General features: G+C 62.6%; 53 protein-coding genes (2 of these 53 cut by a window edge). 28 read left to right on the top strand and 25 right to left on the bottom strand.

Annotation, left to right across the window (positions count from 1 at the left end; genetic code table 11):
- Nucleotides 1-1,894 carry the 5' portion of a cation:proton antiporter gene (locus tag J3U87_RS08690; RefSeq protein ID WP_237382648.1) on the bottom strand. The gene continues 8 nt to the left of window position 1, outside the view, so only the first 1,894 of its 1,902 coding nucleotides appear in the window; its start codon is at nucleotides 1,892-1,894; its stop codon lies off the left edge, out of view.
- A gap of 219 nt (nucleotides 1,895-2,113) precedes the next feature.
- Nucleotides 2,114-3,559 (bottom strand): hypothetical protein, encoded by a 1,446-nt coding sequence (locus J3U87_RS08695; protein WP_237382649.1) that lies wholly within the window; start codon nucleotides 3,557-3,559, stop codon nucleotides 2,114-2,116.
- Between the two features lie 576 nt (nucleotides 3,560-4,135).
- Here J3U87_RS08695 and J3U87_RS08700 point away from each other — a divergent pair.
- A complete protein-coding gene (locus J3U87_RS08700; protein WP_237382650.1) occupies nucleotides 4,136-5,626 on the top strand; it encodes a right-handed parallel beta-helix repeat-containing protein in 1,491 nt (496 codons plus the stop codon).
- Between the two features lie 1,269 nt (nucleotides 5,627-6,895).
- Here the strand turns inward: J3U87_RS08700 and J3U87_RS08705 are convergent.
- The 4 genes from J3U87_RS08705 to J3U87_RS08720 form a co-directional block, all read right to left on the bottom strand.
- Nucleotides 6,896-11,137 carry a beta-ketoacyl synthase N-terminal-like domain-containing protein gene (locus J3U87_RS08705; protein ID WP_237382651.1) on the bottom strand — a complete coding sequence of 1,414 codons (4,242 nt, stop codon included), beginning with the start codon at nucleotides 11,135-11,137 and terminating at the stop codon, nucleotides 6,896-6,898.
- A gap of 89 nt (nucleotides 11,138-11,226) precedes the next feature.
- Nucleotides 11,227-28,380: a type I polyketide synthase gene (locus J3U87_RS08710; RefSeq protein ID WP_237382652.1), complete on the bottom strand. Its 17,154-nt coding sequence runs from the start codon at nucleotides 28,378-28,380 to the stop codon at nucleotides 11,227-11,229.
- Nucleotide 28,381: 1 nt separating this feature from the next.
- Nucleotides 28,382-34,597 (bottom strand): type I polyketide synthase, encoded by a 6,216-nt coding sequence (locus tag J3U87_RS08715; RefSeq protein ID WP_237382653.1) that lies wholly within the window; start codon nucleotides 34,595-34,597, stop codon nucleotides 28,382-28,384.
- Nucleotides 34,598-34,723: 126 nt separating this feature from the next.
- Entirely contained in the window at nucleotides 34,724-40,015 is a 5,292-nt protein-coding gene (locus J3U87_RS08720) for an SDR family NAD(P)-dependent oxidoreductase (RefSeq protein WP_237382654.1), read from the bottom strand.
- Nucleotides 40,016-41,312: 1,297 nt separating this feature from the next.
- Between J3U87_RS08720 and rfbA the strand changes: the two genes are divergently transcribed.
- Nucleotides 41,313-42,188, top strand: coding sequence for a glucose-1-phosphate thymidylyltransferase RfbA (gene rfbA, locus J3U87_RS08725; protein WP_237382655.1), 876 nt, complete (start codon nucleotides 41,313-41,315; stop codon nucleotides 42,186-42,188).
- 140 nt (nucleotides 42,189-42,328) lie between these two features.
- On the opposite strand, the gene rpmG is transcribed toward rfbA, so the two are convergent.
- Complete coding sequence (gene rpmG / locus J3U87_RS08730) at nucleotides 42,329-42,514, bottom strand: 50S ribosomal protein L33 (protein ID WP_237382656.1); 186 nt, start codon at nucleotides 42,512-42,514, stop codon at nucleotides 42,329-42,331.
- Nucleotides 42,515-42,941: 427 nt separating this feature from the next.
- Here rpmG and J3U87_RS08735 point away from each other — a divergent pair, with 427 nt between their 5' ends.
- From J3U87_RS08735 to J3U87_RS08750, 4 genes are all read left to right on the top strand, one after another.
- The gene (locus J3U87_RS08735) at nucleotides 42,942-44,372 is read left to right on the top strand and encodes an ATP-binding protein (protein ID WP_237382657.1); all 1,431 of its coding nucleotides are present in this window, start codon (nucleotides 42,942-42,944) and stop codon (nucleotides 44,370-44,372) included.
- Nucleotides 44,359-45,936: a DUF3369 domain-containing protein gene (locus J3U87_RS08740; protein ID WP_237382658.1), complete on the top strand. Its 1,578-nt coding sequence runs from the start codon at nucleotides 44,359-44,361 to the stop codon at nucleotides 45,934-45,936. Before J3U87_RS08735 ends, J3U87_RS08740 begins: the two co-directional genes overlap by 14 nt.
- Nucleotides 45,937-46,141: 205 nt before the next feature.
- Nucleotides 46,142-48,262: a hypothetical protein gene (locus J3U87_RS08745; protein ID WP_237382659.1), complete on the top strand. Its 2,121-nt coding sequence runs from the start codon at nucleotides 46,142-46,144 to the stop codon at nucleotides 48,260-48,262.
- 215 nt (nucleotides 48,263-48,477) lie between these two features.
- Nucleotides 48,478-54,009: an alpha-2-macroglobulin family protein gene (locus tag J3U87_RS08750; RefSeq protein ID WP_237382660.1), complete on the top strand. Its 5,532-nt coding sequence runs from the start codon at nucleotides 48,478-48,480 to the stop codon at nucleotides 54,007-54,009.
- Nucleotides 54,010-54,236: 227 nt separating this feature from the next.
- Here J3U87_RS08750 and J3U87_RS08755 read toward each other — a convergent pair whose 3' ends face one another.
- The 3 genes from J3U87_RS08755 to J3U87_RS08765 form a co-directional block, all read right to left on the bottom strand.
- Nucleotides 54,237-54,536: a hypothetical protein gene (locus J3U87_RS08755; protein ID WP_237382661.1), complete on the bottom strand. Its 300-nt coding sequence runs from the start codon at nucleotides 54,534-54,536 to the stop codon at nucleotides 54,237-54,239.
- An 18-nt stretch (nucleotides 54,537-54,554) separates the two neighbouring features.
- Nucleotides 54,555-54,800, bottom strand: coding sequence for a hypothetical protein (locus tag J3U87_RS08760; protein ID WP_237382662.1), 246 nt, complete (start codon nucleotides 54,798-54,800; stop codon nucleotides 54,555-54,557).
- Between the two features lie 133 nt (nucleotides 54,801-54,933).
- Entirely contained in the window at nucleotides 54,934-55,596 is a 663-nt protein-coding gene (locus J3U87_RS08765; protein ID WP_237382663.1) for a PspA/IM30 family protein, read from the bottom strand.
- A gap of 791 nt (nucleotides 55,597-56,387) precedes the next feature.
- Between J3U87_RS08765 and J3U87_RS08770 the strand changes: the two genes are divergently transcribed.
- The 6 genes from J3U87_RS08770 to J3U87_RS08795 all read left to right on the top strand — a co-directional run bounded on the left by J3U87_RS08770 (nucleotide 56,388) and on the right by J3U87_RS08795 (nucleotide 66,909).
- The gene (locus J3U87_RS08770; protein ID WP_237382664.1) at nucleotides 56,388-58,355 is read left to right on the top strand and encodes a putative sodium/potassium/calcium exchanger; all 1,968 of its coding nucleotides are present in this window, start codon (nucleotides 56,388-56,390) and stop codon (nucleotides 58,353-58,355) included.
- Nucleotides 58,356-58,458: 103 nt separating this feature from the next.
- On the top strand, nucleotides 58,459-59,541 hold the full coding sequence (locus J3U87_RS08775; RefSeq protein ID WP_420038293.1) for an AAA family ATPase: 1,083 nt from the start codon (nucleotides 58,459-58,461) through the stop codon (nucleotides 59,539-59,541).
- Nucleotides 59,542-59,643: 102 nt separating this feature from the next.
- Entirely contained in the window at nucleotides 59,644-60,624 is a 981-nt protein-coding gene (locus J3U87_RS08780) for a DUF58 domain-containing protein (RefSeq protein ID WP_237382666.1), read from the top strand.
- Nucleotides 60,621-62,291: a BatA domain-containing protein gene (locus J3U87_RS08785; RefSeq protein ID WP_237382667.1), complete on the top strand. Its 1,671-nt coding sequence runs from the start codon at nucleotides 60,621-60,623 to the stop codon at nucleotides 62,289-62,291. The genes J3U87_RS08780 and J3U87_RS08785 overlap by 4 nt, the downstream gene beginning before the upstream one ends.
- Nucleotides 62,282-64,924 carry a vWA domain-containing protein gene (locus tag J3U87_RS08790; protein ID WP_237382668.1) on the top strand — a complete coding sequence of 881 codons (2,643 nt, stop codon included), beginning with the start codon at nucleotides 62,282-62,284 and terminating at the stop codon, nucleotides 64,922-64,924. Before J3U87_RS08785 ends, J3U87_RS08790 begins: the two co-directional genes overlap by 10 nt.
- A 239-nt stretch (nucleotides 64,925-65,163) precedes the next feature.
- On the top strand, nucleotides 65,164-66,909 hold the full coding sequence (locus tag J3U87_RS08795) for a rhodanese-like domain-containing protein (protein ID WP_237382669.1): 1,746 nt from the start codon (nucleotides 65,164-65,166) through the stop codon (nucleotides 66,907-66,909).
- A 40-nt stretch (nucleotides 66,910-66,949) separates the two neighbouring features.
- On the opposite strand, the gene J3U87_RS08800 is transcribed toward J3U87_RS08795, so the two are convergent.
- The 7 genes from J3U87_RS08800 to J3U87_RS08830 form a co-directional block, all read right to left on the bottom strand.
- Complete coding sequence (locus J3U87_RS08800) at nucleotides 66,950-67,405, bottom strand: acyl-CoA thioesterase (RefSeq protein WP_237382670.1); 456 nt, start codon at nucleotides 67,403-67,405, stop codon at nucleotides 66,950-66,952.
- A gap of 206 nt (nucleotides 67,406-67,611) precedes the next feature.
- The gene (locus J3U87_RS08805; protein ID WP_237382671.1) at nucleotides 67,612-68,496 is read right to left on the bottom strand and encodes a 6-bladed beta-propeller; all 885 of its coding nucleotides are present in this window, start codon (nucleotides 68,494-68,496) and stop codon (nucleotides 67,612-67,614) included.
- Between the two features lie 161 nt (nucleotides 68,497-68,657).
- Complete coding sequence (locus J3U87_RS08810; RefSeq protein ID WP_237382672.1) at nucleotides 68,658-69,107, bottom strand: NAD(P)H-dependent oxidoreductase subunit E; 450 nt, start codon at nucleotides 69,105-69,107, stop codon at nucleotides 68,658-68,660.
- Between the two features lie 23 nt (nucleotides 69,108-69,130).
- Nucleotides 69,131-70,612, bottom strand: coding sequence for an NADH-ubiquinone oxidoreductase-F iron-sulfur binding region domain-containing protein (locus J3U87_RS08815; RefSeq protein ID WP_237382673.1), 1,482 nt, complete (start codon nucleotides 70,610-70,612; stop codon nucleotides 69,131-69,133).
- A gap of 464 nt (nucleotides 70,613-71,076) precedes the next feature.
- Entirely contained in the window at nucleotides 71,077-71,214 is a 138-nt protein-coding gene (locus J3U87_RS08820; protein ID WP_237382674.1) for a hypothetical protein, read from the bottom strand.
- Between the two features lie 134 nt (nucleotides 71,215-71,348).
- The gene (locus J3U87_RS08825; protein WP_237382675.1) at nucleotides 71,349-72,770 is read right to left on the bottom strand and encodes a radical SAM protein; all 1,422 of its coding nucleotides are present in this window, start codon (nucleotides 72,768-72,770) and stop codon (nucleotides 71,349-71,351) included.
- Between the two features lie 32 nt (nucleotides 72,771-72,802).
- Entirely contained in the window at nucleotides 72,803-74,515 is a 1,713-nt protein-coding gene (locus J3U87_RS08830; RefSeq protein WP_237382676.1) for an ABC transporter ATP-binding protein, read from the bottom strand.
- Nucleotides 74,516-75,111: 596 nt separating this feature from the next.
- Between J3U87_RS08830 and J3U87_RS08835 the strand changes: the two genes are divergently transcribed.
- The 3 genes from J3U87_RS08835 (at nucleotide 75,112) to pbpC (ending at nucleotide 79,206) form a co-directional block, all read left to right on the top strand.
- Nucleotides 75,112-76,227 (top strand): potassium channel family protein, encoded by a 1,116-nt coding sequence (locus J3U87_RS08835; RefSeq protein ID WP_237382677.1) that lies wholly within the window; start codon nucleotides 75,112-75,114, stop codon nucleotides 76,225-76,227.
- Between the two features lie 39 nt (nucleotides 76,228-76,266).
- A complete protein-coding gene (locus J3U87_RS08840; protein ID WP_237382678.1) occupies nucleotides 76,267-76,656 on the top strand; it encodes an MmcQ/YjbR family DNA-binding protein in 390 nt (129 codons plus the stop codon).
- A 114-nt stretch (nucleotides 76,657-76,770) separates the two neighbouring features.
- On the top strand, nucleotides 76,771-79,206 hold the full coding sequence (gene pbpC, locus J3U87_RS08845; protein WP_237382679.1) for a penicillin-binding protein 1C: 2,436 nt from the start codon (nucleotides 76,771-76,773) through the stop codon (nucleotides 79,204-79,206).
- A gap of 1,080 nt (nucleotides 79,207-80,286) precedes the next feature.
- Here the strand turns inward: pbpC and J3U87_RS08850 are convergent.
- The 4 genes from J3U87_RS08850 to tsaD all read right to left on the bottom strand — a co-directional run bounded on the left by J3U87_RS08850 (nucleotide 80,287) and on the right by tsaD (nucleotide 83,743).
- The gene (locus J3U87_RS08850) at nucleotides 80,287-80,664 is read right to left on the bottom strand and encodes a YccF domain-containing protein (RefSeq protein ID WP_237382680.1); all 378 of its coding nucleotides are present in this window, start codon (nucleotides 80,662-80,664) and stop codon (nucleotides 80,287-80,289) included.
- A 272-nt stretch (nucleotides 80,665-80,936) separates the two neighbouring features.
- The gene (locus J3U87_RS08855) at nucleotides 80,937-81,737 is read right to left on the bottom strand and encodes an MOSC domain-containing protein (protein ID WP_237382681.1); all 801 of its coding nucleotides are present in this window, start codon (nucleotides 81,735-81,737) and stop codon (nucleotides 80,937-80,939) included.
- A gap of 75 nt (nucleotides 81,738-81,812) precedes the next feature.
- Nucleotides 81,813-82,688, bottom strand: a complete 876-nt coding sequence (locus J3U87_RS08860) for a DUF72 domain-containing protein (RefSeq protein WP_237382682.1) — start codon at nucleotides 82,686-82,688, stop codon at nucleotides 81,813-81,815.
- 11 nt (nucleotides 82,689-82,699) lie between these two features.
- Nucleotides 82,700-83,743, bottom strand: a complete 1,044-nt coding sequence (tsaD, locus tag J3U87_RS08865; RefSeq protein WP_237382683.1) for a tRNA (adenosine(37)-N6)-threonylcarbamoyltransferase complex transferase subunit TsaD — start codon at nucleotides 83,741-83,743, stop codon at nucleotides 82,700-82,702.
- Between the two features lie 574 nt (nucleotides 83,744-84,317).
- On the opposite strand from tsaD, the gene J3U87_RS08870 reads away from it, so the two are divergent.
- The 13 genes from J3U87_RS08870 (at nucleotide 84,318) to J3U87_RS08930 (ending at nucleotide 94,448) form a co-directional block, all read left to right on the top strand.
- Nucleotides 84,318-85,259, top strand: a complete 942-nt coding sequence (locus tag J3U87_RS08870) for a rhomboid family intramembrane serine protease (RefSeq protein ID WP_237382684.1) — start codon at nucleotides 84,318-84,320, stop codon at nucleotides 85,257-85,259.
- Between the two features lie 189 nt (nucleotides 85,260-85,448).
- Nucleotides 85,449-86,243: a hypothetical protein gene (locus J3U87_RS08875; protein ID WP_237382685.1), complete on the top strand. Its 795-nt coding sequence runs from the start codon at nucleotides 85,449-85,451 to the stop codon at nucleotides 86,241-86,243.
- A 289-nt stretch (nucleotides 86,244-86,532) separates the two neighbouring features.
- Nucleotides 86,533-88,107 (top strand): signal recognition particle protein, encoded by a 1,575-nt coding sequence (gene ffh / locus J3U87_RS08880; protein WP_237382686.1) that lies wholly within the window; start codon nucleotides 86,533-86,535, stop codon nucleotides 88,105-88,107.
- Between the two features lie 148 nt (nucleotides 88,108-88,255).
- Complete coding sequence (gene rpsP, locus J3U87_RS08885) at nucleotides 88,256-88,498, top strand: 30S ribosomal protein S16 (RefSeq protein ID WP_237382687.1); 243 nt, start codon at nucleotides 88,256-88,258, stop codon at nucleotides 88,496-88,498.
- A 60-nt stretch (nucleotides 88,499-88,558) separates the two neighbouring features.
- Complete coding sequence (locus J3U87_RS08890; RefSeq protein WP_237382688.1) at nucleotides 88,559-88,789, top strand: KH domain-containing protein; 231 nt, start codon at nucleotides 88,559-88,561, stop codon at nucleotides 88,787-88,789.
- A 174-nt stretch (nucleotides 88,790-88,963) separates the two neighbouring features.
- Nucleotides 88,964-89,518 (top strand): ribosome maturation factor RimM, encoded by a 555-nt coding sequence (gene rimM / locus J3U87_RS08895; protein WP_237384490.1) that lies wholly within the window; start codon nucleotides 88,964-88,966, stop codon nucleotides 89,516-89,518.
- A gap of 38 nt (nucleotides 89,519-89,556) precedes the next feature.
- Entirely contained in the window at nucleotides 89,557-90,294 is a 738-nt protein-coding gene (gene trmD / locus J3U87_RS08900; RefSeq protein WP_420038294.1) for a tRNA (guanosine(37)-N1)-methyltransferase TrmD, read from the top strand.
- Nucleotides 90,295-90,372: 78 nt separating this feature from the next.
- Nucleotides 90,373-90,960 (top strand): RNA methyltransferase, encoded by a 588-nt coding sequence (locus tag J3U87_RS08905; protein ID WP_237382690.1) that lies wholly within the window; start codon nucleotides 90,373-90,375, stop codon nucleotides 90,958-90,960.
- A gap of 29 nt (nucleotides 90,961-90,989) precedes the next feature.
- Complete coding sequence (rplS, locus tag J3U87_RS08910; protein WP_237382691.1) at nucleotides 90,990-91,349, top strand: 50S ribosomal protein L19; 360 nt, start codon at nucleotides 90,990-90,992, stop codon at nucleotides 91,347-91,349.
- Nucleotides 91,350-91,431: 82 nt separating this feature from the next.
- The gene (locus J3U87_RS08915) at nucleotides 91,432-92,421 is read left to right on the top strand and encodes a vWA domain-containing protein (RefSeq protein ID WP_237382692.1); all 990 of its coding nucleotides are present in this window, start codon (nucleotides 91,432-91,434) and stop codon (nucleotides 92,419-92,421) included.
- 111 nt (nucleotides 92,422-92,532) lie between these two features.
- The gene (locus tag J3U87_RS08920) at nucleotides 92,533-93,450 is read left to right on the top strand and encodes a bifunctional 5,10-methylenetetrahydrofolate dehydrogenase/5,10-methenyltetrahydrofolate cyclohydrolase (protein ID WP_237382693.1); all 918 of its coding nucleotides are present in this window, start codon (nucleotides 92,533-92,535) and stop codon (nucleotides 93,448-93,450) included.
- Nucleotides 93,451-93,475: 25 nt separating this feature from the next.
- Nucleotides 93,476-93,889: a methylmalonyl-CoA epimerase gene (mce, locus tag J3U87_RS08925; protein WP_420038295.1), complete on the top strand. Its 414-nt coding sequence runs from the start codon at nucleotides 93,476-93,478 to the stop codon at nucleotides 93,887-93,889.
- Between the two features lie 61 nt (nucleotides 93,890-93,950).
- Entirely contained in the window at nucleotides 93,951-94,448 is a 498-nt protein-coding gene (locus J3U87_RS08930; RefSeq protein ID WP_237382695.1) for a hypothetical protein, read from the top strand.
- A 1,215-nt stretch (nucleotides 94,449-95,663) separates the two neighbouring features.
- Here the strand turns inward: J3U87_RS08930 and J3U87_RS08935 are convergent.
- From J3U87_RS08935 to J3U87_RS08950, 4 genes are all read right to left on the bottom strand, one after another.
- Nucleotides 95,664-106,967 carry a pre-peptidase C-terminal domain-containing protein gene (locus J3U87_RS08935; RefSeq protein ID WP_237382696.1) on the bottom strand — a complete coding sequence of 3,768 codons (11,304 nt, stop codon included), beginning with the start codon at nucleotides 106,965-106,967 and terminating at the stop codon, nucleotides 95,664-95,666.
- A 1,100-nt stretch (nucleotides 106,968-108,067) separates the two neighbouring features.
- The gene (locus tag J3U87_RS08940; protein WP_237382697.1) at nucleotides 108,068-111,157 is read right to left on the bottom strand and encodes an efflux RND transporter permease subunit; all 3,090 of its coding nucleotides are present in this window, start codon (nucleotides 111,155-111,157) and stop codon (nucleotides 108,068-108,070) included.
- Complete coding sequence (locus J3U87_RS08945) at nucleotides 111,154-114,336, bottom strand: efflux RND transporter permease subunit (protein ID WP_237382698.1); 3,183 nt, start codon at nucleotides 114,334-114,336, stop codon at nucleotides 111,154-111,156. The genes J3U87_RS08940 and J3U87_RS08945 overlap by 4 nt, the downstream gene beginning before the upstream one ends.
- Nucleotides 114,333-115,343: the 3' portion of an efflux RND transporter periplasmic adaptor subunit gene (locus J3U87_RS08950; protein ID WP_237384491.1), read on the bottom strand. The gene runs 78 nt beyond the window's last position; only the last 1,011 of its 1,089 coding nucleotides appear in the window; its start codon lies off the right edge, out of view; the stop codon is at nucleotides 114,333-114,335. The genes J3U87_RS08945 and J3U87_RS08950 overlap by 4 nt, the downstream gene beginning before the upstream one ends.

Genomic DNA, 115,343 nt, shown 5'->3' on the forward strand with positions numbered 1-115,343 from the left:
CGGGGCGCACTTCGTCCAAATCCACTTCCACGACCCGCAGGCGGCTGATGCGGTGTTGGGCGTCGACATGGGCGGTTTCGACCATGGCCTTGACCAGTTCGTGGCAGGCGGCGTCGGTCTTGAACTCCAACCGAGTCTTGGTGTCGCGCATGGCCACGACGACCCGTTCCCCCTCGTAACTCCCCGACATCTGGTAGATCCCGGCCTCCTTGCGCACCGTCCTGAAGAAAAAGCCCTTGTCCTCGAAAGCCTGACGCAGGCTCTGGATCAGCAAATCGTGGTTGGCCCAGGTCAATCCGTCGATGTAGATCAGCTTCTCGCGTTTTCCCTTCGGCGCCTCCTCGACGCGCAGGTCCTTGGGTTGCGCCAGGCCCTCGCCCTCGTGGGCGAACAGAGCCACCAGGCCGGGCGGTGCCATGAGGGTGGTGATCAACGTCATCATGATGACCACGCCGAACATGTCGTCGCCGATGTAACCCGCGCTGAGGCCCACGCCGGCCACGATCAGGGCCACCTCGCCCCGCGGCAGCATGCCCAAACCGATCCGGCTCGCGCCGAGCGCGTTGAACCCCACCAAAAAGCAGGGTATGCCGGAACCCAGGACCTTGGAGAAGACGGCCACCACGGAATAGACGATGCCGAACAGGAGCGCGCCACCCATGGCCTCGAAATTGACGAGCATGCCCATCACCGCGAAAAAAACGGGCACCAAACAGGCCGAGACCGGTGTCAGGCTGCGCTCGAGATAGTGGGAAATCGGTTCCTTGGAGAGCGAGAGACCCATGATGTAGGCGCCGATGATCATGGCCAGCCCGAAGGTTTCGGCGATGCCGGCCAGCAGGAGCGCCAGCCCGAAACTGAGCGTGGTCGCGGCCTGGGGAGCCTTGAACCAGGTGATCGAGGCCACCACCCGTTTGGACAGGGCGATGCCGATCGCGGTCGCCACGATCCAGAAGCCGAAGGCCTTGACGGCGATCCAGGAGATGTGGGTCCAGTCCACTTCGCCTTGGGCAGCGCCGTGGGCCTCGGCGATGCCGCCCACGACGGCCAGGATCAGGATCCCCAGCACGTCGTCGATCACGGCTCCCGCCAAAATGGTGGTGCCCTCCGGTGCGTCCAGCTTCTTTTTCTCGGAAAGTACCCGCGCCGTGATGCCCACCGAGGTCGCGGTCGAAACCGCCCCCATGAACAAGGCGGCCGGGTCCATGAAGCTCACGCCGGCGTAGAGCACGTAACACAGATCGCCCGTGATGAAGGAGCCCAACACCCCGCCGATGCCCACCGCGGCCCCGGGCCCGGCATACCGCACGAATTGCGGAAAATCGGTTTCCAAACCCACCAGGAACAGCAGGACGATGGAGGCGATGGTGGCCACCCCGTAGAGGGCGGCACTCACCGGCAAGCTCTGGCCGACCAGTAGCGGAAACAGGGGATCGCCGCCGATCACCGTCAGGTAGGGACCCAGGGCATAGGGTCCGATCACCATGCCCGCGCACAATTCGCCCAACACGGCCGGCTGCTTCAGGTAGCGTTCGAACAGTTCGCCACCGATCCGGGCGGCGATCACGATGAAGGCCAGTTGCAGCACCAGCACCATCATCTGGTGGGTGATGCCGTGATCGCCCTGATGGGGCTCCTGGCCCGTCTCCAGGGGTTCGTCCGCGGCCGCGGCCCGCTCGTGCGGCACGGATTCCGACTCGATGTTCGCGCGATCGGAAAACAGCGTCGCCGCGCCATAGGGTGCCGAAACGGATGACGTGGCCGCCGGCGTCTCGATCTCGGCAAGCGGGAAACAGGCCGTGCCGATCGAGGCGACCAAGGCGAGAATCCAAAACCCGACGGAAGGCCGCAACCGTTCCGCGCCGAAACGAGTCGTCGACCGCGGAATCAACATGCAACCTCCTCGTTCACGTGGGTATCCGAGGAAAAAACGAGGTAGAACGCGCCCGTGCGGGATGCGGCGGAACTCGCCGGGCCAGGGCCGAAGGCGACCACGCCGTGCGCATTCATACAGGGGATCGGCCCCTATCTTAGCAACAACGGTTGGGGTCCGCATGGGAAACCGTCCGCACGGAATGGTGCGGACAGTGTCGCGGATGTGCCCGCGGAACGATCAGTTGTTTTCCAAGCGCGAGGGAACCAGCGGTGCCGAGAGCAGTTCCTTGAAGATCTGCCAACGTCGCTCGGGATTGTCGGCCGTGCCGCCCTTGGCTTCGACGTAGGCGGCCACCAGATCCTCACCGTAGTTGTAGTTGATGACATAGGCGCGGTAATCGTCGAAGAACGAGATGCGCTGTTTGGCGCGCCCGGGGCTCTTCAACTCGTAGCGCACCAGCCAGTCGGCCGCTTTGTCGGCGTCCATCGAGCCTTCCAGATAGGCCCGGGCGGCTTCGTTGCCGGCGTACTTGAGTTGCGAGAGCACGTCTTGAATGGCGTAGTAGCGTTCGGCTTCCTTGGGATCCAGGCCGGCCAGGGGGAACAGCACCTCGCGCTCGTAGGCGACCCGTTCCGCACCGGGGAAGGCCACCTGAATGCCGTAGTTGGCACTGCCCTCGGCAATCAGCGATTGGGGGCTGAACAGCGGATAGACGGTGAATTCCTTCCATCCCTTGTCGTCGACCATGTGTTTTTCCAGCAGGACGTTGAACACGTGGTGGCCGGGATAGCCCTCGTGACAGGCCAGGTCGACCGCGCGATCGATGGTGATCGGGAAGTCGGTGTTGACCTGGATCAGGCTGTGGTATTTGCCTTTGTACCAGTTGTACCCGCTCCAGGACTTGTCGTTGACGTATTCGACCACGAAACTCTCGCTCTCGGGCAGGTCGATGTACTTCCTGGTGCGCTCGCGGGCGTCGCGAATGGCGGCCTGAAACACCTCGTCCAGCTTGTCGGCGGGGATTTCGAACTGTTTGCGATAGGCCTCCATGCGCTCGGGCAGATCGCCTTCACCGGGAATCAGGTCTTCCAACTGTGCGACCAGCGCCTTGAAGTGGGCTTCATCGTGGCGCGGCGGATGGGCGTCGTAGAGCAGCTCGGCTTCCTTGTCGAAGGTGAAGGTCAGGCCGGCGAGCAGATCGACACGCGCAATCATGGCGGTAATTTGTTTTTCCAGAGACAGGTAGCGCGATTGCAGGATCGCATCGGTTTCCTTGCCGCTGAGTTCGCGGACCTCGCCGCGCAGCGTCTCGGCTTCGGCGCGAATCTGGGCGGGCGAGAGATTCAGGGACAGGGCCTGCTCGCGCCAGGCCTCGGGACCGTAATAGGCGTCCACGAAATTCTTGTCGTGGGGCCCCATCGCGAGTACCAATTTCACGTAGCGGTGGGAGATGTCGTCCTCACCGGATTCCGCTCCCTGTTGTTGGGTCATGGTGCCATCTCCTTTGGAGGGTGTCGCCCCGGCGACATCCCCTTCGGACTTGGTGCCACTTCCCTGACCGCAGGCCAGGAAGGTGAGGGTGAGTGTAATCAGCAGCGCTCGGGAAGCCAAACCTCGTATCGAGAGGCGTTTGGCGGCAGGGAGAGCGGGATGCCGCCCGTGTGTCGAACCAAATTCAATCATGCTTGAAACTCCTCCGTGTAACCCAGGACAAATCCCTCTCGGCGACCGTGAATCAGTGAAACGGGACCCTTCACGGTTCGCGGCGCCCTGTCGAAAAGGCCATTCGCACGCGATAGGTTCATCGCAGCCCATTGGTGGAATCATTCGGCGTTGGGTGACGCGTAAAGGGTTTCCGGAAGATTCCCATTGCCGGGGCGCGCGAGGGTGATTCGGACGACTTTACCCCGGAAGCGCCGCATTCGCAATAACGGCCGCCGCAATCCCGTCGTTCGAGCACGGATTAATCGGCATGGCGGTCGACATCGGAGGGATGCAGACCATCGAGAGCCGCCGCTCGGGTCTCTGATTTTCAGACAAAAACAAAATTCCGGGTTTTCTGATATTCCAACACACCTCTTCTTTCCAATTGTATGTATTCGGAAAAAATCATTTTTTTGGCGGTTTTTCCTTCTCGAGGGGTATTTCAGGTTTCGAGGGGACGGAATCCCAAATAGGCGCCTCCGCGATTTACGCTGCAGGCCCGGCCAGACGACGGTATCCGGACATCTCCTCGTCAACCCATAACCGGAGTTTCACATGCTGCATAAAATTACATCGACGATGCTGTTTCTATTTGCGCTGGCAGGGGTTAACGCTAGCGCCCAAATAAATCTGACCGACTATTCTCATCTCGTTTCCAACGGCGACTGGAGCCTCGCCCTGAGGCAAGCGCTCGTGGAAGCGCTCGACGGCGGCGACCGGGTCCACATCCCCGCCGGAACCTACGTCATGGAGGATTTCCAACCCATCCGCGACGGCTTCAACTTCTCCGTCGTCGACATTCAGGGTGCGGGCAGAAACGTCACCACCATCCGCACCAACCGTTTCTGGATCGACGCGATCAGCATCCTCAAGGTGAAAGGTCTCGCCTTCCAGGGCATGAATGCCAGCGGGAGCGGTCCCCAGGACACCTCGCTCTTGCTCTTGAAAGGCGCCAGTACCGTCGAATTCAGGGACAACAGCGTCAACAACGGTGCCGAAGGGCTGGTTACCGTTTACGATGCCGGCAGCTACGACGTCAGCAACAACCTGTTCTCCAATTCCGGAGTGGGCAACCGTACTCCCGGCGGCAAGCAAAGCGGCACGGCCCTGGGAATCAATGAAGCCACCAGCGGCGTGGTCGCCTACAACACCTTCACCGGCGTCAAGGGGATCGGCATCTTTGTGGGCAATGCCTACACACAGTCGCTGACCATCAACGGCAACGACGTCACCAACAGCGGTTACGGCACCGGTGTGTACGTAGCGGGAGACGATGGTTCGGTACTGTCGAACACCCAAAACGTGTCCATTCAAAACTGCACCTTCCACGGTTTCACCGTGAACGGCATCCGCATCAACGGCACCAATCAGACCGTATCCAACAACCACTTCTACTCCGGTGGCACCTCCGCCATCAAGGCCCACTTCCTCCGCAATTCCACCATCAGCGGCAACTACATCAACAAATACGGCAGCGGCACCGGCATCGAACTGGTGGCCCTTAACGAAGCGCTCGCCGTTCGCGACGTGGATGTCACCCACAACACCGTCCTGAACGCCGGCACCGGCATCGCCGTCACCTACTCCGGCAACGCCACCTACTCCGACGTGGCCCTGGAATACAACACCATCAACGAATCCAGCTACTGGGGGATCGCCATGTGGCACCGCATCGGTGGCTTCGGAACCCGTATCGTCGGCAACACCCTCACCAACTCCGGCAGCCCCTTCGCCTACAGCGCCATGAACCTCAATACCCAGAACAGTCCTTTCGTGGCCTCCAATACCGTCAACGGCCAGGCCGGCTCCGCCAACTACGGTCACATCTACCTCAACAACGTGCACGATGCGACCTTCTCCGACAACGTCATCACTTCGCCCAACTGTGTCGACCGCAGCTACGGCGGATTCATGCTCAACCACTGTGAAGATATCACGGTCACCAACACCCGGTTCACCAACATCGATGATCCCGGTTATCGCCTGAATCCCGGTGTGCTCAACATCTTCTTCAGCGGCTCCACCTTCCAGTTCACCTGTAACTAAAAACCAATATTAAAGAAGGATTCCCCCCATCCGCGCGATATCGCCGGATGGGGCGCGGACCCCCGAGTCGCCGCGCAGGAGTTCCCGAATTCGAAGAGGCGCGTTGTCGCAGTATGTGCCGGGCCCGCCCAGGGCGCTGGGTCGATCTTTTTCGTCGCACTCCCCGCACATCCGAATGCTTAGGTTTTCATCTTTACCTTTGGATCTTACAAAGCTTGTCATATAAGAGCCCCGGACCAACGGGCATACCCAGCTCGATTTCGAGAAAGAAACGACGCGAAGCGAATCAGCATGGTGGTCCCGGATGCCTGAGAGGGTCGTCGTGCAGGGCCGGTAAGGCACGGCCGGTATGGCACGGCCGGTATGGCCAGGTAGGTGCGACCGCTGGTCGCACATTCCGAACCTCCTGCTTCTATTGATGCTTCGCTCTTTGGCGTTTCGTATTTACGTAGGTTTGATCGCTTCGAAAAGTCGGCCGAGCCGGCCAACCTACGACGACGACGTCTCTCTCGGCATGCGGGAACTCTGATCGTGAATCGCTTCGAACAGTTCATCCGGCGGATGAACCTACCTGGCACGACGAATCTCTCAGCATTTGGGCACTCCGGGCAGGTTTGTTACATAAGAGCCACGCACCAGCGGGCATACCCAGCTCGATTTCGAATAAGAAACGACGCGAAGGGAATCAGCATGGTGGTCCCGGATGCCTGAGAGGGTCGTCGTGCAGGGCCGGTAAGGCACGGCCGGTATGGCCAGGTAGGTGCGACCGCTGGTCGCACATTCCGAACCTCCTGCTTTTATTGATGCTTCGCTCTTTGGCGTTTCGTATTTACGTAGGTTTGATCGCTTCGAAAAGTCGGCCGAGCCGGCCAACCTACGACGACGACGTCTCTCTCGGCATGCGGGAACTCTGGAGGTAACGTACTTCGACATGGACGTGATACGGAGCGAGTGGCTTCGCTCATTGGTATTTCGATCGCCCGTTGCCTGGATCGCTTCGAAATGTCGGCCGGGCCGGCTTACCGTCCCTGCCATACCGGCCCTGCCCAATCTACTGCAATGGCAATCCTCAACGCATGCGGGAACTCTGGGCATGAATCGCTTCGAACAGTTCATCCGGCGGATGAACCTACCTGGCACGACGAATCTCTCGGCATTCGGGAACCCCGGGCGGATTCGTTTCAAGAGAGCCGCCCCCCAGGCCGGGGACCGCCGTTCCGGACCGTCATTGATCCGGTTTCGAGACATGACGCGACAGCGTGTTTCCACTCAGCGTGGTGGTATCTGCTCGAGGATGACGTGCACATTGGTGCCCGCCATGCCGAAGGCGCTGACGCCCGCCATCCCGTGGCGGTTGCCGCGCACCGGCCACGCGCGTGCCTCATCGGCCACGCGCAACGGCAGCTCGTTCCACGGCACCATCGGGTTGGGTTGCCGGAAGTGCAGGTTGGCCGGAATCACCGACTTGGAGAGGGCCAAGGCGGTTTTGATGAAACCCGCCGCACCCGCGCAGGCCTCGGTATGACCGATATTGCTCTTGACCGAACCCAGAATCAACGGATGCTCGGCCGAGCGACCTTCGCGGTAGACGTCGGCCAAGGCGGCGATCTCGATCGGGTCGCCCAGGCGCGTGCCGGTGCCGTGAGCCTCCACGTAGTCAATGTGCTCGGGGCGAACGCCCGCGTGATGCAGGGCGTGCCGGATGACCATCTTCTGGGCCTTGCCGCTGGGTGCGGTCAGGCCGTTACTGCGCCCGTCGTGGTTGCAGGCCGAACCGCGAATGGAGGCGTAGATGCGGTCGCCGTCGCGCATGGCGGCATTCAACGGTTTCAAAACCAGCATGGCGCCTGCCTCCGAACGGACGATCCCGTCAGCGGCGGCATCGAAGACTTTGCAGCGGCTGTCGGCAGCCAAGGCTTCCATGCTGCTCATGGCCAGGGTCGGGTTGGGCGCCAACATCAGGTTGACGCCACCCACCAGCGCCAGGTCGCATTCATCGGCGTGCAGACCGATGCAGGCGTGGTGCAGGGCGCTCAACGCGGAAGAACAGGCCGTGTCCAGGGTCAGGCTGGGGCCGTGCAACCCCAGGTGATAGGAAATCCGGCCAGCCGCCATGCTGAAGAGATTGCCGATGGATGAATACAGTGCAAGCTGGTCGGGATGTGATCCATACAGCGCGCGCTGCCCGTAATCGGCGAACGACATGCCCAGATAAACGCCGGTCTGACCCGTACGCAGGCTGTCGGGCGCAATCGCGGCATCTTCCAGGGCTTCCCAGCTCAGTTCCAGCAACAGGCGCTGCTGGGGATCCATCATCAGCGCTTCACTCTCGCCAATCCCGAAAAAACCGGCATCGAAGTCGGCAACCCCTTCCAGGAAACCACCCTGGATCGGCCTACCGTCGCGGGTCTTCCAGGCTTCGGGACCGCGCTCGGCGGGCACGGGGCCGATGGGATCGCGGCCGGAAAGCAGCAGGTCCCAGAAGGATTCCGGTGAGTCCACGCCGCCGGGAAGGCGACAACCGATGCCCACGACGGCAATCGGCTCGGCGTACAGGCTGAACCCGGAAACCTGGCTCTTGGCGCGTCGATCCCGTTTGCTGCGTCGCGGTCCGCGCCGGCGATCCATCCGCTTTTGCGGTACGGCCGCATCATCAAAATCCAGTCGTGCCAGGACCGCGGCGGACAATTGATCGATGGTGGGGTGTTCCCAGATGAACACCACCGAAAGATTGAGATCGCACAACTCCGAAAGCCGGTTTTGCAGCACGATCGTGCTCAGTGAATCCAGGCCCATCGCGCGGAAGCTCTCGTCCAGCGGCAGCTCCTCCGTGGTGCGGCGCAGGATGCGGCCGATCTCGCCGCGAATCGTCCCGCGCAAGGCTTCCAGGCGCCTGTCCGGATGGTAAAAGCCGAGTCGGGTCACCAGCGGGGTAACCTGCTTGGCGGGCTCGGCGTGTTCCGGTGCGAGCTGAAGGTCGCGGTCGCGCAAATCGACGACGACATTGCCGATTTGAGTCCCGGTGAGCAGATGGTTGAAGGCGGTGCGAATTTCGGAGGCGGGCACGTCCCAGTCGATGCGGGGCCGGTAGACGCCCGCATCGGCCAGAGCCGTCACCTCGCGCAGCAGGGCACCGACCTGTTCGGGCGCGTAAGCCACCATGCCCGGCAGGTCCACCAGCGAGAAGGAGAGCCCGCGCAGGAACGGTTTCAAGCCCAATTGATTGTCGGCACGATAGTCGGCCTGACCCAGTTCGACGAAGCGTCCGCCGTTGCGAAGCAGGTTGAGACCCTTGGCGATGTAGGCACCCGACAGGGAATTCAGCACCACATCGAGACCCTGGCGTCCCCATTCGGTGGCCAGTTCCCCCTTGAAATCGGGGTTGCTGGAATCCACCACCTCCACGCCCTGCAGGCCGTCGAGGTGGTCGCGGGTTTCCTGCTTGTCGGCGGAAGCAAAGACCGTGGCGCCCAGGTGATGGCCCACCTGGACGGCGGCCAGCCCCAAACCGCCGGGTGCCGCATAGATCAACAGACGCTCTTCCGGCTTGAGCTGAGCTACTCGGGTCAGCGCATGGTGGGCGGTCATATAGGGAAACGGCAGGGCCGCGGCCTGTTCCACGCTGAGACAGCTTGGTTTGGGGGCCACCAGCGCGGCGGGCACACACAGTTGGCCCGCCAGGCAACCCGGGTGCAGCATCACCACCTCGTCGCCCACGGCCAGATCGCCAGCGACCCTGTCGCCCACATCCGGCCCCAGTGCCAGAATGCGGCCGCAGCAGCCGCTGCCTGGCCCGTCGTGGGTGCGCCCGTTCTTTTCGGCGCTTTCCGGTACCGACAGCTTTTGGGCGTCCAGGAAACTCAGACCCACGGCCAAAACCTGCACCAATACCTCGCCCTTGCCGGGTTCCCGGCCCTGGCTGATGCGCCAGACCATCTGGTCCGGGCTGCCGCGGCGTCCCGGGTCCAGCACAAAGTTGCTCGCGGCTGTTTCGCGTTCGGAGGTCCCTCCCACCAGGGCTTCCTTGACGATCTTGCCCAGGGCGTCGCGCGGCAGTTTATCGCGGATATCCACGAAACGGGGACATTCGTAACTGGCCAGGTGCTCGCTGCAATAAGCCAGGACTTCGGCTTGAGACAACTCCGCCGGACCTTCCACCACGGCTTTGACCACCTGGCCCAGGTGGCGGGCGTTCAAGCCAAAAACAACCGCTCGTTTGATATCGGGATGGCGCGCCAGCACGTCCTCCACTTTTTTCGGATCCACCTTGTAACCGCCGGTCTCGATAAACGTCTGCTTGCGACCCATGATGCGCAGGTTACCCTGCTTGTCCAGCAGGCCCATATCGCCGGTGCGGTAGACGCCATCGTGGAAGGCGGCGGCGGTGGCCTCGGGCATGGCGTCGTAGCCGCCCTGAGGCAGGACGGGACTGGCAATGTAGACCATGCCCACCTTGCCGGCGGGAAGATCGCGGCCGGCCTCGTCGCGAATCAGGATTTCGACGCGGTCCAGACCCGGTCCTACCAGTTCGGGTCGGAACTCGGATCCCACGGTCAGGTTCATGGAAACCGAGCCGGTTTCGGTAGAGCCGTAAAGCTGGCGCACGGGTACGGCAAAACGCTCCAAAAAGGCCTCGAAAACCGCCAGCGGCAGGCGCCCGCCGGAGCTGACGGCCCAGCGGATCTTGTCCAAACGACGCGGCGAATGGCCATCGTCGGGTACCTGGGCCAGCGCATCGTATTGATAGGCTACCGCGACCAAAAGGCGCACCTGTTCCCGTTCCAGCAGTTCCAAAACGTCGCGGCACCGAGCGACGAAGGGTACCTCCACGACACGGGCCTGTTCGTACACGGGAGCGAGAAGCACCAGCGTGGCACCGCTGCCGATGGCCGCCAGCAACCCGTTGCCCAACCCGTAGGAGTGGTACAGCGGAACCAGGCAAGCCACCGTGTCGGCGCTGGTCAGTCGGGCGGAAGTGACGAAGTTCATCGACTCGTAGTAGAGGTTTTCGCGGGTGCGACAGACGCGTTTGCGATAGCCCTCGGAACCGGAGGTGTAGAGGTAGAGCGCGCGGCCCTCGTCGGGTGGCAGGTCAACCTCCGTCTCGCCCTGGAACAGGGTGTTGTCGGGTACGGCACAAAGATCGGCCTCGGGGCAGTTGTCGACAATCAGGCGGCGGACCCGCGTTTCGTCTTCCTGACCACAGATGACCTGTAGGGGTTGCGCATCGGTCAGGTAGACCGCCAGGGCCTCGTCTTTCAGCGCCCGGTTGAGCGGAAGTAGGGTTGCACCGCGAGCCAACCCGGCGAACATGGCCACCACGAAGGAGGGGCAGTTGGGCAACATCAGAACCACGCAATCTTCCGGGTTGACGCGGGAGGAAATCAGGTTGGCGGCGAAGCAGCGCACCTGTTGAAGCAGGCTTTCGTAGGAGATCCGCGTGGCGCCGTAAACCAAGGCCGTCTTTTGGGCGTGGTCGCGGGCAGTCTTTTCAAAGAGCCGGTAGAGCATGGTTTTTTCCTTGATGAGGTTGATGTGGCAGTTGATGGCAGGGGAGCGGGTTGTCGCGCGGGCACGGCGAGGCCGCGCCGGATCGGCACTTAGAGGCGTGAGCGCCATTCGAGGATGTGGGCGCTCAGCTCGGCGGCGTACTGGGTCAGCATGGTGAAATGATCGCCCGGAGAAGTGACCTCGGTCAGGTTTGGACAATGCTCCTTCCAGTAGTCGGAAGGCCGCGAGAGCATGTCGGGACAAGTCTGGCTTTGCTGAACGGCCATCAGCTCGGCGGCACTCACGAAGAGCGTCGGCGTGTTTGGCTTGTGGCCTGGTTCGAACGTGAAGGGCGTGTACCAGCCGAAGGCGGTCAGCTCGGCTTCACTGAGGTGCTGCAACGCGGCGGTCAAAGGCTGGGATTCGCGAACGGGCACGGCACGGGCCAGGACATCACGCACCATCAGGGCGGGATGCAACGCGGTGCTCCAGGTTGAGGCGGGTGGCAGACTGTCCACCAGAACCAAGCCGGCGGGCGGTGTGCCGCGCCGTTCCAAAATCCGAGTGACTTCGATGGCCGCGGGACCACCGGCCGAATGGGCCAATAGGGTATTCGGCCGTTCGGACAGGAAGGTGCCGATATGATCGGCATAGGCCGTGGCCATGGAGGAGAGGCTCGCGAACAGCGGTTCCTGGGCTTGGTAGCCCGGATGGGTGATGCAGTATACCGGCAGGCGTCCCACCAGCGTCTCGGCCAACGGGCGATACTGTAGCGATTGGGCCGGGATCATCGAGGGAATGCAGACGAGGGCGCCTTGCCCGGGTCCGTCGGCCAGTAGGCGCATTGCCACGGGCGCATTGCCCGCATCGGCCCCCTGTCGATTCATGCGCATACGGCCCGCCAGCAACAGCAGATCGACGGTGGCCGTTTCGTCGGCTTCGAAAAGGGCGCGGTGCAGCCAAGACGATGGGTTGGCGTGGGCGCTTTCGGAACGCGTGCCCGACTTGATTTCGTCCGTGCGATGTTTTTCCCGTCCTGGTAACTCGACCGGTCCGGTCGTGCCAGCGGAGGTTTGAACGGCGGCGGTATCCAGGAAACGGTCGACCAGCCAAGCGATCAGGTCCGCCACATGCTCGTGATCGAAGAGCAAGGTGGCGGGTAGATCCACTGCCAATGCCTGAGCCAGACGGTTGCGAATCTCCACTGCCATCAGCGAGTCCAGGCCCAGGTCACGCAGCGGCTTTTCAGCAGTCACGGCAGCGGCCCCCGGTAGGGCCAGCACGGCGGCGATCTCGCCGCGCACCATGCGTGCCATGCTCTCGGCATCGACAACGGGTTCGACGGCGGCCGGTGCGGCATGGCGGGGCCGAGCGGCAGGAACCAGTTCGCGCAGCAGCGCGGGAAGTCGATCGCGACGCTCGCCGAGCTCCAACATCACCGGCACCAACAGGCTCTCTGGTCGCCCGATTGCCGCCGCCAACTGTGCCAGACCCGCTTCGGGGGAGAAGGCGCGCAGGCCCGCGCGCTTCATCCGCGCCATATCGGCTTGCCCCAAGGCGGCGGTCATGCCGAAACCCTGGCGCTCCCAAAGGCCCCAGGCCAGGCTGAGCGCGGGCAGGCCTTGGCCACGCCGCCACGATGCCAGCCCATCCAGGTAGGTATTGGCGGCGGCGTAGTTGCTCTGGCCCGGCCCGCCCAGGACGCCCGCTGCGGACGAGAACAGGATGAAGAAATCCAACGGCCGGTCGCGCGTCAATCGGTGCAGGTTCCAGGCGCCCGCGGCCTTCGATTGCCACACCCGCGTCAGTTGATCCGGCTTCAGTTCGGTCAGCAACCCATCGGCCAGCACACCGGCACAATGCACAATGCCGCGAATGTCGGCAACGTCCATGGCGGCTTGCAAAGAAGCAGGATCCGCCACATCGCAGGCGACGATGTCCACCACGGCCCCCTGGCCGTTCAACCGTGTCGCCAATTCTGTCGCGCCCGGCGCTGACGATCCCCGTCGCGATGTAAGCACCAGGCGGGTCACACCCATCTCGCGGACCATCCATTCGGCCGTCAGGCGCCCCAACTCACCCGTCCCGCCCGTAATCAGCACCGCGCCTTCCGGCGCGGCGAGCGGTTGCGGTGCCGTCTCCGACGTTTGCTCCGCTCGGGAAACCGGGCGGTCGGCGGGCAGCAGACGCGGCGCCAGCGCGTCGGAACCGCGCAGCGCCAGCTCCGGCTCTTCGCGTACGGCAAGGGCTGCCTGGATCAATGCTTCCGGGGTGGTCTCATCGCAATCGATCAGGCGCAGGTCGCGGCCGGGGTGTTCTGCGCGCGCACTGCGCAACATGCCCCAAATGGGAGCTTGCTGCGGCCGCACCACCGGATCGTCGGGCCCCACCGAGACCGCTCGCCGCGTCAGCCACACCAGCGGCCGATGCTTCAGCGATTCATCCAACAGGGCGCTGCGTAATTGATCCATCACACTTCGGCTTTGGGTCAGGCCGGCGGCCGCGTTCTCTCCGACGGCATCGGAACAGGTGAACACCAGCGCACCCTGATCCGCCGACTCGGCGCCCTGGGCCTGATCAAGGGAAATGGCGCGCCACGTCGGCGCGTACAGATGGCGGGCCTCCCGTTGCAGCGCGGCGCGGATTTGCTGGGCCGTGGCCGGGCGCGTGATCATTTGATCGATACGGCCCAGGGCATTGCCGCCGCCATCGAATAGACTGATGCGGACCCCCTCCGAAGCGGGCTCCAGGCGGGCGTAGAGGTGCTCGGCTCCGTGAGCCCACAGCACTGCACCGCGCCAGGAGAAGGGCAGCCGCACCTCGCGCTGTGCGTCCCCGCGGCAGAAGAGGGCGTGCAGTGCCGCATCCAACAGGGCGGGAAACAGGCCGTACGCCTCGGCTTCACTTTCCCGCTGATCGTCGACAACCACTTTTGCATAAAGGGTTTGGCCGTTGCGCCACACCTCGCTCAGTGCCTGAAACGCGGGCCCATACTCAAAGCCCAGCTCCGCCAGATCCGTGTAAAGATCGTTTAGGGTTACCGCTTCGGCATCGGTCGGTGGCCAAACCAGCGTTTCGGTACTTGGTGACACGCCTGTTTGGCTCAGACGGCCCATGGCGTGCAACATCCAAGCTGTCTCGGTTTCTCGCTCCGGTCGCCCGTGAATCGTGAAGCTGCCCGCGTCGTCCAGGCGCAACTGCAGTTGAACCGCCTGGTTGCCGTCCAGCACCAGCGGTTGGGCCAAGGTCAGCTCCTCAATCCCCGGCTTGTTTTGCCGATGAGCGGCCGCCCAAACCAGCTCGAGGAAGGCCACACCGGGAAACAGGACCGTATTGAAAACGGCGTGATCGCGCAACCAGGGATGGGTCTCGGCCGAAAGGCGTGCGCTGAACAGAATGTCGCCGTCTTCGGCCAACGCCGTGACCGCGCCCAGCAAGGGGTGCTCGCTGCCACCCAAACCCGCCGCGCGCACATCGGTCGTACCGGCGGGTTTCAAGGGCAGGCGGAACTGTTCGTGTTGGAAGGGGTAGGTGGGGACCTGCGTCGGCCGGCCCGTCATGAGCCGGGAAAAGGGGACCGCGACGCCCCGGCACCAGGCCTGCCCCAGACCGTGCAGCAGCATCAATTGTTCGGGCTGGTCGCGGCGCAGTGATGAGACCATGCCGCCGCTGCCGCCGACCTCGCCGCGTACCGCTTCCGTCGCCACCGTCAGCAGAGGATGGGGACTCATTTCGATAAAGACGTGCGGGCCGTCCTGCCAGAGTTGGCGGACCACTTCGCCGTATTGCACCGGTTCGCGCATGTTGGCGAACCAGTAGTCGGCCGTCAGTTGTTCGCCCGCAATCGGTTCGGCGCTGACCGTCGACCACATGGGGATGTTGCCGGCGCGTGGCCTCAAGCCGTCCAATTCACGGAGCAGATCGTCGCGCAAGGCGTCAACGGCGGGCGAGTGAGAGGCAAAGTCCGTCTGGACCTTGCGGCAGAAAACGGAGCGTTGCTGGAGTTCGGCGACAAGTGCATCGACGGCAACGGCTTCGCCCGAGACAACGATGTTCTTTGGACTGTTGACCACCGCAATGGACAGGCGATTCGCGTACTCGTCGCGGTCGAGTATTTGGGCCACTTCGTGCTGATCCATTTCGACCAGGGCCATGGCGCCTTGGCCTGAAATGCGCTCCATCAGGAGGCTGCGAAGGTAGATGACCGACACGGCGTCTTCGAGGGAAAGCATCCCGGCGGCATAGGCGGCGGCCACTTCACCCTGGCTGTGACCCACCACCGCATCGGCCTCGATCCCACGCGCTCGCCAGACGGCGGTGAGGCCCACGTACATGGCGAAAAGCAACGGTTGTATCACATGGGTCTCGGCAAAACGCGAGTGTTCGGCGGTTGCATGCAAGGCCTCGATGACGGAAAACCCGGCCTGCTCGCGGATAAGTTCGTCGCATTCCCGCAGGGCCGCCGCAAAGGGTTCGGATTGCGCCATCAGTTGACGACCCATGCCCAACCATTGCGCGCCCTGACCGGGGTAGACAAAAACGATGCGGGGTTGGGCAATCGCCTGGATATGGCCGACCCGTTGCAGATCGGCGAGCAGTTGTTCGCGGGTTGAGAAGGCCAGGGCCCAGCGATGCTCGAAGTGTTGCCGGGCCTGGGCCGCGGTGAAACAAATATCGGCCAGGTTCGCCGTGGGATGGTCTTCCAGCCATGAACGGTAGCGGGCGGCCTGATCGCGCAAAGCGGCCGCGCTCTTGGCCGAAAGCAACAACAGGTTGTCGCTCGGCTCCGATTCGGCCGTTGGCGCCATTGCGGCCGCCGCGGCGGGCGGGGATGCGGGCGCCTCTTCCAAAATGACGTGGGCATTGGTGCCCGAAATGCCAAATGCGCTGATACCGACCAGGCGGGGACGTGCCGGATCGCGTTTCCATTCCCGTCCCTCGGTCAACAGGGCCAGACCGCCGGCGGACCAATTCACATCGGGATTGGGTTGCGCGGTATGCAGCGTGCGCGGGAGCTTTTCGTGCTGCAGGGCCTCGATCATCTTGATCAGACCGGCGGCGCCGGCGGCTGCCTGGGTGTGGCCGATGTTCGACTTGGCGGAACCCAGGTAGAGCGGGCGGTTCGCGGGTCGGCCCGGCCCGAAGACGGCACTCAGCGCGCCGGCCTCCAACGGGTCACCCAAACGGGTCCCGGTGCCGTGGGCCTCTACGGCGTCCACATCGTCGGGGGTCACTGACGCGGCGTTCAAAGCCTCGCGAATCACGCGTTGCTGGCTGGGTCCGTTGGGCGCGGTCAGGCCCTGGCTGCGCCCGTCCTGGTTGACGGCCGTGCCGCGTACCAGGGCCAGAATGGGATCGCCGTCCCGATGCGCATCGGATAGGCGTTTGAGGACCAGAATACCGCAGCCCTCGGCCCAGCCGGCACCGTCGGCCCAAGCGGAAAAACTCTTGCAGCGACCATCGGGGGCCATGCCCTTCAAGCGGCTGAACTCCACGAAGATCGAGGGCGAATTCATGACGGTCACCCCGCCCGCGAGGGCTGCGTCGCATTCACCCAGGCGCAGACTGGTCACGGCCAAATGCAGCGCGGCCAGCGAGGAGGAACAGGCGGTGTCCACCGTCATGGCCGGTCCCTGCAGACCCAGCGTGTAGGAAAGGCGTCCGGCGATGACGGCACTGGAGGTGCCGGTACCGGCGTAGCCGTCGAGGCCGTCCAGACCCACGTCCATCACGCGATAGTCGGAGTTCATCGCGCCGATGAAGACGCCGGTTCGGTTGCCGCTCTTGTCCTGTGGTTTGATGAAGGCGCGTTCGAGGGCTTCCCAGGCCACTTCCAGGAGCAGGCGCTGCTGGGGATCCATGCCCTGAGCCTCGCGCGGCGAGATGCCGAAGAAGGCGGCATCGAAGCCATTGATGTCGTGGAGGAAGCCGCCCTCCTTGGCGTAGGTTTTGCCGACCGCCTCGGGATCGGCGTCATAGAGGGCGCGGATGTCCCAGCGGTCATGGGGGAAGGGTTCGATGGCGTCGCGGCCATTGTCCAAAAGGGACCAGAAGGCTTCGGGTGTGGTGATGCCGCCGGGCAGGCGACAGGCGGTGGAAATGACGGCAATCGGCTCGTCCAGGGCTTGGATTCTCGGGCGGGTTGTCACCCTGGCATCGGATGCGGAGGCCGGTTGTCGTTGGGAAAGTAGGTATTCGGCGAGGGTGCCCGCATTGGCGTAATCGAAGAGCAGCGTCGTGGGCAGGTCCATGTCCACGGCCTGACTCAGGCGGTTGCGGATCTCCACGGCCATCAGCGAATCCAGACCCAGCTCGTGCAGGGGTTTATCGGCGGGGATGGCGCCCGCCCCTGGCAGTGCCAGAACGGAGGCAATCTCGCCGCGCACCATGTGCAACATGCCGTCGGCGTCCATGACCTGTCCGGCGGTTGCCGCGGCGGCTCGGCGTCGGGGTGCCGGGCGGGCCATGTCTCGGAGTAAAGCGGGGACTTGATCGCGGCTCTTGCGACCCAGGTGCAGCACCATGGGGATCAGCAGGCTTTCCGGCCGCTTCAAGGCCGCATCTAGCTGTTCCAGACCCCGCTCGACGGAAAAGGCTCCGATGCCTTGTCGCGCGAGGCGGGCCAGATCGGCCGTGCCCAAATGGGCCGTCATGCCGACACCCTGCTGTTCCCACAGGCCCCAGGCCAAGCTGAGGGCGGGAAGGCCGTGGGCGCGTCGAAAGCCCGCCAGGGCATCCAGGTAGCTGTTGGCGGCGGCGTAGTTGCCCTGTCCCGGGCCGCCCAGTACGCCCGCGGCGGAGGAGAACAGAATAAAGAAATCCAACTGATGATCGGCGGTCAGACAGTGGAGGTTCCAGGCCCCGGCGGCCTTGGGTTGCCAGACGCGCTGCAGCGATTCCGGTGTCATCTGGGCCAAAAGGCCGTCGTCCAACACGCCCGCGCAGTGGACAATGCCGCGAATGGCGGAGAAATCGATGGCTGCCGCCAACGCGTCCCGATCGGCCGCATCGCACGCCACGAAGTGGACTCGAGCACCCAGCGCTTCCAGCGCCGTCCGTAGCGAAGCCGCGCCGGGCGCATCCGAACCACGTCGCGAGGTAAGAATCAAATGGGTTATGGCGTGATCGCGTACCAGGCGCTCCGCGACCAGACGGCCCAACTCGCCGGTTCCCCCGGTAATCAGCACGGCGGCATCCGGCCTGGAGCGCAAAGCCGGGGTTTGCGGTTCGGCGGTCGCGTTCTCTTCCAGATTGGAAACCGGTGAGAGGCGCGGCACAAACAGCCGCTGCCCGCGCAAGGCCATCTCGGGTTCGCCTTGAACGGCGAGGGCGGCCCGAAGCGCCGCTTCGGGAGTGTCCGCGTCGCAATCGATCAGGCGCAGATCGCGGTCCGGGTATTCCCCGCGCGCGCTGCGCAACAGGCCCCAAATAGATGCCTGTTGCGGCCGCGTCAGCGTCTCGTCGGGTTCGACGGCAACCGCGTTGCGGGTCAGCCAAACCAGGGGCCGATCTCGCGAGGTTTCGTCCGCCGTGGTTTCGCTCAATTGTGCGGCGGCCGTTTGAGCTGCGATGAGGGCCGTGGCCGCACCTTCACCTTCGGCTTGCGCACACTTGAAGATCAGAGCGCGTTGGGTGTTGTCGTCGGGCGTTTGCGACAGCGCTATCTCGCGCCAGTTCAGGCGGTACAGGTGGCGGGCTTCGCGGCGCAGGGCGGCGCGCACCTGTTCGGCCGTGGCCGGACGCGTGATCAGCTGTCGGATGGTACCCAGCGGATTGCCGCCGCCGTCGTATAGGGCGATACGCGCGCCGGCGGTATCGGGCTCCAGCCGCGCGAGCAGCTCGCGCGCTCCACCGGCCCACAGCGAGGCACCTTGCCAGTGAAAGGGCAAGCGCACTTGGGGTGGCCCTTCGTCATTGACGTGTGCGACATAGTAGAGCGCGTGCAGGGCCGCATCCAGCAGGGCCGGAAACATGCCGTAGGCCTCGGCCTCGCCGGCATGCCGCTCGGGCAGCACGACTTTAGCGTAAAGCGCGCGCTCGTCGCGCCATACCTCGCGCAGATTGCGGAAGGCCGGTCCATAGGCAAAACCCAGTTCGGAGAGTTCGTCGTACAGGGTGTCGACGGCAACCGCTTCGCGGCCGGCAGGTGGCCAGGACAGGCGTTCCGGTTCAGGTTGCGGAGCCGCCGCACTCAGGCGACCCAGCGCATGTGGCACCCAGGGCGCCTGGTCATCGTCTTCGGGTCGGCCGTGAATGGCGAAACCGCCCGTCGCATCCACGCGCAACTGGAGTTGGACGCCGCGTTCGGCGTGCAGCACCAGCGGTTGGGCCAAGGTCAATTCCTCCACGGCGGCCTTTTCCAGGCGGCGTGCCGCCGCCCAGGCCAACTCCAGGAAGCCGGTGCCGGGAAACAGCACCGTTCCGTGCACGGCGTGGTCGCGCAGCCAGGGCAGCCGGCGCGGCGAGATTCGTGCGGTGAACAGAAAATCGCCGTCCTCGGCCAAGGGCGTTTCAGCGCCCAAGAGTGGGTGCTCGGCGGCGCTCAAGCCGGCGGCGCGCACATCGGCCGTTTGTTTCGCGGCCGATTCGCGACGGTACGGCTTGTGTTGGAAGGGGTAAGTGGGCAGGTCGATCAACCGGCCCGGCAAGATCTCCGGCCAGGCAACGGAAACGCCGCGACACCAAGCCTGTCCCAGGCCGTGCAGCAGCGTTTTCACTTCGGGTTGGTCGCGCCGCAGGGATGAGACGGTGCCGCCGCTGCCGCCCACGGCAGCGCGTACTTCTTCGGTGGCCACGGTCAGCAAGGGGTGCGGGCTGATTTCCACGAAGACATGTGGACCCGATTGCCAGAGTTGGTCAACCACCTTGCCGTACAGCACGGGTTGGCGCAGGTTGTCGTACCAGTAGGCGGCGTTCAAGTCGGTACCCGCGATGGGTTCGGCTTTCACGGTGGACCACATGGGAATGTTGCCCGCGCGCGGCGAAAGTTGGTCGAGTTCGCCGATGAGATCGTCGCGCAAGGCGTCCACGGCAGGACTATGGGAGGCGACATCCACCTGAATCTTGCGGCAGAACAGCGATTGCCGCTGCATCTCGGCCACCAGTTCATCGATGGCGGCGGTTTCACCCGAAACCACGCAACCCTTGTCACTGTTGACCACGGCCACGGAGAGACGGTCGCCGTAACGGCGTTGTTGCAACATCCGTTCGGTGTCTTCACGGCTCATTTCAAGCAGGGCCATCGCCCCCTGGCCGGCAATGCGCTCCAACAGTCGGCTGCGACGGCAGATGACCGCGACGGCGTCCTCGAGGGAGAGGTGACCGGCGGCGTAGGCCGCGGCAACCTCCCCTTGACTGTGACCCACCACGGCATCGGCTTCCACGCCGTGGGCACGCCAGACAGCGGTGAGACCGGCGGCAACGGAAAAGAGCAACGGTTGCACGACCTGGATTTCGCGCATGCGGGAGCGTTCCGGTGCGGCCCGCAACTCGTCGATGACCGAGAACCCGGCTTCGGCTCGGATCAAGGTATCGCAGGCTTCCAGGGCCGTGCGGAACGGTTCGGATCGTTCCAACAATTGGCGACCCATGCCCAACCATTGGGCACCTTGTCCGGGGTAGACGAACACCACGCGCGGATCGGTGACGGCGTCGTGTCCGTCGACCTGATGCAGGCCCTCGAGCAGTTGTTCGCGATCCGAGAAGGCCAGGGCGCTGCGGTGGGAAAAGGCGGTGCGCGATACGGCCGCGCTGAAGCAGAGGTCGGCCGGATCGATGGCGGGTTCGGCGCTGGCCAGGAGGCGGTAGCGGGCGGCCTGTTCGCGCAGTGCGGCGGGCGTCATGGCCGATAGCAACAGCAGGTGGTCGGCGGGCTTGCTTTGAGACTCGGGTTCGGGTGCGGGTGCGGTATCAGCGGGAGCCTCTTCCAGAACGATGTGGGCATTGGTGCCGGAAACCCCGAAGGAACTGACACCCGCTCGGCGTGGGCGGGCCTCGTCGCGCGGCCAGGGCTGTTGTTCCTTCAACAGGGTCAGCCCACTGCCTTGCCAGTCGATGTGGGGGCTGGGTTCCTCGACGTACAGGGTCTTGGGAAGCTGTTCATGTTGCAGGGCCAAGACCATTTTGATGATACCCGCCACACCGGCGGCTGCCTGGGCATGACCGATATTGGACTTGGAGGAACCCAGCCACAGGGGACGGGCCTCGTCGCGATTCGATCCGAAGACGGCAGTTAGGGCACCGGCCTCGAGGGGATCGCCAAGGCGGGTACCGGTGCCGTGGGCTTCGATGGCGTCCAGGTCGTTAGGAGCCAGGCCGGCGGTGTGCAAGGCTTGGCGAATGACGCGCTGCTGGCTGGGCCCGTTGGGGGCCGTCAAGCCCTGACTGCGGCCGTCCTGGTTGACGGCCGTGCCGCGCACCAGGGCCAACACGCGGTCACCGTCCCGTTGCGCATCGGACAGGCGTTTGAGGACCAGCATGCCGCAGCCCTCGGCCCACCCGGCACCGTCGGCCCGCGCGGAGAAACTCTTACAGCGGCCATCGGCGGCCATGCCCTTGAGGCGGCTGAACTCCACGAAGATCGAGGGGGTGTTCATCACCGTCACGCCTCCCGCCAGGGCCGCGTCACATTCGCCCAGGCGCAGGCCCTGAACGGCCAGGTGCAGCGCCACCAACGAGGAGGAGCAGGCCGTGTCCACCGTCATCGCGGGCCCTTGCAGGCCCAGGAAATAGGACAGTCGGCCGGCAACCACGGCGCTCGAGGTCCCGGTTCCCGCGTAACCGTCCAAATCCTCCCTGCCGGCATCGGGCTCCATGTAATCCGAGTTCATGGCCCCGATGTACACGCCGGTTCGGCTCTCGACGAGGGTGGCGGGCATCAGCCGCGCCCGTTCCAGCGCTTCCCAAGTCACTTCCAGGAGTATGCGTTGCTGGGGGTCCATGCCACGGGCCTCGCGGGGGGAAATGCCGAAAAAGGCGGCATCGAAACCCTCGACATCGCGGAGGAACCCGCCCTCCTTGGCATAGCTCTTACCGGCCGCATCGGGATCGGGATCGTAGAGCGCTTCGGTGTCCCAGCGCTCGGGAAAGGGACCAACGGCGTCGCTGCCCCGTTCCAGCAGGGACCAGTAGGCCTCGGGTGAAGTCACATCGCCGGGCAAGCGACAGGCGACGGCGACGACGGCAATGGGTTCGTCGAGACGGGATTCGGGATCGATGGGGGCGGCCTCGGAAGGAACGACCTCCGCCTGGTTTCCGGTGTTGGCGGGCGTCTGGGTCTCCTGGATGAAGGTAGCCAAGGCGCGTGCGTTGGGATAATCGAAGAGCAGCGTTGTGGGCAGGGGGCTGTCCACGAGACGGTTGAGGCGATTGCGTATTTCCACCGCCATCAGGGAATCCAAACCCATTTCGGACAGCGGTTGATCGGAAGGAACGGACTCGGGTCCCGGCAAGGCAAGGGCGGAGGCGATCTCGGCCCGGGTGGCCTGCAACATACCTTCGGCATCGCGGGGACGTGGAGCAGCGGCACTGGCGGCGGCAGCGGCGCGGGGGGGATCGTTGGCGCGTGCCAGCTCACGCAGAATGGGCGCTACTTCCTCGCGACGCTTACGGGCCAGATCGGCGGCCATGGGTACCAGCAGGGTGTCGGGTCGGGTCAGGGCCAGATCCAGCAGGTGCAGGCCTCGCTCGATGGAAAGGGCGCCGAAGCCGGAACGGCGCATGCGGTTCAGGTCAGCCGCGCCCAAGTGGGCCGTCATGCCGAAACCCCGCTGTTCCCACAAGCCCCAGGCCAGGCTGAGGGCGGGCAGGCCCAGCTTGCGGCGATGGGCGGCCAAAGCGTCGAGAAAGCTGTTGGCGGCGGCGTAATTGGACTGGCCCGGTCCGCCTAGGACCCCCGCGACTGAGGAGAACATCACAAAGCAATCCAAATCGTGCCGGCAGGTCTGTTCGTGCAGATGCCAGGCGGCGGCTGCCTTGGGTTGCCAGGTTCGTTGCAGGGACTCGGGGGTCATTTGAGTCAACAGACCATCGTCCAGCACGCCCGCGCAATGGAAGACGGCGCGCACGCGCTCGAAATCAACCGCTGCCCGCAGCGAGGCGGCGTCGCTCACATCACAGGCAACCAGCCGTACGCGGGCGCCCAACGCTTCCAGCTCGGCCGTCAGTTCTGCGGCACCGGGCGCGGCGGCACCGCGACGAGAGGTGAGCAGCAGATCGGTGACGCCGTACTCGCGCACCAGATGAACCGCCAGACGACTGCCCAGTTCGCCGGTACCGCCGGTGATCAGGACCTCGCGGTCGCTCTTCGTTTCAAGCGAGGGCGGCAGCGTCATCACCAATTTACCCCGATGGCGGGCCTGGGCCATGAACCGGAAGGCGGCGGGCGCCTCGCGCAGATCGTAGGCGGTGTGATGCAGGGGCGCCAAGCTGCCCGTCTCGAAGAGCGGGCAGAGCTCGCGCAGGATCTCGCCCAGCCGTCGATTGCCCGCATCCATTAAGAGGAAAGGTAGGTAGCGTACCCCGGGAAAAGCGGTTTCGATTTCGGCGGGCGAGCGGGTATCGGTAACGCCCAGCTCCAGGAAACGACCGCCCTTGGCCAACAGGCGCAGGGAGGCATCGATCTTTTCATCGGTGAGGCTGTTGAGCACCAAGTCTACGCCGCGGCCGGAGGTAACCTCGCGGAAGGCGGTCTCAAATTTCGTATCGCGAGAAGAAGCGAGGTGGTCGGCGGTCAAACCCTGTTTCAGCAGCATCGGCCATTTGGCGGGTCCGGCGGTGGCGAAAACCTCTGCACCCAGGTGGCGTGCCAGAGCGACAGCGGCCTGACCCGTACCACCCGCGGCGGCGTGAATCAGGACGCGCTCGCCGGCGCGCAGACGACCCAGGTCAACCAACGCGTACCAGGCGGTGACGAAGGTGGTGGGAATGGTGGCGGCTTCCACAAAGGAGAGGCCGGCGGGAATCTTCGCCAACACCGCCTGATCGGCCACGACGTGGGTGGCGGCGCTGCTTTCCAGCAGGCCGAATACGCGGTCGCCGGGTTGGAAACGGCTCACGTCGGCTCCCACCTCGAGCACGATGCCGGCACCTTCGAGGCCCGGCTCGCTGGGATTGGGCAGCATGTCGAGCGCACCCAGTACATCGCGGAAGTTGAGACCTACGGCACGAATGGCGATGCGAACTTCACCGTCCTGAAGCGGACGCGAATCGGCCTCGTGGGCTACCAGTTGCAGGCTGTCCAACGAACCCCGTTCGCGTACCCGCAAGCGCACAAGGGGCGTGTCGGCGGGTGCTTCCAGGTTGGTGCGGGCGCGGCTGGCGGACAAGACCCTCGGTGCCAGCGCCTTACCGAAGCGCAGAGCCAGTTCGGGTTCGTCCACGATGCTCAGGGCGGCCTCGAGCGAGGCCTTGTCGCTTTGATCGTCCAGATCGATCAGGCGCAGATCGCGCTCGGGGTGCTCCTGGCGCGCGGCACGCAGCAAGCCCCAGACGGGGGCCTGATCCAGGCGACTGACGGGATCGTCGGGTCCGGCACACACGGCGTTGCGGGTCAGCCAGACCAGGCTTCGGCCCTGCAGCGCCTCATCGGCCAGTGCCCGTTGAAGCTGGGCCAAGACCTGGTTGACGATGACCATGTCCGCACCCGTGCCGCTGCCCTCGCACGGACATTCGAAAATCACCGGTTCCCGCGCGGATGTGCTGTCCGCGGGCAGCGGGATCGCGCGCCAATTCACGCGATACAGATCGCGGGGTTCGCGACGCACGGCCTGGCGGATCTGATCCGGCCGGGCGACGCGCGTCGCCAGCAGGCCGATGCGGCCCAGGGGGTTGCCGGACACGTCGAAAAGTTTGATTTCGGTCCCGTCCGCGCGCGGCACGAGCCGAGCCACCATTTCCCGTGCACCGTGGGCCCATAGGCAGGCGTCCCGCCAGGCGAAGGGCAGTTGCACCTCATCGCGGGTTTCTTCGCCGCAAAGCAGCGAGTGCAGCACGGCATCCAGCAGCGGGGGGAACAGGCCGTGGCCTTCGGCAAGCTCGACCTCCTGTTCGGCGACGGCCACCCGGGCGAACAGCATGTTCTCGCGGCGCCACACTTCGCGCAGGCCCCGAAAGGCGGGTCCGTAATCGAAACCCATGGCTTGCAGCGAATCGTACAGGCCGTCGGTTTGCAGCCGTTCGGCGTTGGACGGCGGCCAAGACCAGGTCTCGGTCTCCTGCGGCGGTTGCTTGTCGTGGAGACGGCCCACGGCGTGCAGCACCCAGTCGGTCCGATCCTCGGCTTCCGGCCTGGCATGGATTGAGAAACCGCCATCGTCGTCCACGCGCAATTGCAGTTGCACCGCTCCGCTGTCAACCAACACCAGCGGTGCGGCTAGATTGAGCTCTTCCACCCCGCCTTTCTCCAAGCGGCGCGCGGCGGCCCAGGCCAGCTCCAGGAAGCCGGTTCCGGGAAAGAGTGGCGTTTCGTAAATGCGATGGTCACTCAGCCAAGGCGTTCGCCTGGGGCTCAGGCGCGCCGTGAACAGGGTGGCGCTGCCGTCGGCCTGCTCCAGCACGGCGCCCAGCAGCGGATGATGTGGCGCTTCCTGACCGGCGGCGGTCACATCGGTCGCGGTTTCAGCGCCCCTGAGGCGGTAGGACTGGCGGTCGAAGGCGTAGGTGGGGATTTCGGTGGCATGGCCTGGAACCACACGCTTCCAATCCAGGGTCACGCCGCGCAGAAACAGGCCGCCCGCCGCTTCCAGCATGGTTTGGGTGTGAGGTTCGTTTTTCTTGGCGGAGGCCAGCCAGGAACAGTCGACCTCGGTGCAGGCAGCGCCGAGACCGCACAGGATCGGTTGGGGTCCCAGTTCCAGAAAGGTGTTGCAGCCATGTTGGATCAAGGTACGCACGCCGTCGATGAAGCGCACCGGTTCGCGAATCTGGCGCGCCCAATAAGCGGGCGCACACATCTCGTCCGAGACCAGGCCGCCACTGAGGTTGGAGGCAATCATCAGTTGCGGTGCTTTGGGTCTGGTTTCCGCGACGAGCTGTTCGAAGGGGTCCAGCGCGCTATCCATTTGGGCCGAGTGAAAGGCGTGGGAGGTCTCGAGGCGCTTGGCGCGAATATCCAATCCGGCTAGGAACTCATCGATGGCGGCGGTTTCGCCGGAGATGAGCGTTTGGCTTGGGGAATTCAGGCCCGCTATGGCGAGACGCTCGCCGAAAGGGGCGATCAGTCGGCGCGCGGTGGTCTCGTCGGCTTCAAGTGAGGCCATGCTGCCGTCGCCGGTGGCGGCGCCCATGAGGCGACCGCGCGCGACGGCCAGACACAGGCCTTCTTCCAGTGTGAAGACACCGGCAACGGTGGCGGCCACCAGCTCGCCGATGCTGTGACCCAACACGGCAACAGGTTTCAGTCCCCAACTGCTCCAGAGCCGGTAGAGCGCGTATTCGAAAACGAACAGGCACGGCTGCGTCTTTTCGGTCAGGTGAACGGAGGCATCGTCAGTCAGCAGCGGCAGGGGGCCGGTCAGGGCGAGGCAGCGGTCGACCGTTTCTCGGAATACGGGTTCGCGTTGGTAGAGCGGCGCGGCCATGGCGGGGAGCTGCGATCCCTGGCCGGTGAAGAGCAAGGCCACCCGCGGCGTTCCGCCTACGGAACCGGAACGCTGGGCGCGGAGGTTGCCGTCGCGCCAGGCGCTCCAGCAGCGATATGGAAAATGGGTGCGGTGGTTGGCGGCGGTGTGGCAGATATCGGCCCGTTCGGCGGCGGATTTGCCGTCCATGAAAGTGTGAAAGCGTTGGACTTGGCCGGAGAGGGCGGCCTCGGTGCGACTGGAAAGCAGCAGCAGTGTGTCGGGAGCGGGGGTGTGCGCCGGCTCTTGATTCGGAGTTGTCGTTTGGGAAGGCACGGGCGCCTCTTCCAGAATCACGTGGGCATTGGTACCGGAGATGCCGAAGGAACTGATGCCGGCCCGCCGTAGTCGGGTGTCACGGCGCGGCCAGGGGATTTGCTGCTGCAGCAGTGAGAGGCCGCTTTCCCGCCAGCGGATATCGGGACTGGGTTGGTCGGCGTGCAGGTTGGCGGGCAGCAGGTCGTGCTGAAGTGCCAGCACCATCTTAATGATGCCCGCCACCCCGGCGGCAGCCTGAGCATGGCCGATATGGGACTTGGCCGAGCCTAGATAAAGGGGCTGTTGGGGAGCACGGCTGGCGCCGAACACGGCCGCAAGGGCCTCGGCTTCCAGGGGATCGCCCAAACGAGTCCCGGTGCCGTGAGCTTCGACGACATCCAATTCGGCCGGGGTGATGCCCGCCGACCGCAACGCCTGACGAAGGACGCGCTGCTGACTGGGGCCGTTGGGTGCGGTCAAACCCTGACTGCGACCGTCCTGATTGACGGCGCTGCCGCGCACCAGGGCAAGGATGCGGTCACCGTCGCGACGGGCATCCGCAAGGCGCTTTAGGACCAGGACACCGCAGCCCTCGGCCCAACCGGTGCCGTCGGCGTTCGCCGAAAAGCTCTTGCAGCGCCCATCGCCGGCCATGGCGCGCAAGCGGCTGAAACTGATAAAGATGGCGGGTGAATTCATCACGGTCACACCGCCCGCCAAGGCCATGTCGCACTCACCGTCGCGCAGCGCGGCGGCTGCCAGGTGAACCGCCACCAATGAGGAGGAACAGGCCGTATCTACCGTCAGCGCGGGCCCCTGCAAACCCAGGAAGTAGGAGAGCCGGCCCGCGACCACCGCGCCGGAAGTCCCGGTGCCGGTATAACCGTCCACACTCTCCAGGCCGGAACCCGCCCCCATCATGTAATCGGAACTCATGGCGCCGACGAACACGCCGGTCTTGCTGCCCGACAGCTCGGCGGGCACCATATTGGCTCGTTCCAGCGCCTCCCAGGTCACTTCCAGCAACAGGCGTTGTTGCGGGTCCATCGCCTGAGCCTCGCGGGGTGCGATGCCGAAAAAGGCGGCGTCGAAGCGATCCGCTTCGTCGATGAAACCGCCCTCCTTCGCGAAGATCTTGCCCGCTGCATCGGGATCCGGATCGTAGAGCGATTCGGCGTCCCAGCGATCGGCGGGCAGGGGGCCGATCGCATCGCGGCCTTCCACCAGCAGCGACCAAAAATCCTCGGGAGCGGCGATTCCGCCCGGCAGGCGGCAGGCCATGGAAACGATGGCAATCGGTTCGGGACGGCTGTTTTCCAGCTCGTCGATGCGGCCGCGCAGTTTCTTGATGGCGGCCATTGCTTTTTGGAGGCGGGTTGGTTCCGTCACATCAATCTCCCAAAATCATGTCAAGTTCGTCGTCGATATCGGCATCGGATAGCTGCGCCGCCTCGGCGAGATAATCGGTGATCTCGCCGGCTTCGGCGGGCACATCCGCGGGTTCGCCCTTGTCAAGCGCCACTTGAAGCACGGCCGAGAAGAGGCCGGCGCGCTCCAGATCCTCGACGGTGATTGCGGCGAGCAGTTTGTCCATGGCGGGGCGATCCAATTCGGCACGAGCCGGAGCGGATGCGGCGGGTGTCACATGGGTCATCATGTAGTCGCCGAGGGCGCTGAGGGTGGGGTAATCGAAAAGCAGGGTGGTGGGCAGACCGGAGGGTGCCAACTTGCTCAAACGATTGCGGATCTCCACCGCCATCAGCGAATCCAGGCCCAATTCGCTGAGGGGGGCGTCCTCAGCGACGGAATCGGCATCGGGTAAGGCCAGTACGGCGGCAACCTCGGCCCGCAGGAAACGCAACATGTCGGCGGCGTCGTCGATGACGGCGGCCGGTTCGGCGATGGTGCGCTGGGGCACGGCGGCTCGCGCACACTCGCGAAGCATGGGGGCGACCTCGTCGCGACGTTTGCGCGAGAGATCCAGGGCCATAGGCACCAGCAGGCTGTCCGGACGCTTCAGGGCCGCATCCAACAGCTTCATCCCCTCGGTGACGGCCAGTGCACCGAAACCCTCGCGACTCATGCGGTTCAGCTCGGCGGCGCCGAGGTGGGCCGTCATGCCCACGCCGCTCTGTTCCCAGAGGCCCCAGGCCAGGCTTTGCGCGGGCAGGCCGCGCTTGCGACGATGGGCCGCCAAGGCATCCAGAAAGGTATTGGCGGCGCCGTAATTGCTTTGACCCGGACTGCCCAGCACGCCCGCGATGGAAGAGAAGAGCACAAAGAAATCGAGGTCCCGGTCGTGGGTCAGTTGGTGCAGATTCCAGGCACCGGTGGCCTTGGAAGCCCACACCCGCTCGATGGAGACGGGTGTCATGCGGGTCAGCACACCGTCGTCCAACACGCCCGCGCAGTGAACCACTCCGCGCACGCGGTGGAAGTCGACGGCGGCGCTCAGAGCCTCGGCATCGGCCACATCGCAGGTCGCAAATTGAACCCGGGCGCCCAAACCTTTCAGTTCTTCAGCCAGTTCGACGGCGCCGGGCGCCTCGGCACCACGGCGGGAAGTGAGCACCAACTCGCGGATCCCGTGGTTGCGCACCAAGTGGGCGGCAACCTGAGCGCCCAACTCGCCGGTACCGCCGGTGATCAACACGGCATCATCTGCGCACGCCGTCTCGATGGCGGGCAGTGTCAGCACCAGTTTGCCGGTATGGCGGGCTTGGGCCATGAAGCGGAAGGCGGCGGGTGCCTCGCGCAGGTCGTAGGCGGCATGGGGCAAGGGTTGCAGTGCGCCGCTCTCGAACAGCGGGCACAGTTCGCGCAGAATGTCGCCCAGGCGTTGGTTACCGGCTTCCATCAGCAGGAAGGGCAGGTAGGAGATGCCGGGATACATGTGTTTCAGTTCGGATGCCGAACGGGTGTCGGTCACGCCCAATTCCAGGAAGCGGCCGTCCCGCGCCAGCAGTCGCAGTGAGGCATCGATTTTTTCATCGGTTAGGCTGTTGAGCACCACATCAACACCCGCCCCGTGGGTTGCCGTTCTGAAAGAGGCCTCGAAGTTCGTATCGCGAGAAGAGGCGATGTGGTCCGCGCTGAGACCCAGGCGGCGCAAGACAGGCCACTTGGCGGGGCCGGCTGTGGCGAACACCTCGGCACCCAAATGCCTGGCCAGTTGCATGGCGGCCTGGCCGGTACCGCCGGCGGCCGCGTGGACCAGCAGGCGCTCGCCCGACTGCAACCGGGCCAGATCCACCAACGCGTACCAAGCGGTGACAAAGGTTGTGGGAATGGTCGCCGCAGCGGCGAAGGAAAGACCGGCGGGAATGGGGGCCAACACGGCTTGGTCGGCAATCGCATGGGTGGCGGCGCCACTCTCCAACAAGCCGAACACGCGGTCGCCAGGTTGCAGGGCGGTTACGCCGGCGCCCACCTCGACCACGATGCCGGCACCTTCCAGGCCGGGCTCGCTGGGGTTGGGCAGCATGTCGAGCACACCCAGCACATCGCGGAAATTCAGGCCGACGGCGCGGATTCTCAGTCGGACCTGATGATCCTGCAGGGGTCCTGTGTCGGCGTCGTGGGGCTCCAGGCTCAGATTGTCCAGCGAACCCCGCGTCTGCACGGCCAGGCGCCAACAGGGGTTGGAACCGGGAACCTCGAGGTCCGAGCGGGTATCGTTGGCCGGCAGCAGGCGCGGCGCGTGGGCCTTGCCGAAGCGCAGCGCCAATTCGGGTTCGCCTACCACGGATAGAGCGGCCCGCAATAAAGCCTCGTCGCCGTGGTCGTCCAAATCGATCAGGCGCAAGTCGCGGTCGGGATGCTCCTGACGTGCACAGCGCAACAGACCCCATACGGCGGAAACGTCCAGGCCGCGGAGTTCATCGTCGGGCCCGGCGGCAACTGCATTGCGGGTAACCCAGACCAGTGGGCGCCCATCGTTTTGGGGGTCCGCCAGTGCCTGCTTCACCTGTTCCAGTACTTGGCATAACTCGAAAGTGGTGGCGGTAACCGCGTTGTCCTCGGCCTCCGGGCAGATGAAGACGCGCGGCTCCGGGTCGGCGACATCTGCCGTTTGGGGCAATTCCACCGGGCGCCATTGTACGCGGTACAGGTGGCGCGTCTGTCCTTGCAGTGCGTTGCGGATCTGATCGGCCTCGGCCGCGCGCAGCACCATTTGTCTGATGTGGCCGACCGGTTCCCCGCTGGTCGAGAAAAGTCGAATTTCCACACCCTCGGCGGCGGGCAGGAAGTGGACGTAGAGTTCCCGTGCCCCGGAAGCCCAAAGGCTTGCGCCCTGCCAGGCGAACGGCAGCCGCAATGCTTCCTCCGCTCGTTCGCCGCAAAGCAGGGCGTGCAGAGCGGCATCCAACAGAGCCGGGAACATGCCGTAACGAGGTGCGGATTTGGCCTGAGCCTCCGGCAGAACTACCTTGGCAAAAACGGAATCACCGTGTCGCCAAGCCTGTTGCAGGCCCTGGAAGGCGGGCCCATAGCCGAATCCCATCTCATCCAGCATGTCGTAGAAGCCCTGCAACGATACGGACTCAGCGGCGGGAGGCGGTCCGTTCCAGCTCTCGGGAGCTCTGTTGGCCGGCTCGGCAGACAGTTTGCCCAGGGCGTGAAGCGTCCAGGTGGCGCCGCTTTGATTTTCGGGCTTGGCGTGGATGGAAAAGCGGTTGTCGCTTTCAAAGCGCAATTGCAGCCGTACCGCTTCTTCGGTCAGTACCAGCGGTGCGGCCAGATTCAGCTCTTCGACGCCGGCGAGGCCCAGGCGGGCGGCGGCGGCCCAGGCCAGCTCGAGGAAGCATGTACCGGGGAACAACACCATGTCGTAAACGCGGTGATCGCGCAGCCAGGGGAATTCCTGCAGCGACAAGCGCGCGGTGAACAGCGTGGCGCTGCCGTCGGCCTGTGTCAACACCGCCCCCAACAGCGGATGGCCGGGCGAATCCAAGCCGGCCGAGACCACATCTCCCACGCCGGCGGCATCCAGGCGGTAAGGCTGTCGCTGGAAGGGATAGGTGGGCGCGACGATCTTCCGGCCCGGTATGACACGTGCCCAATCCAGTTCCACGCCGCGCACGAAAAGATCGCCGGCCGCCTCCAACAGGCTTTGGTCATGGGGCTCGCGCTTCTTGATGGAGGGCAGCCACAGGTTGGTCTGATCGGTGAAAGAGGCACCCAGACCGCACAGAATCGGACGCGGCCCCACCTCGACGAAGGTGTTGCAGCCCTCGCGGATCAGCGCCTCTACGCCAGCCATGAAGCGCACCGGTTCGCGGATCTGACGGGCCCAGTAGGCGGGTTCGCACAATGCCTCGGAGATCGGAGCGCCGGTCAGGTTGGAAGCGAACAGCAGTTGCGGGGGTTTGGGGGCGGCTTCGGCGACGGCGCGTTCGAACGGCGCCAGGGCCGGGTCCATCTGGGCCGAGTGAAAGGCGTGCGAGGTCTCGATGCGTTTGTGACGTAGGTCGATGTCGCTCAGCAGTTGCTCGATGGCGTCCTGCTCGCCCGAAATCATCGTTTGGTCGGGTGCGTTGAGAGCGGCGATGGAAATGCGATGGCCGAATGGGGCAATCAGGTCGCGGGCGCCGGCCTCGTCGGTGGCCAGGGAGACCATGGTGCCTTGCCCCGGCACGCCGCTCATCAGGCGACCGCGCTCGCGAGCCAGATGTAACCCCTGCTCGAGCGTGAACACACCGGCAACGGTGGCCGCCACCAGTTCGCCGATGCTGTGGCCCAGCACCGCGACGGGTTTCAGGCCCCAATCCTGCCACAGGGTGAAGAGCGCGTATTCAAACACGAAGAGCGCCGGCTGAGTTATGTCGGTGCGGTGGATGGAGGCGTCTTCTTCCAGTAGCGGCAGCGGGCCGGTGATCGCCAGGCAGCGGTCGACGGTCTCGCGGAACACCGAGTGTCGCTCGTACAGTTGGGATGCCATGGCGGGCCATTGCGCCCCTTGGCCGGTGAACAGCAGTGCCACGCGCGCTGTGCCCTCGGCGCGACCGGATCGCTGGCCGAGAACGGTGCCGTCGCGGTAGATCAGACGGGCGCGGTGGGGAAAGCGGGTACGCGCGCACGCGGCGGTGTGGCAGAGATCGGCCGTTTCGGCGGCGTCGCCGTTCTCCAGCGCCGCACCGAATTGGTGGATCTGCGCCTCCAGCGCCGACGGGTCGCGGGCCGAGAGCAGCAACAGCGCGCTCGGGTCGGCCATCGGCTCACGCGGTGGCGTGGGCGACGCTGGAGGCTCTTCGAACACGATATGGGCATTGGTACCCGAGATACCGAAGGAGCTGATACCCGCGCGGCGCACGCGCTCGCTCGTGCGCGGCCAGGGCCTTGGCTCCGTCAACAGACTCAGCCCACTGCCCTGCCAATCGATGTCTTTGCTGGGTTGGTCGGTATACAGGCTCTTGGGCAGTTTCTCGTGTTGCATGGCGAGAATCAGCTTGATGATGCCCGTTACGCCGGCGGCTGCCTGGGCATGGCCGATATTGGATTTGGAAGAGCCCAGGTAGAGCGGGCGTTCCGGCGATCGTCCGGGTCCGAATACCTCGGCCAGCGCGCCCGCTTCAATGGGATCACCCAGGCGGGTGCCGGTGCCGTGGGCCTCTACGATGTCCAGGTCGTCCGGTTCCAGGCCGCTGTTCTGCAGGGCTTGGCGAATCACGCGTTGCTGGCTGGGCCCGTTGGGTGCGGTCAGGCCCTGGCTGCGACCGTCCTGGTTGACGGCGCTGCCGCGCATGACGGCCAGAATGGGGTTGCCGTCACGGATGGCATCGTCGAGGCGCTTCAATACGAGAATGCCGCAGCCCTCGGCCCAACCGGTGCCGTCGGCGTTGGCGGAAAAGCTCTTGCAACGGCCGTTTCGAGCCATGCCGCCCATACGGCAGAATTCGATGAAGATGTCGGGTTGGTTCATGATGGTCACCCCGCCCGCCAGAGCCGCCGAGCACTCGCCCGAACGTAGCGCGGTGGCCGCCAGGTGCAGGGCGACCAGGGATGAAGAACAGGCCGTGTCCACTGTCAGCGCCGGGCCCTGCAGGCCCAGAAAGTAAGACAGGCGTCCTGCGGTCACCGCCAGCGACGTGCCGGTTCCCGTATAGCTGTCCACCGCCTCCAGGTCGGCACCTGGTGCGCGGTAATCGGAACTCATGGCGCCGATGTAGACGCCGGTTGCGGTATGGGTCAGGGATTCGGGCAGGATCTGTGCCCGTTCCAGGGCTTCCCAGGCGACCTCCATCAACAGGCGCTGCTGTGGGTCCATGGCCTGGGCCTCGCGCGGCGTGATGCCGAAAAAACTCGCGTCGAAACCGTCGATGTCTTGAATGAAACCGCCCTCGCGGGCGTAGGTCTTCCCCGCGGCTTCCGGGTCGGGATCATAGAGGCGTCCCTCGTCCCAACGCTGCTCGGGGAAGGGCGTCACCGCGTCGCCACCCGCGTCCAGCAACTGCCAGTAGGCTTCGGGTGTGGTCATCCCGGCAGGCAGGCGACAGGCCATCGAGACCACGGCAATCGGCTCGCGGTCCCTGCCTTCCAACTGTTTCACGCGCGTCTTCAGTTTGAGAATGGCATCTTTGGCCTTGTGATAGAAATCATTGGTCATCAAGCATCTCCTGAGCGGGTTGGGTGGTTGCAACCCTCCCGACCCGTTTTGTTTTTCGAGCGAGGGTGGCGCTCAGGCCGCGACAGCGATTCAGCCCGAGCGCAATGGGTTCATTGCCGTTGCCGGTTATTCGTCGTCGGACAACAGGTCCAGCAGTTCCTGTTGTCGGCTTTCGTCCAGGGACTGCATGCCGGCCAGCAGTTCGGCGGCTTCAGCCTCGTCAGCGGGACCATCCGACGTCGGCGGTTCCGCCGGTGTCGAGGATGCCGCCGAGCTGTGAGCAGGCGCCGCGGTCGGCGCTGACTCGGGTTCGACAGGCGCGAATCTTTGGCGGAAATAGGCCGTCAAGGCGGTAATGGTGGGATAGTCGAACAACAGCGTCGAGGGCAGGTTGGTTGCCAACAACGTGCCCAGCCGATTGCGCAATTCGATGGCCATCAGAGAGTCCAAGCCCAACGAGTGCAGTGGTTTGTCCATCTCCAACGGCTGGTGTTCGTCCAACTCCAATACGCGACGGGCCTCGGCGACGACCGCCTTTTCCAGGTCTTCTCCTTCAAGGGAGGACGTGGGTACGGCGATCGTTCCCGCGGCGGCCGACGTTTCCTGCGGGCTCAGCAGCCGTTCGAACAGCGGGTCTTTGGGGGCGCGGGCCAGGTAGCGGTCCCAGTCGACCGGCATGACGCCCACGCGCACGGCGCGCCGCGCCAGCAGGGTTTCCAAAACCTCGATGCCCGCATCCGGGTCGATGGCGTCCACGCCGCGAGCGCGCAGGGGTTTGAGCACGCGCTCGGCGTCATCCGCCGCCATACCGACTTGGCTCCAGATACCCCAATTGACGGACAGGGCCGGCAGGCCGCGACCATGGCGGTACCAGGCCAATTGGTCCAGGAAGGCGTTGGCGCCCGCGTAATTGGCTTGGCCCGGATTGCCGATCAGCGCACTCATGGACGAGAACATCACAAAGAAATCCAGCGCCATGGGCAAGGTTGCCCGGTGTAGATTCCAAGCGCCGCGTATCTTGGGCGCGTAGACGCGCTGCAAACTTTCGATGTCCAGGCGAGCGAGAACGCGGTCGTCAAGCAGTCCCGCAGCGTGCACCACGCCGCGCCATCGAAAGTCGTCCTTCGGCAGATCGGCCAGCACACGGGCCACGTCATTGGCGTCGGCCACATCGCCGCGCGCGGTGATCAGAGCTTTGGGATCGGCACCGGCCATGCGGGCCAGTTCGGCCAACTGAATTTCGATTTCCGGTGTGGCGGTTCGGCGGCTCATCAGCACGACCCGTCCGGCCCCGGACTCGAGCAGCATCCGGGCTACGCGCTGTCCCAGGCCGCCCAGGCCACCCGTGATCAGGTAGGCGCCCGTCGCCGAGACAAGCGCGCGGTTTGCCTTGTCGACGCGGTCGAACTGCAGTACCAACTTACCCACGTGTTTGCCCTGTGCCATGTAGCGCATGGCATCGGGTCCCTCTTCTACGGCAAACAGCGTTCGCGGCAAGGGGCGCAAACTGCCTTTGGCGATGTCGTTGATCACTTGCTCGAAAAGGTCACGCCACAGGCCCGGCTGCCGATGACATTCCTCGCCCAGGTCGAAGTGGTGATACCTGATGTGAGCTGGAACTTGATCCGGCTCGAGCAGCATCCGCTTGCCCAGCTCGATGAAGCGGCCGCCTGGCTCGAGCAGTTCCATGCTCTTGAAAATGAAATCGTCGACCAGTGAATTGAGCACCACATCCAAGCCCTCGGCCCCCAGGTGCTCGCGCATGGCAGCGGCGAAATCCAGGTTGCGCGAGTGGTACACGTGATTCACGCCCAGCGCGCGCAGGTAGCGGCGCTTGCGGGCACTGCCGGCTGTGGCGTAAACCTCGGCACCGATCTGTTGGGCCAGTTGGATGGCGGCCAGGCCCACTCCGCCGGAACCGGCGTGGATCAAGACCTTTTCGCCGGGCGCCAGCCGCGCCAGATGACACAGTCCGTATGCGGCGGTCAGGAACGTGATCGGTAGCGTGACGGCGTCCCAATGGCTCAGCCACACGGGCAAGGGCGCCACGAACTCTTGGTCTTCGAGTACGAATTTGCGGAAGGCGCCGCGCGTGAGACCCACCACCACCGGGTCGCCGACGGCGAAGCGGGTCACGCCCTCGCCCACTGCGGTGACAACGCCGCTGCATTCGCCACCCATGGGTTCAGGCCCGCCGGGGTAGGCGCCCATGGCGTTGAGGACATCGCGGAAGTTCACGCCCGCGGCAACCACCGCCACTTCCACCTGATCGGGGCCCGGTTGCGGTCTAGGCGCCGGTACCAATGCCAATTCGTCGAGGATGCCGGCCTGGCGGGTTTCCAAGGCGAAGTTTTCGGCTTGCGGTCTTTGTAGGCGTTTGCCGGTATCGCGGCCAAGCCCGCCAGGCTTCGCCAACCGCGCGCGATACATCTCGTCGGCGCGCACGGCCAGTCGCGGTTCGTCCTGCGTCAAAAGTGCGCGCTGCAACATGGCGCTCTCGCGTTCCCGGCTGTCGGCGAGCAGCGCGGCGGCCACGCCGCTCACGTCTTCGCCTTCCACGCCGTCGCCCAAATCGATCAGTCGGCCGTCGAGTTCGGGATGTTCCAGCCGCAGCACCTGGAGCAATCCCCAGAACGGGGCACCCATGAGATTGATGCCGTCGCCGTCCAACACGCGGTAGGCGCCTCGGGAGACCAAGGTTACCGAGGGCGCCCCGGTGACGTCGATCAGGCTTCGAATCAGTTGCAACAACGATTCACCGATGACCTGTTGGGCGTGCTCCAGGTCCTCGACCGAGGTGGTTTCCTCCATGCTGCCGTCCAGCGCCCAGAGATGTACCAGACCGCGCGGTGATGTTTCCCCGGCGTATTGTTGAATCAGAGAATCCCAGTCGGCGGATCGCCTCGGGTCAAGCAATTGGTCGAAGGCGGCGGGATCGGCGTTCTCCGTGTCCATCCCGACCAAGCGGACGGAATGGCCGGTTTGCCGCAGCCGCTCCGCCAAACGCGTGCCCACGCCGCTTCGGTCGGCCAGGAGCAGCCAGTGTCCGGCGGACACTCCTCGCTCGGATGTCTCGGGCAGTTTTTCCCAAACCGCTTCGTGGAACACATCGGACTGATCCGGAGTGAGCAGTCGGCGCAGGACACCCGGCTGGGCTCGCTGCAGGCGTAGGCCGCGCAGCCAGGCCACTGGCTCGCCGTCCGGATCGTGAAGGTGCAGATCGGCCGCGATCAGGCCGTCGCCGCCCGTGCGTGTCAGGGCGACATGGCAGAAGACCCGAGTGGCAGAGCCGTAATAGAAGAGGTCGTCGATGCCCACCGGCAGATAGGTGGCGTCGGTGTCGACGGCGTTGGACGCGCCCGCGAACAGCCGGGCGAGACCGACCACTTGCAGGCAGGCGTCCAGCACGGCGGGATGCAGTGCGAACGGGGTGGCGTCGGAACTTGCGTCGAGCGGCAGGCGGATTTCGGCCAGCGCTTCGCCCGCGAGCGAGGGGCTGGTCCAGGCCCGGCCGATGCCGCGGAAAGCGGGTCCATAGTGCAGGCCTTCGCGGTGAAAGTTGTCATAAACGGCGCCAATGTCGTGGCTTTCAGTGAAGCGCTCGCGCCAGGTTTGCGAGGCTGTCCGCCAAGTGACGGTGTGTGTGTCCGGCAGGTTGGCGAAACTGCCGCGGGCATGTCGTTGCCAGGTGTCGGGCTTGCCAGTGTCTGAAGCGTGAATCTCGAATGGGATGCGGCCCTGGTCAGCCGACAATGCCGTGAGCTGAACTTGAGCGGCGGTATTTTCCGGGGGTAGAAACGGCCGCTCGAAGGAGAGATCGTGCAAGGCGCGCGGTCCCGCGCCGACCAAGTCGGCGCAGGCGGCGAGCGCCTGTTCCACATAACCGGTGGCGGGAAAAACGGGGATCTGGTTGACGCGGTGATCGCTCAGCCAAGTGGGTTGTTGGGCGCCGATCTCGGCGAGGAACACCGCGCGGTCACGGGCAATCGGCAGGCGCCGGCCCAGCAGCGCATGCGAGGCGGGACCCAGGGCGTTCCCTCTGTTTTCACGCAACCAGAAACGTTTGCGGTCGAAGGGATAGGTGGGAAGCCGCACCTTGCGGCCGCCGCGATGGTCGTGGAATGCGCGCCAATCGATGCCCGCCCCGCGCGTGTAGAGTGTGCCCAGGCAGCGGTAGAGTTGCACCGGGGTGGGATTGCGGCGCGACTGCGAGGACAGCCAGAGCCGGTTGTCCTCGGCGGCTTCCGTATGGCCGAGCGCCAAGGTGGTCAGCGTGGCATGAGGGCCGATTTCGATGACCACGTCCACATCGGAGGCCAGCAATTGCGACAGGGCCGATTCAAAAAGTACGGCCTCCCTGGCATGGCGACGCCAGTAACCGGAATCCGGCGCATGGCCCTCGGTGAAGACCGTACCGGTCAGGTTGGAGTAGTACATGCAGCGGTGATCGCGTCCGGGGCGCACGGCGTACTCACCGGCGGCCGCTTCAAATTCGTCCAGCATCGGCTCCATCAGGGACGAATGGAAGGCGTGGGAGACCTTGAGAGCACGTGCTTCCACGCCCTTTGCCCGAAACACTTCGGCCACGCGCGCCACGCTGTCCCTCGGCCCCGAAATCACGATGCGGCGCGGGCCGTTGACGGCAGCCACGGCCACCTCCGGATAGGCGCCCAGTTCGCGGCGCACCTGGTCCAGCTCGGCACCGATGGAACACATGCTGCCGTTTTGGGGAAGTTCCTGCATCAAGCGGCCGCGCACGGCAATCAGGTTCAAGGCATCCATGGGTTGCATGGCGCCGGCCGCCACCGCCGCCGCGAACTCGCCCACACTGTGACCCAAAACGGCCTTGGGGCGAATGCCCCAGCTCTCCCAGAGACGTGTCAGCGCATACTCAAACGCGAACAATGCCGGTTGCGCATAACGCGTCTGGTGGATCAATGGGGCAGGCTGGTTGATCGCATCATCCTCCTCGGAAAACATGACGCGGGTCAAGGAGTGGGGCAACGCATCGCCCAGCGCGGCCTCGCAGGCGTCCACCGCTTGCCGAAAGCAGGGTTCCGCCTCGTAAAGCTGTTTGCCCATGCCCGGGTATTGAGAACCCTGGCCGGGATAGAGGAACGCAATGCGGGGTCCGTCACCCTCTCCGGGCGTGCCGCACGACAAGGAGTCGTGGGTGCCGCCCGCCGCCAGAATCTCCAGGGTGGCGCACATCTGCTCGTGGTCGAAGCAGGCCGAGGCGGCACGATGCTCAAAATGCGTTCGGCCGACCGCGGCGGTAAAACAGATATCGTTCAAGCTGACGGAGGGGTTTTGACGCAAGTGGTGGAGAAAACGGGTTGCGGTCTGGGCGAGAGCATGTTGGCTTCTCGCGGAAAGGCACAAGATGCCGGCATCGTGAGTCGACGGATCTTCGAACACAAATTCCTCCAGTCAGGGGGGGGGCGAATGAGCCGATTAGTGTAGCACCATAGCGAGAGGAAAATCGTCGATTTATATAACATTGAAACGAGAGAAAAATGAGAGCCAGTCGATGTTCGAAACAAGCGGCGATTCACGTATTTCCGAATCCTTCATCAGCGCCGGAAAATGCACCAAAAGGCTCGAACCGTGATGCTCGCCTACCGCCGAGGCCCCCGTGCAATCCCGGGAGATCTCCAGGCTCCCCGACGGCCAGAACGGGTTTTTCATATTTTCCCGGCGGTCGTTGCGTCCTCTCTTCAGAAGCAAAATTGCTCGGAGTCCCCGAATGCCGAGAGATTTGCCATGCCCGGTAGGTTGGCCGGCCCGGCCGACACTTCGAAGCGACTCAGGCTTCGCAAGCTCAAGTGGTAAAAGAGCGAAGCGGATAAGTCGGTCTTCGAGATCTCTCGATTTTCGATTTCGATCTTTGCCAAGTCTCTTCGATTGGTTGAGCAGGGCCGGTAAGGCAAGCTGCTCAACCTACAGGCGTTACGTCTCTTACCCGCATACGGGCTCTCCTATTTGGCTCGCCTTGTGTTGTTTCTTTCTCAAAATCGAGCGGGTTTGCCCGCTGGTGCGCGGCTCTCTTGAAACGAAACCGTTCGGAGCGCCCGAATGCCGAGAGATTCGTCGTGCCAGGTAGGTTGGCCGGCCCGGCCGACACTTCGAAGCGACTCAGGCTTCGCAAGCTCAAGTGGTAAAAGAGCGAAGCGGATAAGTCGGTCCTCGAGATCTCTCGATGTTCGATTTCGATCTTTGCCAAGTCTCTTCGATTGGTGGAGCAGGGCCGGTAAGGCAAGCCTCTCAACCTACAGGCGTTACGTCTCTTACCCGCATACGGGCTCTCCGATTTGGCTCGCTTTGTGTTGTTTCTTTCTCGAAATCGAGCGGGTTTGCCCGCTGGTCCGCGGCTCTCTTGAAACGAATCCGTTCGAAGCGCCCGAATGCCGAGAGATTTGCCATGCCCGGTAGGGCATCAGGGGCGGAAAGCCCGCCGGCTGAAATTGTCGAAGTAACCCATGCGAGGAGTTACAACCTATATTAATGTGCGGCGGGCACGGCCGGCGTCCTGGGTGCGAAAAAGAACATCGCCGCCAAAACCGGGCCGGGCCCACCCAGTTTGGCCTTGGCGCCTCGGAAGTCGAACGCTAAGATACCCTCATTTCCACCTGCCCGATCCCCACTCGGATCCGCCAAAGCCGACCCGTCACCGAAACGCGGCGGCCAATCAAACAAAGGCGCTAGGAGCACATACATGAAAGGCATCGTTCTGGCCGGCGGTTCGGGAACGCGCTTGTTCCCGATCACCATGGGCATCAGTAAGCAACTCATGCCCATCTACAACAAGCCCATGATCTATTACCCGATTTCCGTGTTGATGTTGGCCAACATCCGCGAGATTTTGATCATCACCACTCCCGAGGACAGCGCCAGTTTTCGCCGCCTGCTCGGAGACGGCAGCCAATTCGGCGTCCGCTTCGAGTTCGCCGTGCAACCGGAGCCCAAGGGCCTGGCCCAGGCCTTCACCATCGGCCGCGATTTCATCGGCGACGATTCGGTCTGCCTGATCCTGGGGGACAACATCTTCTACGGGCAGAACCTGCGAGCCGATTTGACCGAGGCCGGGGAACGGCAAGAGGGCGCCACCATCTTCGCCTATTGGGTCAAGGACCCCGAACGCTACGGCGTCGTGTCCTTCGACGACGCGGGCCGCGCCACCAAGATCGTGGAAAAACCCCAGGAGCCCGAATCACCCTACGCGGTGCCGGGCCTGTACTTCTACGACAACTCGGTTTGCGAGATCGCCGCCAACCTCGAACCCTCGGCTCGCGGCGAGCTGGAGATCACGGACGTCAACCAGACCTACCTGAATCGCGGCCAACTGCACGTGCAAAAGCTGGGTCGCGGCCTGGCCTGGCTGGACACGGGCACCTTCGAGTCCCTGTCCCAGGCCAGCAACTACATTCAGGCCATCGAAGAACGCCAAGGCCTGAAGGTCGCCTGTCTGGAGGAAATCGCCTATTTCCGCGGCTGGATCAGTCGCGACGAGCTGTCCCAACGCGCGCAATTGATGGCCAAGAACAGCTACGGCCAATACCTGGAGTCACTGCTCCACATGAAACTCGATTGAGGGAAACACCCACAAAAAAAGGATGCCTCGGGCATCCTTTTTTTGTGAATTCGTTGTCGATCCCACGGGGTGAACGTCCCGTGGACCTGTCGCATTCAAATCGGTCGATTTCGTCGCTGGCGAAACCCCGGCGCTAAAAGTCAGCGCACTTCTTTGTGGACGGTGTGACGTCTCAGAAAGGGGTTGTACTTCTTGATTTCAAGACGAGAAGGGGTGTTGCGACGGCTTTTGCTGGTGGAATAGCGAGAAGGGGTCAAACCCTGTTTGCGTGCTTCGGTGCATTCCACGATGATATTGATGCGATTACCTTTTTTTGCTTTTGCCACGACTCGGTTCCTTCTGATCGCTCCGGGGAGCGATGCTCGGTAATAATCGTTGATCCCAAAATGGGCACACGTCGGCACGTAGCCGCGAAACGCCATCTTACATGGTAGCCGGAGCCCATTGCAAGCCGAAAAAAACGCGCGGCCGCGATTCGCCACTTCCGGCCAAAGCCAAGCGGTGGCTCAAGCCGATTCCACGCGCACCGATACCAAATAACAGTGGCACCCTCTTCATGTGGACCCGATCTTTACGGGATCTCGTCCCAGGCAGCGCTCGCGCTGAACGTACATTCGGTTTACACTAGAGTGAACCAAGACTCACCAAAATCCAGATCCTAGGTAGCGTCAAATCCCCTCTTCCGGTTCCGGGCTCGCCGGGTTCTTTGTGTTCCTGACGGCGTCTTCGGTGATCCGCAAGGAGCGAAGGACCATGAAACGCATTTTGATCGTGGATGATAACGAAAGCATTCACAAGGACTTCAAGAAAGTCCTACAGGGAAATCCCGCCGACAAATTGCGCGACGTGGAGTTGGCGCTGTTCGGAGACGAGGAACAGGCGACCTCGCCTTTCGACGAGGCCCAATACGACATTGGGGACGCCTACCAGGGTGAGGAAGCGATCGACATGGTGGACCGAGCCGCCGCCGAGGGAAGACCCTACGCGCTGGTCTTCATGGATGTGCGCATGCCGCCCGGGATCGACGGCATCGTCGCGGTCGCGGAAATCTGGAAACGCCACCCCGAAACGGAAATGGTCATCTGTACCGCCCATTCCGATTATTCCTGGGGGGAAATGCTCAGCGAGATCGGCATCACGGACAAACTGCAGTTCATCCGCAAGCCGTTCGACATGGTCAGCATCCAGCAACTGGCGCTTTCTCTGACGAAAAAATGGGAACTGACGCAACAGACCAAGGCAACCATCAAGGAGTTGGAACACGAAATCGGCCAGCGGCAAAATGCGGAACACGAGTTGCGTAAGCTCAACGACGAGTTGGAATCGCGCATCGAGGCCCGCACCGCCGAATTGAGCCAAACCAACGCGGAACTGAAAAACGCGCTGAACAGTTTGCGCGAGGCCCAAGCCCATTTGGTCGCCTCCGAAAAGATGGCGGCGCTGGGCGGGCTGGTGGCCGGCATCGCCCACGAGATCAACACGCCGGTGGGCATCGGCGTCACCGCGGCCTCGCACCTGGTCCAGAAGACGCGGCACCTGCAACAGCTCTACCGCGACCACGCCATGAAGAAATCGGACCTGGACAACTACCTCAGTACCTCGTCCGAGGCGACCCAGATGATTCTCTCCAACCTGGACCGCGCCAGCGAGTTGATCCACAGTTTCAAACAGGTCGCCGTGGATCAATCCAGCGAAGAGCGCCGTCGCTTCCGGGTCTGCTCCTACATCCACGAAGTGCTGTTGAGCCTGCGCCCCAAACTCAAGAAAACAAAACACAAGATTAGGGTCACCTGTCCCGAGGATTGCGAGTTGGACAGCTTTCCCGGTGCCTTCGGTCAGATCGTCAGCAACCTGGTCATGAATTCGCTGATCCACGCATTCGAAGACGACAGCTCGGGTGAGATCGAGATCGAGGTCAGGGAGGAACCGGATCACCTGCTGTTGGTGTATCGCGACAACGGCAAAGGTATCTCGGCGGACCATCGCAAGAAGATTTTCGATCCCTTTTTCACGACCCGACGCGGCGACGGCGGCTCCGGCCTGGGACTGCACATCGTCTACAACATCGCCACCCAAACCCTGGGCGGCAATATCGGTTGTGAAAGTGTTCTGGGCGACCATACGTTATTTAAGTTGAACATTCCCAAGAAGCCCCGAAACGGAGGTTCTCATGACCAGTCCTGAATCCAGGGAACAGGATGACGAGCTCTTCTTCGCCGAAGAAGAGAAAGCATCCGACAAGCCATCCGATATCAAGGAGCCGTGGAAGGTCCTGATCGTCGACGACGAGGAAGAGGTCCACCGCGTCACCCGGATGGTTTTGCAGGGGTTCAGATTCGACGGCCGCGGCCTGGAGTTCCACGACGCCTACAGCGCCGGCGAGGCCCGAAACTACCTGGAGAACGAAGAGGACCTGGCCCTCGTCCTGCTCGACGTGGTCATGGAGAGCGACGATGCGGGCCTGCAACTGGTCCGGTACATTCGGGACACGCTCAACAACAACTTTCTGCGAATCGTGCTGCGCACCGGCCAACCGGGCCAGGCGCCCGAGGATCGCGTCATCGTGGAATACGATATCAACGACTACAAGGCGAAAACCGAGCTGACCGCCACCAAGCTGATGACGACCGTCATTTCGGCGCTGCGCTCCTACCGCGACATCATGATCATCGAGCACAACAAGCGCGGGCTGCGCAAGGTGATCGACGCCTCGCCCACCATCTTTCGCATCCAGTCGCTCCACAATTTCACCAGCGGTGTGCTGGAACAACTGTCTAGCCTGTTGAGCCTGGGCCGGAACACGATGTTCTGCGAGGGCTTCACCGCCGCGCATCGCAAGGGCGACCTGCGCATCACCGCGGCCACGGGCGACTACGAGGTGTTGATCGACAAACGGGTTTCCGAGGTGGCGCCGCGCGATGTACGCAACCTGCTCCTGGAAGCCCTGGCAAAGAAGGCGAACATCATTCGAGACAGCCACTACGTGGGCTATCTGCCCGGCCGCTCGGGCCAGGATTACGTGATCTACGTTCACGGATGGCAAGACCTCAAATCCTGGGACCGCGACCTGGTCAACCTCTTTTTCACCAATGTCTCGGTCGCCCACGACAACATCATGCTCAACATTGAGATCGAGGAGACCCAGAGCGAGGTGATCTACACGCTGGGCGAGATCGCCGAGGCCCGCTCCCAGGAAACCGGCAATCACGTGCGTCGTGTGGCCAAGTACTCGGAGTTGACCGCCAAGCTCTTCGGACTGTCGCCTTTCGAGTCGAAAATCCTGCGTCTGGCCTCGCCGATGCACGACGTGGGCAAGCTCGCGATTCCCGATCGCATCCTCAACAAGCCGGGACGCCTGACCCCGGAAGAGTGGGAAATCATGAAGACCCACGCCGGTTTGGGTCAGGAGATGTTGCAGCATTCCACCCGTCCCCTGATGCGGGCGGCGGCGATCGTGGCCGGCCAACATCACGAAAAGTGGGACGGGAGCGGCTACCCGCTCGGCCTCAAGGGCGAGCAGATCCACATCTACGGCCGAATCACGGCCTGCGCGGACGTCTTCGACGCCCTGAGCGTGCGCCGCGTGTATAAGGAAGCCTGGCCCATCAAACGCGTCATGACCTACTTCAAGGAACAAAGTGGAAGTCATTTCGATCCCCGCCTGGTGACGCTCATGGAGGACAACCTCAGCCAGTTCATGGAGATTCGGAAGCAGTACACCGAACCCTGGGAACGCGGCGAATTGTGAGTCGGCTTACATTTCGAGGATCCCGATTCTCCATCGAGAACAGGGACATTTTTGCGTCAGATCCGCTGGCTACCAACCGTCTATGAACCACCCGCGACAGGTCGTCCCCAGGAAGCGACGCGGCGAACGCCGCGGCCTGGTACAGCACTTGCTTCAGTCGACGCCCGCCACTCATTTTTTACAGTTGCGAGGTAGGAACATGGTTGTGTTTACACCACTTACGAAGCGCCCCCGTTGGCTTGCCATCTTCGTGACCGCCCTGGTAGCGGCCTTCATTCCCACGACCGCAGAAGAGAACCAAAAGCAGCAACCCCTCACCCTCACCTACCCCCGAGCCCAGCATTCGCCCACGCGCAGCGCCAAACCTCCCGAGCCGGATCCCGCACCAGGCTCCCTTCTGATCGAACAAAAAAAAGTGCCGCCCCCTTCGCGCGTCGTCCGTCATGTGGACCGCGTCGTCCGCCAACATCTTCCGCGACGGATTCCCCGTGGCTGGGCCCAGCAGGCCGAAGAGGCCGCGGCCTGGACCGCCGACAGATTGGCAGCCACCTGGGGATTCCGGGGCGCCTATCAGTGGGGCTTTCACGAGGCGATTCACGCCATCCGCCAACAGGGCGGCCACGAATTTAGAGCCGAGTTCAACGCCGGTCGCCGCGAAGGCCGACGCAATCGGCAAATCCAGCAGCAAGGCCGCCGCGTGGGCCGCGAAGACGCGACCGCCCTCGCACGAGACATGGCGAACCAGGCCATTCTCGAGGAATTCACGGACCTCGAACGCCGCCCGTTGCGTTCCCCGATCGTGCCGCACCCCACGACCCCGGATTACCGCGGTTCGGCCCATTTCGCCGCACCGCCCCAGCTCGAAACGATCGCAGCCGAGTTGGGTCCCTCCGATTTTGGGTTGCCCGTGGACGAGACCCGTTGGCCCGACGGGCAGGCCGACCCCTTGCCGCTGTTTCAATCCACGCCGGGGCACGGACCCCGCGATCGCAACACCATCAAGCCCGCCAAGGCCTTCGATTACTGGTGCCGTCTGCCCCAAGGCCGCAAGACCTGGCGCGACCTTCCCAAGCAGGCACGACGCGAATTTCGTTCGATTTTCGAAGCCCACTTCCCCACCGAGCTGGAAAAGAAATGGAATCCCGCGCGTCGCAACGGGTACCGCTCCGGCTGGCACGAAGGCTGGGTCTACGCGGACCGCATCTACAGCGAACTCCACTTCCGCGAGGGATTCCATGCGGGTAGCCAGGAAGCGTGGAGCCAAAGCGCCGGGCGCGCCTTCAACCGTTCGTTCCCGCGGGCCTATCTGGGCCAGTACGATGCCCTGTTCGACGAGTGGTACTTCAATCCCAAACCCCAGATTCAGGAAGTTCACCTGAGCGACAAGAACGGCGACGGGGTTTTCGAACCCGGCGAAGCCTTCAAGATCACGGCAAAGATCGCCAATTTCGGCGGGCGCGAGGGCCGCTTCGGATTGGATTTCCAGAGTGAAGCCATGGAACGCATGCTGCGCCGTCCGTTGGTATTGCCGAACCGCGAGGTGTCCCTCGTGGAAGTGGGCAGAGGCCGCATCCGACCTTCGTTCCCCGCCAAGACCACCGCGGTGTTCAATCTCGATCTGGGCAGCACCTCGTTTCATGTACAGCAACTGATCGCCTACCCCTTGCAGTGGGGCAACACCGTGGAAATCCTCGACCGCGACAATATCGACGGCCGCATTTCCCTGGCCATGACGCTGACCAACATCAGCGATCGCAGGGTCGGCAAGATCAACGTCCGCTTCGGTGACGATCAACGCCAGGTTCGGCGCATGAACCCGGGTGAGCAGCGCCGCCTGCACTTCGAGACCCGGAATCTGGATCCCCTCGCCTTGATGGCCGGAGAGGTGCGCCTGGATTATGCCGCCTACGTCGGCAACGAACGCCATGACAGCGGCATCTACACGCCGGTTTCCATCGCCGCGGACCTGTCCAGTCGGGACCTGTTGATCTACATGCTGGACCTGGCCCGCGATCCCGCCGCCTTTCCCCACGCCAACCGCCAGATCCGCCAAGTCCAGCAATTGATGCTGACGCGGTTACGGGCGGACTGGAAAGCGGCGATCCGCCAACGCGGCAACCCCTACAAACACGACCGTCGCAACGGTGATCGCACGACGGCCCTCGGCGACTTGGTGGCCACCTACAAGGCCCATCGCCACGAGATGCGCCGCCCGCACGTGTTCACCGAATTGACGCCTTCCCTGGAACGCCTCGCCCGGGAATTGCCCGGCACCCACCCCTTCCTGCGCAAGCAGTTCCGCGGACTGGTTCGCGAACTCGGTTGATCCCGAGGGGCAGACGCGCGGCGCGGAAGCGTCGGCTTGACGGATTTCACGGGTTTGTCAAAGGTTCTCGAACTCGTTTCGGGATGGGCTCTTTTCCATAAATGATTCATAATGTAGGTGAAGCGACCAGACAACCCGTACCCGTCAAAGCGCGTAGAATTGCACGCCTAAGTGCCGCGCGTCTAACGATTTGCATCGCCCCACAGGAGAACACCATGACCGGCTCGCCTCGCGCGCTTCAGTTCGCGCGCTTTTTGGCTCTCGCCCTTTTGCTCGTCGCCCTCGGCTGCGACAAACCCCGCTCGTCGGCTTCGGCGGACGACCACTCCTTGGATGTCGATTCCCTGCTGGAGAATTACCCCCAGGGAACCCTTTCCCGTACCGGGCCCATCACCTTCGTTTTCAAGAACCCGCCCGTCGGGAGCCACATGGTCGGCAAGACCCTGGATCAAAACCCCGTCAGTCTGGTCCCCGAAGTTCGCGGCACCGCGCAGTGGCGCGACACCAAAACGCTCGTCTTTCAACCGGATGGCCTGCTGGCGCCGGGCCAGAGTTACACCGCCGTCCTTCATCTGGGCCAGATTCTCGGCGACGTTTCCGCCGACAGCAAAGCGAATCTCACCTTCCAGACCCCGCGCCGAGCCTTCGATCTGCAGCTCGGCGAGCCCCGCGCCCAAACCGAAAGCGACATGAAATGGCAAACCGTGGAAGGGGTGCTGACCACGGCCGATCACGAGGACGGCAAGGCGATCGAGCCTCTCGTTCGCGCGGAGCACGACGGCATTCGCCTCGAACTGAGCTGGTCCCACTCCCCCGACGGCCGCCTTCATCGCTTCCGGGTGGACAACATCGAGCGCAAGGCCCGACCAGGCACATTGCGCGTTTTCTGGGACACGACCCGCATCGGCGGCAGCCTGAAGGGCTCCCAGGACATCGCCATCTCCCCCATCAACCAATTCCAGTTTCTCACCGCCGTGGCCAAGGACGAGGGGGAACAACACCTGTTGCTCACCTTCTCCGACCCGCTCCGTGCCGATCAGGATCTGACCGGCTTGATCCACGCTCGCGGCCACGAATGGCGCCTGGTTGTCGAGAGCAACCAGATTCGCGCCTATCCCAATCGCCGCTTGACCGGGGAAGTCACCGTCATCATCGAGCCCGGCATCCGCAATATCGTCGGTGGTGCCTTGACGCGACGTCACGAGCGCAAAATCGTCTTCGAGGAAGTCAAGCCCCAACTGCGCCTGGACTCCAGCGGCGTGGTGGTTCCCAGCGACTCGAAAGTGCCCTTCCCCTTCGAAGCCGTCAACGTGAAAGCCGTCGACGTCTGGGTGGTGAAGGTCCCCGAAAACAACATTTCTCAGTTTCTTCAGGTCAACGATCTCACCCAGTGGCGCGAGTTGCACCGCGTCGGAATCGAAGTCCTGCGCCAAAAGGTCAGCTTGGAAGGGGATCCGAATCTGGACCTGAAACGCTGGAACCACCACGTGCTCGACCTGACCGACCTGGTCAAGGTCGAGCCGGGGGCCCTCTACCGGGTGACGCTTGGATTCCGCAAATCCTATTCGCTCTACGGCTGCGGCCAGACGGACGAGCAGGAAGACGCACCGGAGACCCTGGGAAGCCTCACGCCCGAGGCGGAGGCCTCCTACTGGAATTACTACAACGACTATTCGGAATACAACTACCGGTTCCGCAACGACGCTTGCCACCGTTCCTACTACAACGCGGGCCGCAACGTGGCGCGCAACCTGTTGGCGTCCAACCTCGGCCTGATCGCCAAGCGCGACGCCTCTTCGGGTTTGCTGGTCGTGGCGACGGATCTCAACAGCGCCGCCCCCGTGGGCAACGTATCGATCGAGGTCCTCGACTACCAGCAACAGCCGATCGCCTCGGCCCAAACCGGTAAGGACGGGTTCGTCCGTTTCGAGAGTGCCGAAAAAGCGTTTCTTGTGTTGGCCAAGCGCGGTACCGAACGCGGCTACCTGACCCTGCAGGACGGCTACGCCCTTTCCACCAGCCGTTTCGACGTAGGCGGCACATACCTCCAAAAGGGACTGCAGGGATTCATGTATGGCGAACGCGGCGTCTGGCGTCCGGGAGATCCCATCCATCTGACGCTGGTGCTCAAGGACAGCGAGGGCAGCTTGCCGGCAGATCACCCGGTGACCCTGGAGCTGACCGACCCCAGCGACCAGGTCGTGCAACGCATCGTGCGGCGTCAAGGGCTGAACGGCTTCTACAGTTTCACCCTGCAGTTGGACGAGAAGGCGCCCACCGGTCCCTATCGCGCCACCGCCATGGTGGGCGGGGCCCGCTTCAGCAAACCGCTGCGCGTAGAGACCGTGCTGCCAAACCGGCTGAAAATCAACCTGGACCTGAACAAGGAGTACCTCGCCGCCGAAGACAGGGACACCAAGGCCAACCTGGAGGTCACCTGGTTGCACGGCGCGGTGGCCGGCAACTTGAAAACCGAGGCCACGGTCACCCTGACCCCCGTCACCACCAAATTCACCGGTTACCAGGGATTCAGCTTCGACGATCCCAGCCGGTTCTACAGCTCCGAAGCCAAACCGCTGTTCGAAGGCAAGCTGGACGCAAAAGGCAAGGCCGAACTGCCGGTTCAACTCGAAGTCAACGGCCAGGCACCGGGCAACATGCGTGCATCGATCACCTGCCGGGTGTTCGAGCCCAGCGGCGCCTTCTCGATCGACAATTTCTCGATGCCCTTCCATCCCTATAAAACCTATGTAGGCCTCAAACCACCCAAGGGCGACAAGGATCGCGGCATGTTGCTGACCGACAAGGACCACCCGATCCAGATCGTCACGGTCGACCGCGAAGGGAAACCGGTTTCGCGCAAGGGCGTGAAGGTGTCGCTCTACAAGATCTCCTGGCAGTGGTGGTGGGCTCAGGACGCCAACCGCATCGACCGCTACAACGCCAGCCAGCTCACCAATCCGATTGCATCCGGGTTCGTGGATACGGTGAACGGTGAAGGGACCTGGCAACTGCGGGTCGACTACCCCGAATGGGGCCGCTACCTGATTCGCGTCGAGGAACCCGGTGGCCACGCCGCCGGCCGCATCGTCTACATCGACTGGCCCGGTTGGGCCGGACGACCCCAGGGCGAAGGCGCCTCTTCAGCGGCGATGCTGACCTTCAGCGCCGACAAGTCCGCCTACAAGGTGGGCGATACGGTGCGCCTCTCGATTCCCACCGCCCACGCCGGCCGCATGCTCATCAGTCTGGAGAGTGGCACGCGGGTCCTGCAGAGTCACTGGGTCGTCGGCCAGGCCGGCATGACCCAATTCGAGTTCGAGGCGACCGCCGCCATGGCACCCAACATCTACGCCCATGTCAGCCTGCTCCAGCCTCACGGCCAAACGGCCAACGATCTACCGATTCGCATGTACGGCGTGATCCCCATCCCGGTCGAAGATCCCGAGACCCGTTTGGCGCCGCGCCTCGAGATGGCCGACGTACTGGAGCCCGAAAGCGAGGTGGTGGTGCGCGTCGCCGAGGAACGGGGTCGCCCCATGACCTACACGCTGGCCATGGTCGACGAGGGCTTGCTCGACCTGACCCGTTTCAAGACGCCGGATCCCTGGAAGGCCTTTTTCGCACGCCAGGCACTCAACGTGTTGACGTTTGACATGTTCCGCAGCGTGCTGGGCGCCCAGACCGCACCGTTCGGTCGGTTGCTCGCGGTCGGCGGCGACGGAACGGGCAGTTCTCGCGACGACGCCAAACTCAATCGCTTCCGGCCCGTGGTTCACTTCCTCGGCCCGTTCCAACTGAAGGCCGGCGCCAGCCAAGAGCACCGTCTGGAGATGCCCAACTACGTGGGCTCGGTGCGTACCATGGTGGTGGCGGGCGATGGCAAAGCCTACGGAAGCACCGAAAAAACGACGCCAGTTCGCAAACCGCTGATGCTGCTGGGCACGGCGCCGCGCGTGCTGGGACCCGAGGAGTCGATGTCGTTCCCGGTTTCGGTCTTCGCCATGGAGCCGGAAGTCAAAGAGGTGACCGTCACCCTGGAAACCAACGGCCTGTTGGAAGCCACCGAGGCCCGGAGCCAGACCGTGCATTTCGACGAGCCGGGCGAGAAAACGATTCGCTTCCCGGTGAGGGTCCAGGCCGCGGTGGGTGAGGCCGGCCTTCGGGCCACGGCAGTGAGCGGCAGCCACCGCGCCGAATACGCGGTAGACCTCCCGGTTCGCAACGCCAACCCGGAACTCGTCAATGTCACCGAGGAAATGCTGGAAGCCGGTCAGAGCTTCAGTTTCCAGTACGAGCCCGTGGGTATGAAGGGCACCAACAGCGGCGCGCTGGAGGTTTCCTCGAGCCTGCCGCTGAACTTGGCTTCGCGCCTGAATTACCTGATCCGATACCCACACGGCTGTGTGGAGCAGACCACCTCCGCCGCCTTCCCCCAACTCTACCTCTCGAGCCTGATGGAATTGGAGAAGTCGGAAAAGGAGCAGATCGAACACCACATTCGCGCTGCCATCGTGCGGCTCGGCTCCTTCCAACGGGCCGACGGCGGCCTGCTCTACTGGCCCGGCAATTCGGATGCGGATACCTGGGGTACCAGTTACGCGGGTCACTTCATGTTGGAGGCCCGCCGTCTGGGATTTCAGTTACCCACGAATTTCGTCGCCAAATGGACGAGCTTCCAGAGTAACCGCGCTCAAATCTGGAACGGCGACAATCAGGCGGAGGAGCTGACCCAGGCCTACCGGCTCTACACCCTTGCCCTGGCCGGTCAACCGGAATTGGGCCCGATGAACCGCCTGCGCGAATCGAAGATCGACAACCACACGGCCCGATGGCTGCTGGCCGGCGCCTATCACCTGGCAGGACGACCGGAAGCCGCCCAACGGCTCGGCGTCGCCCGGCCGCGGCTGACCAGCAACCCCTCCGTGGAGGAACGAACCTACGGCTCCGCCACCCGCGACCGGGCCATGATTCTCGAGGCCCGAATCGCCATGGGCCAGCGTGCCGAAGTGGTCGAGGACGCGCGCACCCTGTCGGACACCCTCAATTCCGATGACTGGCTGGGCACCCACAGTTGTGCCTACGCCCTGCTGGCGCTGGCCAAGTTCGCCGACAACAGCGAAGGCCTGAATTACGCCGTGACCCTGGGCCAGGATGCCCGTCACAAGGTGAGCAGCGCCAAGTCCATCGATCAAATCCCTCTGGCTCCCGACGATCAGCGCCAAAAGAGCCTGGAACTGGTCAACGAGGGATCCGGTCCCCTGTTCGTCAAGACAGTGCTGCGCGGTGTGCCCGCCGCGGGCGAGGACTACGACGCTTCCTCCAACCTGAAACTGCAGGTACGCTACCTGGGCTTGGACGGTAAGGAGCTGAATCCAGAGAGGATTCGCCAGGGCGAAACCTTCTACGCCGAAGCGACTGTCATCCATCCCGGCAATCGCCGGCGCGCATACAAAAACCTGGTACTGTCCCAGGTGTTTCCCTCCGGTTGGGAAATCCACAACGAGCGACTGGCGGCACCCGACGGCGAGAAAAACAAAGCCGCGGTGCCCACCTATCGCGACATTCGCGACGATCGGGTGTACAGCTACTTCGATCTCAAAATCGGCGAACGCAAGACGTTTCGCGTGATGGTGAACGCGGCCTACGAAGGACGGTTCTACCTACCCGCGGTCTCTGCCGAAGCCATGTACGACGACACCATCAACGCACGCCGCCGCGGCACCTGGGTCACCATCGAGCGTTGACCACTGCGCCTGGGCGGCTCCGACCACCAAAAAGAAAAGGCCTGGAACCAGCCGGTTCCAGGCCCTTCTCTATGGTCGGGTGGAGTTGTGAAAAGACCATAATCGTGACGCGATGCGGGCATGAAGACAGGGATCCCCCCCGGGCTCACCTCGTCGTCCCGTCTCTCGTGTGATTTCGTTCGCGGCGACCGGGGCAACGCCCTCTCAGTCGGTCCCTTGCGACCACTTCACTTCGTCGTCGTATGCTCCGCGCGCAGAATTTCTTCCAAATTCGCCAGGCGTCTGTTCAACTCGGCCGATCGCTGTTGAAGCGCCTCGTACCCATCCTGATCCAGGGGAGGCCCCTGTGGACGGGGTTTTTTTTCCCGCTTTTTGCGAGAGTGATCCAGTGGGCCGTAGCGGGCCTCCAGATAAAGCTTGGCAAGCTTGTACACAAAGACCGTGGCAATGACCGCTAAAACAATAATAAAAGGAAAAATCTCTCCCGGATGCATACGAGCTACCTCTCCAATAAAATGCCACCACACGCCGAATCCGCGTGTTGGTTATTGACGTTCCGCCGAAGGGCCGGCCCCTTCGGGCCCACTTCGCCACTTAATGGTTTGGGTCGATTCGGATGCGCGGTCCGACATGGCGACTTCATCCGAATGCGGCTGGTTTGGATTGGTTTCCCCGGAAAGCACCACCGACTCCAAGGAATGCCCGATACCGGGGCCCCAAAGCGAAAACAGGATCGCGAAGGGCACCATCAGCACGGCCAGCAATGTCAGTGTCAACACGAAGAGCCACATGTGGATGCTCCATACATTATACAAGGGAAGGTTGCGGTTAGGCATCCGATACCCCTTCGGATGCACGAGATTCTCGAGAAGGGTGGGGACTCGCGATCCGGCCGGAACGGCCGAACCGGATCGCCAACAACACTCAGGCTTTCTCTATCGGCTTACGTTTCTTCAACTTGGCGAGCTCTTCCTCGACCTCGCCCGACTGTTCCAGCTCGGCGAATTTTTGTTCCAGGCTGCTGTTGTTCTGCGCGAATCCCTGGACCTCGTTTTCGGCTTCCAGGCGATCCATCTGGCGATTGAAGGCCTCGAAGCGGGCGTAGGCGTCGCGGGTGTTGAAATAGGAATCGGCGCGTTGGCGATGATGCAGCCGCTTGCGCTTGGCTTCCAGTTCGCGTTGGCGGGCAAAGGCACTTTGGAGCTGGGATTCCAGTCGTTCGATATCCGACTGGTATTGGCGCACCATTTCTTCCAAGCCACTCAATCGCTGGGCGACTTCCTTGGCTTGGCGGCGGTACATCAACTTTTGCTCCAAAGCGTCGCGGGCCAGATCGTCGCGGCCCTTGGAAACGGCCAATTCGGCCTTGGCCTCCCAATTGGCCTCTTTCTCTCGGAGCGAATCCAAACCGCGAACCACGCGAATTCGCTCGGCAATCACTTCCGCCGCGGAAGACTTGATCTCGGTCAAGGTGTCTTCCATTTCGTTGATCATGAGCTTGACCATTTTGTTGGGATCTTCGGCTTTGTCCAACATCGCGTTGATGTTGGCATTGATGATTTCGCCCAAGCGCGAAAAGATTCCCATAAAAGGCCTCCTGTCGAAGCGGGATGTGGGACCACCGAGCAAGTAGCTCGCCAGCCCGAACTTTCTTTATAACACTAACAAATCAAACACTTTAAACGAGAACGCAGATTTCGAGGGCTTTTTGTGTGCCATGGCGGATACGCCCAAAACATGCAGTTCAGCCCAAGTCATGGCGAATCTCGCCAAACCGAACTTTGACAATCGGGACATCCATCCCGATCATCCAAGAACGTATCCAGGAGGATCCCGCATACAAAGAGAGGCGTCGTCGCTGTAGGATGGCCGGCCCGGCCGACAAATCGGAGCGATTCGGGCTAAGGATTCTCGATCAATCTAAGAGCGAAGCGCTCCATATCGGCAGTATCGCGTACATCGAAGTACGCAGGACGGCAGTATCCGAAATTCGCGCAAGTGGATTCAGACCTGTTGGTGGTTCTCTGTTGAGCCGATTTTGATGCTCCGGCAAACGCAAGCCGCCGACATGGTAGCTGCGCGCTTGCGTCGGTTGAGAACGCGCGACTCTGATCGCTTCGATGTGTCGGTCCAGCGGGCTTACCGCCCCTGCCTTACCGCCCCTGCCTTACCGCCCCTGCCCAACCAACTGCCCAGACGCCTCTCTTGTGCATGAGGGAATTTCCCGATAACACACTTCGGATAAAACGGTCGCGCCGTGGCTGAACGAGGCCGTCGAAGCCCGAGCCGCGCCATCGCGACGCTCGTATGGTAAGGTGAGATCGGCTCATCGCCCCCTTCGCAATCGAACATCGAATTCCGCAGACGGTAGAAACGGCATGCCCTCGATCCTCGATCGCCTTCAACTTCAGGACGCACACCGTAGTTTGCAACACGTGGCGGGACGCTGCCACGCCGTAGGCCGCGATCTGTGGGATCTGCGTCATATGGTGCCGGCGTGGCGACAAACGATCAAAGCCTCGAGCACCGGACAATGGTTCGGCGCCATCGCGACCGCGCCGCCGACTGCGATCTGCGTGGCGCTCTTTCCGCTGTACCTCGCGCGACTGTTGCCGCTGCTCGGTGCCACCGTGCTGCTGATCGCCTTGATGGCCCGCCTTCGCGTTGGCGACAAAGGCGGAGCCGGGCAGGAAAACCCCGCGGCGTCGGTTCGCAAGCACGCCAATCGGTTCTACTACTGGTTCCTCTGTTTTCAACTGGGCGGGCCCGGCGCGATGCTGGTGGCGGCATCCGTCCTGATCTGGTGGCGCGGCACCCAAGCCTGGGTCTGCGCTTTTGGCGGTGCGGCCATGGGTTTCCTGGTCTTTGCCTTGGCGGGCCTCGGACGTCCCGGCTCACCACTTTCCCTGGCACTGTGCTGGCAGAAACCCGATGCGTCGGCGCGAACCAAATCGGCCTGGTGGAACCTTTGCATTCGGGCGGCGAACGAGGTCGAGCGCGACATGCGTAAACCCGATCCCCTGATCGCGCGGCTGAGCCGCATCCTGGACCGCTCGGCGCAAACGGCGGAACGCATTCCCGACCTCGTCCAGGAAGCGCGCCGGTTCGCGATGGTGGAACTGCGCGGCCGCTTCTCGCACGCCCTGCGGCTGATCGCCATCCTTTTCGGGATCTCCCTGTTTTTCTTGTGGTTGCCCCTGCCGATCGGCGACCGGGCAGGCCCCTGGTTCCAACCCGGTCGCCCCCTCTTGGGCGGCACTCCGAACTCCCCTGATAATTCACTCGGCGAAGAAGAACGCAACGCACCAAACGCGCCTGCCGCCAAACGCGGCGACTCGACGGAATCCGAACAGGCGCAAACATCCTCCGAACCAAACTCTTCCCAAGCGCCATCCGAATCGTCGGGCATGGATCCCAAGTCCTCGGGTGACCGATCAAGTGCGAAAAGTGGGCAGGACGGATCGAAGGATGACGACGCGGTCCCTAAATCCAAGTCGAGCGACGGCACACAAACATCGGGGAATCAGGGCGATCCCCAGCGAGAAGCCCAGAGCGGTAGCCAAGTCACGCCGGATGCCAATCGTTCTCGAGCCAAACAGACACCCAGGGACGCCGGCTCAAATGCCGCTTCACCAGACAACGCCCAATCGAACCAGGAGGGTGCAACCCAAGGGGACCAGCCCGATGAGGAAGATACGGAAGAAGCCGGCGACCAACAATCCGGCGCATCCGAAGAGACGGGGCAGGACTCGGACCCATCGGCGGCCGATGGTGCACAAGGTACGGTGGGCGAGGGCGATCCGTCCCAAGCCGAGAGCGGCCAACAGGCGCAACAAGCCGGGGCGTCCTCCTCGGCCGGAAGCTCCGCCGGCGATTCGACGGAAGAGGGTGGCCAATCAGGCGCCGCTGAGTCCCAGGAACAAAAGGCTAATGCCTCGAACGGGGACGGGCAGGCCAAGGCCACCGAAGATTCCGGTGAACCGGGCGACGGTGGCGAATCGGGATCCAGCACCGCCGAGGCCGGATCCGGCGGTGGCGGTCCCATTCTGGGTCAGCGTCCAAATCAGGTTGCAGCCCCGCCACCCCCTGGCGAAAAGAGCGGTATGGTGGTCATCGAGATTCCGGATTTGGGCGGCCATCCCAACAGCGGAGACACCCCCCGGCCCGCTACGGATGAGGGAGCGGCAGACCCGAATACCCTCGCCTACGACGGTTCGGCTTTGCGGCGCGGGGTTACCCGCGAAGAGGTTCTCAAACCGGACCAACCTCTTCCGAACTGGATCGCGGAACTCCTGAAAAACCGTACCGAGGCGCAGCCGCCCGAACGGAAACGTCGATCCCCCTGAGAAGCCTTTTTCTTTCCTCTCTCATTCTTTTATCGAGGTGCATCCATTGAGTAAAGCGATCAAAGCCTTTGGCGCAGCGGTATTGGAAGAATCCGGCAAGGCCATGTTCGGTATGGAACACGTCACCCGCCTGTGCCTGACCGCCCTGTACACGGGCGGCCACGTCCTGTTGGAAGGCAACCCGGGTTTGGGAAAAACCGAATTGGTCAAGACGCTGGGCGCTTTGCTGCGTCTGCCCTTCGGTCGCATCCAGTTCACGCCGGATTTGATGCCGGCGGACATCACCGGCACCTACATGCCCGACCTGGAAAATCGGAGTCGGCTCTCCTTTCGCGAGGGGCCGGTCTTCACCTCACTGTTGCTGGCCGACGAAATCAACCGGGCGACGCCCAAAACCCAATCGGCGATGCTGGAAGCGATGGCCGAACGACAGGTGACGGTGCTGGGTGAACGCCGCAAATTGAACCAGCCGTTCATGGTCCTCGCAACCCAGAACCCAATCGATCACGAGGGTACCTACACCCTGCCGGAGGCGCAGGCCGATCGCTTCATGTTCAAAATCGAAATGCCGGTCCCGGACGCCACCACCTTGCGGCGCATCATGGCCAAACAGGCCGGCGCCATCGCCTCGGTTCAAGCCGAGACACAAAACCCGGGCAGCACGGCGAGCCTGTTGCCCAAGGACGAGCAGGATTCCCGCGCCAAATACGAGGAGCTGCAACGCCGCGTTCGTGCGGTCGCGCCGCTCCCGTCGTTGGAAGCGCACATTACCAACATGTTCCTCGCCTCCAATCGGCGGTTCGATGCACTTCAAGGCCTCGAAGCCCAACAAACCAAACGGCTTCGCGACATCACCAACGATTTGGTGCGCTACGGCCTGGGCCCCCGGGCCGCGATCGCCCTGCTGCTGGGTGCCAAAGCCTGGACCCTGCTGTTCTCGAGCCACAGCGAGCAAGCCGACGGCCCCGCACTGGCCAAGATCCTGGTTCCTGCATTGCGTCACCGCTTCCAATTGCACTTCGGTTGGCAGGATCGCTATGCCCCGGGAAGCGCGCAATCGGAATTCGACCTGCAGGATCGATTGCTGGTGGAGTTCGCGCAGCTCTGTGCACCGCGAGCAAACGAGTATCAGCGCACCTTCGTCGCGAACCTGCCGGAGACCCTGCGCCCTGCAAACACAAAATAGAAAGGTACCCATCACCATTACATTCAATTCCCAAACCACTTAAACAAAACATGTTCTTCGGTAAAATGACTATCCAACGACGTTAAGGCCACGAGATACCTGATGAGATTTCCCTTTAGGCGCAAAACCACGATCCAAACTCGATTGGCCCCTTTCCCGCTGGCACCGGGCTGGCTTGAACGCTTCCGCCTGCGCGCCAATCGGTTCCGGCGGCCAGGCTTGCAAGGGGGCCATCTCACCCGTCGCCAAGGCTCGAGTCTCGAGTTTCGCGAATTCACACCCTATGCGCCAGGGGACGACGTACGCCACGTGGACTGGCGGACCTCGGCCCGCTTCGGCGACGAACACGACCTGCTGGTCCGTCGCTTCGTGGCGGAGGAGCGACTGACCCTGGCCATCTCGGTGGATCTGCGTCCCAGCATGAGATTGCCCCAAGGGTTACCCAAGCTTCAAATCGCGGCATGGTTGGCGGAAGCACTGAGCCGGGTGGCCCTCACGAATGGAGATCGGGTTCTGTTGCACGGCCTGTTTTGCCGCGGTGACGCGGTGGAGACCCTGGTTGGAAGTCACGCCACACACCGCGTGCGGTCTTCACTGGAGCGCTGGTCCGATCCCGCCAACGAGACCGCCCACGCCAATTTGGAGGGCTTGCGCCGTGCCCTGCCACCGGCATCGGTTTGGGTTCTCATCTCGGACCTGTATTTCAGTGGACCGGAGCAGATCGCTCCGCTGGCTCGCTTTTTCACCACCGCCCGCATGGGGTTTCGCTGGTTGCTGTTGGTGGATCTCGATGCCTGGCCCATGGAGCATACCCTACTCGGTTCGGGTCCGCGTCTGGTGCAGGGCCCGAACTTGGCCCATCCCGACCCGCGATTCGACATCGACAGGGATTCACTGGCACGCGTGGCACAACGCATTCAGCGCGCCAAGCAGGCCTTCTTGCAACAAATCCACCTCGCTCCGGACGGCTACCACACCTGGTCTTGGCCCCAGACCTCCAGGGCGGACGGCTCGCGCTTCTTTCGCGAGCGCCTGGCGGAAGACACCCTACTCCAGCGCCTGTTCATGAAGGATTCCGGATGAGCGGGCCGCTCCTGGCATTCGCCGCGATCGCGCTCGTCATGATCGTCGTGCACATGACACGACCGCCTCACGAGCGCCGCGAAATCTCCTCGGCCCGATTCTTCGACCGCCTGCCGCCCGCACGCGAAAAACGAAGCCGGATGAAGTGGTCCAAACCCACCGATTCGCCACCATTTTTTCTTAGAATGGCGATCCTGGCCCTGTTGGTTTCGGCATTGCTGGCCACCGGGTGGCGCGCCCCGACCCCCGACGAGGCTTCGGCGGCACGAGTCTGGGTCCTGATCGATACATCCTCCGGAATGACGACTAACACCGGATCCGGATCGCTTTGGAACCTGGCCCATCAACGCCTGGTGGAGTTGGCCAATCTGATCGATTCCGGCGATTCGAATCAGGAGTGGTCGGGTCGGCTGTCCAGCTTCGACATGGAGCGCCGAGACCACCTGGCGGACGGTTCCATCGACGACATCCTGAATGCGGTCGACACGCTGAAACCAAGGGCTCTCGGCACCGCTCTCGACCTGGTTCAGGCGACCCACCGCGAAGCACGACGCCTGATGGACCGCAATCCCACCGAGGGTTTCAGCCACATGCTGGTGCTCTCCGACCAGCCGGCACCGGACTGGGTTGCCGAGGCGGAGGCGCCGGTGGTGGTCTGGCTGGACGTCAGCGTGCCGGTGCCGAACGCGGGCATTCACCGCATCGATACCCGGCGCGACGCCTTGAGCGGAGAAATCGGCTCGATCTCGGTGGAACTCCGCGCCCAGGGCCCCTCCGTTCCCTCGACCCTGGTCGTCGAGGGAAATCGGGGTAGTTCCCGCCATGACCTTACGTTCGCGCAGGGTGTGGCTCGGCACCGCATCGACCGTCCCGGTGCGGGCCGCTATCGCCTGACTCTGGAACCGAACGATGCCTATCTGCAGGACAATCGAGCGGAGATCGAGATCTCTCCGAACCGAATCCCTCGCCTGGACTGGCGACTGAAGGACCGAACCTGGGCCGCGATCCTGGGGGCGCCGGCGACGACACCAACCGATCGGAACCAGCGCCCACCGACGGACATGGTGGTTCAAGCGGTCACGGCCACATCCGACGCCGAGATCGACCCGAACACACCGAGACTCATGATCGGCAACGGTTACAAAAAGGGCAACAGCCTGGTCTACGATTTCCGCGAGGATCATCCCCTGTTGGCCAATCTCAATCTGGATGCCGCCGAAACGATGGCCGTGGTGCCCACCCCACTGCCGGACGGATTTACGCCGGTGCTGCGCGACACGGACGGCAACACCTGGCTGGCATGGCGCGCATCGCCACCCGCGGCCTTCGTGGCCGGGCTCCCCCAGGGGCAAGACACCCTGCGGCGCTTCTCCACGACAGCCTTCTTCAACGCGGTCCACCAACTGATGGGGCATCGTGCGGATGTCCCGCTCTATACCCTGACGAGCCCCCGACACCCCGAGCCGGAAGGTACGCGGCTCGCGCTCCACCCCGGTGAGGGCGAGAGTTACGTGCCCCCACATTCGATCGGCCACCTCGAAGACCTGCTGCGCGGCACGTCACGGGGGGAAACGCGGGCCATCTGGCCCTGGCTGCTGGCGGCGGCATCGCTGCTGTTCTTCCTGGAGCGGGTCCTGCTGCTGATCGGGGGTCCCGCATGGCGCTGATCTGGGAACCCCTCGACGGGCCGACCTGGTTGATCTGGCTCATGCTGGGTGCCGCGACGCTGGCGCTCCTGTTGCGAGGCCTCCAGGACGGTTGGCGCATATTGGCGCGCACCCCGACCGTACGGGGCCTCGCCTTGGGTTGTTCGTTGCTCGCAGCACTCGGTCTGGCGCTCGCCGTTCGAAGGCCCGCGCTGCAGGCTCAAGCGCGACAACCCCAATCGCACCTGACCCTCGTCCTGGACTGTAGCGCGAGCGCGTTGCGCGCCGAAGAGGGCCTCGAAACCTACCGCCGAAAAACCGCGGCTCGGCTCAGAGCCCTTCTCGGGGAACTGCCCGACGCGCTCGTCCAATCCGGCACGGCCTCGTTGGTCAGTTTTGGCGAGGACGCGCTGGTCACGGCCGAATCGATCGCCATGGACAAGCTCCCCGAAATCGTGGGAAACCTGGAGCCAGGCGATCTGGCGCGCGCCGATGCCAGCGATCTATCGGCAGGATTGACCCGCGCACGGGATCTGGGCCGGCACGCGACGCGGCGCGCGATCCTGTTGGTCAGCGACGGCCTGGAAACCGAAGGCGACGCCCTGGCCGAGGCACGTATTCACGCCCACCAGGGTCTCCCCATTCACGTGTTGCCACTTTCGGGGGCGTTACCGGATTTGGGCCTGACCGCGGTGGACCTGCCGCGACGCGTGCCCTCCGGCGGACAAACACACCTGCGGGGGTTGATTCACAATCAACGGCCGGGCGCCGTGAAGGCCGAGGTCGACCTCGTTCGCAACGGTGATCCGGACGCGCGTGCGCAACCCGCCGCCCTCACCCTGGACCCCAATCGTTGGGCCAGACTGCGTGCGCCGGTCACCTTCGAGGGAATGGGCCTCCAATTCCTCGACGTGACCCTCACGGACGGGTCTGCCACCCACCGTCACCGCCGTCGATTCTACACTTACGTGCGTCGCGCACCGCGCCTGCTGGCCATCGGCGGCGACAATCGCTGGACCGCGGCGATCGGGCCGGATCAGGCCGAGATCACCCAAATCGCGGCCGAAGATTTGCCGGATACCCTTGATTGGCGGGATTTCGACGGCGTGGTCATCGCCGACGTGGCGGCCCACCGCTTCGACCGCGCGCATTTGGTGCGCATGGCAGCCGCCGTGGAGTACCAGGGCCTGGGTCTGTTCCTGGTCAACGGCGATCACGGAGACGAAGACCCCAAAACGCCGACGGTGATCAAGAGTTACGAAGGAACGCCGCTGGAGCCGCTGCTCCCCGTGGAGACACGACCGCGCAGCAAGGATGAGGAAGAACCGGCACGCCACGTGATCTTCCTGATCGACGCTTCGGGTTCCATGTCCGGCTGGCGTATCGAAATGGCCAAGACCATCGCCAAGTTCATCATCGCCAATTACCTGAGTGACAAGGACCTGGTCGACGTGATGGCCTTCACGACCAAACCCGCCCACGTGGTGCAGCGCAGTCACATGACCGAGGCCAACAAACTGGCGGCCTACGCCGGTATCGACAGTCTCCGCGCCGGTTCGGGCACCAATCCGACCGCGGCGCTCGAACTGCTGAGCCGGGAACGACTCGCCAACTGCGGCCTGATCTTCATTTCCGACGGTTTTTTCAAACCGGTCAACTACCGACCCGACTGCCGCGCCACCGTGTTCGCCATCGGACACACCACGGTCCCGCCGCACAGCCCGCTGCACGCCATCTCCGATCCCTTCCCGGTAGATGCGGGATTCGATCCCGGCCAAATCGACATGCCGTATTTCGATCCCGAACCCCGCGACCATTTTTTCGAGCGTGGCCTGTTCCCCCCGCAACGCATGGACCTGTTCCTGCGACGGGGCGACCGCCTGCCGTTATCCGATCTTCCCATGAACGGGAATGCGGTGACGACACCCCATGCGGACGCCACGGTCGTGGCCGTTCGCCCGAAATGGGTCGACCCGGTCTTGGCCTATCGCGAGGTGGGCCTGGGACGTGTGGGCGTTCTGACATCCGGTATCGGGTCGGCCTGGATCCGAAACAAAGAAGGCAAAGAAGCGATCGCCGCCTGGATCACCCACACGCTTCATTTCACGGCCCGCGACCGCTACGACTTCACGGTGATCGATCGAGGTGGACCCATGGACATCGAGATCGCCCTGCTGGCGCGCAACGGCAAAGCCCAGTCGGTGGACGGCCTGGAGGTGACCTGGCTAGACGAGCGAGGGTCCCGCAAGGCCGTTCCCATGCGAGCGGGCACCCAGCCCGGTACCTTTCGCGGCCGACTGAATCTGCCACGTGATCGGGAGACACATCCCGGTTACTTGAACATTCGCGAACTGGGTCCCGACGCCGAACCTCGAAACCAACGGATTCCCTTTCTCCTGCCCGCGGCGGGAGAGGTCCAGGACAAACCCGGCGCCGAGGCCCAAAGCCACGGCCAAAACGCCGCACTGCTGCGGGCCTTGGCCGAAGGAAGCGGCGGACGATACGAACCGGAACCCGATCGCCCTTTGTTTTCGGAGCTTCCACCACAGACCCGACGCATCCCCGTTTGGCCCTGGCTGTTGGCCGCCGCGGCGGCCTTCTACGCGATCGCCATCGGCGCGAGCCGCTGGGATGGCGGCCTCGAACGACCTTGACAAATGTCTAACAAAGCGGATCGCCAGCCATGTTTAGATGGTGGTGATGCTGGAGCCACCGTCCTCTCTCGCCCCCATCTCGATGCCCTGGACAGGAACCAAGGTTGTGGCCGTGTTTCCCTAAGCGCCACTCGTCAAGAGCCTTGGTCCTCGGCGGCCGATCCTCGCCGACACCCACCGACCGGTGGTTTCCCATCCCAGTGGTTCCCACTCGCCATCCCCTCCAAGGAGTTGTGCCCATGCGCCTCTCGGTACCCGCCCAAATCGTCGTGCTCCTCTCTCTCGCGCTCATTCTGGGAATAGCCAACAATTTCAGACCCAAGGCGCAGATCGAATGGCTTCGCGATTGGCCCGATTACGCCGCGGTCGCCCCCAAGGCCGAAACGGCCGATCAGGCCCAGCCCGGTACGTCCGACGCTGCCACGACATCCGACGAGGCCGATCAGGGACAAAGCGAGCCGAGCGACGTATCGCCGGCAGCGGCCCTTGCCGAGGGCGATCCCGGTGAAGTCGCCGATTTCGTCACCGCCAACAGCGGCATCACCGACATCGGCATCGAACGCGCGGCCCAAATCTACCGGCACGCGGCGGATTTCACCTTCTGGATCGATGCACGGTCACCGGAACTTTTTGAAAAAGGGCACATCGACAACGCCCACCTGCTCTACCTCTATGAGAAGCACGATTACATGGACGCGATTCTCGCCGAAATCGAAGCCAGTCAGCCGGTCGCCCTGGTGGTCTACTGCAAGGGCAAGGAATGCACCGACTCGCACCACCTGGCGCAAGATCTGGAAGCGAACGGATTCGCCAACATTTTCGTCTACAAAGACGGTTACGACGATTGGTACAAGGCCGGTCTGCCCGTGACGGGAACCGACGTCTCCGTGACGGCCAACACCGAAACGGCCGAGACCGATACCAACGAAGGCTCCGTCGAGGGCGATCCTTCCGAGGTTGCGGATTTCGTGACCAGTCACGTGGGCATCAGCGACATCGACCTTCTGCGGGCACGGCAGATCTACGAGTTCGCCGGCGACTTCACGCTGTGGATCGACGCGCGCTCCGGCGAACTGTTCGACAAGGGCCACATCAAGGGCGCGCAGTTGCTGCACCTGTACGAGAAGCACGATTACATGCCGCAGGTCATGGCCGTCATCGAAGAGAAACAACCGGTGGCACTGGTCGTGTACTGCAAGGGCAAGGAGTGCACGGATTCCCATCACTTGGCCGAGGATCTTCAGGCCCAGGGTTACGAGAACATCTTCGTCTACAAGGACGGCTTCGACGACTGGTACAAGGCCGGTTACCCGATCGTGGGCACGCTGGCCGAAGCACCCGCCACCGGCGAGGGCGGCACCGCCACCGGCGAGGGCGGCACCGCCACCGCCCAGGCCGAACGCCCTCCGCTGGAAACCGAAAAGCCCCCCGGCATGTACCTCGAACACGTGGTGCGCGACATGGTGCCCTTCGTTCTCGGCCTGCTGCTCCTGGTTTTCTGGAAACCCTCGCGCCAATCACCGGCGGCCCTGTGGGGCTCGTGCCTGATGGTGGGCGCCTTCTTCATTTGGGCGGCCTACCCCAAGATCGCCAACCCGTTCCTCTTCGCCAAGGACATTTGGAACTACGACCTGGCCCCGGCCTTCATGATCAACATCTCCGCGCTCTGGCTGCCGATGATCGAACTGTTGGCGGCGCTGGCCGTGATGACCGGCATCCTGCGCCGCGGCGGCGGCCTGGTCATCAGCGGGCTGCTGGTGATCTTCATCGTGGCGGTGAGTGCCAACGTCTTGCGTGGCCACGAGTTCAATTGCGGCTGCACCTCGACGGCCACCATGTTCACGGATACCTATCTGCCCGGTTGGAACGACAAATACACGCTGATCCTGCGCGACATCGGCCTGTTGGCCATGTCCTGGCTGGCCTTTCGTGCCCGCGACGTCGAGCCGGCACGGGCGGTGGAAGCGGAATCCCTCGCGGCCTGATCCCGAGCCGCCGACCCCGCTTCCCAAGGGGGGCGGAGTCTCAGTTCCCGGGAATTTCCAAAAAGTCGTCCGTGCGCTGCATCTGTCCCAGAACTTTCACCAAATCGCTCGGCGGGACCGTCAGTTTGCGAGCGCGCAGGTCCATCCAGGCACCGGTGGTCACCACCACGGCCAACCGCTCGCCCTCGTCGTTGGAGAATTCGTTGCGCATTTGAAAACGCGAGTAGTCCTTGCTGACGGCGGCCATGCGCAGGTTCACGTGGTAGACGGCCAGCATCCGGCTTTCCTTGAAATACAGGATCTCGTCCTTGAACACGACCGGGCCGATTCGGAGCCGCTCGAATTCGCGCGGGGTGAACCCGTGGTCGTGCAGGAAACTCATGCGAACGTGGCCGGCGCGGTCGAGATAGGCGGTGTTGCGCATATGGCCGTTGAAGTCGATGTCGCGCCATTCGACCTGATAGCTACGACGGTAGATTTGCGGCGTGGGGGGCATGTTCGGAACTCCTGAGCTGCGTGCGGTTCATTGGGGAAAGCGGGGTGCTCCCGATCATACCGCTCCGGGCGAAGGCAGGTGGAGCCTTTTTTCTTTTCGGCGCAGCTCGTGTCCCGACAAATCCCGTCCGAAGGAAAAGCCGTTCCAAACGGTCAGTCGGGTCGCGAACCCCATGGATGGTTGGGGATTCCATGCCAGGCCGCCGCTTAAAACGATTTGCCGGTACTCAGATCCAAACGGTGAATCACCCACGCTTCTTCGGTCTCGTGGGGCACGTAGACGGTGCGGCCATCGGCCGAAACCGCGAGGTCCCTGGTACCCGAGAACAGGCCGGGTAGCTTGGCCACCACTTTGCCCTTCAAATTCATGCGAACCAGCTCCAAAGGGAGGTCGCCATCCTCGCCGGCCCGCTCCTTGGCCCGAACCAACAGAACTTCATCCGAAGGCAGCGGAACCATCGCGGTACACAGTTGATCGACCACGACTTTCATTTGAAAGGAGGTACTTCCGTCCGGCTGCTTTTCGCTGACCATGTCGGCCTTGGGCTCGCGAGGTTCGAATCCGGGGGCGTAGCGCGAAACCCGTTCCTTGCCATCGCGATAGATCACCATTTCGTTTTCCACCTTTCCAAAAAAGATCAATCGGTCTCCCGACCAGGCCAGGGCGCCCTGGTTGAGGAAGGCGGTCAACAGCGGATTCTCGTGCGTTTTGGCTTTGCCGAAGACCCGTAACCGCGATCCCTCGAGGTCATAGATCGCGAACCGTGTCGCCACTTTCTCGGTTGGATCGAACGAGATACTGGAGCCACCCGACTTCGTCAGGAGGAACCGATCGGCCGGCAGGACCAACATATCGCCGACAGCCTGATTGGTGATCTTGACCACCCCCGAGGATCGACCCTCGACATCAAACAGCGAAATCTGGCGACGTCCGCTATCCGCGATGGCCAGTCGCCCGTCGGAAAGCAGTCCCAGGGAGGTGGGTTCCAGGAGCTCGCCAGGACCTTGCCCCTTTTGGCCGAAGGAGCGGATGAGTTCCCCCTTTTCGCTGTATATCCACACTTTACAGGCATCGCTGTCAAGGATGTACAAGTTATTCCGACGATCGACTTGAAGGGATTGAGGATTCCAGAATTCCTCGTTCGTCACAAAGGGTGCATCCGAAAAGAGTAGGGAGAAAAACAAGCCGACCGTCAACATAATTACTCCTTAGTCACGATCATGGATGGGTCCGACACGCGTCGCGAGAAGCACTAAACCGCAAATGGCTTGGCCGAAGCCTGGGACCAGTCCCCTTGTCGGACCAATTGAACGAGACGTCCATCCGCCAGTCGCGCGACCGGTGCCGCGTAACAATGACCCAGGCACGGGGACGGTGCCCACGCCACCTGTTCCCGCGGTAATACGGGGTGGGTCGACGACGCCTCGAGAATGTCACGACCACCGTGCAAATAACAAGTCAATCCCACACAGACACGCGGCCTGTCGGTAAGATCCGCTGCTCGATCCTGAACCGCGACCACCTGTCGAACTCGCGTGACCGGCAGGTCACAGCACCGTGCGATGTCTTCCACCATCGTATCCGGTACTTGCCCACGATTCCAGGCCCGAAGCGCATGAAGGACTTCGAGCAATGCCGATTGGGGCTTGGAAAAGCCGGCGACCAATCGATCGAGCCGTTGAATTTGTTCGGATCGTTCCATGTTCTCTCCCCTTTCGCCGGCGTTCATTCGCGAAGCTCGCCGGGCTCGGTTTGTGCGGCAATCGGACGACGCTCCAGAAACTCCAGGCCCTCGATCCGCGGTTCATGATGACCATAGGCTTCGAAATCGGCCCGAAACGCCTGGAGATTGCGCTGCACGACCTCACCGGCGGCGCGACTGAATCGGCAGTCGCCGCGGTATTTGAAGAACTCGCAAAAGTCGTCGATCTTGGTCAGGCCTTTACTCATGTCGGTGTAGCTGACCCCTCTCACCGGCATGTCACTGGATCGGTTCACCGAGCGCATCGATTTCGGACTCTCGACGGCGCTCGCCACATCGATCGATTTCTCATCGAGCCGATCCAGGTTGTAGAGCATCGTGACCACGCGGCGGGTGCCATCGAAACACGGGGCGCATTTTCCACAGGACGCATCTTGAAAGACCTCGGCCAGGCGAGTGGTCAATTGCACCGTATCGTGCGCATCGGAAAATGCGATCACCGTCCCCGAGCCGATGTCGCTGCCGACGGCTCGAAGCGCCTCGAAATCCAGGGAGACATCGAACATCTCGGCGGTCAATACGGGCGAGCTCACACCGCCGGGGTGGATACCGCGTAACCGGACCCCATCCTCCGGGCCGCCTCCATGTTCTTCGATCAGGGTGCGCAGGGGCGTACCCAGAGGCAACTCGTACAGACCGGGGCGAACGATATCCCCACTGAGACAGAACACCATGGTCCCCGGTGCATCTTGGGAGCCCAACGCCCGAAAAGCCGCGGCGCCCTCCCGGTTGATCAGTGCCGCCTGGAGCAGGGTTTCGAGATTGTTGACGATCGTGGGCTTGCCGAACAGGCCCGCTCGAGTGGGTCGGGCGGGCTGGCGACGGGGTTGCCCCGGACGCCCTTCCAACTGCTCGAGAAGCGCCGTTTCCTCACCATCCAGGAACCGGCCGGCCGTGCGAACCACGTGGATTTCAAGCGCGCGATCGGTTTGGAAAATGCCGGGACCCAAATACCCGGCGGCACGCGCCTGTGAAACCGCCGCTTTCAACAACTCGGCCTCGGCCATCAATTCGGATGGCAGACACAGGAACGCTTCCGTGACGCCAGCCGCCAGAGCGGCGTGCATCATGGCCTCGATGACGAGATGGGGGCTGGTTGACAGAAGGGTTCGCGTCTTGAAATCACCCGCCTGTCCCGTATTCGCATTGCAGACCAAAAACTTGGTCTCGACTTCTTTCTGGGCGACCAACCACCATTTGTGACCGGTCGGAAAACCGCCCCCGGCACGTCCCCGCAAACCGGCGTCTTCCAAACGACGAATCGCAAGATGGCCGCCTCCTCGTTCCAACAGGGGGCGAATCGGATGATAGCCACCCCTTTCCAGAAAACCCGACAAGGTGGGCGTACGAAACGCTTCGAGCATCTCCAACAGGGGTCCTCGATGTATGTGAAAGGGCACCTTCTCGATTTCAATCGAAACCAGGCCCATTGAATGTGCCGCCATTCCTGCCTCCAAATAGCACGGGAGTGCCGCTCATCGGTGTGCGATCGACGACCGATCGGACCTCCCATCTCCACGACCCGATCTCGGGCACGAGGAAACCAACCATGGTGGGGGGTCGATCCATCGATCGCGACACCACCCTCCATGGAATCATTTGCGTCCGTGGGGAAATGTGAAAGAATGGGCCTCGAGAAGCGATCGGCCCATTCTTCCCGGATGGAAGCTATCAAGGGTCGCATCGTGCGGATGTCCAGGGTGAGACGACGGGGTTGACCATCGCCAAATGAAACCATCCCCCAGTCTCCCCAAGCGACATGGGAGCCACAACCTCGCCACGACGTTTCGATTCGCGAAAGCACGTGACGCTCAGGTCATCGCCCCAATGGCCCGCCCTTTGGCGACCACCCGACACCTTCCTGTCACCCATCGAAACGAACGCGTCCGTCTACGATGGGGTCGGTCATTTACGGACGGCCGTCATTGCCGCCGCCGGTGCCGCCACCGCCGCCACCGCCGCTGCCGTTTTCACAGCCGCAACCGCAACCACAAGAGCCACCGGGGCCGGGAGTACCCGGCGCGCCAAAAGCAACAGGTTGAAACATGGCTTACCTCCTTTCTAAAAATAGGGGAGCATCCACCATGGTGGACGTCCCGTGGAACCAACTGGAGAACCTCGAATCGGAGCGCACCCACACGGCGCCCCGTTCCGAGGCCAGAGGCTCGAAGTGAGTGGCGATCATTTGCAAATCGGCACGCCACTCGAGCCCCATAATTTGTTTAGGGCAAAATTTTCCAGATACTTACAGTAAATTTCGTTATGTGCATCGAAGGTTCGATAAACGTTGTACGCCGTGGCGCGACACCCTCCATTGCACAGGTACTTCAAGTCACAGTGGCGACACACCGAGAGATCGTCCACCTTCTGGCCGCGAACCTGAACCATGACGTCGGCGGAAGCGAAAATGTCCCCCACGTCGGACTCCCGTACGTTGCCGCACTTGAACTCGTCGTAATGCAACGATTGGCAGGGATACACCTCACCGGCCGGGTCGATACTGATCTCACCGTGCCCGACCCCGCAGTGATTGCGCGCGCCCACACCACGCCCGGGGCCCTCCGAATGGCCCTGTTTCTCGCGAAAGGTGCGCACGTACTCCGTCGTTCTTCTCTGCGCATCCTCGAACAGGCCGAGGTTGGGGATTTGCGAAATACTCAGTTCCTGGTGATCGCCCGCCTGAAAGAGGATCGGGGCCAAACCGTTGGCGCCCAATTCTTCCAGGCAGAATTCCCATACATCGGGCATGGTGTGCACATTGTCGCTGGTCCACACGGGGACCATCGCGATATAGGGCCGATCCCTGCCCAGCCGCCGTTTGGCCTCGGCCAGGAGCTTGGTTCCGCGGACCATCGGGGCGAAGGTCTTGCGGCCGCGATACTTCTCGTGGCGTTCCTGGGTATGCCCATCCAGGCTGATGGTCACGCCATCCGTATAGGTGGCCAGGATCTCGGCCATCGCCTCGTCGATCTTGGTGCCGTTGGTCAGTACTTCCAGGTTGATGTCCGCGCTGAGGGAGCGGGCATATCTGAGCAGTGTGACGAAATCCTTGCGCAACAAAGGTTCACCGCCGGTGAAGAGAATCCGTCGGGTGCCCAGTTCCACCAGCCGGGCGATGAGCCGCTTCATCTCTTCGGTGTTCATCACGGGATCCACCAAACCCTTCTTGGCCAAACGAATCTTGGTGGTCCGATCGTCTTTGTTGTAACAATAGGAACAGGCCAGGTTGCACTTGTTGGTCAGGTGGAGGTAGACATCGCGCGCAAAGTCGAGCTGCGTGAACGCCGCTCGATCCGCGGGCACATATTCGTTGCGGTGAAGAAAACCCTCGGCCACCAGGTTGTCCACGAACATCCGCACCCCGGATGCGGCTTGGTCGCGGGCGATCGAGAACTTGTCCATGACCCGTTGGATCACCCGCGGCACGGTCAGGTATTGCTGGAATTGTTCGATCAGGAACCGTCCCGATTCATTCACGCGGACCCAAACGAAATTGCACGGATCGAAATAGAGGTACCATTCGTCCTTTTGCCAGCGGCGCACGCGCGGCGACACGAACACACGGTCCATCGTCGTTTGGTCGATTTCGACTGTACCCGTCATGGTCGAACTCCTAATTGAGGTTGGACTCCGACTCAGCCCGCAAGAGCCTGCGTCGGTGAAATGGCGTGTTGAATCTCGTATTGTTGATGGAACAGCCTGGCATAGGGCCCCTGGCGTTTCAGCAGCTCCCGATGGCTCCCTTGTTCCACGATGACACCCGCTTCCAGCACCACGACGCGGTCGGCAGCCAGCAAGGAAGACAAACGATGTGCGACGATGATGGTGGTTCGACCCTTCATCAGAACGGCCAGACTTTTTTGGATGGCGGATTCCGATTCCGAGTCCACGGCGGACACCGCTTCGTCGAGAATCAGGATCTTCGGATTCTTGAGGAACATGCGCGCCAAGGCCAAGCGTTGGCACTGCCCTCCGGAGAGGCGAGCGCCGCGTTCGCCGACCCTGGTGCGATATCCGTCTTGAAGATGCACGATGAATTCGTGAGCGTGCGCCATCCGACAGGCCTCATGGACCTCGGCATCCGTCGCGTCGAGCCGACCGAAACGAACGTTCTCGAGAATCGAATCATTGAACAGTTGCACCTGCTGATCGACGATACCCACGTGGCTCCGGAGGAGATCCAGTCGTAAACCCGCCACCGAATGGCCGCCGATCTGCACTCCACCCGACCAGGGCTCTTCGAAGCGTACCAGCAGTTGCATCAAGGTGCTTTTGCCCTCGCCGGTCTTTCCGACCAGCGCCACCTTTTCCCCTTCACCGATATCGAGATTGACACCCTTCAACACCGGGGTCGCCGCATCGTAACCGAATCGCAGTTCCCGAATGCGAATGTCACCCCCCATCGCGTTGGGAGAGGCTCCGGTCGTGAACGGGTCTTCGGCCTCGGCCAACAACTCGTAGATTCGTTGAATGGAAGAAGCCGATTGTTGGATGCTCAAATTGGTCGAGACCAACCCACTGATGGGCGAGAAGACGAAATTCATCACGGACATGATTCCGAAGACCTCTCCCACCGACATCCTACCCATGAGCGTCAGGTAAGCCCCGAACCCGAGAATCAGGGCACCGGCCAACCCGGCCAGAAACTGGGTGCCACTGCTGCAGAAAATCCCTTCCCGGTTCGTTTTCAGGTAGATGTCGTGCAGCCCCGCCAAGGCACCATGGATGCGTCGATCTTGGTGAGGTTCGCGCCCGAATCCCTTGATCATGCGAATCGCCGCGAAGCTTTCGGCCACGCGCGCCGATGTCTGGGCCTGTTTTTCCTGCATCGTCATGGCGAGCGATCGCATTTTTTCATTGCCGTAATAGTGGAGGTAGCCGTAAGGCAGGGCACACAACATGACGATGATCGCCAGCTCCCAGCGCAGGTAGAGAATCAGGCCAATGCCCACCGCCAGGGTCACCAGGCTGACCATGAGCGACACCATGCTGCCGATGAGAACCCCCTCGACGGACCGGGCATCGCTCATGATTCGAGACTGAAGATAGGTGGCGTGCTGGGCCGCGAAAAAGCGCATCGGCAGTCGATGGACCCTGGCCACCAGGGCCTTCTCGACGTCAAAAATAATGCTTTCGCGAATATTAAGCGTCAAGTAATCCCCGAGAAGCGCGAGAAAACTGCGAACCAAGACAAATCCCACAAGTAGTGCCACCAAAATCGGAAGTGCCTGCGAGGCCTCGCCGGAAACGGCCTGGTCGACAATGTGAATGGAAATCAGGGGATAGGGTATTTGAAGCAGGACGGCGGAGAAGAGCAGGGCGGCCGCGAGCAGACACTTTCGTCGCAAGGGAAACAGGAATTCCCTGAGAAATCGAAGAATGAGGGCAGAAGGTTGATGCGGCGTGGTCATGGCGCTTCTCGATTGAATATTGTTGATATCTCAGTTTGCACACATTGAAGTATATCAATTTGACCATGTCAACCATTTTTCCTCAACAATCGTCATTTTCTTGATTTAAGCAAGTTATCTATTCGTTAGCCATCGTCAATATCCCGAAAATGTGGTTTTCCAACCCAGAACCGAAAACCACATTCCGGAGAATATCCAATCCTTTTATCCACCTTTTCAACGAGGCCCATCTTTCTGGCCGCTCGCCTCACAGCCACCTGATACACCCCTGTCAGACACCGTTCTTCCAAGGGTTGCCTTCCCCCCGCAAGGCGGCGCATTCCATGCCGGTACCACCGTAATTCGAGGCGGGTTCGGTTGAAGTATCCGGTCGCATCGCCCCAACGCCCACCGGGGGTCCCGGGGTCCGAGACGCGGTCCCCACATCCCCATGTCGCTCCCCGAACCAGGTGGTCGTCCAGTCTCGCTGGGACGACAATCGACTACCATCCATCGGCCGATTCTGGTAGGTTGGGCGAGGAGGCGCTACGTCCATGATCACCAGGAAGTTACCCAGATGGCTGAACCGGATTCGCCGACCCATCCTGGCCTACTTCCGCATGCCTGGCTCGTTGGGTTTCGGCCTCCTGCTGCTGACCTTCCTCGTCATCTTCGCCGGTTCGGTCCTCGATCTGAAATTGACCTACGTACACCCCGAGACCGGCAAGGGCCTGGATTGGATCGGCGCCCTCTACACCGTCTTCATGTTGTTGGTCTTCGAGTCCCCCCTTCCCCTGCCCCAGTCGCCGATCACCCGGCTGGCCTTTTTCCTGGTGCCGATCTCGGGTTTTCTGGTCCTCGGACAAGGGGTTTTCCGGCTGGGGAACACGATGTTGAAAAGAGATCTCTGGGAAAAGGTCATGGCTTCCACCTACTCCGAACACACGATCGTTTGCGGCCTCGGCAAAATCAGCATACGCGTGATTCAACGCATCCTCGACCTGCGCCACGAGGTGGTGGTGATCGAGAACAACCGCGACAACCAGTACCTCGAACAGCTTCGACGGCTGCGCGTCCCGGTGATCTTCGGCGATGCGCACCGCCCCGATACCCTGGAAAGCGCGAACATCAGGGCGGCCGAGGCGATCGTACCCTGTACCAGCGACGACATGACCAACCTGAGCATCGCCTTGGAAGCGCGCCGCATGGTGCCCGGCATGAAAGTGGTGCTGCGCATGGCCGACACCCGTCTGGCCGAAAACGTGCGCAGCGGCTTCGACATCCACACCGCGTTCAGCATTCCCGAAATCGCCGCGCCGGCCTTCGCCGCCGCATCCACCCAGGCCCCGCTCGACCACGCGATCGCCTTCGACGAGGGCAATCGGCGCAACCTGATCACCATCACCAAGTTCAACCTGGTCCCGGAATCGATCCTGGTGGGTTATACCGTCGGCCAACTGGAAGACCAGTTCGAGGTAGCGGTCATCGCGCTCAGCCGAAAGGGCGAATTCCTGCTCCATCCCCGCGACGACGTCCTACTCCTGGCCGGTTGCCGGTTCGTCGTCTCGGCTTCGATCGAGACCCTCAACCAGTTGGCACGGCTCACGCCCCCCGCGCGCGAATACGACCACTACCTGAAGGGCACGTGGAAAATAAGCGACCAAATATAGGCCGGGTGCGTCGACACCCGATCCCCCGAGGAGTAACTCTTGACACTCGAAGAGATTCGCGAATTTTGCGCCGGTCTGCCCGGCTCCACCGAAGATATCAAGTGGGAATGCAACCTGGTGTTCAGCGCCGTGGACAAGATGTACGCGGTCGTTGACGTGAAGAAGGGAAGCACCTTGGATCACGTCATTCCGGCCGATCCGGACAGTCCTCCCGCCATCTCCTTCAAAACCCTGCCGGAAATGTTTCCTTCGCTCTGCGAGCGGGAAGGCATCGCTCCCGCCCCCTACCTGGCGCGCAATTCGTGGGTGCTGGCCAAACCCAACGATGCCCTGCCGGCCCCGCAACTGCGCGACTTCATCCGGCTCTCCCACAAATTCGCGTTTCAGAAATTGACCAAAAAGAAGCAGCGAGAAATCTTGGGTGAATGAAACGGGCCGATTTGCGCATCGGTTCCCATATGGCTTCCATTCGCGTCGGCGGATTTCGCTTATATAGTGTATAGAAGCGTTTCACGTCGCGATCGACGGTGTCCGAGGTCGTCCATGCCGTTCCGTGTCCCATTACCTTCCCCGGTTTCCGGGATTCGCCGCTGCCGGAACCATCCGCGCAAGATCGCGGCGCTGGTCGTTCTTTTGTTGGCAGGCCTGGTGTGGTTCTACCAGGCACTGCCCGATCCCTTGTTCGACGATCCAACCGCCACCGTCATCGAAGACCGCGACGGCCGCCTGCTCGCGGCCCGAATCGCGGCCGATCAGCAATGGCGTTTTCCGGCCCGCGATCGGGTTCCCGATAAATTCTCGCGGGCCCTGATTTGTTTCGAAGACAAACGCTTCCATCGCCATCCGGGTGTGGATCCACTGGCCCTGGTTCGCGCAATCGTCCAAAACCTGCGGGCGGGTCGGGTGGAGAGCGGCGCGAGCACCTTGACCATGCAGGTCATCCGCCTTTCCCGAAAGGGCCAACCGCGCACGTTGTGGGAAAAAGCGGTCGAGGCCACGCTGGCCCTGCGCTTGGAATGTTCGGCCCACAAGGACCGCATTTTGGCGTTGTATGCCGGCCACGCGCCCTTCGGCGGCAACGTGGTCGGTCTGGACGCGGCCGCCTGGCGCTATTTCGGACGCCGGGCGGACAACCTCTCCTGGGCCGAGGCCGCGACATTGGCCGTGCTGCCCAACAATCCGGCCCTCATTCATCCGGGCCGCAACCGCGATCGCTTGCGGGCCAAACGCGACCGCCTGCTGCATCGGCTTCACGAGACGGGCGCCTTCGATGCGCTCACCCTGGAACTGGCCAAAGCCGAGGGACTTCCCCCCGCTCCCTTCCCGCTCCCGATGCAGGCCTCGCACCTGCTGCATCGCGTCCACGCCGAGTACCCCCGCGGCAAACGGGTGCGTACCACGCTGGACGGCAAACTACAGGGCCAGGCCATCGAGATCCTGGCCCGGTTCCACCGAAGGCTGGTCACCAATGGGGTGCACAACGGCGCGGCCCTGGTGCTGGACAACCGCACCGGACGAGTTCTGGCTTACGTGGGCAACACCAACCGCCAAGATACCCTGGTCGGCGACGGTGAAGATCACGGCCACGCGGTCGATATCGTACCGGCCGCACGCAGTACCGGCAGCCTGCTCAAACCCTTTCTGTTCGCCACGGCGCTGGACGAAGGCCTGATTCTCCCCCAGAGTTTGCTTCCGGACATCCCCACCAATTACGGCAGCTACCAACCCCAAAATTTCGATCACGCCTATCGAGGCGCCGTTCCGGCCGATCTGGCCCTGGCCCGTTCGCTCAACATTCCGGCCGTACGCCTACAGGAGCGCCTGGGTACGGTTCGCTTGCACCACCAACTGAAACGCATGGGCTTGACCCACCTGACCCGGGCACCTTCCCACTACGGGTTGGCCCTGATCCTGGGCGGCGCCGAAAGCAGCATGTGGGAACTGGCCGGCCGCTACGCGGGCCTCGCGCGCACGCTGAACAGCTACGGGGCGTCCGGAACCTATCGCGCCGACGATTTCGCGCCGCCCGAAATCGAGGTGGTGCAAGCCGAACCCGAGTTGGAGGGATCATCGGCCCGAGCGCCGTATCTGAGCGCGGGCGCCATCTGGCACACGCTGGAAGCCCTGACGAAGGTCGATCGACCCGATAGCCAGGGATTGTGGCAGTATTTCACTTCCGCCCGCCGCATCGCGTGGAAAACCGGAACCAGCTTCGGGTTCCGCGACGCCTGGGCCATCGGCGTCACGCCCGACCACACGGTGGCGGTGTGGGTGGGGAACGCGGACGGCGAGGGCCGACCCGGCCTGACGGGCGTCACCACCGCCGCCCCGATCATGTTCGAATTGTTCGCCAAACTGCCGCGCGGACAGCACTGGTTTTCCCGTCCGGATGGCGACCTGAACCCGGTGGCGGTCTGTGTTCAATCGGGTGATCGGGCCGGCATGCACTGCCCGGAAACCCGCGAACGCCAGGTACCTCGGGCTGGCCTTCGCGTGCGGGCCTGTCGCTACCATCAATTGGTGCATCTCGATGCCGAGGGTCGCTATCGCGTACACGGCGACTGCGCCTCCCCAAGCGACATGCAGCACCGTGCCTGGTTCGTCCTGCCACCCGGGCAGGAATGGTTCTTCAAGCGCCACAATCCGTCCTACCGGGTGTTGCCGCCCTTCCACGAGCGCTGTAAAAGCGGGGTCACGGAACGGAAAAACGCCATGGAGCTGATCTACCCGCGCGAGACGACCAAGATCTACATTCCGCGTGAGCTGGACGGGCAACTCGGCAAGGCGGTGTTCGAAGTGGCCCATCGCCACCCCGACACGCGCATCTTCTGGCACCTGGACGATCGGTTCCTGGGCATGACCCATCACTTCCACCAAATGGCGCTACAACCCAAAAAGGGGAAACATCGCCTGGTATTGGTGGACGAAGCCGGCGAACGGCTGGAGCGATCGTTCGAAGTCACCAGCGACCACCACTGAGTCAAGCCGCGAACCCCGGAGTTCCCGCATGCAGAGAGAGGCGTCGTGGTAGTAGGTTGGCCCGCCGGGCCGACGCGTCGGAGTACGTGACTCCCATGATTCAGGAAATAAAAGAGCGAAGCGTCTTGCGTTGCCAGCCACGTGTTCATCGAAGAACCAATCTACGAGAAGCCCGCATACCGAGAGAGGAACCAGGCCTGTAGGTGGAGCAGCCTGCTCCACCAGTCGAAGCTACGTAAACCCATCTTTTCAAACATTTTAAAAGCAAAGCGTCTTGCGTTGCCAGTCACGTGTTCATCGAAGAACCAATCTACGAGGGGCCCGCATACCGAGAGAGGAACCAGGCCTGTAGGTGGAGCAGCCTGCTCCACCAGCCGAAGCTACGTAAACCCATCTTTTCAAACATTTTAAAAGCGAAGCGTCTCCAGTCCGCAGGAACCCGATCATCGAAGCCCTACCGAGCGTAGAACCCCCAAGCCGAAGGGGACGTCGTGCCCAATGGGTTCATCAGAGGCGGTAAACTCGCTTGGTGAACTCGCCAATGCGATCCCATCCCCAAGTTCCCGAGGGTATCTGGAGTGCGCCTCGCCCTTCGTCGCAGGCGAGAATGCAATGATGTATGCTTACGCTCGTAAAGTAATCTCAATGCTGAGGTTGTGTCACTTCGATCAGCCGGCCACGTCCCCTGAGTAGCCCCTGCCTTTACCGCATCGACGTCTCTTCGCACTCGGGCTCTCTGTAGGCTATCACTTCGTCGAGGAGGTTATCGCGAAGATGCTCGCTTCGCTCTTAAGCAGGTTTGTTTGCTGATGGTTACGTTTCTCCGATTGGTGGAGCAAGCTGCTCCACCTACAGGCACAACGAAACTCTCGACTTGCGGGTACTTCGTACCGCCATTCTTCGATGAACACGGATATGCGAACCAGGACGCTTCGCTCCTGAAGCGTCTGATTTCTGCTAAGTTACGTTGCTTCGGCATGTCGGCAGGGCCGGCTTACCGCCCCTGCCAAACCGGCCCTGCGCTGCGGCCCTCTTGACAGCCAGCACCCTTCGTACGGCGGAATCGCCGCGTTGTCCGACTCAGCCGTAGTGCATGCTGAGGGTGAGGGCCTTGGGGACCCGGTTGAGGAGATACAGTCCGATGGGAATGCCGATCACGGTCAGCAACAAAACGTAGCCCACGGTCAACACGGCCACGCCAAGCGCCCAGCCGATCACGAAAAACCAGATGACCCGCAGAATGAAGGGCAGCTCCTCCGCAGGGTGACGGTGGCTGGGATCGTAGGGGCACTCTTCTCCTTCTTCGCGAAGGAACACAAAAGTGGGTAAACGGTTGAGGATGAGCACACCGATCGGCAAACCGATGATGCTGCTGCACAACAAATATCCGGCCAAGGCCGCCAGGCCTCCGAACCACCATCCAATCGTCAGGAAATAAATCAGGCGTAACAAAAACATGCGAACCTCCTAGTCGCTACCGCGACCTTTTGTGGTGTTCGTCTTCTCACAACTCTCTACCCTGCATACGAGGGCAGCCAACCCATTTCTCAGCATAACCCATGATCGCCGTCGCCGGTACGGAGGAAGCCCGGTTTTCACGGGGAACTCACAGAGCATCCAGCGCCATAACGGCAGACGAACTGGGCCGAGAACACAATGGCGCACCGGAAGACCGGTGAACCCTTCCCACTAGCCAGGGCGTGGGACCGCGGCGATGCGGGCCACGGGAATCACGTCACGGTGACCGGATCACCGACCCGAACCACGCCATTTCCCAGCGGGGTGAGGTTGGCCCCGAACAGAACGTCGCTGCGTTTTTGGGGATGACGGCGAAAGCTGGACAGTGTCTTGAGCGGCTCCCCGGCCGGATCGCGCTCCCCGGTGATCGGGTCCAGCGTGGTGAAGACACAGCGGGCACAGGCACTGACGACCGCGAAGGTCACGTCGCCCACCCGCACTTCGCGCCACGTATCCTCGGCAAAGGCCTCGGCTCCACGAATGACGATGTTGGGTCGGAACCGGAGTGTTTCGATGGGGCGCCCCACCCTGGCGGACACATCCGCCACGCTGGCTTCGTTGACCAGCAAGAGCGGCATCCCGTCGGCGAAACTGACCACGTGATCGTCGAAACCGTGCTTGGCGGCCAGGGGACGTACCGCCCGTTCGTCCATGTAGGCCAGGTAACAGGTTTGGCCTAGAACCTCCGACAGCCAGGCATCGGCCGCCGGATCGGGCAGGCAGGCGTCCACCTCGTCGCGCCATATCACCACGGGTGCCCGCCGATCGGGCGTCGCCAGGGCCACGGTCAAGGGTTCCCGATCGCGGGCACGCAACGTCAGGCGGTGCTCGTCGAGACGGGTCAGAATGGACAGCAATGCCGGGCATTTGCGCGCGGTCATGAATTGGTGGTTTTCATCCACGACCATCCACCGGCGATCGCCCGCCAGCCCGCGCGGACGAACTTCGGCCGCGGAAAGGCCGAAACCACGCGCGGACTTGAGAGGGAAGACATTGATCTCGGTTACTTCCATGACGGATAGGCTCCTTGGTGCAGTAGTGTCGGCTCGGGGCCGCTCGATTACGTGGCCGGCTGGGAAAACCCCGTCTCAGAACAGGGAAAGCTGTTCTTCCGGCGGCGGTTCGTCGTCGATCGGCCAGGGCGGCATGTCGCCCACCTCGGGCCGGTGGGTTTGCAGCATCTCGTGAAAGAGCCGCGCAATCTGGGGGGCGGCCACGTCCTCGGGTGCCTGGTGCATGAAAATGAAGGGGCGTCGGCCCTCGGCAATCCAACCCGCAGCCCGTCTGGCCCAGCCCTCCAGGATTTCGCGATCCTGTGCGAAATCCGGATCGCCGACGAAGCGAAGGAACGGGTGCGGGCCCGTGGCGTGATGGCGCACGGGTGCCTTGGGCTTTTTGCGCTGGGCTTCCAAGAGCTCGGGATCGCGCGTTGTCAGCCGCATCAGGCGGTGCGTATCGAAAATAACCCGATCCATGCCCAGTTCGGTCAACACCGCATCGAAATCGCGCTCTCCGCTCGCCCCATCGTAGAAGCGGGCGTGCCGTGCCTCGACGGCGTAGCGAAATTCCCGCGGTAGCCGCGCCAGGAATCGCGCGAGCCGGTCCATATCCGCAAACGATGGCGGAAGTTGTAGGAAAAACGGACCCAGGCGGGCGCCCAGCGGAGAGAGGCGCTCGAAAAACTCGGCGGTTTCTCGTTCGGCGTCGCGCAGGGCGAGATCGTGGGAGACGACGCGGGGAAACTTGAAGCAAAAGCGAAAGCGAGCGGGAACCGAATCGGCCCAAAGCGCCACCGTCTCGGCTTTCGGCAAGGCGTAGAAGGTGGTGTTGCCCTCCACCGAAGTCAGTGCGGAACTGTACTGGCTCAGGTATTCGCGTGGTTTGGCGTCCCGACGAAAAAAACGACCGACCCAGTCGCGATTGGCCCACATGGGGCAGCCCAGGTAATAGGGTAGTTCGTACATGGCGGGGCTCCTCATTCGTTGGCGAGGAAACGAACCTCGTCATAGGCCTTCAAGCTGACGTTCGGGTTCAGGTCCCAATCGGCGGTCACGCCCGCGCGCCAAAGGTGCCAGCCCTCGGCCGCGATCATCGCCGCGTTGTCGGTGCTGAGCACGGGCGAAGTCATCATCGCGGGCAGGCCCGCCTGCTTGGCGAGTGCTTCGAAGGCGCGACGCAGGCCGGAATTGCAGGCCACGCCGCCACCCAACAGCAGGGCCTCGGCGGGCTCGCGTTTCAGCGCCTGTTTGACACGCTGGAGCAGGTGCTTGACCACCGCCGCCTGAAACGAGGCGCACAGATCTTTGACGCGTTGACCGGACAGGTCCCGAAACGCGTGGGGATCGCGTTTCAAATGCATGGCCGCGGCGGTTTTCAGACCGCTGAAGCTGTAGTCGGCGGAGCCGTCGCGAAAGCGCGGCATGCTGAATTCAAAGGCGCGTGGATCGCCTTCGGCGGCCAGCCGATCGACCAGAGGTCCGCCGGGAAAGCCCAGGTCGAGCATTTTGGCCAGCTTGTCGAACGCCTCGCCGGCGGCATCGTCGCGGGTCTTGGTCAGGAGAACGATGGCATCGTCGGGTTGCCACCGGAACAAATGGGTATGCCCACCGGAAACGATCAGCGCGAGAGCCGGACGAGGCACGGGATCGAACTCCAGGGCGAGCGCCCGCACGTGCCCGCGAATATGGTTGACCGGAATCAGCGGAAGCTCGCGAGCGAAAGCGAGGGCCTTGGCGAAACTGATCCCCACCAGCAACGAACCGATCAGTCCTGGACCCTGGGTTACGGCCACGGCGGAAATTCGATCCAGGGACAGGCATGCATCGGCCAGGGCTTTGTCCATTACCCGCGGCAGGTTGCTCAGATGGGCGCGGCTGGCCAGTTCGGGAACCACCCCGCCGAAGGGAGCGTGTTCTTCGACTTGAGAGGAAACCACGTTGGCGCACACGCGACCGCCCTCGTCGACGATCGCGACCGAGGTGTCGTCACAGGATGTTTCGATGCCCAACACGTATTTCATGTTCCGTCTCCAACCAGAAAGGGTGGTTTCCTCAAACCGCCGTGCCGCCACGCGTCACCGCGCAATCGGCCGTCCGGATTCAGGTTTGGGCCCACACCGTCGGCGCGCATCGCACGAAAGGGGACCGTCGCCCGCTCCTCGACTTCGCATCCAGGCCTGCCGCCCATCCGGGGCCGACATGCGCTTCGTTGCCGATGAGGACCCTCCGTGAAGCCACAGCCGTCGCGACACCGAAGGCCGCGCACATTGGCGCCCATTCTAACGCGAAGTCGCCCGACTTGCATTTCCAGCCGGGCCGCAACCGGACAATTCCCCGTACCATGCGGTATTCCAATTGAGTAAGATCCCGTTCACCGTTAAAATTTGTCAGGCAACATGCCGTTTTTCGTCTTTCCAACAGGTTCGCACGCTCGAGCCGAAGTCGGGCGGATGCCAGGCTTCGGGTTGTCGTGAGCGAGGTGACGGAGCTGCCGGCGGCCCTTCCGCGATGACCGCGCAGCCCTCCGGGTCCTCGAACGATGATCGGACAGAGTTCTTTATCAGAGATCGGCGTGGGTCGATCAGGAGCCAGGCTATGACACAATGGGAACGCTTCTACCGCCAGTTCAAGAATCAGGTTCGGAACTGGCTGGATTCCATGAAGAGCGAACCTAAACAGGACAAGCCGAACATCAAAATGTGTCCGAGCTGCGGCAATTTCGTCAACGCCAAGGACCGCCACTGCGGCTATTGCGACGCGGTGTTCGAGACCGCCATCGCCCAAGGCAACCCGCGCGAAAAGGCTTCGTCCCAGACCGAACCGCTGAACCCGACGTTCGCCATCTTCGGCATCTGCGCCTTCGTGTACGTGGTGTCGATCATCCTCACCAGCAAGTTCCCGGACTACGACCCCATGAGCAATCTCTGGTCACCGGCGCTGTACGTGCTCCACATCATGGGCTCCAATTCGGCGGAATTGACCCTGTTTCGGCTGGAGCTTTGGCGCCTGGGCACCTACATGTTCCTGCACGGCGGCCTGCTCCACATCGCGATGAACCTGATGGCGCTGGCCTCGCTCGGCTCCATGACCTACCACAATTTCCAATCGCGGCGCTTTTGGCTGATCTCGCTGATCTGCGGCGTCGCCGGCGGCGTGCTCAGCTCGCTCTCGATCTTCCTGATGGTCACGCCCTCGGCCTCGGTGGGCTTTTCCGGCGCCTTGTTCGGGTACCTCGGCGCCAACTGGGTCTACTTCTACCGGCACGGCTACTTCGAAATGGCGGATCGTTTCAAGAATTTCATGATCTGGGCCAACGTCATCTGTATTCTGATCAGCTTCCTGACCCCCATGAACATCGACAATTTCGCCCACATCGGCGGCATGCTGGCCGGCATGGCGCTTGGCCGGCTGTTCACGTCCACGGATCAACCACGCCACGGCGAGTGGGTCGAGCGCGCGCTATTGGTCATGTTGGTGGGCTTTATCGGCTACGGCCAATGGCGGGTGATCCAGGCCATCCACCATTTCCTGAACTGACCGGGGTCACCGGCCCAGCCCGGGAACACACCGAATGGTACTCGGTACCTCTTGCCGCCGGAGCATCGCGATCGGGCCGAAAGGATCGGTTGGCACGGCAGCTCCGCAGGTCGAGCACAACACACCCGGAACGCGCGAGAACGCCTCCCCGGGGCGAAAGGCAGAACATTGAGCGATCGAACCTTTGACTTGAAAAACCTGAAATTGGGCCGCGACGTGGGTGCCGACGAGACCGGACTCGATGCCGTACCGCGAGCGGCGAGCCGTGACCAATTGGGATCGGCGCCCCTCCCCTTCCACGGCTACGATCTCTGGAACGGCTACGAGGTCAGTTACCTCGGCCACGACGGCAAGCCCCACGTGTGGCACCTCCAGATCCGTTACGATGCCGCCAGCCCGTTCATCGTGGAATCCAAGAGCCTGAAATTGTTCCTCAACAGTTTCAACCAAAAACGCTTCACCGATCGGGCCGAGTTCTCGAACGAAGTACTCCGCGCCCTGGAGGCGACGCTGGGCACCTCGGTCGACCTGGTCTTCTTCGACCGGGATCGCAGTCCCGAACGGCGAAAACTGCCCGGTACCTGTGTCGACGGGCTCGAGTTGACCGGTCCCGTCAACGGCTACGATGCGAACCTGCTGCACGCCCAACCCGGCGAAGGCACGTTCGATCTCCACTCGCACGTGCTGCGCTCCAATTGCCCGGTTACCAACCAACCGGACTGGGGCGCCGTCTGGATTCGGGGACGCGGCAATCATCACCCGGACCCGGCATCGCTGCTGACCTACCTGGTTTCCTTTCGCGAGCATCAGGACTTTCACGAAGCCTGCTGCGAAACAATATATATGGACCTGCACCGAACGCTGAAACCGCAAGCACTGGCGGTCTCCTGTTTCTACACCCGCAGGGGTGGCCTGGATATCAATCCGCACCGCTTCAGCGAGCCGCCGAACGAGGTGATTCGCGATCTGGTTTGGCGCCAATGACAAGGGTCGAGCCCGGCAAAAACAGGCCGGCCTTTCAGCTTGACAAGACACCCAACCTGGGCTAGGCTTGCGCCCTGTGCCTTATTCAAAAAGGCCGTTGGTGTACCTCCTCACCGAAGCTTCGGAGTCGCCGGGAACACCAACTCGCGAACCGCCTACCGCGTCCCCTCGAAGGCAGCTTTTTTTCGGCGCCGCGACCCACGGGTACGTTCGCACTTCAGATCGCTCGATGACTGCATGATTGCTCCCGGCATCCCGCCGCAACCCATTTCACAGAGATTTGAGACTTATGTTCGAAAACCTTTCCGACAAAATTCAGCGCGCGTTTAAAAACCTCACCGGCAAAGGCAAGATCTCCGAGGAGAACATCCAGGAGGCGCTCAAAGAAATCCGCCTCGCCCTGCTGGAAGCCGACGTCAATTTCAAGGTCGTCAAGAAGTTCGTCAACGAGGTCAAAGCGGAAGCGCTGGGTCAGGAAGTCCAGGAAGGGTTGGACCCCGGCCAACACATGGTCAAGGTGGTTCACGAGAAATTGATCGACATCCTCGGCGGTCGCACCCCCGAGGTCAAGCTGAAGGGCACGGCCCCCCACGTCATCATGATGGTGGGTTTGCAGGGTTCCGGTAAGACCACCAGCAGCGGTAAGCTGGCGCGCATGTTGACCGAAGAGGGCTACAGCCCCTACCTGGTCCCCTGTGACGTCTACCGCCCCGCCGCCATCCAGCAGTTGATGACCGTGGCCGAGCAGGTCAACGTACCGGTTTTCGATTCCACCGAGAACCCCAAGCCGATGGAAATCGCCAAGCGCTCCATGAAGGAAGCGCGCAACGCGGGCCGCGACGTGGTGATCATCGATACCGCCGGTCGCCTGCACATCGACGAAGCGTTGATGGACGAATTGAAAGACCTGAAGGCCTTTTTGGAGCCCAGCGAAATCCTGTTCGTGGCCGACGCCATGACCGGTCAGGACGCGGTCCAATCGGCACGCGCCTTCCACGAGGCCCTCGACATCACCGGTGTCGTCCTGACCAAGATGGACGGTGACGCCCGCGGTGGTGCCGCCCTTTCGATCAAGAAGGTCACCGAGCGCCCCATCAAATTCATCGGTACCGGTGAAAAGCTGGACGCCTTCGAACGCTTCCACCCGGACCGCATGGCTTCCCGTATTTTGGGAATGGGCGACGTCCTGAGCCTGATCGAACAGGTCCAGAAGAAAGTCGACCAGGACGAAGCGCAAAAGCTCCAAGAGAAGATGCTGAAGAACCAGTTCACGCTGGAAGACTTCGGCAAGAGCTTGACGCAAATCGGAAAAATGGGCGACCTGGGCAGCCTGATGGGCTTGATCCCCGGCATGGGCCGCATGAAGGATCAGATCGACTCCCAGGCCGAATCCAAACAAATGCGCCGCATGCAGGCCATCATCAATTCGATGACCGCGGACGAGCGTCGCAACCACGCCATTCTGAACCAGAGCCGCAAGATCCGCATCGCCAAGGGTTCCGGCGTCACGGTCAACGAAATCAACACCATGCTCAATCAATTCATGCAGATGCGCAAGATGATGGGCATGATGAGCAAACCCGGCAAACTCGGCAAACTGACCCAAATGTTCAACCGAGCGGGATTCGGCGATTTCGCCAACTCGGTCATTCCCGGTATGGCACGCGGCGGTATGCCCGCGGATATCGACGAAGAAGAATTGAAGAAAATTGTCGAGGAGCACGACGGCAAGGTGCCGCCGGAAGTTCTGAAGCAATTGGGCATTCGTCCGACCGGCCCTGCACGCCAGGCGGCGACCTCGCGCCCCAAGAAGGATCGCAAGAAACAAAAGGCCAAGCGCAAGCAGGGCCGCAAACGCCGCTGACCTGCGCGGCTCACCGATTACGACACCCGATCACCGATCGACTCGCTTCGATCGCCACGTAACCATCCGCAATCGCCATTGCGGCAACGCAGCCAAGATCATCTGATTCGCAGAACAGGAACATCAAACACACTAGGAGATTTCGTCGATGTTAGCCATTCGTCTCAAACGCATGGGTTCCAAGCACCGCCCTTTTTACCGCATCGTGGTATCCGAAAACGACAAGCGTCCCCGCAGTTCCCATGTGGAAGAGCTGGGTTACTATCACCCGGTCGCACCCGGCAAGCCGCTGAAAATCAACACCGAGCGCGCCGAGTACTGGTTGAGCAAAGGTGCTCGTCCTTCCGAGACCGTTGCCGGTTTGCTGAAGAAGCAAGGCGTCAAAGCTTGATTTCGCGTCTTCGGACGTCGCGTTTCGATCATCGATACACCCCTTTCGGAGGATTCACATATGCGTGAATGGGTTGAGCAGTACATGCGTGCCATCGCGGCACATCCCGATCAAGTTTCCGTGAGTCAGACGGAGGGGGTGAAGACCGTGGTTCTCGCCATGACCCTGGCGGACGAGGACAAGGCCCTGTTCGACGGCCGCAGCAGCCGCCTGCGGCGCGCGTTGAACGCGACGGTCTGTCTGGCCGGTGCCAAAACGCGCACGCGCTACGTCGTCACCATCGCGGACTGATTCGAATCACGACTCCCCGAGAAGCCGAAGGGGCCGCGGTTTTCGCGAACCATCGGCACACGGCTTCTCGATTTCGACTCGCCTTCGGGCGGGTTTTTGCGTTTTAGAGCCCGTCTCGGGCTCGGACGCGGCACATTTTGGTTCCTCGCGCCGCGAGGACGGGCGGGTTTGGCCGTGATCTACAACGAAACGGAATATCGCCGCATCGGCAAGGTCTTGAAGCCCCAGGGCGTGCGAGGCGAATTCGTCCTGTACCTGGAATCGGACTTCCCGGAGTGGCTGGCCGAGCGCAAGGTCTTTTACGCCCGCAAAGGCGACACGCTGAGCCCCTGGCGGGTCAAAAGCGCGCGCTTCCAGCAAGACAAGCTGATCCTGCGCGTCGACGCCCTGGCCGATCGCACCGCCGTCGAGGCGGCCCGCGACACCGAACTCTACCTGAGCGAGGAAGAGGCCCGTTCGGCCAACCAGGATCCCGACTACTTTTTCAATTCCGACCTGATCGGGATGACCCTGGTGGAGAGCGACACCCACACCGATCTCGGCGAAGTTCTCGACGTGGTCGAGATGCCCGGCCACAGCCTGATCGAGGTTCGCCATCCCGCGGGCGAAGCCTACCTGGTGCCCTTCACCGCCGGCTTGATCGACGAGGTGGACCTGGAGGCCGGTCAGATTCGCGCCACCCTGCCCGAGGGCCTGGTTCCCGGCACGGAAGCCGACAGCGCCGAATGACCACCCAACAAACCGACACGACGACCGAGGTGCCGCGCATGCGCATCGATTGTCTCTCCATTTTCCCGGGAATCATCGCCGACGCCCTCAAGCACAGCATTCCGGGCCGCGCCCAGGCCAACGGGCTGTTGCAGATTCACCATCACGACCTGCGCACCTGGGCGACCGACAAACACAGCAAGGTGGACGACATCCCTTACGGCGGCGGCGTGGGCATGGTCTTCAAACCGGAGCCGGCCATGGCCGCGATTCGCGAACTGCGGGCGCAAGGGGAAGCCCTGGTCATTCACCCCTCGCCGGCGGCACCGCGCCTGACCCAGGCGGACGTCATCGAACTGAGCGGACACCGTCACCTGATCTTCCTGGCATCGCGCTACGAAGGCCTGGACCAGCGCGTCATCGACCGTTGCGTGGACCGCGAGTACAGTATCGGCGACTACGTGATCTCGGGTGGCGAACTGGCCTGCGCGGTGATGATCGATGCCGTGGCCCGCATGGTTCCCGGCGTGGTGGCCAAACAGGCCAGCGTGGTGGAAGACAGCTTCTACAACGGGCTGTTGGACTACCCCCACTACACGCGCCCGCCGGTGTACGAGGACATGGACGTGCCGGCCGTGCTGCAAAGTGGCAATCACGAGCACATCCGCCGCTGGCGCAAGCGTGAAGCCCTGGCCCGCACCCTCGCCCACCGCCCCGACTTGCTGGAGGGCGCCGAGCTGGACGGCGAGGCCCGCACCATGTTGCGCGAGCTGGGTTGGAAGCCACCCCGCGATTGATCTCCTCCGCGGCTTTCGCTTTGACGGAACTGCTGGCATAATGCGGATGAATTTGGCGTTCGCCATCCGGAGATCTCCATGAACCGACCCGCCGCCGATCCCCAGGACCTGCGTCACCGCATTCATTTGGTCCTGCGCCACGACCACGTGTTGGGCCGCGAAAACCAGACCATTCACTCCAGCGTCACGCAAACCGATTTGCACGACTTCTGCCGGCTGACCCTGACCTACGGGCTCGGCGGTTTTCATTGCGTGACCGAAATCGAAGCCCAGCATCGCCTCTGCGCCGACATTCTCGATTTCTGGCGCAACGGCTTCGGCAAACAGTACAATCCCGACCGGGTGGCCGCCTTGGGTGCACTCCACATCCATCGCGCCTTCGACGATCTGGTGACCGACATGACCGAGCGCGACGGGCAACCTCCGCTGATCGTCGGTACCAGCGCAAAACCCTGCGCCAATCAGGTTGATTTCAGCGATTTTTTCTCTATAATGGAAAGTTCTGGCCGCTCGGCTCTGGTTCAATTCGGAACCAGTTGGGGCCTGAGCTCGGACCAGTTACACCGATGTGATCGGGTCCTCCCGCCCATCTACGGTCATGATGGGTACAATCACCTCTCGGTCAGATGTGCCGCCGCCATCATCGTTGACCGCATTTGTAGATAGAGGCACGTCAACTACTAGGAGTCATCACCATGAAAGTGATCGAATCGCTCGAGAAGTCTTGGATCCAAGATAAGGAACACCCCAAATTTCGTCCGGGCGACACCATCCGCGTTCACCTCAAAATCATCGAGGGCAGCAAAGAACGTATCCAGGTTTTCCAAGGTACCGTCATCGGCATCAGCAAAAAGCTGAACCGCACCACCTTCCGCGTGCGCAAGGTATCCAACGGTGGCTACGGCGTCGAGCGCCTGTTGCCGCTCTATTCTCCCGCGATCGACCATATCGAAGTCGTTCGTCGTGGTCGCGTTCGTCGCGCGAAACTGTACTACCTGCGTGGCAAGATCGGTAAAGCCGCTCGCATTCGCGAGAAGCGCAATTTCAATGCCTGATGATGTCGCGAAAAAAAGGGTTTTGAGTTTTCAAAGCCCTTTTTTTTTGGCCCGAATGGTCCTCACGGCCATGGTGTGGACGATGTTGCCGCTTTGGGCCCAATCGCTTCACCTGGTGAAGCCGGCCAAGGGCGACCCCTTGGACGAAGCGCAGGAATTCGTGGTCGAAGTGGTGGGCCCGCTTCAGCCGCAACGCATGGAAATCTTTTTGAATGGTGAACTGATGCGGGCGAGGCGCCAGCCCCCCTTCCGGTTCACGCTCTCCTGGAACACGCGCTACCGCAACCTCGTCGCCTTCGTGGCCCATTTCGACGGTCGCGAACCGATCCGTCTGGAGAAGACGTTCGAGCAGGTCGCCGCCGACGTGGAGGCGGAGATCCAGGCCTTCCAGATCTGGCCCTTTTTCGAGCGGCCGCAGAGCAAAGCCCCTCGGGTACGGTACCAGCGCCAAACCATCGAGCCGCAGGTCTTCGAAAAGGCCGACACCCATCGGCTGAGCCTGGTCATCGCGCTCGACGTCAGCGGATCGATGCGCGACGAGCTGGATTCCCTGACCAAACCGCTGGCCGAGTTCATCGCGTTCGCACGCAAACAAAATTACGAATTACGATTCATGGTCTTCGACGGCACTTCGCGGCTCCTGAAGATCGACGAGGTGCTGGCCCTGCCGTCACTGGCCGATCTGTACCGCGGCGTGGCCCATTCGACGGTCTGGGACGGCCTGGCCACCGCCACCGGCCTCTTCACTCCCAAACCGCGCCGCCTCCTCCTGTTCATTTCCGACGCCGCCGACGACGGCAGCCGCCACTCCCCCCGCAGCGCCACCGAGTTTCTGCGCCGCTCCGGGGCTCCGATGATCTGGATCAACCTGACCGACCGCGATTTCGGCAGAATGTACCGGCTGGCGCGCCGATCCGGCGGATTCGAACTGGTTCCCGAACAGAAACCGTTCGAAACCCTGCGTCGGCGGCTCGAATACCAATACCATCTTCTGGCACCACGCGCCGGGTTCCCGGTGGACCTGAACGGGTCGCAGGGCTCGGTCTGGTATCCCCACTGGCGGGAGCCCTGACCGGCCGAAAAACGAGCTGCGAACCCCGCCCACACGCGGTCGATTTCGCGGTGGTGCCCGCCATAAATCCTTGTGCTACAATTAGGCGCCAATTCAGGGAGGACATCCAGTATGGGAAAACGTTGGCCTTGCAAAGCAACAGCGGAACGCCTTCTCAACGAATCCAAGTCACGCGTCACTGAACTGAAAAACAAAGGGATCGAACCCCATTTGGCGGTGGTCCTGGTGGGCGACAATCCCGCCAGCAAAGTCTACGTCAGCAACAAGGTCAAGACCTGCGAAAGCCTGGGTATTCGCTCCACCTTTCACAAGCTGGAAGCCACCACGAGCACCGATGACCTGCTGCGCATCGTCGACGAGCTCAACCACGACGCCTCGGTTCACGGCATTCTGGTTCAATTGCCCCTCCCGCCGCAAATCGACGAGAGCCGCATCATCTCGGGCATCGAGCCCGACAAGGACGTAGACGGTTTTCATCCCGTCAACGTCGGCCGGCTTTCCCTGGGCGAGCCCGGTCTGGTACCCTGCACCCCGATGGGTGTCATGGCGCTGCTGGCCGATTGCGGCGCCGAACTGAGCGGCATGCACGCGGTCGTCGTCGGGCGCTCGAACATCGTCGGCAAACCGATGGCGCAGCTTCTCTTGAAAGCGAACTGCACGGTGAGCATCATCCACAGCCGTACCAAAAACCCCGCCGAACTCTGCCGCCAGGCGGATCTGGTGGTTGCGGCGGTCGGTCGACCCGGCCTGGTGGACGCGAGCTGGATCAAGGAAGGCGCACTCGTCGTGGACGTGGGCATCAACGAGATCACCGACGACGCCCTGGCCGAGAAGCTGATTCCGGCCGACTCCAAAAAGATGGCCGCCTACCGCAAAAACGGCCGCGTCCTCTATGGCGACGTCCACTACGCCTCCGCGCTCGGACGCGCCGAAATGGTGACGCCCGTTCCGGGCGGTGTGGGCAAACTGACCATTGCACAATTGATGGCGAACTGCGTGCTCGCAGCCGAGCGCCTGGGCTCGCGGTAGTCCGAACCGCTACGAACGGGGATAGATCATGAAGAAGATCGATCATATCGGGATCGCCGTGCCCGAGCTGGACGCGGCCATCGAACAATACCAGACGCTGGGCTTTGACTTCGACCACGTCGAAGAGGTGCCCGAGCAGAAGGTGAAAACGGCCTTTTTCGAGCTGGGTGACGCCCACGTGGAGTTGCTCGAAGCGACCGAGCCGGATTCGGCCATCGCCAAGTTTCTGGGCAAGCGCGGTCCCGGCATCCATCACATCTGCGTCGAGGTCGACGATATCGAAGCCGCACTGGCGGAATATCGCGCGGCCGGCGTGCGCCTGGTCAACGAAGAACCGGTCATCGGGGCTGGCGGCCATCGCGTCGCGTTCGTGCATCCCAAGGCCACCCACGGCGTCCTGCTCGAACTGCTCGAGCGCCGTTCCACCGATGCCGATTGAGCGCGGTGGGCCGGGTCGAACGCCACCCGTTCCATTCTAAAGATCAACGAGGCAAATACTGATGTTGCGACAATCTGCATGTGGGCAGTCCACTCGGGGCCGCCAGGGCGTCAAGGCGCTGCTGATTCTGCTGGCCGTGGCGGCATTGACCGGATGCCACAAGTACTTCGACGTGGAGAACGAAACGGTGCCCGGCAATACCCTGATGCTGGAGTTCTCGAAACCGATCAAATACGTGTTGGAGTTGAAGATCAACGGCACGGAAATCCCGATCGACTACCGCGGTGGAAGCCGGGTCCTGATGATCGAAGGCTTGCCGGCCGGCCAGCACAACTTCAACATTCACAGCATTTCCTACGTGTTCGGCCCCGAGTTCGACAATTACAAGATCACCGACGATCGCGGCGCCTATTTCTTCATCCAGGCCCGCAAGTACCGCTCGGGTCTGCCGAAGAACCGGGCCCAGGTATCGCTGCGCGCCTACCGCCGCCAGCTCAAGGAGCAAGGCATCGACGCGGCCCCGGAAGGCGCGGGCAAGATCAAGGCCTACTTCAAGTAATCGCAATTGCGCGTTCGCCGCACTCCAAGTCTGCATTACCGCGCTCAACGATGTGCGTTGGGCGGTAGGTCGTGTCCGCATACTCAGAGAGGCGTCGTGCAGGTTCGGTATAAGGCCTGTCGGTGAGCCGACACACCGGTCACTGAGTTTCAACCGGGTAACGAATCGCTAGGGAGTTCCCGCATTTGTGAGAGGGGCGTCGTGGCAGTAGGTTGGCCCGCTGGGCCGACGCTTCGAAGTAACGTAACTGGCAATAAATCAAGCATTTCAAGAGCGAAGCGTGGGCGTTGGCATATCCGTGATCATCGGAGAACGTGGGAGTAAAGTTCCCGAACGTCGAGAGATATGTCCAGCCTGTAGGTTGAGCAGCTTGAGGTTGTGTGAAAACGTCGAAAATGGACTGAATTCGGATTGGCTGTATTAGGTAAATCCTTTAAGTTCAATTCGACTACCCAAAAACCTATATACACGAGCCATGTTTTCACACGCTCTCAGCTTGCTCAACCAATCGAAGCCATTGGGTTTAGACTTGGTATCGTGCTCGAAAGGGCAAGTTTTTCGGCATTGCCTGCAGGGAAAATCGATAGGTTCGCCGTGGGCTCAAAGATCAGCCTAGACAGACGTAGCTTCGATTGGTGGAGTTGGCGGACCTGAGCGATGCCCTCACGCATGGCGAACCTTTCGACTTTCGGGCACCTTGCCAACTCGTTCTTTGATCAACGTAGATACGCCAATACCGGTGCTTCGCTTTTAAAGTGTTCGAAGCGAGGCGGTTGCGTCGCTTCGATTGGTGGAGCAAGCTGCTCCACCTACAGGCCTTACGCCCCTCTGGAGATGCGGGGACTTTGGACTTTACGGCTTTTGATTGGCGTCGCGTGGGAAATGATCGGCTTCGCTCTTTGGCGCAATTGATTGTCGTTGCTTGGATTGCTTCGAAGCGTCGGCCCGGCGGGCCAACCTACAGACCTGAAACCACTTACGCGAATTTCGGGCACTGCGGACCTATGTACTTCGATGGATGCGATACTGCAAATATGATGAGCTCCGCTCTCGAGCTGATCGAGACTCCGCAGCTTGAATCACTCCGGTGGGTCGACCGAGCCGGCTTACCGCCCCTGACCAACTTACCGCCGCGCGCCACTTCTTCGCGAGGCCGTACTCCGATAGCGGGCGTCCCCGTGGGGACACCCTCGTCATGCAAGCAGGGACCGCTCGCTAGTTTTCTTCCAGGCAGGCGATCAGGGCCAAGATGTTGCGAATGTCGATTTCGCGATCATCGCCCCATGTCGTCAGCAGGTTGCGGTAGGCATCCTCGCTGAAGCACAGCTCCGTGGTGACGGTCACCGTGTAGGGCCCGAAGCTGTAGGTGGGCTCGCTGTCCTCCGCCAACTCGAAACGGGTGAACACGATCTCGGTGGTGCCGTCCTCGAAGGCCGCTACGGCGCACAACCGCAGCAGGGTTCCCGTGGTCTCGATCGGCGTCAACGGATTCACGTGGGTGATGCTCAATACACCCGGTTCACTGTTCACGATCGGGTCGCCCCAACGCTCGGTCAGGGTCTGATCGCGCTCCGTGCCGGCGTCGAACGTCACCACCGCGGGGTCGTAGGTCATCTCGAAGCTGAACCCGTACGCGGGCCCGCTGGGAAGCTGGGTCAAATCCAAGGCGATCTCGAAATCGGTACCGGGCTCGACCTCGATCACGCCCCGGGCGTCGCCCATGTGGATGTCGAACAACGAAGGCGCCGGCCGTGATCCGGTCACCGCCCCGTCGCAATAGCGATCCAACAGCCGCACTCCGCGCCGCAGAATATTGACGGCGTCGATGGTGGAAATGCTGCCGCTACAGTTGGTATCGGCGACGCACAGCGGTATCGGGTCGAAGGGCGTCTGGATTGCCGTCATCAACCGCAACACCTGAAGCGCATCGAAGGCCTCGCGTGCATTGCCGTCGGCATCCACATCGCCGATCGCCGCGAAACAACCGCCCGTGGTGCAGAACCTGCCGCTATCCAACCGCGCGGCCGGGACGCCGTTGTTGAACTGAAACTCCTCCGGCACCAGCGTCAAGGGCGTACACCGGTTGCGCAGAGCCGATTCGTCGACGGCGAAGATCAGTTTCACCAACATCTTTTCGCCGGTACCCACCAGTTCCAATTGCTCGCTGTTGGTGGCGAAGATCCGCACCGAACCGGGCGTGGTCTGGCTGTCGTCCAGAATCTCCCACGGCTCGATCAAGGTGCCGGATGGGTCGGCGCCCACGTACGTCAGCAAGTCGGGATCGTAGTCGACCCGCGCCTGGAACGAGGTGATGTGGTACAGCGCCTCGATCCCTTGGGTGAAGACGGGAATGGTCACCTCGAAGCCAGGGGCCCCACCGTGATCGTCGTTGATCCACACGTCCAGGCTACCGCCGAGGCGGGTGCAGTTGTCGAAACTACCGACATCGCTGACCGACTTGCCCTGGAAATCCAGCCGCAGCACCAGATTCACCTGCTGCCCGAGGAAGAAGGCGGTGTCGTAGGTGACGAAGTAGACGCCGCCACCCAGATCGGCGACGCTGGCGGGTGTCGTCAGGGCTCCACCGTTTTCGCTGATGGCGAAATGGGCGGTGGTCAATCCCGAGATCGGGCTGTCGTTGGCCTCGGCCCGCACCGTCAGGCCGATGCGCGGGCATTCGGCCACGGAGATCGATTCGATTTCCAGGCCCAGGTCCAGGCTGAAATAGTCCGCCAACAGGTTCAGGGAGTCGTAGTCCTCGAACGCGCTGACCCCGATGTACCAGGTTCCGGCCTGCGGCTGATCGACCACGATCCGCTCTTCGTTGCCCTGAAGCGAGCTGCGCCGGTCGAATTGGTCCAGCCCGGCCGGTTGACCGAAACGCAGGTAGAGATCGGCGTCGCCGACACCATCCCAGATGTCCACGGTCAGGCGATCCTGGTTGGGAGGTACCTCGATGAAGAAACACCGGAAGGTGCCCCGCAAGCCAGCGAGATCCGTCACGATCTGATCGTCGAAGACCTCGATGCAGTCGGTGTTAATGCAATTGCGGTAACTCGCCGAACCGAAGGCGCTGTTGCCACCGCTGCGAACCGTGACGTACACACCGTGTTCTCCGCCGTTGGGGAACGGCGTGGTGTAGCTGAGTTCGTAGCGACCCGGCTGTTCCAATTCCCGGAAGCTGAAGGAAATCTGGCGATTGTCCTCGAAGAGCGTGAACGCATCGGCGGACAGGCCCTGAAGCGGCTCGCCGTCGCGCAGGACGACCACCCGCGCGGTGATGGTCGGGCAATCAGCGGTGAAGACGGCATCGACCACCATCGAGAGAACCGAAGCGTCGTAGGCCGCGCGCAGGTTGGTCTTGAGGTAGTCGTCGAAGCCGCGAATCGCGATCCACCAAACCCCACCGGCCGGATAATCGACCGCCACCGACTCGTTGTTGCCGTCGCGTTGCGGCCGGAAGTCGAAGACCTCGGGTGTCGGTGGTTGGCCCTGGCGCACGTAGAGATCGGCGTCGCCGCTGCCCAGGAAGGTGTCCACCGTCAGGATGCGCTGACCCGGCGGCACCGTGATGAAGAAGCATTGCCAACTGCCGGCGACCCCGCTCAGGCACTCGACCACCTGCTTGTTGAAGATTTCGGTACAGCCTTCGAGGCGGCAGGTTCGGAAGGGCGTGGAGGCCGCCACCGTCATCGCATCCACCGTCACGCTGACGTCGACCTCGTGCAGGCCGCCATCGGGTTGACGGGCGGTGAAGAGGAGCCAATAAGTTCCGGCCTCGCTATCGGCCTGGAGCTCGAAAGCTACCGCGGCACCGTCTTCCAGCAACGTGAACTGACCCGAGGTCAGGCCCTCGACGCCCACACCGTCCCGCATCACGCGCAACTTGACCCGCAGTTGCGGACAGTCGGCCACGAGCACCCCGATCAGGGAGAAATCGATCGGGCCCGGGTCCGGCGGATCGGTCACGGTGACCTGCACGTCGTCCTCGTCGTCTTCGCCACTGGGCCCGTTGTCGGGCGTCGAATCCGAATCGGTTTCGTTGGCCGCGACCACCTCGCCGGAATCGCCAAAGGACCCGGCCGTCGTGGCCCGCGCGATGAAACTGAAGCTCCGCTCGGCGCCAATGGCCAGTTCGCCGACCCGCCACAGACCGGTATCGGGCGACCAATCTCCCTGGCTGTTTTCGGAAACCAGGCTGAAACCGGAGGGCAGGGCATCGCGCACCAGAACGCCGGAAGCGGGGTTGCCGCCCTCGTTACCAACTGTCTGGGTGAACGTCACCAGGCTGCCCACCTCGACGGCGGTTTCCGACACGTCCTTTTGATAGTAGAGGTCGATGCTGCCCACCGACTTCTCGGCGTAGTCGTCCTCGGACACGTCGCCGTTGCCGGGCGTCGAATCGAAATCCGGCTCGTTGGCGGTGAACACCTCGGCCGAAAAGGTCTTGGACCCCACACCGGCCTGCAACACGACACTCAAGGTAGTGTTCTGGCCGGATGCCAAATCCCCCAGGTCCCACATGCCGGTACCGCCATCGTAGGTGCCGCCCGAATGAGAGACGTAGGTCAAGCCCTCGTCCAGGAAGGTGCGCACCTGAACGCCCGTCGCGGTGAACGGCCCGTTGTTCAGGACCAACACCTGGAAGGTGACGTTCTCACCCACGCCTGGCGTATCGTCGTCGACCACCATGTCCAGGCTGAGGTCGATACACCCGCGACGGGGCCAACCCAGATCGAGCAGCAGCGACTCGGCCAGGCCCAGATCGTGACGGGGGCCCAGGTAGAACGGCACCACCAATTGACGCGGATCCACATCCGGGTGGAAACTCACCGCCGTTCGGTTGGTTTCGACGGGGTTGCTGCCGTACATCAGCACGTGCCCATCGTCGTTGGTGCCGAACGCCAACGATTCGGCGGCCTCGACCAGGGTCGGGCCGGTCCAGTAGAGGTCGTCCCGATCTCGAGCGGACGTGAAGCGCTGACTATCGGTCATTTGTGGCCACGAGAGATTCTTGCTGTCGTCGCGCAGGAAGGTCATGTAGATGTCGTCGGTATCCTGCAGGCGGGCGCCGCGGGTATCGCTGTTTTGGTCCAGATCGACCGCGGTGGTCATGCCCAAAGCACGCACCAGCTCGCGCAGCACCAGTGTCACGAAGTCCACATCGCCGCCGGCCGCGCCATCGAGGCCGTAGTAGAAGCGGGCGCCGGACAGGCACGTCGGAGGATCTTGGTTGTCGCCACAATCATCGTCGTCATCGTCGCGCTTATCATCGTCGTCCCCGCAGTCGTCGTCATCGCCATCGTCGCCGTCATCGCCATCGTCGCCGTCGTCTCCATCGTCACCGCCGGCGCAGGTTGGCGCCCAACGGCCCTCGCAGATTTGGCGATTGACGGTCGCGCTGGTCTGCGGAGAGACGACATTGGCATTGCTGCCGAAATCGAATTCCACATGGCTGAGAGCGTGGAAGTTACACAGTGCATCGATCCAAAGAAGGTAGGTGTTGCCGTCGATCAGGGCGAACTTGACTTCGAATCCCAGGCTGGTGGCCAGTTTGCGATCACCCACCCCCACCAGGGTCACGGTCTGGGAAACCCGGGCCGCCTTCAGGGTGACGTCCACGCTGTTGCCGGCACCCTCCACTTCGATGACGAAGATGTCGCGCATCCAGGTGCGGTCCTCTCCGGTGCCGATCGGGGCGTCTTCGAACTTGACGCGATTGCCGCGATTCTCGACCACGTAGTTCACCTGACTGCCGACACAGCCGTCATTGGTGAAGGCATTGCCCACCTGGCTGTCCGGAAGACTGTTGAACACGGCGACGATATCGGCTTCCTCGCCGTCGAGATCCTGCCCGGCGAGGGCATTGGCCAGGGCCGAGGGGTACCAGGTGTTGCCGCGCAAGGCGCCGGAAAAGTCCTTGTGCCAGGAGAGGTTGCGGGCCACGCCCAGCACGGTCTCGTCCTGGTTGCAGGCCATTTCCGCGAAACGGGCGATCACATGGACAGGTACCGCACTTTGGAACTTGTTGCAGAACAGGGAAGCCGCGTGGCTAAAGGCGATCATCCGCTGCTCACCGAGCGTGGTGCCCGGATTCCCGCCGACCGGGTCCACGGGCGTCGGATCGTTGAAGCCGAAGGCCTCCACGTCGTCCGTGGTGAAATCGATGTTCAGGCAATCGACACAGGTTCCCTCGCCCGGATCGACCGCCAGTTGCGCGGTATCGTAATCGTCCTCGGCGTTGGCGCCGTTGCCGGGTGTCGAATCCGGATCCGGCAGATTGGCGGCGATCACCTCGGCGGTCAGCACGGCGTTACCCATCTCCGTCACCAAGGCCTGGATCTGTACCTGAGCTCGCGAACGCACTTCGATGTCCAGAATGTCCCAGACACCCGTACCCTCGTCGTAACCGCTGCCGCCACTCACGAAATCGAGGAACCCGGGCAGTTGGTGCCGCACGGAAACGGCACCGGAAGCGCGCGGACCGGCGTTGTCCACGGCCAATGTAATGGTGACCACTTGGCCCACTTCGGGCGCGGGTCGGTCCACCGTGAGCGACAACGACAGGTCCGCTTCGACCAGCGCTTCGGGATTGATTTCGATGCTGTCCTGATCGTCCTCGGAAGCGAGATCGTTGCCCGGTACGGAATCGGGATCGGCCACATCGGACGTGGCCACCTGCGCCGTGTTGACGACGGTGTCCCCGGTGCCCACTTCCGTGACCAGGGTCAGGGTCGCCTGGGCTCCGGCATTCAAGGTGCCGACCGTCCAAATCCCGGTTCCGCTATCGTACTCGGGCGGGCCGGACACGAAGGTCAGGCCGGCGGGTAACTGGTCGCGCACGGTCACACCGGTGGCAGCATCGGGACCCGCGTTCTGGACCGTCACGGTGAAGGTCACCTGGGCTTCCTGTTCGGGCTCCAGGTTGTCGGCCGTTTTGATCAATGACAGGTCGGCGATGGCGATCGGGGCCTGGATCTGGACGGACACGCTGTCGCTGTCGTCCTCGCTGTTGATGCCATTGCCCGGCGTGGAATCGGGATCGGCATGGGTCGCCGTCAGCACCTGGCCACTGAAGGAAAGGGTGGTCGCCTGGCGGCCGGTAAAGGTGAACTCGCGCGTGGCGACCTCGCCGTCGGTCAAACCGGAAACCGTCCAGGTCCGGGTCTGGGCGTCGTAATTGCCGGAACCGCTGCTGGAAACGAAGTCGGCCCCATTGGGGAAGTTGAATTGTACCGATTGGTTGTCGGAATCGTCGGGCCCGCTGTTGCGCAGGTCGGCCCGCACCACGAACTGGGTTTCGAAGTCGGGTTGGGGGTCGTCGACGGAAAGGTCCAGGCTCAAATCGGCGAATGGCTCGCGATCGGCACCACAACTCCAACCGATGTCGGTCATCAGGCTCCAAGCCAGGCCGGGATCGTGGTCCGGGCCGGTGTAGGAGGGTTCCATCAGTTCGTTGGGTGACAGAGAGGTACTGAAATGGCTGACCGAAGACCCCTGGCGGTAGGGGTTGGGCGCGTACATCTGCACCAGGCCGCCGGCTCCGATGCCGCTGTCGAGGATTCCCGAAGCCTGGGTCACGGCGTCGCCGCTCCAGAGCAGGTCGCCGTCGTCGGTGGCCGAGGAGGCCCGCTCGCCGTCGCTCATTTGGTTCCACTGGCGACCGCTGCTCCCGTCGCGCAGGTGCCTCATGTAGACGTCGTCACGACCCAGGAAACGCCCGCCGTTTTGATTGACGAGGGTCAGGAACCCGAGCCCGTGCCCCAACTCGTGGAGCAACACGGTGACGAAATCGATGTCGTTGCCGCCGTTGCGATCCAGGCCGTAATACCAGTTGGTGTTGGCCAGGCAGCCGTTGTTGTTGTCGATCGACGAGTTGAACGTGGCCCGGATATCGGCGTGCTGACCCTGGAGGTCGGAGCCGGCGATGCGGTTGGCCAGGGCGGCCGGATACCAGGTGTCGGCCAGCTCGGCTCCCGGAAAATCGCGGGCGACAGTCTTGGGTCCGGCGGAGCCCAGCACCCCGCCGGAGCTGTTGCAGGTCAAGGCATCGAATTGGGCCTCGATGACGATGTCGACCGTGCTGTTGAGGCCCGCAGCCCAGATTTCGGCCGCGTGCTGAAACGCGATCAGCCGTTGTTGGCCGATGGTGGTGCCGCTGTTGCCGCCGACCGGAGTGGCGGGGCGGGTATCGTTGAAGCCCTCACCGGGAGCGTCGGCGTTCAGGATGGTAATGGCGGGACGGCTGCTGCCACAGTCCGGAACGACGGACATCGAGGTCCAATCGTCCTCGTTGGGGTTGCCGTTGTTGGGCGTGGAGTCGGGATCCACGGAAGAGGCCGACACGATTTCGGCCGTGAGCACCTTGGGCGAAATGCCGAGTGCCTTGAACCGGAGCAGGAGGGTGTCGGTCGCGGCGGGATTCAACGAAGTAACCTGCCAGGTTTGGGTGGCGGCATCCCAATCACCGGCGGGGTCGGCGCTGGTGAACAACATGCTGCCGGGAAATTCGATTTCGACGACGGCGTGGTTCAGCAGATCCGGCCCGTCATTGGTGAGGTCCAAATGAATCTCGACCGTTTCTCCGGCAGCGGGGGTCAACTCCTGCTCGCGGAAGGCCAAACGCAGGTCGGCGCTGCCGAGAATCACCGAATCGTAGTCGTCTTCGGTGGTCACCAGGTTGCCCGGTGTGCTATCCGGATCCGCTTGCGAGGCGGCCGAAAGGTAGGCCACCAATTCGTCGGCGACCGCGGCATTCTTGCGATAGGTGAGGGTCAGGGTCGCCTGGGCCCCGTTGGCCAGAGGCGAACCCAGTTGCCAGGTACCGTTCGAAAAGCTGCCGACCGAGGGCACGTCGTTTTCCACGGTGTAATCGGAGAGCGCGGGAACCTGGACTTCCAGTCCCTTGGCATCGTCGGGACCGCCATTGGCGACCGTGACCGTGGCGACCAACGTTTGACCGACGGTGGGATTGGGATCATCCACCTCGAGTGTCAGCGATACGTCGGCCACGGCGGGCTGTACCGTGGCCGAATCCCGATCGTCCTCGGTGTCGTCGCCGTTGCCGGGCGTCGAGTCCCGATCCGGTTGGGTCACGGAAGTGACTTCGGCGATGTTGGTCACCGCCTCGAAGGATTCCATCGTGGCGGTCAGCTCCAGCGTCACCTCGCCGCCGTCGGCGATCGAATCCACGGACCAGACGCCGGTATCCGACAGGTAGACGCCGGGCGCCACGTGGGACACGTACGTCAGGCCGTCGGGTAGCAGATCGGTGACCACCACGTCGGTGGCGGTGTCCGGTCCGCCGTTGGCGACGCGGATCGTGAACACCACGTCATCCCCGATCGCCGCCTTCGGAACGTCAACCGTCTTGGTCAGGCCGAGGTCGGCCGAAATGGCTTGAATCGTGACGCTGTCCTGGTCGTCCTCGGTGGGCACCATGTTGTTGGGCGTCGAATCGGGATCGGGCCGATGGGAGGCGGTGATTTCGATCGTGTTGGTAACGGCATCCGCGGTATCGACCCGCATCACCAGATTCATGAGGTGGAACTCGCCGGCTGGAACGCTGCCTGGCTGCCACACGCCGTCGGCGGGATTGAAGCTCCCCGAGCCGAAATGGGTGACATAGGTCAGGCCGTTCGGGCTCTGGTTGAACAACCGATCGGTGACCGCCACCCCGATCGAATCGTTGGGGCCGGCGTTGTCGATGCGCAACTGATAGGTCACGTTTTCACCGACCGCCGGTTGCATTTCATCGACGCTGATGGACACACTGAGATCGTTGTCACCCAGGGGTTGGCTGGTGATCACCACCTGATCCCAATCGTCTTCCTGGGGATCGCCGTTGCCGGGTGTGGAGTCCGGATCGGGATAAATCGAATCGCTCACTTCCGCGGTGTTGGTGTAGGTCGCCACTCCGTTGACCTGCACGGTGATGTCGATATCGGCGCGGCCGTCGCTGAAGACGGTCCCCACGCTCCACTCGCCGGTTTGGGCGTTGTAACTGCCGTCCCCACTTTGGCTGACGAACGCCAGACCGTTGGGCAGCAAGTCGGCGACCTTGACGTTGAAGGTGGTGTCCGGGCCGTTGTTGAAGACGGACAACGTGAAGGTGATTTGATCGCCGATGGTCGGCGCGGCCTGATCCACTTCCTTGCGCAGGCTGAGGTCGGCCGAACGCGGCGTGCCCCCGCCGCCGGTGGGAATGCAGACGCGGCCGTCGGTGGTCAACGGAATCGGCGTCTCGTTGTTGAACACGAAGCGATCGAACACGATTTCGGAGCAGGCACCGGCCGGGAGGTCGGGGCGCACGTTGAACACCAGGCCGAGCAAAATGTCGTCGCTGGCGTTGTCGATCACGATCTCACGGGTACTGGCGGCGTTGACGAAGATCCTGCCCGAGTCCTGGTGGTTGTCGAAGACCAGATCCCAGTCGTGGATGACGGTTCCGTTGCGTTCCAGCGCCTGGTAGTCGAGGAAGTTCACGTCGTAGCTGAAGTCGACCTCGAAGGAGTTGATCTCGTAATCGCGATCCACGGCCTGAACGCGCACCGGCACCACGATCTGGGTGCCTGGCAACACGAGCCGATCGCGATCCATCCAGATGTCGACCGCGCCGCCGTTGGGCGTGCAGTTGTTGAACACACCGACGGCCGTCGCATTCGCCGGACCCAGGGTCACCGTCACCGAGGGAAACACATCGCCGGCGTGGAGCTGCTTGGTGGTGTAGTCGAGCCGATATCTGCCGCCGCCGAGTTCCTGGAACGCGGACGCCGAAAAGGCCGGGCCGCCGTCCTCGGAGAGGGTGAAGGCGTCGGCGGGAAGGCTGCCGAGCGTACCGTCATCGTCGGAGACTTCGACTTCCAGGCGAATGTCGGGACAGCCCACGGACGAGACACGCAAGATCCGCAGGGACAGGTCGGTGGCGCTGAAACTGGCGAACAGGTTGGTATTCAAATAATCGAGATTGCCGTGGAACCCCACGAACCATTCCCCACCATCGGGCTGCTCTTGGCGGACCGACTCGGTGTTGCCGTCGACGAGTGGCCGGAAATCGAATTCGGACAGGGTGGGCACCAAGCCGCGGCGGACGTAGAGATCGGCATCGCCGCCTCCGCCGAAGGCGTCGATCGACAGAACCATCTGAGCCGCGGGCACGGTCAACCGGAAGAGGCGCCAGGATCCCTGCTCGCCACTGATGCCGGTCACCACCTGGGCGTTGGTGAGGTCGCGAACCGCGGTCACGCTGGTCGAAACGAAATCGTCCTCGCCCTGGACCGCATTGCCTGGCGTGGAATCGGGGTCTTCCCGGGTGGAGAGCACGACTTCCGCCTGCCAGGGTAGGTATCCGCTCACCTCGGGACTCAGGGTCAGGGTCAACTGCACCTGGGACAGGGCGGTCAGGTCGGTGATGGTCCAAATCCGCGTTTTGGTGTTGTAACTGCCGGCATTGGCCACACCGGTGATTTGGTTCAAATCGTCGGGCAGGGAGACCTGGACCTGGACCTCATCCAGGTTGCCGGGGCCGCGATTGTCGAGTGTCAGGACCACGGTGTGGTTCTGGCCGACGACGAAAAAGGGGTCGGTGACCTGGAACCCCAGTTCGAGGTCCGACTGCTGGCGCGGCGGCCAGCCGATATCCAACAGCAGCTTGGCCGCGAGACCGGTGTTGTGCTGGGCGCCGGCGTAATCCGGCTTCAAGATGTCGGTGGGTGTCAGGTTGCTGTTCCAACTGAAGACGGACAAGCCCAGCTCGAGAGGGTTGGGTGCATACATCTGCACCTTGCCGTCGGGATCGACCCCGGCGGTGTAATTCAGCGCAGCGGCCTTGACCAGGTCGCCGGTCCAAAACAGATCGCCGCCGTCGATCGCCGATGCCTGACGCTCGGTATTGTTCATCTGGTGCCATAGCTTGCCGGTGCTCTTGTCGAGCAGGAAGGTGCTGAAAATGTCCTCGCCGCCAAAGAACTCGCCGCCGGTTTCCAGGTTGACGAAGGTGTAGAAACCGAGCCCCACGGCCAATTCACGCAGGGCGACCGTGACCATGTCGATATCCGAACCGGGATTCGCATCGAGGCCCAGGTACCATTGCGCTCCGCCCAGGCATCCCTGATCACCGTTCAGATTGAAATTGAACACCAGATCCACTTCACGCGCGGTGGTGGAGTCCACATCGGATCCGGCCAGCGCGTTGGCCAGCCCGACGGGGTACCAGGTCCCGGGTCGGGGTACGTTCACGCCCCAATCGCGCACCGCATTGGCGGGACGCCCCTGGGCCAGCACCGCCTCGCCGGCGGAGCAGTCCAGACCGGCGTCGAAACGGACTTCGACCTTGATCGGGATCTGGCTGTCGATGACGCGTCCCCAGATCTCGGCCGCGTGTCGGACCGCTTCGAGGCGTTGTTCGCCAAGGGTCGTCGCCGTGTTCCCGCCGACAGGCTTGACCGGCGTCGGGTCGTTGAAGCCAACTCCGGGGGGATCGACGCTGATGATCTCGAGCGTGGCAGCTTGAATGGTCATTCCAAGAAGCGCGAGGGCAAGCAGGAGGAATCGAAGGACTCCCATCCGGTAGCGGCACATAAGCACATTCCTATCTGTCCGATGTCAAAAAGCGAGCTCGTTAGCAAGGAGAGCGTCGAGGTGATCACCTGAAAAGCACGGTCGTTATGAAGATGGATAAGAGTGCATATGCCATAGAATCGGTTGGGCAAAACCGTGACTAAAGTTCCGCCGTCGAGAAATCCGGAAGTGCCCGTAGATGGAAAAAAGTGACAAGAGCAAGCGGTGCCGATTCAACCGACTAGCGTTTTGGGCGGGTTGGCGCCGCCAAGCATCGAGCAGGCAAAAAGAAGTCCAAAATTCGGCTTTCTTCACCCACGTAAGTGTCTAGAAAAGGGCGTAGTCGGGATGAGGGGCGTTTTCGAAGCCCGTGGCCGATCTTGGGATGGCCGATCTTCCCCATCGAAGCATCTTAGCGGGATGTGCCCGCATCACGAGAGAGTTGTCGTTGCAGTAGGTTGGGCCGCTGGCCCGACACCTCGAAGCCGTCGTGTCGCGAGTGGACGCCTATTTGACAGCGAAGGTGCGTTTGCGATGCTCGAAAAACCGGCTCGCTCGATGATCGAGTGCAGGTTTGGATGGGTTGGGCGTTATGCCTTTCCGATTCATCCGGGAATGTCCGGCTAATGAGTTAATTGCTAGAGTTTGATGAAAGACCTGTCGTCACTTTTCCCCAGGTGTCAAAGGGACCTTTTGCTGGGAGCCCTATCGAGGCTTAGTTTTAAACTACTGCAAGTAAAATGCTTGTGATTTTGAATTGCAAGCCGAGAAACCTAGGAAAGGTCGCCTGCAGGAACGATCCTTCTGCAAATGGGTCTTTCGGTTGACCCGATTCGAGGCGAGACGATTCTTGATCCGAGTCGGCTTAGCTCTTTGAGGAGTTGTGAATGTGCTCCGCTTCGGCTCCGAAGTGTCGGGCCAGCGGCCCAACCTACTGCAAGTGCCCTTCTCTTAAGACGCGGGCACTGTAAACAGGTCGGCTCCGGCGAGAATTCAAACTCCTCACCGAGCCGAACCCAGTCAGGACATTCTCAGCGATGGGAAACTGTCAAGCGATTCCCTCACCCCACCGGTTCCTGCTCCGCGGCGACGAGGCGCTTGCGGCGCGGCCGCCAATGAAACACACGCCCGAACCAACCGAGGATGTCCTCCATCAGGGTGATCGTCGCCGGCAACAACAGGGTCGTCAGCAACGTCGAAACCAGCAGTCCGCCCATCAACACGTAGGCCATCGAGTAATAGTAGACCCCCGCCAACGCCGGCTTTTGGACCGCGATCGGAACCAGGCCCATCAAGGTCGTCAAGGCCGTCATCAGGACCGGACGCAATCGCTCGCGTCCGCCGCGCAACATGGCTTCGTCACGCTTGAACCCGTCGCGCCGGTACTTGTTGATGTGCTCGATCATCACGATCCCGTTGTTGACCACAATGCCCAGCAACAACAGCAGACCCACGAACGCGGGCTGATCGAAATCGGTGCCGGTCAGGTACAGGGCCCAAAAGGCGCCGGCCAAGGCGAACGGCAGGGACACCATCAGCGCCAAAGCCTGGCGCATGCTCTCGAACAGGCCCGCCATGACGGCAAAGATCAACATCAGGGCCAAGGCCAGGTTGGTCATCATCTCGCGCCGGTTCTCTTCTTCCTCTCGCCGAAACGACTGAAAATCCCAATGATAGCCGTACGGCAGTTCCAGTTGATCGAGTGCCGCTTTGGCTGTCTTGCGGTGCTCTTCCTTCTTGCCTTCGGTGTACTTGGCACCGATCCACACGCCCGTGATCTTGTTGTTGCGCATGATCTGGTCGGCACCCTTGACGACCGCGAACTCGGCGAAACTCTCGAGCGGCACCGAGGGCGCACCCTCGCGCTGGACCGGCAGGTCCTTGAGGTGGTCCATGGTGGAAAATTCGCGGTCCTCGAGCACCAGCCGCATTTCCACCTCGCCGTTGGGATCCTTGAAGCGCGGCAGACGACGGCCGCGGAAGGTCAACTCCACCGACTCGCTGGGTCGCGACAAATCCACGCCGTACTCGCGGGCACGCTCGCGATCGATGCGGGTGTGCAGTTCCAAGCTGCCGCCCTCGGCCGTGGTGTAGTGATCGTGCAGGCCCGGCACGGTCTCCAGAATACGTCGCGCTTCCTCGGACAGTTCGGCCAGTTTCTCCGAATCGGGTCCCTGAAGCTGAAACCCGATGCGCTTACCGCGGTTGCGCTGCCAAAACGGCGCGTTGTCCTGGATCTCGATGCGCACCCCGGGAATCTGCGGCAAATAGGGCGTGAGCTCCTTGCGCACCATGCTCATGTGCGCCTCGTGGGTGTAGTCGTCCTCCATGTAAAGTCGGGTCAGGCACCAATTCGCACTGTACCAACTGTAGATGGACTTGACATTGAAGCGCCCCTTGACCGACTCCAACTCCTTTTCGACGCCGCTGATGATCTCTTCTTTGCGTTGGAGGGACAGGTTCTCGCTGAAGTGGTAGCGCATGCCGACGAACATCTCGGACTTGTTGGCTTCGAAGTTCTTTTCGATGTTGTCGAAGGGATAGTAGCCGGAACCGATGACCAGCAAACCCACGATCGGAATGACCCAGCGGTGCCGCAGGCTACTCCGCAGGATGCCGGTGTACATGCGTTCGATGAAGGACATCACCCGGCCGGACTCGCGCTTCTTGGCGTCGCGCTTGAGGAACTTGGCGGTCGCAAGCGGAATCAGCGTCTGCGAGATGAACAGCGACGCCAAGAGGGTGAAGCAGACGGTCAACGCCAGCTCCCGCAAGATGATGTTCATTTCCGAAGGTTTGGAGAAGATCATCGGCAGGAACACGATCACCGAGGTCATGGTGGCCGCCATGACCGCCACGGACACCTCGCGCGCACCCAGCAAGGACGCGACGCGGTTGCCGTAGCCCTTGCGTTGGTAGCGGTCGATGTTCTCCATGATGACGACCGCGTTGTCGACCAACATGCCGACACCCACGATCAAACCCAACAGGGAGATGGTGTTCAAGGTCTTGCCCTGCGCCCAGATGATGCCGCAGGCCACGATCAGCGAAAACGGGATGCACATGACCCCGACCAGGGTGGTACCGATCCGCCGCAGGAACAGGAAAAGGACGATGCTGGCGAGGAACGCGCCCACCAGGCCGGTGTTCTTGAGCTCTTCGAGCGTGCGCGTGATCTCGTGACCCTGATCTTCCCAAACCAGGAAGTTGATGCCTTCCAGCTCCTCGTCCTCGCCCATAGAGGCCACCTTGGCCCGGATCGCGTCGCAAACCTCGACCGTATTGGCGCTCGACTCCTTGGTGACACTCAACCCGACGGCGAATTCGCCGTCCAGGTGGCGGCCGTACTCGAGCGGCGGCTCGCGGTAGCTGACCTCCGCGACGTCACTGATCTTGAGATTGGTGTTGGGGATCGGCAGTTCGGCGATCTCTTCCACGGTTTGGAAGGAGCCCCGCGTGCGCAGGGTGTAGCGCGCCTCCTCGTTGCGCAGGATCCCGATCGATTTGTCCATGTTGTTGGCGTTGAGGGTGTGGAGGACCGTGCGGGCGTCGATCCGGTGCCGCTTGAGCGCGTTCAGCGACAGGTTGACCTTGACCTCGCGCGGGTTGACGCCGTCCAGCATGACCGCGGCGACGCCGGGAATGCGTTCCAGCGGCCGAATGATCTTGCGTTCCAGCAGGTCGTAGTCCTTGCTCAGGTCGCGACCGGAGGCCAGACGGGCTTCCATGATGGTTTCGCCGGTTTCGCGCGGGTTCCAGAACGGTGCCACCTGGATGCGCTCCACATCCTCGGGCAGATCGGCGCGAATGCGATCGACGCGCTCCAGCACCTCGGTTCGCGACAGGTCCATGTCGGTATCGAAGGAGAAATTGAGGCTGACGCGGCCGCCATCGGTATCGCTGCGGGACCAGATGTGTTCCACCCCGCTCATCGAGCTGAGGGCTTCTTCGATCGGTCGCACGATGAGGCGTTCGATCGCGGCGGGCGAGGCGTTGGGATAGTCGACGATGACGAAGAGCTGCTTCTCTTCGATCTCGGGCATGAACGCCAGCGGAAGCTGTTTCAACGCAATCAACCCGATGACGCAAATCGACACGAGAATCATCGTGGCGGTGACCGGACGGCGAATGGACAGTTCGGGTAAAGTCATCGGGTTCCCTCCGGAGTGAAGCCGGCCGCCCGGTGTTCGGCGGCTTCGATTGCGGCGGCTTCTTGAACGGCAGCCTCGATTTCCTCTTCTTCTTCGCGTGTACGCACCCGCGAGGGCACGATCATGTACGCCGCCGGAACCACGATCAGGGTGAGCAGGGTCGACACCAGCAAGCCGGTCACGACCACCACGGCCAATGGCTGGCGCAGCTCGGCGCCCTCGCCGAAGCCGACGGCCATCGGGACCAACCCGAGCACGGTGGTGAGGGTCGTCATCAAGATCGGGCGCAGGCGTATCTTGCCCGCGTGAACCACGGCTTCGAGCTTGTCCATGCCGAATCGGCGGGCGCGGTTGATGGCGTCCACGAGCACGATCGCGTTGTTGACCACCACGCCCACCAGGAAGATGGCGCCCAGGAAGGCGATGATGCTGACGGCGATGCCGCTGAGATACAGACCCAACAAGACCCCGGTCAGGGCGAAGGGAATGGTGAACAGGATGATGAAGGGGTGCACCATGTTCTCGAAGGTGGCGGCCATCACCAGGTAGACAAGGAAAATGGCCAACAGGATCGCGAAGAACAGGCTCTCGAATGATTCCGACATTTCCGCACTCTGGCCGGCACGCTCGTATTGGATGCCGGGGGGCGGCGGGAACTCGGCGATGACGGACTCGATGCGGCTCAGGGCGCGATTCAGGCCGATGCCCTTGAGTTCGGCGGAAATGATGGCGACACGGGCCTGACGGATGCGGTGGATTTCGGCCGGGCCGCGCGCGGGTACCATGGAGGCTACCGCCTTCAGGGTCACCGGCATGCCGTTGTTGGTGCCCACCACGATGTTCTGGATGTCGGTGACGCTGTCGCGATCCACTTCGCGGTTGCGCAGCCGAATGTCGATCTGACGGTCGGCATCCTGAAAGCGGGAGACGACCACGCCGTTGACGCGATCGTGCAACGTGGTGGAGACGTCGCGCACGTTCAGACCCATGCGCGCCATTCGCTCGCGGTCGAACACCACGGTCAGTTCGGGATTGCCGGACTCCAGCGAGGCGCGTACGTCGGCCAGTCCCTCGACCTGCAGGAGGTGGTTCTTGAGTTCGAGCGTGTAGTTGCGCAGCAGGTCCAGATCCTCACTGTAGAACAGCAGCTCCACCGGCGTCTTGAGGCTGAAGAACGAAGGGCGACCCAGCTTGACGGTCAGGTTGGGGATTTCGCCGTAGGCCGCGCGAAGCTTCTCGGAAACCTCGTGCTCCACGGCATCGTTGCCCCGATCCTCGAGCACCACGTTTACCTGGGCGAGGTTCTCGTCCTTGGTCTTCAGGGACAGGCCGCCGGAAACGCCGCGACTGCCCACCGTGGTGTAAATCGTTTCGATTCGGTCGTCGGCAGTGGCAATGGCTTCCATTTCCAGGACCGCCTGGTCGGTCGCCGGCAGGGCGGTGCCCTCGGGCATGGTGACTTCGTAAAAGAATTCGCCCTCGGTCAGCGCGGGTATCAGTTCCTTGGTCAGCCTGGGGTAGAGCTGGAGACTGGCGGCGAACACGATCACGGCCACGGCCATGGTCAGCCAACGCAATCGCAGGCAGCCGCGCAACACCGCTTCGTACATGCGCGAGAACAAGCCGAGCGACTCGTCGCTGCCCTCGATTTGGGCGAGCGTCCCCTTACCTGCACCGGAGTTGGCGGGGGTCTTGGCCTTGACCGCCCCCGAGGAGCGGCCCAACGAGGCCAGCATGGGAATCAGGGAGAGCGACACGATCAGGGAGGCCAACAAGCTGAAAGTCACGGTCAGCGACTGATCGCGGAAGAGCTGTCCGGCGATGCCCTTGACGAACACGATCGGGAAAAACACGGCGATGGTCGTGAGCACCGAGGCGATCACGGCGCCACCCACCTCGTAGGTCCCTTCCACGGCCGCGCGCGCCCGCGACAGGCCTGCTTCCCGTTGGCGATGAATCGCCTCCAGGACGACGATCGAGGCGTCGACCAACATGCCGATGCCCAAGGTCAAGCCGCCCAGTGACATGATGTTGAGCGACACGTCCAGCTTGTACATCAGCATGAAGGTGGCCACCACCGAAAGCGGGATACTGGTGGCGATGATCAGGGTCGCCCGCGGGTCGCGCAGGAAGAGGAACAGGATGCAAATGGCCAGCAGGCCACCGATCAGCAGGGCGTCGCGCACCTCGTTGATCGACTGTTGGATGAAGCGGGACTGGTCGAACAGCAAATCCAGCTTCATGCCCTGCGGCAGCTCGTTGGGCAACCAGCCGATGGTGGTGCGAACGGCGCGCGCCACCTGAACCGTGTTGGCGTCGCCTTCCTTGAAAATCTCCAGGGTGACGCATTCCTCGCCGTTGACACGCGCGATTTCCACGCGGTCCTTGGTGCCCCAACTCACTTCGGCCACGTCGCCGAGCTTGACCGGCGGACTGCCGGGCGGCGTGATCGTGAGGTTGGCGATCTCCTTCACGTCCTTGTACTCGTTGAGGGTACGCACCAGGTATTGGCTTTCGGTGCTCTTGAGCGAGCCGCCCGGGCGGTTGATGTTGGAGGACGCCAACACCTGGCTCAAATCCCCGGGGGTCAGCCCCATGGCCGTCACCCGGCCCTGCATCATGTTGACGTGGATTTCCTCTTCCTCGCCGCCCTTGATCTGGGCCGAGGCCACGCCTTCCAGCTTCTCCAATTCGTCCTTGATCTTCTTTTCGGCGACATAACGCATGAGCGTCAGGTTGTCCGAGCCGGAGAGCGACACCCGCATGATGGGATCCAGCGCCGGATCGTAACGCAAAACGATCGGCTTTTCGGATTCGTCGGGCAGAATCAGGCGATCGAGCTTTTCGCGGATGTCCATGGCCAGGGTGTCCATGTCCGCGCCCCACTGGAACTCCAGCGTGACCTCGGAAACCCCCGCGCGGGAAACCGAATGGATCTGGCGCAGACCCTTCAGCACCCCGACCGCCTCTTCCACGGGCTCGGTGATCAGGTTCTCCACTTCACCCGGTGCGGCATTGGGAAACTCGGTTTGAACGGTGAAGGAGGGATGGCTGATGTCGGGAAGGAGGTTCAAGGCCAGGCGCGAGAGACTGACCCCACCGAACGCCACCACGGCCAGCGCCACCATGAAGATGGTGACCCGGCGTTCCACTGAAAATTCGACAAGCCCGCGAATCACAGCGAGGCTCCCGTGAAGCCGCTGTCGGCGCCCGCCGCTCGAGCACCCGCGCCGCCTTCCTTGACGTCGATGGGAATGCCGTCGCGCAGGTTGCGCTGACCCTTGACCACCACCATGTCATTGGCGGTGATCCCTTCGAGAATCTCGGTTTTGCCGGATTCCACGAAGCCCACTTCCACCACGCGACGCTCGGCCTTGCCGCTGTTGCTCACGTAGAGAATCGATTCGCCCTTCTCCTCGAACACGGCCACGCTGGGCACCAGCATGGCGTCCCGCCGCAGCTCGGTCACGACCCGTGCTTCCACGAAGTCGCCGGGCCGAATGCCCTCGGGGTAACTGGTGATTTGGGCGGTCACCTTGACCGTACCGGACTCGGCATCGACGATGGGGCTCACCAGGTTGATGATGCCGGTCAATTCGGTGCCGTCGGAATCGCGGCGAATCTTGATCTCCTGGCCAGGTTGAACTCGACCCAGCCGGTTGGCGGGAATGTAGACGCGCAACAGCAGCGGGTCCACGTCCATGATCTGGAACAACTCGGTGCCGGGCTGGACGTTGGCGCCGAGATCGATCAGCCGGCGCACGAGGCGGCCGCTGAAGGGTGCGCGCACCTGCGTATAGGACAGGGCCAACTCGGCCTCTTCGACGCTGGCCATGGCGCGCTCGACCTGGTTCTCGATCTCGTCGTACTCCTGCGGGGAAAGAAATCCGGCTTCCCGCATCTTGGCGCGACGCGCCTGTTCGTTCTGCAAATGCTTCAGTTCCAATTGTGCCTGACGAACCTTCAATTTCTGGTCGTCGTCCTCCAACTGGAGCAGCATCTCACCGGCCTCGACGGTGGCGCCCTCTTCGTGGGCCAAATGCCGGACGACCCCGGTCGTGCGGGCCAAAATCGAGGCGCGATATTCGGCCTGAATCGTGGTCGTGGTGGTGTAGTAGGAAGCGGCATCGTCCACTTCCACGGTTGTCACCGCGACCGGTATCGGTTTGACCTCTTTCTTCTTGGC

This window comes from Sulfidibacter corallicola (assembly GCF_017498545.1).
In the GTDB taxonomy this organism is placed as follows: domain Bacteria; phylum Acidobacteriota; class Holophagae; order Acanthopleuribacterales; family Acanthopleuribacteraceae; genus Sulfidibacter; species Sulfidibacter corallicola.

Coding starts and splice junctions, on each gene's coding strand:
- J3U87_RS08835 (WP_237382677.1), top strand. CDS start 75,112: ATGATCACCAGGAAGTTACCCAGATGGCTGAACCGGATTCGCCGACCC.
- J3U87_RS08905 (WP_237382690.1), top strand. CDS start 90,373: ATGAACCGACCCGCCGCCGATCCCCAGGACCTGCGTCACCGCATTCAT.
- J3U87_RS08800 (WP_237382670.1), bottom strand. CDS start 67,405: ATGCCCCCCACGCCGCAAATCTACCGTCGTAGCTATCAGGTCGAATGG.
- J3U87_RS08810 (WP_237382672.1), bottom strand. CDS start 69,107: ATGGAACGATCCGAACAAATTCAACGGCTCGATCGATTGGTCGCCGGC.
- J3U87_RS08820 (WP_237382674.1), bottom strand. CDS start 71,214: ATGTTTCAACCTGTTGCTTTTGGCGCGCCGGGTACTCCCGGCCCCGGT.
- J3U87_RS08915 (WP_237382692.1), top strand. CDS start 91,432: ATGTTGCCGCTTTGGGCCCAATCGCTTCACCTGGTGAAGCCGGCCAAG.
- J3U87_RS08855 (WP_237382681.1), bottom strand. CDS start 81,737: ATGGAAGTAACCGAGATCAATGTCTTCCCTCTCAAGTCCGCGCGTGGT.
- J3U87_RS08870 (WP_237382684.1), top strand. CDS start 84,318: ATGACACAATGGGAACGCTTCTACCGCCAGTTCAAGAATCAGGTTCGG.
- J3U87_RS08770 (WP_237382664.1), top strand. CDS start 56,388: ATGCCCTCGATCCTCGATCGCCTTCAACTTCAGGACGCACACCGTAGT.
- rplS (WP_237382691.1), top strand. CDS start 90,990: ATGAAAGTGATCGAATCGCTCGAGAAGTCTTGGATCCAAGATAAGGAA.
- J3U87_RS08815 (WP_237382673.1), bottom strand. CDS start 70,612: ATGGCGGCACATTCAATGGGCCTGGTTTCGATTGAAATCGAGAAGGTG.
- ffh (WP_237382686.1), top strand. CDS start 86,533: ATGTTCGAAAACCTTTCCGACAAAATTCAGCGCGCGTTTAAAAACCTC.
- J3U87_RS08940 (WP_237382697.1), bottom strand. CDS start 111,157: ATGACTTTACCCGAACTGTCCATTCGCCGTCCGGTCACCGCCACGATG.
- tsaD (WP_237382683.1), bottom strand. CDS start 83,743: ATGAAATACGTGTTGGGCATCGAAACATCCTGTGACGACACCTCGGTC.
- rpsP (WP_237382687.1), top strand. CDS start 88,256: ATGTTAGCCATTCGTCTCAAACGCATGGGTTCCAAGCACCGCCCTTTT.
- J3U87_RS08890 (WP_237382688.1), top strand. CDS start 88,559: ATGCGTGAATGGGTTGAGCAGTACATGCGTGCCATCGCGGCACATCCC.
- J3U87_RS08795 (WP_237382669.1), top strand. CDS start 65,164: ATGCGCCTCTCGGTACCCGCCCAAATCGTCGTGCTCCTCTCTCTCGCG.
- trmD (WP_420038294.1), top strand. CDS start 89,557: ATGCGCATCGATTGTCTCTCCATTTTCCCGGGAATCATCGCCGACGCC.
- J3U87_RS08765 (WP_237382663.1), bottom strand. CDS start 55,596: ATGGGAATCTTTTCGCGCTTGGGCGAAATCATCAATGCCAACATCAAC.
- J3U87_RS08740 (WP_237382658.1), top strand. CDS start 44,359: ATGACCAGTCCTGAATCCAGGGAACAGGATGACGAGCTCTTCTTCGCC.
- J3U87_RS08860 (WP_237382682.1), bottom strand. CDS start 82,688: ATGTACGAACTACCCTATTACCTGGGCTGCCCCATGTGGGCCAATCGC.
- J3U87_RS08775 (WP_420038293.1), top strand. CDS start 58,459: ATGTTCGGTATGGAACACGTCACCCGCCTGTGCCTGACCGCCCTGTAC.
- J3U87_RS08750 (WP_237382660.1), top strand. CDS start 48,478: ATGACCGGCTCGCCTCGCGCGCTTCAGTTCGCGCGCTTTTTGGCTCTC.
- pbpC (WP_237382679.1), top strand. CDS start 76,771: ATGCCGTTCCGTGTCCCATTACCTTCCCCGGTTTCCGGGATTCGCCGC.
- J3U87_RS08825 (WP_237382675.1), bottom strand. CDS start 72,770: ATGACGGGTACAGTCGAAATCGACCAAACGACGATGGACCGTGTGTTC.
- J3U87_RS08735 (WP_237382657.1), top strand. CDS start 42,942: ATGAAACGCATTTTGATCGTGGATGATAACGAAAGCATTCACAAGGAC.
- J3U87_RS08780 (WP_237382666.1), top strand. CDS start 59,644: ATGAGATTTCCCTTTAGGCGCAAAACCACGATCCAAACTCGATTGGCC.
- J3U87_RS08705 (WP_237382651.1), bottom strand. CDS start 11,137: ATGCTCTACCGGCTCTTTGAAAAGACTGCCCGCGACCACGCCCAAAAG.
- J3U87_RS08850 (WP_237382680.1), bottom strand. CDS start 80,664: ATGTTTTTGTTACGCCTGATTTATTTCCTGACGATTGGATGGTGGTTC.
- J3U87_RS08790 (WP_237382668.1), top strand. CDS start 62,282: ATGGCGCTGATCTGGGAACCCCTCGACGGGCCGACCTGGTTGATCTGG.
- J3U87_RS08760 (WP_237382662.1), bottom strand. CDS start 54,800: ATGTGGCTCTTCGTGTTGACACTGACATTGCTGGCCGTGCTGATGGTG.
- J3U87_RS08785 (WP_237382667.1), top strand. CDS start 60,621: ATGAGCGGGCCGCTCCTGGCATTCGCCGCGATCGCGCTCGTCATGATC.
- J3U87_RS08930 (WP_237382695.1), top strand. CDS start 93,951: ATGTTGCGACAATCTGCATGTGGGCAGTCCACTCGGGGCCGCCAGGGC.
- J3U87_RS08935 (WP_237382696.1), bottom strand. CDS start 106,967: ATGACCATTCAAGCTGCCACGCTCGAGATCATCAGCGTCGATCCCCCC.
- J3U87_RS08715 (WP_237382653.1), bottom strand. CDS start 34,597: ATGACCAATGATTTCTATCACAAGGCCAAAGATGCCATTCTCAAACTG.
- J3U87_RS08920 (WP_237382693.1), top strand. CDS start 92,533: ATGGGAAAACGTTGGCCTTGCAAAGCAACAGCGGAACGCCTTCTCAAC.
- rfbA (WP_237382655.1), top strand. CDS start 41,313: ATGAAAGGCATCGTTCTGGCCGGCGGTTCGGGAACGCGCTTGTTCCCG.
- J3U87_RS08700 (WP_237382650.1), top strand. CDS start 4,136: ATGCTGCATAAAATTACATCGACGATGCTGTTTCTATTTGCGCTGGCA.
- J3U87_RS08695 (WP_237382649.1), bottom strand. CDS start 3,559: ATGATTGAATTTGGTTCGACACACGGGCGGCATCCCGCTCTCCCTGCC.